This window comes from Paraburkholderia sp. GAS206C, assembly GCF_050435645.1.
In the GTDB taxonomy this organism is placed as follows: Bacteria; Pseudomonadota; Gammaproteobacteria; order Burkholderiales; family Burkholderiaceae; genus Paraburkholderia; species Paraburkholderia phenazinium_B.
In genome coordinates this window covers 113,647-228,989 of the sequence record NZ_JBNDKR010000011.1, presented here as the reverse complement: position 1 = coordinate 228,989, position 115,343 = coordinate 113,647, and the positions used below count along the sequence as shown (strand labels likewise).

General features: G+C 61.4%; 98 protein-coding genes (2 of these 98 only partly in view). 52 read left to right on the top strand and 46 right to left on the bottom strand.

The features are described from left to right. Together P3T20_RS29460 and P3T20_RS29455 are read left to right on the top strand one after the other, a co-directional pair. Nucleotides 1-692 carry the 3' portion of an alanyl-tRNA editing protein gene (locus P3T20_RS29460; protein ID WP_429288598.1) on the top strand. 40 nt of this gene lie to the left of the window's left edge, so 692 of the gene's 732 nt are visible here — the last part of the coding sequence; its start codon lies off the left edge, out of view; the stop codon is at nucleotides 690-692. Between the two features lie 10 nt (nucleotides 693-702). Beyond that, a complete protein-coding gene (locus P3T20_RS29455) occupies nucleotides 703-1,554 on the top strand; it encodes an AraC family transcriptional regulator (protein ID WP_074268106.1) in 852 nt (283 codons plus the stop codon). Between the two features lie 74 nt (nucleotides 1,555-1,628). Here P3T20_RS29455 and P3T20_RS29450 read toward each other — a convergent pair whose 3' ends face one another. From P3T20_RS29450 to P3T20_RS29425, 6 genes are all read right to left on the bottom strand, one after another. Continuing rightward, nucleotides 1,629-2,786, bottom strand: a complete 1,158-nt coding sequence (locus P3T20_RS29450; RefSeq protein WP_074268105.1) for a peptidyl-alpha-hydroxyglycine alpha-amidating lyase family protein — start codon at nucleotides 2,784-2,786, stop codon at nucleotides 1,629-1,631. A gap of 359 nt (nucleotides 2,787-3,145) precedes the next feature. Continuing rightward, nucleotides 3,146-4,321: a glycosyltransferase gene (locus P3T20_RS29445; RefSeq protein ID WP_074268104.1), complete on the bottom strand. Its 1,176-nt coding sequence runs from the start codon at nucleotides 4,319-4,321 to the stop codon at nucleotides 3,146-3,148. Further along, nucleotides 4,318-5,178, bottom strand: a complete 861-nt coding sequence (locus tag P3T20_RS29440; protein WP_074268103.1) for a polysaccharide deacetylase family protein — start codon at nucleotides 5,176-5,178, stop codon at nucleotides 4,318-4,320. The genes P3T20_RS29445 and P3T20_RS29440 overlap by 4 nt, the downstream gene beginning before the upstream one ends. A 267-nt stretch (nucleotides 5,179-5,445) precedes the next feature. Next, nucleotides 5,446-5,664, bottom strand: coding sequence for a hypothetical protein (locus tag P3T20_RS29435; RefSeq protein WP_074268102.1), 219 nt, complete (start codon nucleotides 5,662-5,664; stop codon nucleotides 5,446-5,448). Between the two features lie 42 nt (nucleotides 5,665-5,706). Then, on the bottom strand, nucleotides 5,707-6,216 hold the full coding sequence (locus P3T20_RS29430) for a lysozyme inhibitor LprI family protein (RefSeq protein WP_143787687.1): 510 nt from the start codon (nucleotides 6,214-6,216) through the stop codon (nucleotides 5,707-5,709). Nucleotides 6,217-6,531: 315 nt separating this feature from the next. Then, complete coding sequence (locus tag P3T20_RS29425) at nucleotides 6,532-9,153, bottom strand: TonB-dependent receptor (RefSeq protein ID WP_074268100.1); 2,622 nt, start codon at nucleotides 9,151-9,153, stop codon at nucleotides 6,532-6,534. 209 nt (nucleotides 9,154-9,362) lie between these two features. Here P3T20_RS29425 and P3T20_RS29420 point away from each other — a divergent pair, with 209 nt between their 5' ends. The 6 genes from P3T20_RS29420 (at nucleotide 9,363) to P3T20_RS29395 (ending at nucleotide 14,838) form a co-directional block, all read left to right on the top strand. Further along, nucleotides 9,363-9,713, top strand: a complete 351-nt coding sequence (locus tag P3T20_RS29420) for a hypothetical protein (RefSeq protein WP_143787686.1) — start codon at nucleotides 9,363-9,365, stop codon at nucleotides 9,711-9,713. A gap of 503 nt (nucleotides 9,714-10,216) precedes the next feature. Continuing rightward, a complete protein-coding gene (locus P3T20_RS29415; protein WP_302050893.1) occupies nucleotides 10,217-11,377 on the top strand; it encodes an alpha-D-ribose 1-methylphosphonate 5-triphosphate diphosphatase in 1,161 nt (386 codons plus the stop codon). 208 nt (nucleotides 11,378-11,585) lie between these two features. After that, nucleotides 11,586-12,485: a phosphate/phosphite/phosphonate ABC transporter substrate-binding protein gene (locus P3T20_RS29410; RefSeq protein WP_074268098.1), complete on the top strand. Its 900-nt coding sequence runs from the start codon at nucleotides 11,586-11,588 to the stop codon at nucleotides 12,483-12,485. Continuing rightward, entirely contained in the window at nucleotides 12,482-13,342 is an 861-nt protein-coding gene (gene phnC, locus P3T20_RS29405) for a phosphonate ABC transporter ATP-binding protein (protein ID WP_143787685.1), read from the top strand. Before P3T20_RS29410 ends, phnC begins: the two co-directional genes overlap by 4 nt. Then, nucleotides 13,339-14,139 carry a phosphonate ABC transporter, permease protein PhnE gene (phnE, locus tag P3T20_RS29400; RefSeq protein ID WP_074268097.1) on the top strand — a complete coding sequence of 267 codons (801 nt, stop codon included), beginning with the start codon at nucleotides 13,339-13,341 and terminating at the stop codon, nucleotides 14,137-14,139. Before phnC ends, phnE begins: the two co-directional genes overlap by 4 nt. A 42-nt stretch (nucleotides 14,140-14,181) precedes the next feature. Next, nucleotides 14,182-14,838, top strand: coding sequence for a DapH/DapD/GlmU-related protein (locus P3T20_RS29395; protein WP_074268096.1), 657 nt, complete (start codon nucleotides 14,182-14,184; stop codon nucleotides 14,836-14,838). Nucleotides 14,839-14,856: 18 nt separating this feature from the next. Here the strand turns inward: P3T20_RS29395 and P3T20_RS29390 are convergent, their stop codons facing one another. Then, entirely contained in the window at nucleotides 14,857-15,852 is a 996-nt protein-coding gene (locus tag P3T20_RS29390; RefSeq protein ID WP_429288597.1) for a DUF1571 domain-containing protein, read from the bottom strand. Between the two features lie 273 nt (nucleotides 15,853-16,125). Here P3T20_RS29390 and P3T20_RS29385 point away from each other — a divergent pair, with 273 nt between their 5' ends. Beyond that, the gene (locus tag P3T20_RS29385; protein ID WP_429288596.1) at nucleotides 16,126-18,381 is read left to right on the top strand and encodes a TonB-dependent receptor; all 2,256 of its coding nucleotides are present in this window, start codon (nucleotides 16,126-16,128) and stop codon (nucleotides 18,379-18,381) included. A 146-nt stretch (nucleotides 18,382-18,527) separates the two neighbouring features. Here P3T20_RS29385 and P3T20_RS29380 read toward each other — a convergent pair whose 3' ends face one another. Beyond that, the gene (locus P3T20_RS29380) at nucleotides 18,528-20,039 is read right to left on the bottom strand and encodes a CoA-acylating methylmalonate-semialdehyde dehydrogenase (protein ID WP_074268095.1); all 1,512 of its coding nucleotides are present in this window, start codon (nucleotides 20,037-20,039) and stop codon (nucleotides 18,528-18,530) included. Nucleotides 20,040-20,148: 109 nt separating this feature from the next. Here P3T20_RS29380 and P3T20_RS29375 point away from each other — a divergent pair, with 109 nt between their 5' ends. The 7 genes from P3T20_RS29375 (at nucleotide 20,149) to P3T20_RS29345 (ending at nucleotide 26,573) form a co-directional block, all read left to right on the top strand. Continuing rightward, nucleotides 20,149-21,090: a LysR family transcriptional regulator gene (locus P3T20_RS29375; protein ID WP_074268094.1), complete on the top strand. Its 942-nt coding sequence runs from the start codon at nucleotides 20,149-20,151 to the stop codon at nucleotides 21,088-21,090. 167 nt (nucleotides 21,091-21,257) lie between these two features. After that, nucleotides 21,258-21,968: an SDR family NAD(P)-dependent oxidoreductase gene (locus tag P3T20_RS29370; RefSeq protein ID WP_074268093.1), complete on the top strand. Its 711-nt coding sequence runs from the start codon at nucleotides 21,258-21,260 to the stop codon at nucleotides 21,966-21,968. Between the two features lie 75 nt (nucleotides 21,969-22,043). Beyond that, nucleotides 22,044-22,274: a tautomerase family protein gene (locus P3T20_RS29365; RefSeq protein ID WP_074268092.1), complete on the top strand. Its 231-nt coding sequence runs from the start codon at nucleotides 22,044-22,046 to the stop codon at nucleotides 22,272-22,274. A gap of 65 nt (nucleotides 22,275-22,339) precedes the next feature. Beyond that, nucleotides 22,340-23,266 (top strand): LysR family transcriptional regulator, encoded by a 927-nt coding sequence (locus P3T20_RS29360; protein WP_074268091.1) that lies wholly within the window; start codon nucleotides 22,340-22,342, stop codon nucleotides 23,264-23,266. Between the two features lie 135 nt (nucleotides 23,267-23,401). Further along, on the top strand, nucleotides 23,402-24,658 hold the full coding sequence (locus tag P3T20_RS29355; RefSeq protein WP_074268090.1) for an MFS transporter: 1,257 nt from the start codon (nucleotides 23,402-23,404) through the stop codon (nucleotides 24,656-24,658). Between the two features lie 149 nt (nucleotides 24,659-24,807). Beyond that, nucleotides 24,808-25,245: a helix-turn-helix transcriptional regulator gene (locus P3T20_RS29350; RefSeq protein WP_074268089.1), complete on the top strand. Its 438-nt coding sequence runs from the start codon at nucleotides 24,808-24,810 to the stop codon at nucleotides 25,243-25,245. Nucleotides 25,246-25,247: 2 nt separating this feature from the next. Beyond that, entirely contained in the window at nucleotides 25,248-26,573 is a 1,326-nt protein-coding gene (locus tag P3T20_RS29345) for a type II toxin-antitoxin system HipA family toxin (RefSeq protein ID WP_074268088.1), read from the top strand. A gap of 2 nt (nucleotides 26,574-26,575) precedes the next feature. Here the strand turns inward: P3T20_RS29345 and P3T20_RS29340 are convergent, their stop codons facing one another. Beyond that, nucleotides 26,576-27,769 (bottom strand): MFS transporter, encoded by a 1,194-nt coding sequence (locus P3T20_RS29340; protein ID WP_074268087.1) that lies wholly within the window; start codon nucleotides 27,767-27,769, stop codon nucleotides 26,576-26,578. Nucleotides 27,770-27,929: 160 nt separating this feature from the next. Continuing rightward, the gene (locus tag P3T20_RS29335) at nucleotides 27,930-28,451 is read right to left on the bottom strand and encodes a dihydrofolate reductase family protein (RefSeq protein ID WP_074268086.1); all 522 of its coding nucleotides are present in this window, start codon (nucleotides 28,449-28,451) and stop codon (nucleotides 27,930-27,932) included. 467 nt (nucleotides 28,452-28,918) lie between these two features. On the opposite strand from P3T20_RS29335, the gene P3T20_RS29330 reads away from it, so the two are divergent. The 3 genes from P3T20_RS29330 (at nucleotide 28,919) to P3T20_RS29320 (ending at nucleotide 32,467) form a co-directional block, all read left to right on the top strand. Next, nucleotides 28,919-30,439: a GGDEF domain-containing protein gene (locus tag P3T20_RS29330; protein ID WP_429288595.1), complete on the top strand. Its 1,521-nt coding sequence runs from the start codon at nucleotides 28,919-28,921 to the stop codon at nucleotides 30,437-30,439. Nucleotides 30,440-30,525: 86 nt separating this feature from the next. Continuing rightward, nucleotides 30,526-31,728 (top strand): sensor domain-containing phosphodiesterase, encoded by a 1,203-nt coding sequence (locus P3T20_RS29325; RefSeq protein ID WP_074268084.1) that lies wholly within the window; start codon nucleotides 30,526-30,528, stop codon nucleotides 31,726-31,728. Between the two features lie 112 nt (nucleotides 31,729-31,840). Then, the gene (locus P3T20_RS29320; RefSeq protein WP_074268083.1) at nucleotides 31,841-32,467 is read left to right on the top strand and encodes a LysE family translocator; all 627 of its coding nucleotides are present in this window, start codon (nucleotides 31,841-31,843) and stop codon (nucleotides 32,465-32,467) included. 76 nt (nucleotides 32,468-32,543) lie between these two features. On the opposite strand, the gene P3T20_RS29315 is transcribed toward P3T20_RS29320, so the two are convergent. The 5 genes from P3T20_RS29315 to P3T20_RS29295 form a co-directional block, all read right to left on the bottom strand. Then, nucleotides 32,544-33,701 carry a porin gene (locus P3T20_RS29315; protein WP_074268082.1) on the bottom strand — a complete coding sequence of 386 codons (1,158 nt, stop codon included), beginning with the start codon at nucleotides 33,699-33,701 and terminating at the stop codon, nucleotides 32,544-32,546. Between the two features lie 878 nt (nucleotides 33,702-34,579). Further along, a complete protein-coding gene (locus P3T20_RS29310; protein WP_429288594.1) occupies nucleotides 34,580-36,934 on the bottom strand; it encodes an LPS-assembly protein LptD in 2,355 nt (784 codons plus the stop codon). 259 nt (nucleotides 36,935-37,193) lie between these two features. Beyond that, nucleotides 37,194-38,195 carry a 4-hydroxythreonine-4-phosphate dehydrogenase PdxA gene (gene pdxA / locus P3T20_RS29305; RefSeq protein WP_074269388.1) on the bottom strand — a complete coding sequence of 334 codons (1,002 nt, stop codon included), beginning with the start codon at nucleotides 38,193-38,195 and terminating at the stop codon, nucleotides 37,194-37,196. Between the two features lie 53 nt (nucleotides 38,196-38,248). Next, a complete protein-coding gene (locus P3T20_RS29300) occupies nucleotides 38,249-39,514 on the bottom strand; it encodes a four-carbon acid sugar kinase family protein (RefSeq protein ID WP_074268080.1) in 1,266 nt (421 codons plus the stop codon). Next, nucleotides 39,511-40,527 (bottom strand): 2-keto-3-deoxygluconate permease, encoded by a 1,017-nt coding sequence (locus P3T20_RS29295; protein WP_074268079.1) that lies wholly within the window; start codon nucleotides 40,525-40,527, stop codon nucleotides 39,511-39,513. The genes P3T20_RS29300 and P3T20_RS29295 overlap by 4 nt, the downstream gene beginning before the upstream one ends. A gap of 194 nt (nucleotides 40,528-40,721) precedes the next feature. Between P3T20_RS29295 and P3T20_RS29290 the strand changes: the two genes are divergently transcribed. The 4 genes from P3T20_RS29290 (at nucleotide 40,722) to P3T20_RS29275 (ending at nucleotide 47,683) form a co-directional block, all read left to right on the top strand. Next, nucleotides 40,722-41,498: a DeoR/GlpR family DNA-binding transcription regulator gene (locus P3T20_RS29290; protein ID WP_074268078.1), complete on the top strand. Its 777-nt coding sequence runs from the start codon at nucleotides 40,722-40,724 to the stop codon at nucleotides 41,496-41,498. A 315-nt stretch (nucleotides 41,499-41,813) separates the two neighbouring features. Then, nucleotides 41,814-45,005 (top strand): efflux RND transporter permease subunit, encoded by a 3,192-nt coding sequence (locus P3T20_RS29285; protein ID WP_074268077.1) that lies wholly within the window; start codon nucleotides 41,814-41,816, stop codon nucleotides 45,003-45,005. After that, on the top strand, nucleotides 44,995-46,182 hold the full coding sequence (locus P3T20_RS29280; RefSeq protein WP_074268076.1) for an efflux RND transporter periplasmic adaptor subunit: 1,188 nt from the start codon (nucleotides 44,995-44,997) through the stop codon (nucleotides 46,180-46,182). The genes P3T20_RS29285 and P3T20_RS29280 overlap by 11 nt, the downstream gene beginning before the upstream one ends. Further along, on the top strand, nucleotides 46,175-47,683 hold the full coding sequence (locus P3T20_RS29275; protein ID WP_429288593.1) for an efflux transporter outer membrane subunit: 1,509 nt from the start codon (nucleotides 46,175-46,177) through the stop codon (nucleotides 47,681-47,683). The genes P3T20_RS29280 and P3T20_RS29275 overlap by 8 nt, the downstream gene beginning before the upstream one ends. Before the next feature lie 56 nt (nucleotides 47,684-47,739). Here the strand turns inward: P3T20_RS29275 and P3T20_RS29270 are convergent, their stop codons facing one another. After that, nucleotides 47,740-48,621 carry a LysR family transcriptional regulator gene (locus tag P3T20_RS29270; RefSeq protein WP_429288592.1) on the bottom strand — a complete coding sequence of 294 codons (882 nt, stop codon included), beginning with the start codon at nucleotides 48,619-48,621 and terminating at the stop codon, nucleotides 47,740-47,742. 136 nt (nucleotides 48,622-48,757) lie between these two features. Between P3T20_RS29270 and P3T20_RS29265 the strand changes: the two genes are divergently transcribed. The 3 genes from P3T20_RS29265 to P3T20_RS29255 all read left to right on the top strand — a co-directional run bounded on the left by P3T20_RS29265 (nucleotide 48,758) and on the right by P3T20_RS29255 (nucleotide 51,205). After that, nucleotides 48,758-49,543, top strand: coding sequence for an SDR family oxidoreductase (locus P3T20_RS29265; protein WP_074268073.1), 786 nt, complete (start codon nucleotides 48,758-48,760; stop codon nucleotides 49,541-49,543). Between the two features lie 34 nt (nucleotides 49,544-49,577). Next, the gene (locus P3T20_RS29260) at nucleotides 49,578-50,306 is read left to right on the top strand and encodes a ribonuclease activity regulator RraA (protein ID WP_074268072.1); all 729 of its coding nucleotides are present in this window, start codon (nucleotides 49,578-49,580) and stop codon (nucleotides 50,304-50,306) included. 128 nt (nucleotides 50,307-50,434) lie between these two features. After that, nucleotides 50,435-51,205 carry a c-type cytochrome gene (locus tag P3T20_RS29255; protein ID WP_083611684.1) on the top strand — a complete coding sequence of 257 codons (771 nt, stop codon included), beginning with the start codon at nucleotides 50,435-50,437 and terminating at the stop codon, nucleotides 51,203-51,205. A gap of 19 nt (nucleotides 51,206-51,224) precedes the next feature. On the opposite strand, the gene P3T20_RS29250 is transcribed toward P3T20_RS29255, so the two are convergent. Continuing rightward, nucleotides 51,225-51,533, bottom strand: coding sequence for a putative quinol monooxygenase (locus tag P3T20_RS29250; RefSeq protein ID WP_074268071.1), 309 nt, complete (start codon nucleotides 51,531-51,533; stop codon nucleotides 51,225-51,227). Between the two features lie 195 nt (nucleotides 51,534-51,728). Here P3T20_RS29250 and P3T20_RS29245 point away from each other — a divergent pair, with 195 nt between their 5' ends. The 5 genes from P3T20_RS29245 to P3T20_RS29225 all read left to right on the top strand — a co-directional run bounded on the left by P3T20_RS29245 (nucleotide 51,729) and on the right by P3T20_RS29225 (nucleotide 57,058). After that, nucleotides 51,729-52,679: an oxidoreductase gene (locus P3T20_RS29245; RefSeq protein ID WP_074268070.1), complete on the top strand. Its 951-nt coding sequence runs from the start codon at nucleotides 51,729-51,731 to the stop codon at nucleotides 52,677-52,679. Between the two features lie 193 nt (nucleotides 52,680-52,872). After that, entirely contained in the window at nucleotides 52,873-54,120 is a 1,248-nt protein-coding gene (locus P3T20_RS29240) for an MFS transporter (RefSeq protein WP_074269386.1), read from the top strand. Nucleotides 54,121-54,357: 237 nt separating this feature from the next. Next, nucleotides 54,358-55,623, top strand: coding sequence for an MFS transporter (locus P3T20_RS29235; protein WP_254369006.1), 1,266 nt, complete (start codon nucleotides 54,358-54,360; stop codon nucleotides 55,621-55,623). Between the two features lie 233 nt (nucleotides 55,624-55,856). Beyond that, a complete protein-coding gene (locus tag P3T20_RS29230) occupies nucleotides 55,857-55,979 on the top strand; it encodes an ankyrin repeat domain-containing protein (RefSeq protein ID WP_254369005.1) in 123 nt (40 codons plus the stop codon). Nucleotides 55,980-56,104: 125 nt separating this feature from the next. Further along, nucleotides 56,105-57,058: a LysR family transcriptional regulator gene (locus tag P3T20_RS29225; protein WP_074269385.1), complete on the top strand. Its 954-nt coding sequence runs from the start codon at nucleotides 56,105-56,107 to the stop codon at nucleotides 57,056-57,058. On the opposite strand, the gene P3T20_RS29220 is transcribed toward P3T20_RS29225, so the two are convergent. Next, nucleotides 57,055-57,999, bottom strand: a complete 945-nt coding sequence (locus P3T20_RS29220) for a cupin domain-containing protein (RefSeq protein WP_074268068.1) — start codon at nucleotides 57,997-57,999, stop codon at nucleotides 57,055-57,057. The two genes, P3T20_RS29225 and P3T20_RS29220, sit on opposite strands and share 4 nt — an antisense overlap. Nucleotides 58,000-58,363: 364 nt before the next feature. On the opposite strand from P3T20_RS29220, the gene P3T20_RS29215 reads away from it, so the two are divergent. Beyond that, complete coding sequence (locus tag P3T20_RS29215; RefSeq protein ID WP_074268067.1) at nucleotides 58,364-58,870, top strand: cupin domain-containing protein; 507 nt, start codon at nucleotides 58,364-58,366, stop codon at nucleotides 58,868-58,870. A 29-nt stretch (nucleotides 58,871-58,899) separates the two neighbouring features. Here P3T20_RS29215 and P3T20_RS29210 read toward each other — a convergent pair whose 3' ends face one another. The 9 genes from P3T20_RS29210 to P3T20_RS29170 form a co-directional block, all read right to left on the bottom strand. Beyond that, the gene (locus P3T20_RS29210) at nucleotides 58,900-59,802 is read right to left on the bottom strand and encodes an NAD(P)-dependent oxidoreductase (RefSeq protein WP_074268066.1); all 903 of its coding nucleotides are present in this window, start codon (nucleotides 59,800-59,802) and stop codon (nucleotides 58,900-58,902) included. 42 nt (nucleotides 59,803-59,844) lie between these two features. Then, nucleotides 59,845-60,999 (bottom strand): alcohol dehydrogenase, encoded by a 1,155-nt coding sequence (yqhD, locus tag P3T20_RS29205; RefSeq protein ID WP_074268065.1) that lies wholly within the window; start codon nucleotides 60,997-60,999, stop codon nucleotides 59,845-59,847. Nucleotides 61,000-61,094: 95 nt separating this feature from the next. Further along, nucleotides 61,095-61,499 carry a cupin domain-containing protein gene (locus tag P3T20_RS29200; protein ID WP_074268064.1) on the bottom strand — a complete coding sequence of 135 codons (405 nt, stop codon included), beginning with the start codon at nucleotides 61,497-61,499 and terminating at the stop codon, nucleotides 61,095-61,097. 459 nt (nucleotides 61,500-61,958) lie between these two features. Beyond that, the gene (locus P3T20_RS29195) at nucleotides 61,959-63,251 is read right to left on the bottom strand and encodes an MFS transporter (protein ID WP_429288591.1); all 1,293 of its coding nucleotides are present in this window, start codon (nucleotides 63,249-63,251) and stop codon (nucleotides 61,959-61,961) included. A 113-nt stretch (nucleotides 63,252-63,364) separates the two neighbouring features. After that, nucleotides 63,365-64,900 carry a UxaA family hydrolase gene (locus tag P3T20_RS29190; protein ID WP_254369004.1) on the bottom strand — a complete coding sequence of 512 codons (1,536 nt, stop codon included), beginning with the start codon at nucleotides 64,898-64,900 and terminating at the stop codon, nucleotides 63,365-63,367. 243 nt (nucleotides 64,901-65,143) lie between these two features. Continuing rightward, entirely contained in the window at nucleotides 65,144-66,133 is a 990-nt protein-coding gene (locus tag P3T20_RS29185) for a LacI family DNA-binding transcriptional regulator (RefSeq protein WP_429288590.1), read from the bottom strand. Nucleotides 66,134-66,294: 161 nt separating this feature from the next. After that, on the bottom strand, nucleotides 66,295-67,101 hold the full coding sequence (locus P3T20_RS29180) for an NAD-dependent epimerase/dehydratase family protein (RefSeq protein ID WP_429288589.1): 807 nt from the start codon (nucleotides 67,099-67,101) through the stop codon (nucleotides 66,295-66,297). Then, nucleotides 67,098-67,871 (bottom strand): GntR family transcriptional regulator, encoded by a 774-nt coding sequence (locus tag P3T20_RS29175; protein ID WP_429288588.1) that lies wholly within the window; start codon nucleotides 67,869-67,871, stop codon nucleotides 67,098-67,100. Before P3T20_RS29175 ends, P3T20_RS29180 begins: the two co-directional genes overlap by 4 nt. Then, nucleotides 67,868-69,691 carry an IlvD/Edd family dehydratase gene (locus P3T20_RS29170; RefSeq protein ID WP_429288587.1) on the bottom strand — a complete coding sequence of 608 codons (1,824 nt, stop codon included), beginning with the start codon at nucleotides 69,689-69,691 and terminating at the stop codon, nucleotides 67,868-67,870. Before P3T20_RS29170 ends, P3T20_RS29175 begins: the two co-directional genes overlap by 4 nt. A gap of 140 nt (nucleotides 69,692-69,831) precedes the next feature. Between P3T20_RS29170 and P3T20_RS29165 the strand changes: the two genes are divergently transcribed. Further along, the gene (locus P3T20_RS29165; RefSeq protein WP_429288586.1) at nucleotides 69,832-70,830 is read left to right on the top strand and encodes a 2-hydroxyacid dehydrogenase; all 999 of its coding nucleotides are present in this window, start codon (nucleotides 69,832-69,834) and stop codon (nucleotides 70,828-70,830) included. Nucleotides 70,831-70,937: 107 nt separating this feature from the next. Here the strand turns inward: P3T20_RS29165 and P3T20_RS29160 are convergent, their stop codons facing one another. After that, nucleotides 70,938-72,230, bottom strand: coding sequence for an MFS transporter (locus P3T20_RS29160; RefSeq protein WP_074268057.1), 1,293 nt, complete (start codon nucleotides 72,228-72,230; stop codon nucleotides 70,938-70,940). A gap of 185 nt (nucleotides 72,231-72,415) precedes the next feature. Here P3T20_RS29160 and P3T20_RS29155 point away from each other — a divergent pair, with 185 nt between their 5' ends. Next, nucleotides 72,416-73,354, top strand: a complete 939-nt coding sequence (locus P3T20_RS29155) for an SMP-30/gluconolactonase/LRE family protein (protein WP_429288585.1) — start codon at nucleotides 72,416-72,418, stop codon at nucleotides 73,352-73,354. Between the two features lie 59 nt (nucleotides 73,355-73,413). Here P3T20_RS29155 and phoU read toward each other — a convergent pair whose 3' ends face one another. The 3 genes from phoU to P3T20_RS29140 all read right to left on the bottom strand — a co-directional run bounded on the left by phoU (nucleotide 73,414) and on the right by P3T20_RS29140 (nucleotide 76,088). Further along, entirely contained in the window at nucleotides 73,414-74,121 is a 708-nt protein-coding gene (phoU, locus tag P3T20_RS29150; RefSeq protein ID WP_074268055.1) for a phosphate signaling complex protein PhoU, read from the bottom strand. Between the two features lie 108 nt (nucleotides 74,122-74,229). After that, a complete protein-coding gene (locus P3T20_RS29145; protein WP_429288584.1) occupies nucleotides 74,230-75,369 on the bottom strand; it encodes a threonine synthase in 1,140 nt (379 codons plus the stop codon). An 89-nt stretch (nucleotides 75,370-75,458) separates the two neighbouring features. Continuing rightward, entirely contained in the window at nucleotides 75,459-76,088 is a 630-nt protein-coding gene (locus P3T20_RS29140; protein WP_429288583.1) for a helix-turn-helix transcriptional regulator, read from the bottom strand. A 221-nt stretch (nucleotides 76,089-76,309) separates the two neighbouring features. On the opposite strand from P3T20_RS29140, the gene P3T20_RS29135 reads away from it, so the two are divergent. Genes P3T20_RS29135 through P3T20_RS29120 form a run of 4 tightly spaced genes read left to right on the top strand, consistent with a single transcriptional unit; the run spans nucleotide 76,310 to nucleotide 80,014 of the window. Then, nucleotides 76,310-77,209: a TauD/TfdA dioxygenase family protein gene (locus tag P3T20_RS29135; protein WP_429288582.1), complete on the top strand. Its 900-nt coding sequence runs from the start codon at nucleotides 76,310-76,312 to the stop codon at nucleotides 77,207-77,209. 59 nt (nucleotides 77,210-77,268) lie between these two features. Next, nucleotides 77,269-78,321, top strand: coding sequence for an ABC transporter substrate-binding protein (locus tag P3T20_RS29130; protein ID WP_429288581.1), 1,053 nt, complete (start codon nucleotides 77,269-77,271; stop codon nucleotides 78,319-78,321). Then, nucleotides 78,321-79,139, top strand: coding sequence for an ABC transporter ATP-binding protein (locus P3T20_RS29125; protein ID WP_429288580.1), 819 nt, complete (start codon nucleotides 78,321-78,323; stop codon nucleotides 79,137-79,139). The genes P3T20_RS29130 and P3T20_RS29125 overlap by 1 nt, the downstream gene beginning before the upstream one ends. After that, nucleotides 79,136-80,014: an ABC transporter permease gene (locus tag P3T20_RS29120; RefSeq protein WP_429288579.1), complete on the top strand. Its 879-nt coding sequence runs from the start codon at nucleotides 79,136-79,138 to the stop codon at nucleotides 80,012-80,014. Before P3T20_RS29125 ends, P3T20_RS29120 begins: the two co-directional genes overlap by 4 nt. Nucleotides 80,015-80,094: 80 nt before the next feature. On the opposite strand, the gene P3T20_RS29115 is transcribed toward P3T20_RS29120, so the two are convergent. The 3 genes from P3T20_RS29115 to P3T20_RS29105 are packed head-to-tail and all read right to left on the bottom strand — an operon-like array spanning nucleotide 80,095 to nucleotide 83,081. Continuing rightward, nucleotides 80,095-81,132, bottom strand: a complete 1,038-nt coding sequence (locus tag P3T20_RS29115) for an ABC transporter substrate-binding protein (protein WP_429288578.1) — start codon at nucleotides 81,130-81,132, stop codon at nucleotides 80,095-80,097. A gap of 42 nt (nucleotides 81,133-81,174) precedes the next feature. Further along, entirely contained in the window at nucleotides 81,175-82,005 is an 831-nt protein-coding gene (locus P3T20_RS29110) for an ABC transporter ATP-binding protein (RefSeq protein WP_429288577.1), read from the bottom strand. Further along, entirely contained in the window at nucleotides 81,999-83,081 is a 1,083-nt protein-coding gene (locus P3T20_RS29105) for an ABC transporter permease (RefSeq protein ID WP_429288576.1), read from the bottom strand. Before P3T20_RS29105 ends, P3T20_RS29110 begins: the two co-directional genes overlap by 7 nt. 743 nt (nucleotides 83,082-83,824) lie before the next feature. Here P3T20_RS29105 and P3T20_RS29100 point away from each other — a divergent pair. Further along, entirely contained in the window at nucleotides 83,825-85,021 is a 1,197-nt protein-coding gene (locus P3T20_RS29100) for a porin (protein WP_074269383.1), read from the top strand. Nucleotides 85,022-85,145: 124 nt separating this feature from the next. Here the strand turns inward: P3T20_RS29100 and P3T20_RS29095 are convergent, their stop codons facing one another. From P3T20_RS29095 to soxC, 4 genes are all read right to left on the bottom strand, one after another. Then, entirely contained in the window at nucleotides 85,146-85,901 is a 756-nt protein-coding gene (locus P3T20_RS29095; protein WP_074268044.1) for an SDR family NAD(P)-dependent oxidoreductase, read from the bottom strand. A 31-nt stretch (nucleotides 85,902-85,932) separates the two neighbouring features. Next, entirely contained in the window at nucleotides 85,933-86,181 is a 249-nt protein-coding gene (locus P3T20_RS29090; RefSeq protein WP_074268043.1) for a hypothetical protein, read from the bottom strand. A 148-nt stretch (nucleotides 86,182-86,329) separates the two neighbouring features. Beyond that, on the bottom strand, nucleotides 86,330-86,869 hold the full coding sequence (locus P3T20_RS29085; protein ID WP_074268042.1) for a c-type cytochrome: 540 nt from the start codon (nucleotides 86,867-86,869) through the stop codon (nucleotides 86,330-86,332). Then, nucleotides 86,862-88,163, bottom strand: a complete 1,302-nt coding sequence (soxC, locus tag P3T20_RS29080; RefSeq protein WP_074268041.1) for a sulfite dehydrogenase — start codon at nucleotides 88,161-88,163, stop codon at nucleotides 86,862-86,864. The genes P3T20_RS29085 and soxC overlap by 8 nt, the downstream gene beginning before the upstream one ends. A gap of 282 nt (nucleotides 88,164-88,445) precedes the next feature. Between soxC and P3T20_RS29075 the strand changes: the two genes are divergently transcribed. The 3 genes from P3T20_RS29075 to P3T20_RS29065 all read left to right on the top strand — a co-directional run bounded on the left by P3T20_RS29075 (nucleotide 88,446) and on the right by P3T20_RS29065 (nucleotide 92,049). Further along, nucleotides 88,446-88,736 (top strand): co-chaperone GroES, encoded by a 291-nt coding sequence (locus P3T20_RS29075; protein ID WP_074268040.1) that lies wholly within the window; start codon nucleotides 88,446-88,448, stop codon nucleotides 88,734-88,736. Between the two features lie 14 nt (nucleotides 88,737-88,750). After that, nucleotides 88,751-90,391 carry a chaperonin GroEL gene (gene groL, locus P3T20_RS29070; protein WP_074268039.1) on the top strand — a complete coding sequence of 547 codons (1,641 nt, stop codon included), beginning with the start codon at nucleotides 88,751-88,753 and terminating at the stop codon, nucleotides 90,389-90,391. A 215-nt stretch (nucleotides 90,392-90,606) separates the two neighbouring features. Continuing rightward, on the top strand, nucleotides 90,607-92,049 hold the full coding sequence (locus tag P3T20_RS29065; RefSeq protein ID WP_074268038.1) for an FAD/NAD(P)-binding protein: 1,443 nt from the start codon (nucleotides 90,607-90,609) through the stop codon (nucleotides 92,047-92,049). A 33-nt stretch (nucleotides 92,050-92,082) separates the two neighbouring features. Here P3T20_RS29065 and P3T20_RS29060 read toward each other — a convergent pair whose 3' ends face one another. The 5 genes from P3T20_RS29060 to P3T20_RS29040 form a co-directional block, all read right to left on the bottom strand. Further along, complete coding sequence (locus P3T20_RS29060) at nucleotides 92,083-94,146, bottom strand: family 2A encapsulin nanocompartment cargo protein cysteine desulfurase (RefSeq protein ID WP_074268037.1); 2,064 nt, start codon at nucleotides 94,144-94,146, stop codon at nucleotides 92,083-92,085. Further along, nucleotides 94,121-95,053: a family 2A encapsulin nanocompartment shell protein gene (locus P3T20_RS29055; protein ID WP_074268036.1), complete on the bottom strand. Its 933-nt coding sequence runs from the start codon at nucleotides 95,051-95,053 to the stop codon at nucleotides 94,121-94,123. The genes P3T20_RS29060 and P3T20_RS29055 overlap by 26 nt, the downstream gene beginning before the upstream one ends. Nucleotides 95,054-95,149: 96 nt before the next feature. Further along, nucleotides 95,150-95,446 carry a helix-turn-helix domain-containing protein gene (locus tag P3T20_RS29050; RefSeq protein ID WP_074268035.1) on the bottom strand — a complete coding sequence of 99 codons (297 nt, stop codon included), beginning with the start codon at nucleotides 95,444-95,446 and terminating at the stop codon, nucleotides 95,150-95,152. Further along, nucleotides 95,443-96,411, bottom strand: a complete 969-nt coding sequence (gene epsC, locus P3T20_RS29045; protein WP_074269382.1) for a serine O-acetyltransferase EpsC — start codon at nucleotides 96,409-96,411, stop codon at nucleotides 95,443-95,445. The genes P3T20_RS29050 and epsC overlap by 4 nt, the downstream gene beginning before the upstream one ends. 32 nt (nucleotides 96,412-96,443) lie before the next feature. Beyond that, nucleotides 96,444-96,911 (bottom strand): rhodanese-like domain-containing protein, encoded by a 468-nt coding sequence (locus P3T20_RS29040; protein ID WP_074268034.1) that lies wholly within the window; start codon nucleotides 96,909-96,911, stop codon nucleotides 96,444-96,446. A 534-nt stretch (nucleotides 96,912-97,445) separates the two neighbouring features. On the opposite strand from P3T20_RS29040, the gene P3T20_RS29035 reads away from it, so the two are divergent. Genes P3T20_RS29035 through P3T20_RS29015 form a run of 5 tightly spaced genes read left to right on the top strand, consistent with a single transcriptional unit; the run spans nucleotide 97,446 to nucleotide 102,601 of the window. After that, the gene (locus tag P3T20_RS29035) at nucleotides 97,446-98,513 is read left to right on the top strand and encodes an ABC transporter substrate-binding protein (RefSeq protein WP_074268033.1); all 1,068 of its coding nucleotides are present in this window, start codon (nucleotides 97,446-97,448) and stop codon (nucleotides 98,511-98,513) included. 11 nt (nucleotides 98,514-98,524) lie between these two features. After that, complete coding sequence (locus tag P3T20_RS29030; RefSeq protein ID WP_074268032.1) at nucleotides 98,525-99,376, top strand: ABC transporter permease; 852 nt, start codon at nucleotides 98,525-98,527, stop codon at nucleotides 99,374-99,376. Nucleotides 99,377-99,402: 26 nt separating this feature from the next. After that, nucleotides 99,403-100,311 (top strand): ABC transporter permease, encoded by a 909-nt coding sequence (locus tag P3T20_RS29025; protein WP_083611682.1) that lies wholly within the window; start codon nucleotides 99,403-99,405, stop codon nucleotides 100,309-100,311. A 15-nt stretch (nucleotides 100,312-100,326) separates the two neighbouring features. Next, on the top strand, nucleotides 100,327-101,190 hold the full coding sequence (locus P3T20_RS29020; protein WP_074268031.1) for an ABC transporter ATP-binding protein: 864 nt from the start codon (nucleotides 100,327-100,329) through the stop codon (nucleotides 101,188-101,190). Nucleotides 101,191-101,236: 46 nt separating this feature from the next. Further along, a complete protein-coding gene (locus P3T20_RS29015) occupies nucleotides 101,237-102,601 on the top strand; it encodes an LLM class flavin-dependent oxidoreductase (protein WP_074268030.1) in 1,365 nt (454 codons plus the stop codon). Between the two features lie 53 nt (nucleotides 102,602-102,654). Here P3T20_RS29015 and P3T20_RS29010 read toward each other — a convergent pair whose 3' ends face one another. Next, on the bottom strand, nucleotides 102,655-103,641 hold the full coding sequence (locus P3T20_RS29010) for an aliphatic sulfonate ABC transporter substrate-binding protein (protein WP_083611681.1): 987 nt from the start codon (nucleotides 103,639-103,641) through the stop codon (nucleotides 102,655-102,657). Nucleotides 103,642-103,818: 177 nt separating this feature from the next. Here P3T20_RS29010 and P3T20_RS29005 point away from each other — a divergent pair, with 177 nt between their 5' ends. Next, on the top strand, nucleotides 103,819-104,880 hold the full coding sequence (locus P3T20_RS29005; RefSeq protein ID WP_074268029.1) for an LLM class flavin-dependent oxidoreductase: 1,062 nt from the start codon (nucleotides 103,819-103,821) through the stop codon (nucleotides 104,878-104,880). Between the two features lie 19 nt (nucleotides 104,881-104,899). Here the strand turns inward: P3T20_RS29005 and P3T20_RS29000 are convergent, their stop codons facing one another. Further along, complete coding sequence (locus tag P3T20_RS29000) at nucleotides 104,900-105,847, bottom strand: TauD/TfdA dioxygenase family protein (protein ID WP_074268028.1); 948 nt, start codon at nucleotides 105,845-105,847, stop codon at nucleotides 104,900-104,902. A gap of 359 nt (nucleotides 105,848-106,206) precedes the next feature. On the opposite strand from P3T20_RS29000, the gene P3T20_RS28995 reads away from it, so the two are divergent. The 4 genes from P3T20_RS28995 to P3T20_RS28980 all read left to right on the top strand — a co-directional run bounded on the left by P3T20_RS28995 (nucleotide 106,207) and on the right by P3T20_RS28980 (nucleotide 111,682). After that, nucleotides 106,207-106,971 (top strand): SDR family NAD(P)-dependent oxidoreductase, encoded by a 765-nt coding sequence (locus P3T20_RS28995; RefSeq protein WP_074268027.1) that lies wholly within the window; start codon nucleotides 106,207-106,209, stop codon nucleotides 106,969-106,971. A 22-nt stretch (nucleotides 106,972-106,993) separates the two neighbouring features. Next, nucleotides 106,994-107,743, top strand: a complete 750-nt coding sequence (locus P3T20_RS28990) for an SDR family NAD(P)-dependent oxidoreductase (protein ID WP_074268026.1) — start codon at nucleotides 106,994-106,996, stop codon at nucleotides 107,741-107,743. A 208-nt stretch (nucleotides 107,744-107,951) separates the two neighbouring features. After that, nucleotides 107,952-108,446, top strand: coding sequence for a DUF3237 domain-containing protein (locus P3T20_RS28985; RefSeq protein ID WP_074269379.1), 495 nt, complete (start codon nucleotides 107,952-107,954; stop codon nucleotides 108,444-108,446). Nucleotides 108,447-108,622: 176 nt separating this feature from the next. Beyond that, a complete protein-coding gene (locus P3T20_RS28980; RefSeq protein ID WP_074268025.1) occupies nucleotides 108,623-111,682 on the top strand; it encodes an NAD(P)-binding protein in 3,060 nt (1,019 codons plus the stop codon). Between the two features lie 40 nt (nucleotides 111,683-111,722). Here P3T20_RS28980 and P3T20_RS28975 read toward each other — a convergent pair whose 3' ends face one another. Beyond that, nucleotides 111,723-115,343, bottom strand: partial view of an AAA family ATPase gene (locus tag P3T20_RS28975; protein WP_429288575.1) — the 3' portion only. It continues 381 nt past the right edge of the window; the window shows 3,621 of its 4,002 coding nt (coding positions 382-4,002); the start codon falls outside the window, past its right edge; the stop codon is at nucleotides 111,723-111,725.

Sequence of the window (115,343 nt, the reverse complement as noted above, 5' to 3'; positions counted from 1 at the left end):
AGTTCGACGCCAGCGTGGTCGACGCCCGTCCTGGTGCCGTACTGCTGTCACGCTCGGCACTTCATCCCGGTGGCGGCGGCCAGGTCTGCGACACCGCAACACTCCAACATGCCCATGGCATGGCGCGCATTGTTGGTGTTTCCGTGGAAGACGGCCAGTACTGGCATCAGCTCGATACGTCGATTGAACTGGCGGGCGAGTTGCACGTCTCGATCGACGCGCCGCGGCGCGCCACGCTTGCACAACTTCATACTGCGACCCACATCCTGAACGCGCTCGTGTACCAGCAGTTCGCCGGCGCACTGGTGACCGGTGCGCAGATCAACGCAGACGGCAGCGCGCGCATGGACTTCGATCTGCCTGAAGCGGATAACGACGCCTTGCGATCGCTCGAAGGGCCGCTCAACGACGTGATTCGCCAGGCTCTGGAGGTTCGCGCCAGCTATGTCGGCCTGCGCGACGCCCAGGCAACGCCTGGACTGATCCGCAGCCTCTCGGTCGCGCCTCCGCCCACGCCGGACGGAACGATCCGGATCGTCGAGATTGATGGGCTCGACCGGCAGGCGTGTGGAGGGACGCACCTGACGAACACCGGGCAGTCGCGTCCGATACGGATGACGAAGATCGAGAACAAAGGCCGCCGCAATCGCCGTGTCCGGATCGAACTTACAGAGGATAACCTGGTATTTTAAGGAAGCAGTCATGCCAGACGGTAGCTTGGGCAAGGAAGTCGTTTACTGGCGAGATGGTGCGCTCGAGGGCGCGGCACTCGCTACCGCGCGTTACGGCGCACACGAGTTCGAGCGCCATATGCACGACGAGCTCGTGATCGTGATGACCGAGTTCGGCGCAGGCCAATGCCGCACACGCACCGGCAGCGACGTATCCGGGGCCGGCACCGTGTGGGTGTTCGGCCCCGGCGAATACCATTGTGGTGTGGTCTGGGAGAACAAGGCGTGGCACTACCGCGCGATTTACCTCGATATGCAGGGGCTCGCGGCACTAAGCGCCGTCTTTAGCGACGACTCACGCAGCGACCGGCCCTTGACCATCCCGCCGGGACTTTACTGCGATCCGCAACTGTGCCGGCTGCTGTTGAAAGCGCATGCAAGTCTCGACGAGAACTGCCCTGCGCCGCTAATGGAACGTCAAGCGAACTGGTGGGCGGCAATGGGCATGCTGTTTGGCCGCTATGGTCAGCCCAAACCCGTCGTCACCGAACTGGGCCGCGACACGCAGAAAATGGCACGCGTGCGCGATTACATCAGCGCTGAATATGCGCGCGATATCCCGATCGACGAACTGGCGGAAGTGGCCAACCTTAGCCGCTATCACCTGATACGCGCGTTCTGTAAGGAATACGGGCTGCCACCTCACGCGTACGCGAACCAGGTACGGTTGATGGCCGCCAAGCAATTGCTCGTGGCCGGAAGCAGCGCGGCGGAGGCAGCTGTGAGCGCGGGCTTTTACGATCAAAGTCACCTTAACCGCGTCTTTAAGCGCGCTTACGGCATCACGCCTGGCGCCTATGCGGCGCTAAAGCCTGCGCTTTAGCCTTAGCTGTGGCTTTAGCGTCAGCCGCACGGAGCAATGCATCTGCCCCATGCGAAGGCCGAGCCCACGTTCGCTCAGGCATGCAGCACGAGCTTCTGCACGCGCCAGTTCAACAACTCGGCGACGAACAGCGTGTTTTCCGATGGGCAAGCCATCTGGTGAATCCAGCCGAACTGCTTCAGTTGCTTGCCGGACTCGCCGAGCACGCCCAGCACCTTGCCGTCGAGCGTGAGCTTGTAGATGCGGCCAGGAAAGGCATCGGAACAGTACATCACCTGATCAGGACCCGGTGAAATGGCGATCGTCCAGGGCGAGCCTGGGGCGAAGGTGCCCGCGGCGATGGCCGCTTCATCGGGTGCATAGCCGATAGCGGGCCTTGCATTCGGCGGCACCGGCACGTCGATGGTGAACTGGCGCTGGAAGTTGCCTTCGCCGTCGAACACCTGAACACGCCGGTTGCTGCGATCGGCCACATAGACGCTGCCGTTCGCGTCTAACGCGATGCTATGCGGTGTATGGAACTGGCCTGGACCCGTGCCGCGCTCGCCCCACGACTTGAGCCAGTTGCCGTCCTTGTCGACCTTGGCGACGCGCGAGTTGATATAGCCGTCGCTGATATACGTATTGCCGGCAGCATCCCACGCCACGTCTGTCACCTGCCGGAAGCGGCCTGGCTCGGCCGGTAGCGGCGGGTTCGGATGCTTGAGCGGACCGGTTTCTTCGTCGGCCGCTTCCTGTTTGCGGCCGAACACCATCGCAACGCGTCCTTCCGGGGTGAACTTGATCACCATGTCCGAACCTTTGTCCGTCACCCAGATATTGTCGTGAACATCGACCTTGACGGAGTGCGCGAACGACCACGCATACAGGTTGCGTCCAATCTCACGGATAAAGCGGCCGTTCGGTGCGAACTCAAGCAACTGGGTCGCTGCCGCCGCGTAAGCCGGCCCGCTGGTATTGCCGCGCGACAGTACGAAAATGTGGCCTTTAGAATTGAGCGCTACGCCCGAGCACTCGCCGAAGTACATGTCGATCGGCAACTTCACCGGGTCAGGAACCGAGTCGTAAGCGATGGTCGGAACCGTGGTTTCCGTTTCCGCATAGCCAAAGCGAGGCATCAGGGCAAGCGCTGCTGCACCCTCGCCTGCCAGCGCCAGGAAGCGGCGCCGCGTGACGGCACGTTGCTGCAGATCCCCGCAGCATGGACAGGATTCCGAATGACGGTGGTTCATTAAATCACCTCCTTGTTATCGGTTGATCGTGCCGGACACCGATTGTCTCCAACTTGCCGTGCGGGTGCATGACGCAACCCTTTGGCAGTTTTTCTTTCTACGTCACGTAGTCATACCGCATCGAACCTGTTCAACCGGTTATTCAGCAAGTAATCCAGCAGATAAGCGTGACGGATGTTGCAGACCTTACGGTTGCAAGCCGGCATAACTGACATGGCGACATGACCGCTCATGCGCATGCCGATGACACTATAGTCCATGTCGTGAATGGATGCGTTTGAGGGCAGCGCATGAAAAGACGATCTGTTCCATGTGAGAGCCCTGGGTGATCTGAGGTTTAAGGCTACCTCCACCGCAGGTCAGCCCGAGTGGCGCTGGACCTTCCATTTCGCCACGCCGCCGCTGCCTGCCCAAGGCCGCATTCTAGCAAGGCTCTCCTGGTAGACCACCTCGGTTCGGTCAGCGAAATCCTGCAGCGAGAATTGCGCCACGCTTCTCGCACGCGCCGCCATGCCCGCAAGCGTGACCTCAAGCCGGTTGTCGAGCAGGCGCATCAACAGTTGCGCAATCCGTTCGTGCTCGTGAGGTCCGACGATCCACCCGCTTACGCCCGCTTCGATATTTTCCGGCAGGCCGCCCGAGTCCGACACGATCACAGGCTTGCCCATCGCCATCATCTCCCGGCAAGCGAACGACAAGGTTTCACGCCGTGACAGCACAAAACCCACATCGAATGCTGCCACCAGGGGCCGCACGTCGCGCAGTAAGCCCGTGCAGATCAACAGGCCCGCCATGCCTAATGCACCGACCCTGGCTCGTTGTTGTGCATTGGGCGTCCGCCCCCCCAAGACCACGCGAATCCGTTCGCGTTGTGCCGGAGGCAGCAATGCGACTGCCTCGACCATATGCAGCCAGCCCTTGTTATCGTCCGTGCCCGCGATACTGCCGACCACCAACGCTCCGTCTGGGATCGCCGTACCCCAGCGTCTGCGAAGCCGCTCGCTTACGCCGCTTGCGACCGGCGCAAAGCGGCGCAGATCGATACCGTGATGCACGACCGACACCGCCTTCGTGTCATACACGGTTTTCGCGAGGTGCCGGCGCGTGTAGTCGGATACGCAGATCACCGAATCGGTCGCAAGCTTCCCTTTGAACCAGGTGCTCAAGCCGCTCACAGGCAAATCGTTGTGCTTGGTGAAGACGATGCAAGGCCGGGTGCGTTTCAATCCCAGCGTCGCCAGCATCGCGATCCGGTGATCCGCTGAACCGTTGACGTGAATGATGTCGAAGCCGCTCTTTTCGATCAGTTGCCGCAAGCGCCAGCCCGTTCCGACCATGGCGCCCAGTCTGTTACGAAACTCGAGCGCAATCGCTTCGACGCCGGGGATCACTTTCGCACTTGAATAGAGGCGACTCGAGCCCGGCGCCGCAACCGTCACGTGATGGCGCTCCGCAAGCGCCGCCGCCAAGGTGAGGATGTAGGTGGTGTGTCCGCCACCGTCGCCTGCGTGAAAATTGGTGTAGAGGATTTTCATAACCACGCTTCGCACCGGAATTGTCTGGCGCGTTTGAACCAGTAATACGCCCCGCCCCACAATGGATCCTGGTAACGCCGCAGTTTCTTTGCGAGCCAATCCGCGCCCCTGCCGTTATCGGCCAGGCGGTGAATCCGCAAGGTGTCGCTACCCGCTACGTTGCGTCGCAGATTCCGTGTCGTGTAGAGGTATTCGAATCCCGCTGCTTTAGCGGCGTCGATATAGTCGGCGTCGAAATAGCCTTCGGGCCAGCACAGGTGTTGCGAACCTGCGCCGAGACGCTTTGTCAGGATCGCTTTCGACTGTTCGATGTCCGCCCTGATTTGCTGATACTTTCCGATAGCGTCATCGCACAGCACGTCCCAGCGAAGATGGCTATGCGTATGACTATGAAATTCGAACGTGCCTGCTGCGCGCATTATCTCCACCTCGCTCCAGCGTACGGTCACCTCGTCCGCGCGGCCGTTGCGAACCAGGTGCTCGCACGCCTGATGTGTGTGCGCCGGTTCCGCACGCAGCGCGTCGATGCTGCGAAACGCGCCGTCATGCACGCGGCCCGTCACCAGAAACATGACCGCGTTGAATCCGTAACGCAAAAGGATGGGATGGGCGTAAATGTAGTTGTCCAGATAACCGTCATCGAACGTCAGCAAGACCGATCTCCGAGGCATCGGCGCCCCGCGCAGGAAGCGCGCAAATTCATCTGCGGTCAGCGTGATATAGCCGTTGTTCGCCAGCCACTTTATCTGCGACTCGAAGTTCTCCGGCGATAGGGTGAGCGGTCCGCCAGACGATGAAACATGGTGATACATCACTACCGGTACCGAATTCGCAAACGATTCAGCGGTTTGTATCATTTGCTCTGCATGCCGAAAGGTTTCTACATGGAAATTTGAATTAATATTAGATTGAACAAACTCCGCGATCTATCGGTCGTTTGTGGAGATTTGTGTCGCATTGTCGAAAGCGTCCATCATTCTCGACAAAGGATTGATCCACGCGATGCTGAAGATCGCGTAGCGGCGCTATATGCGCCTGAGAGGCTTACCGACGGGAATGGGTCGACACCAGCGTGTCAGACGCTGGTGTCGTTCGGTGGCAAGAGCGCGAAGCGCCCTGCCTTATCAACGCCGGATGGCGAGCCGGCGCAACTGCGAGACCACCTCGGCCGCGCTTCCAATCACTACCTTGTTGCGGAAGGCCCGCGTCACGACGATGCTTTCCATCGCGTCGTAATACCAGACGCCGACTTTGCGCCCGCCGAGCTCGACAATACCGCCAACGCTATCTAGCGGCCCTTCCTCTATTGAAACGATCAGCCTTACCGATGGCCCTTGGCGCATACGTAGTTATCCTCAGTTCGCCGCGCCGTGTTTCGAAGAAACTCACTTCGTCGCCGGGTTCGCGCCCTGGGCGGTCGCCACGATCGACTCATTCTTCAACTGCCTGACGGCGTCCGCCGCGGAGGGGACCAGCTTCTGGTCGACCAGCGCCGCTTCAAAGGCATCGTGCTGAGCCTGTTTGCCTTGCTCGTAGTCTGCATCCAGTTCGGCGATACGACGTTGATACCAGTTCAGCACGCATGCCTTGTCGGTACAGTTGTGCTGACGCCAGAGCCATTGCTGGATCCGCGCAGTCTCCACCGAACGCGGGTCGGGACTCGTATCCCGTGCGCGTTGATAGCTCACCGCGAGACGATCGTCGAGGCTGGATAGCTCCGGGTCGGCGCAGACGATCTTCTCGGAAGCCGAAGACCTGGTGCTGCAATGAAAGCTCGCAGCCGACGCGTTGCCAGCCAGCGTCGCGCAGACCGCCAGCACGCAGAGCGACAGCGTCGGCGAGGAATCTGCAAGGAGTCGGGTAACAAATGGAAAAGCAGTTTTCGATGTAGACATGACTAACCCTGTACGAGGAAAGTGTCGGATTGGGGCGCGCGGCATGCGTTCCCTGGCGCAAGCTGGCATAAACAGAACGATGCAGGTCGCGTGAGGGCAGAATAGTCGGCTTGGGCGCTATCTAGGCGCGAAGAAAAGGCCGTAGGACGCGAGTGCTTACGAAAGGTTTCCGCAGGAAATAAGCCGTTACCCGACCCCTACGTGCGGTGGGCTGAGGCACGGCGCCGTGTGCTGCGTCACAAACGAAAACGCGCCCGCGCCAGTCCCATTGCAAGGGACCGGCGCGGGCGCTTGAACAACTGTGCTACTCAGGCATCAGAACTTGTACGTCGCGCCAACCTGGCCATATAGGCCAACATACGTGTAAAGCGAGGTGTCATAGTAGCCCCGGGCTTCGTACTGCCACACCGGGTCGTACGGCGGCTTGTGGTTGAAAATGTTGTCGATGCCCGCGTACAGCGTCCAGTGTTTGAAGCCACTGTAGCTCGTGTAGATATTGAACTGGCTATACGATCCCACAGCAGGCGATCCGGCAACAATCGCTTGTGCGTACGGACCGGTGAACTGCCAGCTCAGCGTGGTCGTCCACTTGTGGAAAGCCCAGCTCAACTGCGTGTTGCCCCTCCACCGCGGGAACGATGCACCGAACACCGTGTCGATTGCGCCATTGTTGCCGGCATAATCGTCGGCGACGCCGTCGTTAGGCATAACGAAGTGCCACACGTACGCCCAGTCGCCGGACAGCGTGAACGTACCGATACTTGTCGGCAACGCCTGCTTGAACGTCCCTTCGAAACCATCCGTATGCAGATAGGCAAGGTTTTCGTAGGTTACGTTGTAGACCGTCGCGTTCGGATCAGCAGCAACCAGCGCCGCGATGCTCTCCTGACCGATCACATTGGTCACGTCGATCTTGTACCAGTCGAAGCCAATGTCGGTATTGCGGGCCGGCGACAACTCAAAGCCGATGTTGTAGTTCTTCGTGCGTTCAGGTTGCAGGTTCGGATTGCCGACTGAATTTTCGTAGACATCCTTGCCGTCGACGGTCTGGTAGCCGAGGCTCGCCTTTTCAGACGTTTCGACCAGTGTCGGTGCGCGGAAGCCGCGATTATAAGACGTATACATCGTCAGAGCCGAAACTGGCTGGTAACGCAGTGCAAAGCGTGGCGAGAAGGCGCCGCCGAAATCGTTGTAATGGTCGTAGCGTCCCGACTGGCTGAAGGTCAGGCCACGCAGCAACGGAATGTCGATCTGGTAGTAGACCGCCGCAACATTGCGTTCGCCATCCACCGCCTGCGTGAGCGGGTTCAGATATTCCGTAGAGCCCGCGCCGATATATTCGCTCTGATGCTGGAACTGCGCACCAAAGCCAAGACCCACATCGCCTGCCGGCAGCGAGAACAGATTCGCCGTGGAGATCGTCGCATCGAGCACATCGAGCTTCGAAATAGCCTGATCGTAAGACGTGCCAAACAGGCCCGGCAACGAATTGAGGGTCGACGAACTAAACGTGCTCTGCGTTACGCTGCTGAGATAGCTTGACAGCACGGAGGCATTGATCTGATTGCCGTACGCGTTGGACACTTCGCTTTGCGAGTGGCCGTATGACGTATTCCAATCCCAGTCGCCGAACTTGTCTGTGCTGATGGTGCCCTTCACCCCGGTCGAGAGGCGGTAGAAGTTCGAGACCGTCGTCACCGATTGCTCGGTCGGGAAGACATAGGTTAGTCCCGTTCCGCCCACTGTAGCGGGAAACGGCGAGACAACTCCATTTACCTCGTAGAGTGAAGTACCCAGGTTATCTCCATCACTGAACCCGGCGAGGCCCAGATCCGTTTTGGTGGTGTTGTAGCTCTCCCACACGTCGGCATACGCCTGCGTGGTGTCGTTGATCTTGAAGTCGGCATGGACCTTGACACTGCTGCGCTGGGTTTCGGGCTCGATGGACTCAGCACTTGCACCATTGCGCGAACACACCGTGCCGGACCCTTGGGTCGCGAGGTTGTTTGCCGCCGACGTCACGGTGCCACCCGATGCCGCGCAATCGCTCAGCGCCTGGGTGCCGGTAGCCGTGTTCCAGAAGGAGGCGGGCTGCGAGAAGAAGCCGCCGTTCTTGCTGGAGTAGTCCTGGTCGCTGGTGATGTCCCGCTCGGCCATGGTGATGCCGCTCGAGCGGTAGTAGCTCGCCGCGGCTGTCACGTTGAAGCCGTCCGACGTCAGATTGCCGAAGCCACCGAGCACGCTGAAGTTCGTCGTTCCTGCACCGCCGTGCTGGGCACCGCCAATGCTGCCGTCGAGTTGCAGCCCCTGGAAATCCTTCTTCGTGATGATGTTGACCACGCCGGCGATTGCGTCCGAGCCGTATTGCGAAACTGCGCCGGTCTTAACGATCTCGATGCGGTCGATCATGTTCGTCGGCAACGTGTTCAGATCGAAGAAGGTATCGGTGCCGTTGACTGCAAAGGCAAAGGGCGCGACGCGCTGGCCGTCGACCAACACCAGCGTGTATTTTTCGCTCATGCCGCGCAGCGCGATCCCCGCGCCGCCCGGGGCAAAGCTCGCGGACGTGCCCTCGCTCCAGCTGCTTGCCGAGTTGGCGGTTGTCGTACGCAGGTAGTCGGCGACCGTCGTGGAGCCGCTGTCCTCGATGTCTTTCTGCGAAATCGTCTGGACCTGATTGAAGCCCGTCTTGTCCGAACTGCGGATCAGCGAACCGGTAACCTCGAACTTTTGCAGCTGCTTCACATTGCCGGACGTGGCCGCCGGCGAAGATGCCGAAGTCGCAGTTGCCGGTTTCGCCGCCGTTGCGGATGCCGCATCTGCGGTAGCGGCCGCCGGTTGGCTCTGCGCGTATGCCGGTACACCACATGCAGCTGTTAGCGCCACTTCTGCCCAAACGATTCGTTGGATGGCGAGCGTCAAACCCCGTAGTTTCATTGCCCTTCTCTCTTGTCAGTAGGGACCCAATTCATAGTGAGAAGTCTTTTGGACCCATCACCCCGATCTGCAAACACGAAGGCCTCACTCGACCTTCGTCCGTTCTGAAGCGAACCCGTCAATTCCAGTTCATACGAATCGCAGTACTAATCGTATGAACTTTCAGATCGTCGTACCCTGTGACCGGCTAGCACGGCACGGCATATCAAGTGCAACAGACATCGATGGGCACACGCGTGCAGCGTCCTTCGCCTGAACGAATAGCGAATTACATTGCATTGATGAGTGGTATCGATCCAGATGCCGCCAAAGCGGTCCCGGACCAGCCGAACTCAGGCAAGACAAACCAGGAGCAAGTCACCCAGACCGGTTACAAGCCGCAACCAGCCTGTCTTTTGAAAATGATTCGGTATACGAACCAAACTCAATCACGTTCTGTCCAAGCTGGCTTCGTCACGCGGCAAACGAAAGTTAGCAAGACATTAACGCTGCATCAAACTTTTTTTGACAAACGTGGCATCTCAATCACAGTATTTACCTTTCGTCACCTTACCCGGTAAGCCCAACAGTTCCCGCCCCGGGCGACGAAGCGAACGATGCATCTGGCAGCAGCCAAATTCGCTTACTCAACGTTACTTGCCCACACCACGGCATATTCATCGGCATACGATGCGCTCACACTGCTTCTTACTCGTCGCAGTGGTCGTAAATACCTGTTTAGGTCCGCCTTATTGACCGTGGGGCGGACCCTTTTTCGTCTGGCGCTTTTTACACCTTTTCCACCAGCTCCCTTTCTCGCCCGTATCGTCTACGGATCGGCGCGGGACCCTCTTGCCTCCGTGAACAATCTCCCGCTCGCACCTCGGCGCGTGTCATGGTGCTGTCACGCACATCGGTTTCAATGAAAGCCTTACTGTGCATTTCAGCGCGCGAGCAGCGATGCAGGGTGAAGGCACGCCTTCTCGGGGCGATTGAGCATCATCCAAAACGTCTAGACGATTAGATGTATTGGTCCTCCTCGATTCCCCCGGAGGCGGCCGCGCCCGCAAAACGTCATTGCGCGATATCCGGCACCAAACGGAGCAAGTCCATGCTGATCAGGAACGCTCGCGTCGTCACGCGAGACGAAGAATTTCTCGGAACCGTGCGCATCGAAGACGGTTTCATCCGCGATGTGGAGCGCGGCAGCACGTCCGCGCCGAATGCCGAGGACTGGGACGGCGACTATCTGCTGCCCGGTCTGATCGAACTGCACACCGACAACCTCGAGAAGCATCTCGCGCCCCGCCCAGGCGTGCGCTGGAATATCGACGCCGCATTCGTGATCCACGATGCCCAGGTAGCCGCAGCCGGAATCACGACGGTTTTCGATTCGCTCAGAATCGGCGCGCGTTCGGACGTCGACATGCACAACCGCGACTTGCAGACGCGTTGCACGCAAGCGCTAGCGCGCCTGTCCGAGTGTCAGTTGTTGCGTGCCGACCATTTCCTGCATTTGCGCTGTGAAATCGCCGCCCCCGATGTCGTAGAGGTGTTCGACTCGCTCTACACCCACCCCCTTCTGCGGCTCGCTTCAGTGATGGATCACACCCCCGGCCAGCGGCAATGGCAGGACCGCGACCAGTGGCGCCGCTTTCAGGAGCGCCACGGCAAACTGACTGACGAACACTTTGCCGCTGTGGTGGCCGAGCTTTCAGAAGGCCAGGAGCGTTACGCAGATCAACACCGCCGCCAGATCGTCGCCCGTTGCGCGACGCTCGGCGTGCCGGTGGCGAGCCACGACGACACAGTGGTCGAGCACGTCGAGCAGGCCGCCGCCGAAGGCATCGTCCTGGCGGAATTTCCCACTACCCACGATGCCGCCAAGGCCGCACACCAATACGGTATCTCGACGATCATGGGCGCTCCGAACATCGTGCGCGGCGGTTCGCATTCCGGCAACGTGTCCGCGCTTGAACTCGCGAAATCCGGTCTGCTGGATATCCTTTCGTCAGACTACGTGCCCTCTAGCCTGCTGAGCGCGGCGTTCGAACTGGTCGACAAGGCGGGCTGGACGCTGCCGCGTGCCATGAGGACCGTCTCAAGCGAACCCGCCCGCGTGGTGGGGTTGCACGACCGCGGCTCGATTACAGCAGGCCTGCGTGCGGATTTCGTGCGGGTGCGGATGCACGACCAACTCCCCATTCCCCGCGCCACGTGGCGCGCGGGTGAACGGATCGTCTAGGCGCGCGGGCCGCCACCATGCTGGTGCCGTCAAATTCATCTAGACGTCTCTATCCGTACACCGATGTGTCATATGAGATTTCTAGAATGGTGCAGATTGAATTTTCGGACCGCGTTTGCAGCGCTCCTGCCCTAAAAGGCGCGAGACTGATGCGGGGTTCACAAGTCGTCGAATGTTCGCTGCGGTTCAAAACTAACTTGAGGAATTTATGAAGTTGTCCAAAGTTTTTGCCGCTTCGGCACTGGCAGTCAGTTTCATTTCCGGCGCTGCCCATGCGGCCGGCACCTGTCCGAACGACGGCGTGGTCCGTTTCGGCGTCGAACCGTACGAATCGGCGCAGCGCATGCTGCCCGTGTACAACGATCTCGCCAAGCTGATCGGCGACAAGCTCGGCTGCAAGGTTGATATCTACGTTGCGACCAGCTACAACGCCGAGATCGAGGCAATGCGCAACAACAAGCTCGAGTTTGGTCAGTTCGGCCCGCTGGGCTATGTGCTCGCCCATCAGGTTGCGCACGCCGAAGCGGTCGCGACGTTTGCCGGCGAAGGCGACAAGCCGGCCACCTACTACGCTTCTATCGTCACGTGGCCGGGCTCGGGCGTGAAAACGCTTGCCGATACCAACGGTCATTCATTCGCTTACGCCGATCCGGCCTCCACCTCCGGGCATCTGTTCCCTGCGTATGGTCTCAGCAAGAACGGCGTCGATCCGGACAAGGGCGTCAAGGCAATCTACGCGGGTAGTCACACCGCATCGTTCGAAGCGCTGCGCAACCACAAGGTGGATGCGGGTGAGCTGAACAGCGAAGAGATCGCGAGCGCCAAACTGCATAACGAGTACGATCCCGCCGGCTACATCACGCTCTGGAAATCCGAGCCCATTCCGCTCGATCCTCTGGCAGTGCGTGCCGACCTGCCCGCCGATTTCAAGGCGCGTCTGGCAGCCGTGCTGAGTTCACTCGATTTCCGCGAGTTACCGGAAGCCGACCAGAAATTCCTCGCAGCAAACGAGAATCCCCAGTTGAAGACGGTCCCGCAAACGGATGCCGCCTATAACCAGATTCGCGACCTGGTTTCCACGCTTCATATCGACCTGGCAAAACTGTGAATACCCTCTCCAGCACCTCCGGCGCATTGCCGCTGGACCCGGCCGGCGACCGTGCGGCCGCTGCCTCCAGCGTGCCGGCAACGGCACCGCGTGCCAAGCTCGCTCCCGGCGTGAAGCTCGCCGTGCGCGATCTGTCGATGCGCTATGCAAATGGTCACGCCGCGTTGCGCAATTTCAATCTCGCGGTGAAGGCCGGTGAAATGGTCGTGGTGCTGGGCAGCAACGGCAGCGGCAAGTCGACGTTCATGAAGTGCGTGGTCGGCTTGAACCGGCCGACGGGCGGCGCGGTCGAACTGGCCGGCCGCGATCTGGCCGCGCTTTCGGGCAAGGCGCTCCGGCAGGCCCGTCTGCCGCTCGCACTGATCTCGCAGAACGCCAATCTCGTGAAGCGCCGCAGTGTGCTGGCGAACGTCTGCTGCGGCACGCTGGGTCGCCACAAGACGCTCAGCACCGCGCTGGGACGCGTGCCGCGCGAGGAAATCGAACCGGCCCGCGCTTACCTCGACGAAGTCGGCCTGCTGCATCTGGCCGGGCAACGCGCCGGTACGCTTTCCGGTGGACAGGCGCAGCGTGTGGCTGTGGCCCGTGCGCTTGCGCAGCATCCACACGTCCTGCTAGCTGACGAACCGGTCGCCAGTCTCGACCCCGAAGCGGCAGACGAAGTCATGCGCCTGCTGCGCCGCCTCGCTACGGAAGACGGTCTCGCGGTGGTCTGCGTGCTGCATCAGCCCGAACTGGCCACCCGCTATGCCGACCGGCTGGTCGGCCTGCGCAGCGGACAACTGGAGTTCGACCGCCCCGCTTCGGCAGTTTCCAGCCAGCAGATTGCAAGTCTCTATCTGGCCGAGGCGGCATGAACAAGGTGCTCGACATGCGCACGCCGGTTGCGTCATCCGGAGTGCGAACTTTCTGGTCTGCCACTGTCATCGTCGTCATCCTCGCGCTGTTCGTCCAGGCGTGGATCGTGGTACAGGCTCGTCCGCAGGATCTGGTGACCGGCGCTCACGGTATGGCCGATATCATTTCGCGCGCCATGCCGCCGGCCTTCGATCAGTTCGTGCCGAATCTGTGGCCAGTGCTCGAAACGATTGACCTCGCCATTTTCGGCACTGTGTTCGGCGTGCTGCTCGCGTTCCCGCTGGCAATCCTCGCCGCCGCCAATGTCACGCCCGCGAAGCCTCTCTACTATGCTGCGCGTGCGGTGATCGGCGTCACACGTGCCGTGCCCGATCTGGTGTGGGCGCTGCTGTTCGTGACTGCGGTCGGATTGGGGCCGTTTCCGGGTGCGCTGGCGCTGGCGGTGCATTCGATCGGCATGCTGGGGCGGCTCTTCGCCGAGGTGATCGAAGACATGGACATGGGTCCGGTCGAAGCGCTCACGCTGACCGGCGCCGGCCGCTTGCAGATCCTGAGCCATGCTGTGGTGCCGGGCGTGTTGCCCTCGCTACTCGGCATCGGCCTGTTCCGCTTCGACGAAAACCTGCGCTCGTCGCTGGTGCTCGGCTTCGTGGGCGCAGGTGGCATCGGCTTCCAGTTGTTGACCGCCATGAACCTGTTCCAGTACCAGACGGTGTCGTTCCTGTTGATCGCTACGTTTGTGCTGGTAGCATGCGCCGAACGCGCATCGGCCTATCTGCGCGGTCTGGTCGCCTAACCTGCGACGGCTTCCCCTCCTTATCGAGTCACGAGAATTCGCATGCTGATCAATCATGGCGTCGGAGCCGACCCGTGGACGCTAGGCCGTCCCTTGACGGAAGAGCCGGACATCCACCCTACGGCGCTGGTGGGCGCCAGCGACTTCGGCCGCTACACCTATCTCGGACCGCGTAGCCATGTGGCGCAATCGGTGCTGGGCGACTACGGTTATGCGATGGGAGACAACCAGATCGCCCATGCCCATATCGGCAAGTTCGCAAATATCGCTACGGGCGTGCGTATCAACCCGCCGAACCACCCGGCATGGCGCGCGACGCTCCATCACTTCACGTATCGCTCACGCTCCTACGGCTTGTCGCTTGACGACGACGCCAGCATTTTTGAATGGCGCGCACAGGACTGCGTGGAAATCGGTCATGACGTGTGGATCGGCCACGATGCCATCGTCATGCCGGGCGTGAAGATCGGCACCGGTGCGGCAATCGGCTCGGGCGCCGTCGTCACCAAAGACGTGCCGCCGTTCGCGATCGTCGTAGGCGTACCGGCGCGCGTACTGCGCTTTCGCGTGGACGAGCAGACTGCGGAGCGCTTGCAGCAGATCGCCTGGTGGGACTGGAGTGCGGCGCAGATCGACGGCGCACTGGCCGATTTCCGCGAACTCAGCGCGGTCGAATTCGCGGAAAAATACTATAAGTAGGGGATGCCGGGCACGGCGTCAGCGGAAAGCGTACTCGGGATTGTGCCGGTCGAAAGTGGCATCGCTCCAGTGGCGAGGCACGACGTTTTCGAAACGGATCATCTCCAGCAGGTTGCCGTGCGCGTCCCACGCTGCTTCGCCGCTGGGCCACGGGTGCTGAAGATCGAACAGCAGCCGCACACGTGGCGCATAGTGGGCCGGCGGCCCTGAGCGGGCAACCCATGTCCACGCAAGCAGGCGCGTCCCCTGCGCGTTCATGAGCTCGATGCGGGTCGGCTTTTCGCTAAGGCCCTCGTCACGAAAGCTGCGCGCGTCATGTTCGACAGTACGGGCAATGAACTGCAGACCCAGATCGCGCACGCTATGGCGCGACTGGGCATGTGCGAACGACCCATCCACCGCCACCTTGCCTGACACGAGACGCAGCAGGCCGCCAGCGTGACCGTAGAGGCTGTCCGGATCCGTCGTTTCGTCGTACAGGATCTCCTGTCCCGCATGGGCGCCGTCAGGCAGCCACTTTGCGTAGACCTTTCGCGGTGTGTCCTGGTAACGGATGATCATGTGATCGGGCCGCTCGGACCATCGGCCGGAAATACGCTCCTGCCGGAACATGCTGTACTCGTAGCCGTTGTCGAGCGCCATGTCGAACTTCGCGTACTCGACGAAGGCCTCCGGCTTCATTGCGTTCATCAGGGAAAGGATCTGATCGTCGGAGAGCGACAGCAGCGAATGATTTTCGATTCGTGCGCGCAAGGACTTCGCCTGCTCTTCGGCTGTGAGACAGCGGAACCGTTCGATGTCCGCGCTCACGGCATCCTGTGTCGCGGCATGGGTGCATGCCATCGACGCGCCGGACATGGCCGCCGATACCGCACCGGTCGATTGGGCGAAAGCGCCCGCTGAAACCATCAGGCAAGTCAATGCGAACGCGAGCACGCGCCGCCAGGTCCGCGCGCTTGCCTGCGGGCCCACAGCAGACAGCCTTCTCCAGCGTCGTGAACCATTGGAACTCATGAACAGCATCCCGGCACCGGGTGGGCTCGACACATCAAGCGTCAACGCACGGTAAACGCCGGCTGATGCCCATGTATTCCAGACGGCCGGCATAAAAATTTGCAAGACCATGGAATAAACCCCTCGGCCCTCTCGTTTGCACATGGTTAATGCGAATCACTTTGATTTGCGTTAGCAAATTCAGCCCACGGAATTGTGACACCGAGCGCGTACCCGCGTCGTCTCCGTGGAAAACGAAAGCAACATGTAATAAAAACGAGAAGGGGATTTACGATGAGTGCAAAGGGGAGCCGAGAGACGATCTGCACGGCCCAGGTATGCAGGCATATCGGCAACACCGTGTTTTCTCTGGCGGCATTGGCCTTGTCGGAAGCGGCGCTGGCGCAGCAGAGCGCGCAACCGGTGCCGCCCTCGCCAACCGAGGCGGCGGTTACTACGCTGCCAGCGGTCAAGGTCGAAGGCAAAGCGCCCGCTGACTATAGTCCATACGGCGGCAACGACAATATCGACGACCCGACACAGGCCGCCAGCGCCAGCAAGACAGGCACGAAGCTTCAGGACCTCCCTTCGAACGTCCAGGTCATCCCGCGCGCCCTGCTGTCCGAACAGGGTGCGACGATGTTGCGGGAGAGCGTCAGCAACGCGAGCGGGATCAACGTAGGCGGTCAGGACAGCAAAGGCTACTACGACCACTTTCTGATTCGCGGCCTGAATGCGCAGATCTACGAAGACGGCTTCTCCGATGGCGATCTGCTCGGCGGCATCTCGCATTCGCTCAACGGCGTCGAGAGGATCGAGATTCTCGAGGGGCCAGGCTCGGCGTTATTCGGCAGCGGCCCTCCGGGCGGCACCATCAACATCGTCCACTACACGCCGTCGCCGGAACTTCACTACGGGGGAAGCCTGGAAGCCGGCTCGTTCGGCACGGTCTCGAACAGCGACTATATCACCGGCCCAACCGGCATTGCCGGCCTGAACTACCGGGTGGACGCCACCTTCTCGCGCGCCGACGGCTTTCGCGATCTGTATAGCCGCGACGACGAAATCAGGCCGCAGCTGCAATGGCAACTGGGCAGCCATACGATCAACTTCACGCTCGATCTCCGGCAGACCCACGAAACACCGGATTCGTACGGGCTGATCTATTTCCACGGGACGCCCATCAGCGGTGTTTCAATCAATTCGAAGTACTCGACACCGTTTGCCTTCGCGAATGAGAACTTCGTCCGCCCGACCATCACGGACGCCTGGCGAGTCAATGACTTTCTGACGATCAACAACCGCTTCTCCTATTTGCACCGTACGCTTGACGTGCTGGGCAACGGCGATAGCACGAACACGAAGGTCGTGGGCGATGAAGTCGTGGGGCGGCAGCTTCGTCAGCAGGACGACAACGACAGCAGCTTCGACTATCAACTCGAGCCGGTCTGGCGATTCGGCACCGGAAGCGTCGCGCACACGTTGGTCACAGGCTTCGAATTCCAGCACCAGACTATCGACACGAACCGTAGCACGGCCGATCTCCCGAACATCCCCGATGCTTTCGCGCCGGTGCCGCCGGAGACGTCTCTCGCGGGCCTGACGTTCCTGTGCGATGCCAAGCATTCCTGCGACAACGATGATCTGGCCGCGAACTACTACAGCCTGTACGCCACCGATCAGATCGATGTAACGGACAAGCTGAAGATTCGCGCGGGCGTCCGCCAGGACTGGTGGGATACCTCGCTCACACCGCTGATTTCGGTGCCCGGCGCTTTCAATTCCAACGGCCAGCCGATACTCGCAGGCGTCAAGGAGACGCAAGACAATGCACCTGTCAGCTGGAACATCGGCGCGCTGTACAAGGTGCTGCCGTGGATGTCGCCATATGTCGGCGTGTCGAAGAGCTACCTTGCCAACTTCAATTCGGAAAACGCTCAAGCCGGCATCGGTGCGCCAGAGTCGGCGCTGCAATACGAAGCGGGTATCAAGTTTTCGTTTCTCGATGACCGGATTGTGCTGAACACGGCTTTGTTCGATGTATCGCGGAACAACGTCGCAGCGGCTGTCACGCTCAACGAGGTGGAGTCGGTCGTGTTCGACAGTCAGAGGACCAAAGGCGCGGAAGCATCGTTCGATGCCGCCGTGACGGATCATCTGCATGTCCTCGCGAACGTGACCGCGCAGCACGCGGTGATCACCGACAATCCGCAAGGCATCACGTCAGTGGGCAACCATCCGCAAGGCGCACCGGCCTACATGGCCAACTTCTGGACAACTTACGATTTTTCGATTGGGGGAATTCCGGGCTTTCACGTTGGAGCAGGCGTGAATTACGTGGGCAAGAGCTATAGCGACATTACCAACGTCAATTCGATTCCGTCTTATGTGATTGCAAACGCGGCGTTTGGCTATGAAGCGCGTACGTGGGGTGTCGACGTCAACGTCCACAACATCACGGACCGGCGCTATTTCGTGGCGGCTAACGCGGCGGGTGCCTATGTTGGCCAACCGCTGAGCGCGTTTGTGAACCTGCACGGAAACTTCTGATTGGGGAGACGGCGCGCGTCTGGCGCCGTATTGTTCAAGGGTAGACGCTCTCCATTCCGGCCAGCGCCTCCCCCTCCGATACTTCGATGCGTCGGCCGTGGCGGCAAGACCGCCGCGACCACGCAACGCATCGCCTTCTTTCAGACTTACTTCGCCGTCGGCATGGCGAACTCGGCACCCTTCTCGGTGCTCTCGGGCCAACGCTGCATGATCGACTTCTGCTTCGTGTAGAAGCGCACGCCCTCCTCGCCGTATGCATGCATATCGCCGAACAGGCTGCGCTTCCAGCCGCCGAAGCCGTGCCATGCCATCGGCACGGGAATCGGCACGTTGATGCCGACCATGCCGACTTCGATCCGGCGTCCGAATTCGCGTGCCACGTGGCCATCACGCGTATAACACGCGACGCCGTTACCGAATTCGTGGGCATTGATCAGGTCCACCGCCTCGGTGAAGTCCTTGACGCGAACGCACGCAAGCACCGGCCCGAAAATCTCTTCCTTGTAGATGCGCATTTCCGGCGTCACGTTATCGAACAGCGTGCCTCCGGTGAAGAAACCATCTTCATGGCCGGCAACCTTCAAACCGCGGCCGTCGACAACGAGTTTTGCGCCCTCTTCGACCCCAAGCTTGATATAGCCTTCGATGCGCTCCAGCGCCTGGCGCGTCACGATCGGGCCCATTTCCGCATCGGGCTCCATGCCGTTCTTCACCACCAGATTGCGGGCACGTTCGGCGAGGCGCGGAATGATCTTGTCGGCCACATCGCCCACCAGCACCGCCACGGAAATCGCCATGCAACGCTCGCCAGCAGAGCCGTAACCGGCACCGACGAGCGCGTCGATAGCCTGGTCGAGATCGGCATCGGGCATCACCACCATGTGGTTCTTCGCGCCGCCCAGCGCCTGCACGCGCTTGCCGTTTTTCGCGCCAGTCTCGTAGATGTAGTTGGCGATCGGCGTCGAACCGACAAAGCTCACCGCCTTTACGTCCGGATGTGCCAGCAGCGCGTCGACCACGACCTTGTCGCCCTGCACGACATTGAACACGCCATCCGGCAGCCCAGCCTGCTGCAAAAGCTCGGCCATGAACAGCGACGCCGACGGATCGCGTTCGCTCGGCTTGAGAATGAACGTATTGCCGGCCGCGATGGCAACCGGGAACATCCAGCACGGCACCATGCACGGGAAGTTGAACGGCGTGATGCCTGCCACCACACCCAGTGCCTGACGCGTGGTCCAGTTGTCGATGCCCGTCGAAACCTGTTCGGTGTAGTCGCCCTTGAGCAGTTGCGGAATACCGCAGGCAAATTCGATCACGTCGATGCCGCGCGAGACTTCGCCCTGCGCATCGGAGAACACCTTGCCATGCTCGGCCGTGATGATGGCCGCGAGCTCGTCTTTATGCTTGTTCATCAATTCGAGGAAACGCAGCATGACCCGCGCGCGGCGGATCGGCGGCGTGTCGCTCCACGCCGGAAATGCGGCTTTCGCGCTCGCAACCGCTGCTTCGACGTCCGCGGCCTCGCCCAGCAACAGCGTGCGCGGCCGCGCGCCGGTGGCCGGATTGAACACAGGCTGGCTACGGGTGCCCGCACTTTTGACACGCTTGCCCTGAATGAAATGTCCTACGTCTGCACTATCGTTGAAGGCTTGCATGTCGACTCCTGGTCGTGGATTGGCGATCTATATAGTCTAGGGGTGCACGCCCCCCACTGCAAAGGCGCTATCATTGAACTCATTGTTTTCTATAGTGAACAATGAATGTATGGAAAGCGGAAAAATTGAAGGCCTCTGGACCCATCTGCACTGGCTGACGGTACTCGCGGAACAGGGAAGCTATACGGCCGCCGCCTCGCGCCTGGGGGTCAGCAAGGCCGCGATGAGTCAACGTATCTCGGAACTGGAGCGCTCGGCAGGTATTTCTCTGGTGCAGCGCACCACGCGCAGCGTGCGCCTGACCGAAGCCGGCCAGCGGCTCGTCGAGAATACGCGCAGCCAGTATGAACAGATCGCCACCAGCTTCGCCAGCGTGCGGGAGCTGGCCGGCGTGGCGCGCGGAGTCATCAGGATCACCGCGCCAGTGGCGCTCGCCCGGCAGCAGCTGGTGCCCAGATTACCCGCGTTTTTGCAGGCCCACGCCGAAGTCAGGGTGCAGCTCGAAGTTTCCGACCGGCTTGCCTCGCTCGCCACGGAAGGCTTCGATCTGGCAATTCGCCACAGTGCGGAAGCCCCGGATACACACGTGGCCTGGAAGCTCTGCGGCACGCAGTCCGTGATCGTGGCGTCGCGTGGTTATCTGCGACGGCGCGGCACACCCGGCACACCCGAAGAGTTGTCCGCCCACGATTGCCTGTTCTATCCGCGCGCCACCGGTCCTGCGATGTGGTCCTTCGAGCGCAAGACAGCGCGCAAAACCGCTACCGCGCCCGTCACGCTGCCGGTGAGCGGACCGTTTTCCGCCAACAACAGCGAGGACCTGCGCGATGCAGCGCTCGAAGATCTGGGCATCGCGCTGCTACCCGATTTCACGGCGCAGGCCGCCGTACGCGCCGGCAAGCTCGTTGTGCTGTTGCCCGAGTGGCGCGTCACCGGCGCATTTGCAGACCAGCTTTACGTGCTGCGGCCCTACGCGTCCCACGTGCCGCGCGCCGTGAGCCTGTTCGTCAGCTATCTGCGCGAGAGCTTTGCCGGCGGATTCCCGCTTTAGGAGGGTTTGGCGCGGAACCCACCGCGCCGCATTTATTCCTCGGAGTCACAAGTGTTTGACCATGGCGGGTATTCGAACTTTGCGCCAATGCGCCTAGATTTAGCACCTATCGGAGCCACCGGCCCGACCGGCGCAAGAGCCGGGTCAAACACACACTGAGGATTATCATGAGCACATCACAAAAGGTCGTTGTCGTTACAGGTGCGTCGCAAGGCATTGGCGCAGAAGTGGTTAAAGCATTCCGTCAACTCGGCTATCGCGTGGCCGCCACGGCGCGCAGCATCAAGCCGTCGGACGATCCGGATCTTCTGACCGTCGCAGGCGACATCGCCGATCCCGAAACCGGCCGCCGCCTGATCAGCGAAGCCGTGGCGCGCTTTGGCCGCATCGATACGCTGGTCAACAACGCCGGTATCTTTATCGCCAAACCCTTTACCAGCTACACCCCGGAAGACTATGCAGCGATCACCGGCGTGAATCTGGGCGGCTTCTTCTACATCACGCAACTGGCCATCGCCGAGATGGAGAAAAACTCGAGCGGCCATATCGTCAACCTCAGCACTACGCTGGCCGACCAGGCGATTGAAGGTGTGCCTTCGGTGCTCGCTTCGCTAACCAAGGGCGGTCTGAACGCGGCGACCCGCTCGCTTGCGATCGAATATGCAAAACGCGGCATTCGCGCCAATGCGGTCGCGCCCGGCATCATCAAGTCGCCGATGCACGCGCCCGAAACGCATGCTGCGCTCGGCGCCCTCCATCCGGTCGGGCATATGGGCGAAATGAGCGATATCGTGAACGCCATCCTGTATCTGGATTCCGCTCCGTTCGTCACGGGCGAAATCCTGCACGTCGACGGTGGCCAGAGCGCCGGCCACTAAGCGCAAACGGTCGCCTGCGGCCGGGTATATCCCGGCCGCAGGCGACCAGCCGTCCGATACTTCAAGGAGAACAGCATGCCAATCGTCACGATCCAGGTCACCCGCGAAGGCAGTAAGCCGGGCAACGACTCCGTCACCGCAGAAGAAAAGGCGCAACTGATCAAGGGCGCGAGCCAGCTCCTGCTCGACGTGCTGAACAAGCCGCTCGAAGCGACCTTCGTGGTCATCGAAGAGGTGCAAACCGAGAACTGGGGCTGGGGGGGACTGCCGGTCGAGGCGTATCGAAAGCAGCTCAGCCAGAAGTAGCAGGAGCACCCGCGTCGCACGGTACACTTGGGGAGGCAATTTCGCCGCCGCCCCTCTGATGCAACATGGACCGTATCGACGCGATGAAAGTGTTTATCGCCACGCTCGACGAAGGCAGTCTGGCGGGCGCGGCGCGCCGCCTTGGCCGCTCTCCGGCCGCCGTGAGCCGGGCGATTGCCTTTCTCGAGGAACACACCGGCGCGGCCCTGCTGCACCGGACCACCCGAACGATCAAGTTGAGCGAAGCGGGCGAACGCTATGCGTCCGCCTGCCGGCGCGTCCTCACCGAACTCGAGGAAGCCGATCTGCTGGTTGCAGATGAGCGCTCGGCGCCGCGCGGCCTGCTGACGATAACCGCGCCGGTTGCGGCGGGTCAGGACGTGCTGCGCGGCATCGTCGACGATTTCACCGACCGCTACCCAGACGTCTCGGTTCGCCTGCAACTGCTCGACCGTCCGGTGAGTCTGATCGACGAGGGTGTCGACGTGGCGCTGCGCATCGCGCATCTGGCGGACTCGACGCTGATCGCGATCCCGATTGGCGAAGTCCGGCGAGTGGTGGCGGCCTCTCCGCGGTATCTCGCCAAACATCCGTGCATTAATGAGCCGGCCGACCTCGCGCACCATCAGATCATTTCGATGACCCATTTCGGACTGGATTCGTGGAGTTTCCCGCCGGCGGGCCGCTCCACCGTTCCGCTCGTGGTGGACTTCACGCCGCGTTTTATCGTCAACACCATCCAGGCGGCGGTCGACTCGGCGGTAGCCGGTCGCGGCGTCACGCGCATGTTCTCCTACCACGTAGCGCAGGAAGTCAAGGAAGGCACGCTCAAGCTCGTCCTGCGCGATGCCGAACACGCCCCCCTCCCCATTCATCTTCTGACGCCACAGGGTCGCCTCTCGGTCCCCAAAGTGCGAGCGTTCGTCGACTTCGCGACGCCGCGGCTACGCCGTCATTTCAAGCAGATGCAGCTGGTTACAGACGCTGATTGAACCGTGCGGCGGAAGAATGTCTTCCGTGTCGAATGGATTCTCTCCTTATTCGGTTCAATCTAGACTGCTTCCATGAGTGACAGAAGGGTGCCGCATCACTGGCGCTCACATCCTGGTTGCCGCCTTGAGGACGAGATGAATCAACCTGCCCAATCACTGTTGCATCCGGTTCAGCAACCGGCGTCGCGCGGTTATGCCGAGCGCAACGAGAATCACTGGAAACGCAATCTTGCGGTCTGCGTATTCGGTTCATTCACCACGCTCGTCAGCCTGAGCATGCTGCTGCCGTTTCTGCCGCTCTATGTGCGGCAGCTCGGCGTCGAATCGACGTCGGCCGTGATCCAATGGTCGGGCATTGCTTTCGGCGCAACGTTTCTCGGCACCGCCGTGACCGCGCCGCTGTGGGGACGCCTTGCCGATCGCTACGGCCGCAAGCTGATGCTGGTGCGCGCGGCGATCGGCATGGCCATCGTGATGTCGCTGATAGGGGTGGTCCATTCGGTCCACCAGTTAGTGGCGCTGCGTCTGATCGCCGGTCTGGTGGGCGGTTACTCTTCGGCTTCCACCGTGATGGTGGGCTCGCAGGCGCCCAAGGCACGCGCCGGCTGGGCGTTGGGAATACTGTCGACAGGAGCGCTGGCGGGCAATCTGGTTGGGCCGCTGGTCGGCGGCCTGTTGCCCGAATGGATCGGGATTCGCGGCACCTTCTTCGCCGGCGGAGCGATGATCGCAGTGGCGGCGCTGCTGACGATCTTTCTGGTGAAAGAGGACTTCAATGCGGCCGACCACCTGGGCAACCGTGCTGCCAGCAAGACCGCGACGCCGGGCCGCCGGACCAACCATGTCGTGGTGGCCGCGCTCCTCGTCACCGCGATGATGGTGCTGCTTGCGAACATGTCGATCGAGCCGATCATCACCGTGTATATCGGCGGTCTGGGTGTGCAGGCGGATCATCTGGCCCGTATCGCGGGCCTGGTCATGGCGTGTTCCGCGTTGGGCAGCATGTTGACGGCGGCCCGCCTTGGCGCACTGGCCGACCGCATCGGCGGCTGGAATGTGATCGTGGGGTGTCTCGTGCTCACCGGTCTCGTGATGATCCCGCAGGCCTTCGTCACCGAATGGTGGCAGCTGGCCGGATTGCGCATGCTGATGGGCATGACGCTCGCGGGTCTGCTGCCGTCTATCGCCAAGCTGGCCAGACACTCGGTCGACGAGAGCAAGACGGGGCAAATGCTCGGTTATCTGCAATCCGCGCAGTTTAGCGGGCAAGTGATCGGCCCGGTGATTGGCGGCCAGATCGGTGTGGCGCTTGGCCTGCACTCGGTGTTTTTCGTTACCGGCTCCTTGCTGGTGGCATGTGCCGGGCTCGCGCTTTGGGCGCGTAAATCATAGGAAGTAGCGGTCGGCCAGAATACAGGCTTACGGCTGTATTTTGCATTAACAGTCTTTAGCTTGTATTTGCAAAATACAGAGGATAGACTGTTAGTTCGATTTACAGTCTTTAGCCTGTATGAACGTTCAGATATGGAACGGAGCCACCCGTGAATTATCCCGTCAAAACCGTTGCCCAGTTGCGGCCCCTCCTGCAGGGATTCCGCAAGGCCGCCGGGCTCACCCAGGCCATGCTTGCCAGCCGCCTCGGCGTGACGCAGCAAACCTACGCGCAACTCGAGGCTGATCCGTCGGCCGTCAGCGTTGAACGGTTGTTCAAGGTGCTGCGCGTGCTCGAAGTCGAAGTGGTGCTGGCCCAAACGGCCGCCAGCGCAGCGGAGCCCGCCGTCAGCGAAAAAAGTACGGTTCCATCCCGGCCCCCGAAGGCTAAAACACCGGGAACGCCCGCGCGTGGAATGAGTCTCGCCCGGCAGCGCGGTACAGCCGGGCCCGCTAAAGCGGTCCCGAAGGCCTCGCCACGCCCCCAGCAAGACACCGGGCCGAAGCGCCAGGCCAGTAAAACCAGCAAGGCAAAGGAAAACTGGTAACCATGCCGCGCGGCACGCAACCGAACCGGTTGAACCTGTGGATGAACGGGTTGCCAGTTGGCTATTGGGAGACAACCCGCAGCGGCGAGCGTCTCGCGTATCGGGACGACTGGATCGACCATCCGCAGGGTCGCCCGCTTTCGCTGTCGCTTCCGTTTACGCCGGGAAATCAGGCCTATCGGGGCGAAGTCGTCGCCGACTATTTCGACAATCTGCTCCCCGATAGCGAACCCATTCGCCGCCGTATCGCCCGGCGTTATCAGACCGGCGGCACCGCACCATTCCAGCTTCTCGCCACGCTCGGCCGTGACTGCGTTGGAGCCATCCAGATGCTGCCGCCAGACGAAGAGCCCGTCGGGCTCCAGAGCATCAGGGGGCGCCCACTCAACGACGCCGAGATCGCCCGCTTTCTACGCGACACAACCTCGGCACCTCAACTGGGTCAGCACGAACCCGTGGACGATCTGCGCCTGTCGATTGCCGGCGCGCAGGAAAAAACCGCACTTCTCTGGCACAACGGTCAATGGCTGCTACCCGAGGACAGCACGCCGACAACGCATATTTTCAAGCTGCCGCTGGGGCTCGTCGGCAACATGCGCGCCGACATGCGGACCTCCGTGGAAAACGAGTGGCTCTGCGCGAAAATCGTCGCGGCCTATGGGTTGCCGGTCGCTCAATGTGAAATCGCCACGTTCGAGGAACAGAAGGTCCTCATCGTCGAACGCTTCGACCGCAGACCATCAACGGACGCACGCTGGATCTTGCGCTTACCCCAGGAGGATATGTGTCAGGCAACCGGCACGCCCGCGCTTCGCAAGTACCAGGCGGACGGCGGGCCGGGTATAGAGGAAATCATGGAAGTGCTCGCCGGTTCCGAGCGCTCGATGCAAGACCGGCGCAACTTCTTCACGACGCAGGTCCTGTTCTGGCTGCTCGCCGCCACCGACGGCCACGCCAAGAACTTCAGCATCGCGCACCTGCCGGGCAACCGTTACGAGTCCACACCTCTCTACGACGTCCTCTCGGCCCACCCGATCATCGGCCGCGGCGCGAATCACATTGCCGCACAGCGGGTGAGACTGGCGATGGCCGTGCGCAGCAAGAACGTCCACTATCTGATCAACCAGATCCAGCGCCGCCAGTGGATCGCTCAGGGGCAACGCGTCGGATTTTCGCCGGCAGAGGTCGAGGAGATGCTCGGCGAGCTCGCAGCGCGAACGCCTGGCGTGATCGACGAGGTAGCCGCCCTGCTACCCCGGGATTTCCCGCTGGACCTTGCCGAGGCGGTTTTCAATGGCATGCGGCGGCTGGGCAAAAAGCTGGGCTAGCGCTAACCTGGCGACAGCTTGCGCAACCGGCTACGATCCAACGTCACCGAAGCGAACCAGAGAGCGAGGCCGCATAGGGCGAGCAGACTGCCCACCCATCCCGGCGAAGTCCATCCGTACCCTGCCGCGATAGCGAGGCCGCCAAGAAACGGTCCGAGCGCGTTAGCCGTGTTGAATGCCGAGTGATTCAACGCGGCTGCGAGACCTTGAGCGTCTTCCGCGACGTCCATCAGGCGGGTCTGCAGCACCGTGCCGAGCGCGCCGCCCAGCCCGATCAGAAACACATCCAGCGTGAGCAGCCAGACATTGCCGGCAACCAGCGGGAATATCGCGAGCGCAAGCGCGCTCCACACCAGAATCCCACCGGCCGTGCGCATCAGGGCGCGATCGGCAAGAATCGGCACCAGCAGATTGCCTATCGTCAGCCCCACGCCGAAGATACTCAGCACGATCGGCACAACATGCGCCGAGACGCCAGTGACCTCACCCAGCACATCGGCCAGGTACGTGTACACCGCGAACATACCGCCAAAGCCGATCGCGCTGATGCCCAGCGTCAACCACACCTGCGTGTGCCTGAGCGCGCCGAGTTCACGCAGCGGACTCGATTCCGGATGCGCCGGCTCGTACGGCGCCAGCCGCCATACAAAGGTCATCGTCACGACGCCCATCAAGGCAACGAGGCCAAAACTCCAGCGCCAGCCAATCGCCTGGCCCAGCCAGTTCGCCATCGGCACACCAACGATGGTCGCGAGCGTCAGGCCGAGGAACATGCGCCCGAGCGCGGTTGTGCGGCGGTTTTCCGGCACCAGCGAGGTTGCGACAAGCGCCGCGACGCCGAAATAGGCGCCATGGGGCAGCCCGCTCAGGAAGCGGAACACGAGCATCCAGTGGTAGTTCGGGGCCACCGCGCTCAGGCCGTTGCCGAGCGCAAAGATACCCATCAGCGAAATCAGCAGCGTGCGGCGCGGCAGCCGCGCTCCCAGCACCGCAAACACCGGCGCGCCAATGACCACGCCCAGTGCGTAGGCGCTGATCACGTGCCCTGCCGTGGGCGCATCGATCCCCAGACCGCGAGAGAAGAACGGCAACAGGCTCATCGTCGCGAACTCGGTCGTGCCGATCGCAAATCCCCCCATGGCAAGCGCGAAGATAACCCACCCTGGATGGAGTTTTTTGTTGCCGGTATTGCTCATTACCTGTCCTTAAATCGACCGCGTCGCTTCGAGGCTCACATATAGGGAAAGAGCATCGAAAGCGGACCGCGCCGCATGCTGCCGCGCACAATTCGGCCTGCACTTTAGCGCATTCCGGGAAATAGCGCTGAACGCTCAAAAAGCGTTGCGAGGCGCGGCATCAAACGCCCAGCCGATACTCGCTTTTGACGAGCCCGCTCGCGTACTGATGTGTCGCGATATGCGTGAGAGCAATGTCACGCAGCAGCTCGCCAAACAGGGGGATTCCTGTTCCGATAAGAACGGGCACGCGCGTGACAGTCAGATGCTGTATGAGACCCGCGCGCAGAAACGCCTGAATCGTGATCCCGCCATCCACGTAAATATGCTGGACACCACGACGCTCGAGCAGAGACACCACGTCCGCCGGCGATCCTTCGATATGCTCGACGAGCGCGCCGGCGGGCGCTTTCGCCAACGGGCGAGTACTTAGGACGAATACCGGCTTGCGGGCATAGGGCCACGTATCGAAACCCAGTACCGTTTCGTATGTATTGCGGCCAATGACGAGCGCATCCACCGTCGCCATGAATTCATCGTAGCCGTGGGGCTCGCCGCCGCCCTCGGGAAGAAAATCAAGCGAGCCATCGACCCTGGCGATGAAGCCATCAAGACTGGTTCCGACAAAGACGGAAGCTTTCATGGCAGAGCCCTCGATGTGCAGTGCGTCATCGCGAAGTCTGCGCTGCCAGTTTTACGCGAAGCTTACGCAAACAGTGGGCCACGATGTCATCGACAGTTATGCAAATTATTATTGGTCAGACAATTCTCGCGATAAAATCGCGAGCGAAATACAGGCGGGGGACGCTGTATGCCTGCAACTCATTCAAACAATATCGACCCACATCCGCAGATGAGTGGAAGCCCGACACGTGCTCCAATCCCATCGAACCGCGTGACCAGCAAGAGGCGCAAACGTTTGGCGAGCCCCTGCTGGACACCCCCACGCGATCGCATAGATCAACTGAATAATCGCGCTCAAGTTTTCTTCACGTGTGCCGTAAGTTTGCCTATGCGGAATGCGGCGATTGTGCAGGGTAGAACCGCATCGAGCCGCGTCCGCCTGCCTGGGGACTTTCGCCTGCTTTCCTCAGCCCTTGAGGTTCAACCTTGCGCCGCCCGTCGCCGTTACTGAAAGTTCTCTTGCCGCTCGCGTGTGCATTCGTCTGTCTGCACGCGCTGGTGCTGCTCGTCTTTCGCTCCCAGGGGGCGGTTCTGACCTACCCCTTTCTGCTGCTCTGCCCAACGCTCGTGATCGCGGCCTGCGGCTGGCGCGTGGCCACGGTCGAGCGCCAATCCCGTTCGGCGTGGATTCTGCTCGCCGCCGGCATGTTCCTCTGGTTGTGCGGCATGCTGCTCAGCGCCTGGGAAGACATCTTCCAGCACATTCCGGTCAGCGTCGCCTACTTTTCGGATGTCTGCTTCTTCCTCTTCGACGTGCCGATCCTGCTGGCGATTTCATCCGTCTCGACAGAACAGTCGATTCCCTTCTTCGTCTGGCTGGACGGATTCCAGGCACTGCTGACCGGTTACCTGACCTACGTCACCATCTTTTCCGTGACGCCGCTGTCCGGCGCCCAGTTGCAGCCTGTTTCGATCTCGGTGCTGCTTTTGACCTACAAGGCCGAGAATGTCATTCTCATCGTGGCATCCACGTTGCGTCTGGTCGCTCAGCCGCGCGGACACGAACGGCGCTTTTACGAAGTCCTCTGCGCCTTTCTCTGGATCTATGGCGTCATGGCGTGGATCTATAACGACCTGGCCGTGTCGACCGACACGCACAATCTGATCGACCTGATGGCCGATCTGCCGTTTCTGTTTCTGGCTGTGGTGGCCGTGATACCCACCTCGCCGCGATTTCAGCGGGTACAGCCCGCGCAGAGAAAGCGGCTTGCGCTGTTCATCGAAAACGTCAGCCCCATTTTCTATACCGTCGCGCTGCTGGCGCTCAGCATGTCCGTGATACGCCGGCATTTCTACGAAGGCATGGTCGGGGTGTTCACTGCGCTGGTTGTCTACGGCATCCGCATGACGACCTTGCAAGGCCGTCATTTACGGGTGCAACACGAGTTGCACGAGGCCCGCGACCGGCTCGAAGCGATGGCGTTAACCGATGGCCTCACCAATGCGGCCAATCGCCGCCATTTCGATCAGACGCTCATCGTCGAATGGAACCGCGCGGTCCGCAATCAGGAGCCGCTTGCGTTGCTCCTCGTGGATATCGACTACTTCAAGAGACTCAACGACCGCTACGGTCATCCGGCCGGCGACCGATGCCTCATTTCGATCGCGGCCGCCCTGCAATCGATGTTGCCGCGCGGCGGCGACCTGCTCGCACGCTATGGCGGCGAAGAGTTCGCTGCTATCCTTCCGTCGACCGATGAAGACGGCGCACGCCTCGTGGCGAAAAGGATGCAGGAAGCGGTCCGCTCGCTTAATATTCACAACGAGACGCCGACGGGTGAGCTCGTCACGGTCAGCATAGGCATTACCGTATTCGAATCGTCGTACGCCGAAGCCGCCGAGATCGTCGAGGCGGCCGACCAGGCGCTGTATCGCGCGAAAGAAAGTGGCCGCAACCGGGTCGAGGCAATGCCACAACGCGAGTACTTACGAGAAAGGATTGGTTAGATTGGACATAGTGTGCTTGTCATGCTGGCGCGGTACAGGCGGCTGATGCCACCGCAAATCGAATTCACCATGGGTACCGCTATACGATGAGCGAAGCGTATTCTTATCTTCTACCCAGCGTAAACAGCGCGTTTCAGCCCATTGTGTCTCTTGCCCATCTGACGCCCCTGGGATATGAGGCGTTGCTGCGTTCATCGATTAACGGCAGGCCCTGTTCACCGATCGAAGCGTTTCGCCGCGCAGCGCTCGTCGATCGCACCGGCGAATTCGAACGCGAATGCGTGCGTTGTCACACGGGTCAGTTCGCACGCCGTGCCGACCACGAAAGCGTTCTGTTCATCAATGTACAGCCTGAAGTACTGATTCATCCGGTTCACGGACCGGGCCTCATTGCGGACATCCTCGGCTGCGGCATCCCTTCCTCACGCCTCGCGATCGAAGTGCTCGAAACCCCGCTGCCAAGAAGTCAAACGCTCGTCGATGTGGCCAACCAGTTACGGCAACATGGCCTGCTCATCGCGCTCGACGATTTTGGCGCCGGCGAAACCAACCTGAGCCGGGTCTGGGATCTGCGTCCTGATGTGGTCAAGCTCGATCGCGAACTGATCAGACAGGCGGCGATGAGCCATCGCAATGCACGCAGTCTGCGGCGGCTGGTTGGCCTCTTGCATGAAATTGGCACCCTCGTTGCCATCGAAGGCGTGGAAACGGAAACGGAAGCGCTGTTGTGCCTCGATTGCGATGCCGACTTCGCACAAGGCTACTACTTCGGCAGGCCTGCGCCGTTGCCCGAGAACGGCGAATTGGTCGTGACCGGCACCGAACACCTGCTAGAAGACTTTCACAGTACCGAGCGGATCAAGCCGATTGCCGACCTGGTGGCGTTGCAGCCCTACCGGGAGGCGTTCCGGGATGTCACGCACGCCTTCTGCATGGGCGAAAGTTTCGCCGATATCGCGCCGCGCTTCCTCGCCCTTCCGCTGTCGATTCGCATGTTCCTGCTGGATCAACACGGCGCACAGATCGACAGACAGGTGGAATCGACCGATCACCCGATGCGCAAGCAATCTCGCTTCCCCATGCTCGGAAGAAGCAAGGGTGCCAACTGGTCGAAACGGCCATACTTCAGAGACGCGGTGAGTCATCCAGGCGAGGCCGTCGTCAGCGAGCCTTATGTCACCTCGGGATCGATGAATCTTTGCGTGACGCTCGCTGCATGTGTCGAAAGCGGCGGGGTCAGGTACGTCGTTTGCGGCGACGTCCTCTTCGAGGAACTGGGAAGCTATTGAGGCGCTGCCGGACCTCGCATTCCGCGCTTCGTCAACGCAACGGTTCGACATTGCGCTCCAGATCGCCGACAATCGCACATAATCTGGGTCCACCTCTGCTCGCGTCAATCCAATGCTTTCAACTTCAAGTGCCGCATTGCTGGCTTTAGGCAGCGCTATCGTGCTGGTCGTGCCTGGCCCAACCAACACCTTGCTCGCCACTGCGGGGCTGCGACGGGGTATGAGGCGCTCGGCACATCTGACGGGCGGCGAATTCGCCGGCTACCTTGTGTCGATTTCGGCGTGGGGACTTTTTCTTTCACATGCGGCAACGTCGCTCACCTGGCTGCCTACGCTGTTGCGGCTCGCGAGCAGCCTGTATCTTGCGTACCTCTCGGTTCGCATGTGGCAGACGGCGAACTCCTTTTCTTCGTCGACACACGCGACAATCGGCCTGCGTACCCTGTTCGTCGCCACGTTGCTCAATCCGAAAGCCATCCTGTTTGCCGGCACCATCTTTCCGGCGGCGGTGTTCCAGAGCCTCGGCGCCTATCTTGAAGCCATGGCGATCTTCACTGCCCTGCTCGTCCCCATCGGCCTGCTATGGATCACTTTCGGCGCGGGACTCGGCAGCGGCCGCCTGAAGCGGGTTAATCCTGTGCACGTACAACGTTGCGCGTCGATCATTCTGGCTGCGTTCTCTCTGTCACTCGCGTGGGCAGCGTTGCATCAGGTGGTGCGGTTTTCAGGTTCAGCGTAAGCATGAAGCCGGTCACCTGAACTCGCGCAGGCGACCGGCTTTTCGCATCCCCCAGTATGGATGCCCGACTGACCCGTTAGAACTTGTGACGGATGCCGATACTGATCAAGTCCTGCGAACTGGTTCCTGCCACACCATACGAACCGATCGAAGCCTCGGCGCTGCTCACAGTGCCGTCGCTGTTCAACTGCTCGCCGCTGGCGTGTTGCCATGCGCCGACCAGATACACGTCGGTGCGCTTCGAGATGTTGTAGTCCGCGCCCAGCGAAATCTGGTTATACGTCGCGCCCGTATCGCCGCTCGCCCTCGTGTAGCTGTAACCGAGGCCTAGCAGCAGCGCCGGCGTTGCCTGGTAGTTCAGGAAGGCTTGCCCCGTGTTGAACTTTTCCGTCACGAGGAACGCCGACTGTGCATCCGCCTTATACATCGAGTTGCTGTAGCTCAGACCGAACGTGTAGGGGCCTGCAACATACTGCGCGGCGACGCGTGCGATGTTGATCGACTTCGCCGTGTCATAACCGGTGTTGACGGGACCATCGAACGTGCCATCCGATGTCGAGGACCAGCCCGTTCGCGTCGCGGCGGTCGTGTCTGCATTGTCCGCTACGAAGTAACCGGCCGAGAGCGCAAGCGGGCCGTTGTTGTACGCCGCAGCCACCGACCACGTCTGCCCCGACCCGGTCGCGCCTGCCGTGCCGCCCAGTGCGTAAAGCCCTTCCACCTGCAGACCGCCGAACACCGGCGACACATACTTCAGCGAATTGTTGGTGCGCGAACTGTTGTCGTAATTGTCTACGTCGCCTGCGGTCGCAAACGCGCTGCCGAAGTAGTTATCGGCCGTTATACCCTGCACCAGGTCCACGAGAGGATCGTACTGACGCCCAGCGGTAAACGTGCCGTAACTGTCGCTCTGCAGACCGACATAGGCCTGGCGGCCGAATTCCGACGTGGTCCCGTTATAGGTGCCCATCTTGCCGTTGTTCAGGTTAAAGCCGTCTTCCAGCTGGAAGATCGCCTTCAGTCCGCCGCCCAGATCTTCCGAGCCCTTAAGACCCCAGCGATCGCCCGACAGGTTGCCGGAATAGAGCCCGACCGCATTGCCGCCGGTCGACGTAGCGTTATGTGTGTACTGGACCGATTCGTCGAGGATCCCGTACAGCGTGATGCTGCTTTGAGCGTAAGCGACCTTGGCGGCGCCCATCAGCAACGCCATTGTCACAACGGACTTTTTCATCTGTGGTTCTCCGAGGATAAACTTGAATAACGCTGTGCACGCTGCGATCGGATCGGTGGGAACCTCCCGATTTTTTCGGCACACGCGAGCCTGTGCGTTTCGATATCCGGCCTGCTGGCTATGCAGCGTCTGCCGGACGTCGCTATTAGCTCACAGCGCTTTGCGCGAATCGTTGGCAACGAACCACAGCGGGCTTTCGCTTTCTTTCGTGATCCGAAGTTTGTAATCCGGGACGTATCAGAAGGCATAAAGTCGACCGGTTTCAGGTTCGCTTCGCATCATCGGACAACGAACCTGTAAGCGAGTAATGACGTGGAACATACCCGTAACCAGAGCGGAATCTGCGATTGCTAGCATGAAGACCTTGGCTTCCGGGAAGCGACGTTGCATCGCTTTCCGCAAGCCAGCTAATGCTTTGCCGGCACCAGCAACATGCTTTACGTATCTGGAGGTGTTCTATGTACCAACGTATGTCTTTCGAACCCGTGTAAGTATCCGGAACCGCTGCACTCCGCTTTGTCATCGGAGACAACGCAGCACTGCTGAATGCTCACGAAATTGACGACCTCATTGCGCAACTCGGCGAGATCCGCAGGCAGATGCCCCCGGCCCCTCCACCTCAACCTCTGCGTACCGTGATGTATTCGCTTGAAGTCGACCCGTGCTGGTACGTCGACAAAGGCCCTCTTGTTGACGGCGCAGTCCTTCTGCTAAGGCATACGGGCTTCGGTTGGCTTTGCTTTTCCCTGCCACCGCCGAGCCTCTCCAGACTGGAGAAGGCATTGAGCGTCCAGCTTCCCATGACGGTTGCAATGAGCGCGACCGCCAATTGAGCTTCCGTTCGAGGTGAAGCGCCCGGGCACCCCTCCACGCCACCCCTACTGGTAATCGCTGAAGCGCGAATCCGCAGGCACCGTGGATGGCAGCGCCGTATAGCCCGGGACGCTCGACTGAAACTGCTGGAGCAGGCCGTTGTCGATCCTCGAAAATCCCTTGAGCTGCAGTTGCAGCAACACCCGTGTGCCGCTGGTGGGCTCCCCCGTCGTGTCATCCTCTTCGCTGTACTTCTGTACCGCCAGACTTAACGACCAGCACTGCGCGTCATACTGAACGCCAAGCAAACCGGCAATCAGATGATGTGACAGCATGTCGTAATTGAAGCGGCCCACGGTAGAGAGATTGCGAGTCAACGGCCATTGAGCCGACAGGATCACCTGATTTTCCGGTTCATCGTCGATGGTCGTGTTATCGCGAATGTAGCGATACCCGAAATTCACGACTTCACGGTCCGCAGGCTTCCATGTAAAACCTACGGTCGCGGCGTCGATGCGGTTATACCGTTCGTCGTATTCCATCGACTGCTCTGCCGAGACATCACGCCCCACCTTGAACGAAGTCCCCATCGCCAAGGAAGCGCCACGCAGATCGGTTTCCGGTTCATCCTCCACCAATGTCACCTCGGGATTGGTGAAATAGTATTCCTGCGCGATGGTGAAGCGCGCCCGCTCGTCACCCGTCGAAGGGTCGATAAAGCGTGTCGTCAAACCGCTCGTCAGGCGATTCAGATCGGCCACACGATCGCCGCCCACAAAAGTGTTGCTGGTGAAAATCTCCGTAAGACCAAAGTCCGCCTGGGCGGTATCGAAGATCGGCGCGAATGTCTGATTACGATACGGTGTGTAGACGTAATAGAGCCGCGGCTCCAGGGTCTGGATGTAGCTCGTGCCGAACAGATTGACGCTGCGCTCGAAGACCATTCCGGAATCGAGCGTGAGGGTGGGTACGTTGTAACTAAAGGTCTTGGGTTGACCGGTCGGCGCGGAACTGCTGATCGACGTCAGATCGTACGCCGCAAAATGCCATTGCAGCTTCGGTGTAAAAAACCAGCCCGGATGCACGATCGGGTAGCTGACGTACGGGTTGAACACAAGGCGGCTGCCTTCCGTGGCGCCCGCAGTGTCGATGGTGAAGCGCGTCGCGTCGGCCTCCGCGCCGAAATCGAAGCCGGCAACATTGTATTTCGCGTACTTGACGTCGACTTCCGGTTCGCGGTTGTACGACGGACTGGTCGTAAACGATTGCCAGTGCTGATCGCGGAACAGCATCGACCACGGTCCGTCGTTATAGGTCAAACCCGCTTCCTGCTGGAACTCCGTGGTGGCCGCAAGCGGAACTGCACTGCCTTCAGCGAGGTCGGTGGTCACGTTCGAATCCGACACACGGTTGTAATTCACGTACGCTCCAAAACCGTTTCCAAGATTCTGGTTGTGGATGAAGGTGATCGCGTAACGGTTGGTTTTGGTGATCGCATCGTCCGGCAGAAACGAAGCGCTCAGGCTTCCCGAGTAGTCAGGCGAAAGATAGCGAAAGTCCTCGGACAGCATGCCGCCACGCTTCGAGAGAAAGCGCGGCGTCAGGGTCAAATCGTAGTTCGGTGCCAGGTTGAAATAATATGGAAGCTCGATATCCTCACCGTTCGTCGAACTCACGGAGAAGGTAGGCGGAAGCACGCCGCTGCGGCGATCGCCGTTGAGCGGAAACGACAACCACGGACTGGCGAAGATGGGCACGCCCTCGAAAAAAATCACGCCGTTTCGTGCTACGCCTACGTTCGTCCCGTTGTCGATATCGAAGCGCGAGGCTTTGACGTACCAGGCGGGATCGTCCACGCACTGGCAGCCGGTATAAGTACCCTGGTGAATCACGGAGCGGTCGTTGTCGACAATGTCGATACGCGCGGCGCTGCCGGAACCGTTCGTCAGGTTGAAGTGATATTTCGGTGCAGTCATGTAACCCTCCGACGCATCGATCCTCAGATGCGCCTCGGGGCCGACGAACACGTCGCCATTCCTTACGACATGTACGTTGCCGTATGCATCGGCCACGTCCGTGTCCTCGTCGTAATAGATGGCATCGCCCTTCACGACGGTGGCGTTCACGCGTATTTCGCCATGGCCCTTTAGCGCGATGCCGGTGGCCGACACGCCGTAGACCATATCGCCAAGACCGAATTCGACCGCTGCCTGGCCGAGCCGCAGCAGATGCTCTTCGAGTTGCGGCGCAAAGCGCAGGCCCCATGGGCCGTCGAGCGATTGAGGTTGCGCGGCCGCACCGCTCAACTGGGCGTGCGCTTGAGACCAGGTAAGACTGGCTACCGCCGCGGCGATGGCCGCAAGGCGCGGCGCACGCACCACCCAGACGATCGACGCGCGTCGCAGACACTTTCGCAGCAACCGCGCCGCCCTGCCGGGCCGGATACGCGGCCGGTAGATCAACTTCCTGCTATCAGACAATGATTCTGGCTTCGCTCAAGGGTTTATCCGTCGCATACGCGCGGGCCCCCTCGCGGGCCTAAAAATCCGTGGGGGCGCGACGCTCTGCGTAGACAATCACGGTAGCGCGCACCGCCCTTTCGCAGGTTACCGGTTCGATACAGATCCTTATCTGCGCTACAGCACGCGATTGAGCCGACCGTTCATCCTGCCTGTCATCTCAGGCGCGCCGGGTAGCCAGTTCAGCGCCCTGACGCAATGCTTCGAGCATGCTGCGTTCGTCTGCGATGCCTTTACCGGCAATATCGAACGCGGTGCCGTGATCGACCGAAGTACGGATCACATCGAGGCCAACCGTCACGTTGACGCCCGCCTCGAGGCCCAGCACCTTCACCGGGCCGTGACCCTGGTCGTGGTACATCGCGACCACCAGATCGAAGTCGCCGCGGCCGGCGCGGTAAAACAGCGTGTCCGCGGGCAGCGGTCCTTCGATGTCCCAGCCGCGCTCGCGCAGAAGCTGCACCGCGGGCACAATCTTTTCTTCTTCCTCGCCGTAGCCGAACAGGCCGTTCTCACCCGCGTGCGGATTGATGCCGCACACGGCAATGCGCGGATTGGCGATACCCGCCTTGACGAGCGTGGCATGACCCCGCTCGATCGTGCGCTGTACGAGGCCCGGTTCGATCTTGCGAATTGCGTCGATGATGCCGATATGCGTCGTCACGTGAATCACACGCAATTGCGGCGCGACGAGCATCATCGACACTTCGTCGATGCCGGTGAGGTGCGCGAGCATCTCCGTGTGCCCGGGATACTTGTGGCCACCCGCATGCAAGGCTTCCTTGTTCAGCGGCGCCGTGCAGATCGCGTCGATCTCACCGCTTTTGGCCAGCTCGACGGCGCGCGCAATGTAGCGATAGGCGGCGTCGCCGGCAACGGCAGACAACGTGCCAAATGGCAGGCCCGCGGGAATCAGGCCGAGGTCAATGCAGTTGATGATGCCGGGCTCATAGCGCGCCTCCGAGGCCTTCTCGATGCGTCGTACGCTTGCCGTGCCGCCGACAATCCGGTTGGCCTCTTCGAGACGCCCAGCGTCGCCGATCACGAGCGGGCGGCACTGCCGGTAGAGCGATTCGTGCGTCAAGCTCTTGACCACGACTTCGGGGCCCACGCCGGCTGCATCGCCCATCGTGATGCCGATGACTGGAAGGTAGTTGCTAATCATGTTCTGCCTGAGTTTCAGTGAGTTCGTTGGTGGACCATGAGGTCCATGATTCATGAGTCCGTGCGCGTGACTTCCGCGAGGCCTCGAAGATGAAGGTAAGCGCCATACAGCGCATGCTCGGTGCCAAACGCGCCGGCTTTAGTGACGACCGTAAGATGCTCATGTCCATGCGGACGCGCTACCGCCACACCCGGCTCGATTTCCGAGAGCAAGCGAAGGCTTTCGATCCCAACCGCACCGAGCATGGCGCGCGCGGTCTCGCCGCCGGTGACGATCAGGCCGCCGAGATGCTCAAAGCACGGAGCGACGAGTGCCGCGAGCGCCGCGGACAATTGGGCGCCTTCGGCCGGATCAAACGCGTCGTCGCGGCCAATTCGCGCCAGCAGATCGGTGCGGCCAGCGAGGTATCCGGCAATGCGGCTCTGCCACGCTGCCCACTGCGGGTGGAGCGCGCCATCGCGCAACACCGCGGGCGGCACGATCACCTCGTCGACACCCGCGCGTTCGCGCAGCATCGCACACTGTTGCGCGGACACCGCCGACAGGCTGCCGACCAGAATCAGCACGGCCCCATCACGAGTGTGCGTGGTGGGGTGCGCTTCGGTATCGTCAACGGGTACAGCGGAGAAGAGCTCGTCCAATGCAGCAAGCTCACGCGCAAGACCACCTGAGCCAACCCAGAAGCACGGCGCTTCCAGCGCGAGCGTCGCTTGTGCAAGCGCTCTCAGGTCCGCTTCGGTGTGCGCGTCGACGATCAGCGCCTTCGTGCCGCTCTGCGCCACACTGGCGATCGCAGCACGCAAGGACTCCTGCTCACCGCGTAGCGCATCGACGCCCAGCAATGCGGTAGTGAGGCCAGCCGACTCCAGCATCGCCCATAGATCGGCCGACTGGCCGGCGTGCTCGAGTTTCCAGGTCTCAGTGTCGCCGAGCGGCACGCCGCGCACGAACACTCTGCCGCCGTCTACCGTACGGCCGGTGGCCGGAAAAGCGGGCGCCACGATCGCGAGACCGGCGAGCGGCTGCAAGGCCGCGACTTCGGCAGCCCAGTTGCCGCGCAAGGTGGAGTCGATCTTCTTGTACAAACGGCGCCCCGGCGCGCGCTGCGCCTGCCAGGCCGCACCGGCGCAACGCGCGGCCTCGGCTGGCGGCATCCTGCGCGTGTCGGTATCCACGGCGACCACGTCCGCGCCGCTCATCGCGCGCGTGGCCGTCAGCGTGACAGCAGTGTGCCTTCCTGCGCCCGCAAAGGCGATCGCGCAGTCCGCGGCGCCGGACAGGTCATCAGCAAGAATCAGAAGACTCGTATGACTCACCGCCTGGCTCCTGCTGTCGAATGGTTCGTGTCCTTGCTCTCAATCGTGCCCTTGGCTACCCGCTTTGCTACGCGCTTTGCGACGGCCGCGGTCAGGATCGGCGAGAGGATCGCCGTCACCACCACGCAGGCGGCCACCAGCAGCGTCGCGCTTTTCGCAGCCTCCGCATAGACCGGATTGGCCGCGGCGATCAAGGCCGGCACCGCCGCCCCATTGCCGGCCGTATTCGCAGCGGCGACGCCTGCCACCCCGGTGCCGCCTGTCAGGCGATCAGTCAGGTACAGCGGAATACCCGTTACGACCACTACGGCGACACCCAGACCAATGCCCAGCAAACCGGCCTGCCAGACCTTGTGCAGATCGAGACTGGCGCCGAGTGCGAGCGCAAAGAACGGAATCATGACCGGCACCGCACGCCCGAGAAATTCGCGCATTTCGCGGTCGAGATTGCCGAGCAGCATGCCCGCCACGAGCGGCAGGATGCTGCCCACCAGCGTTTGCCATGGAAACGCCGAGAGTCCCGCCACGCCCAGGGTGACCATGGTGAGGAACGGCCCCGATTCGAGCGACATGATGGTGTACGCGCCCACGTCTTCAGATTTGCCATATTGACCCATTAGCGCCATATAGAGGCCGCCGTTCGTGTCGTTCATTGCCGCCACCACGGCAAGCGTCGACATGCCGGCGAACAGTCCGGACGGCACCGGCTGCTCGCCGAGGAAATGCCCCAGTACCATACCTACCACGATCGCCGACCCCACCTTCGCCACAAATAGCGCACCGCCCTTCTTGAGCAGGTATGGTGTGGCCTTGATGTCGATCGCCGCGCCCATGCAGACGTAGAACACTGCAAGGATAGGCAACGCGCCGGTAAACAAGGCACTGGTGAACGAGCCGAAGAACTTCGGCATGCCTGGAAGAAAGGTCGCGACGACTGCGCCGAGCAGCAGTGGGACGATCATCATTCCGCCGGGGACGCGTTCAATTGCGCGCTTGATAGGTATCTGGGCCATGGGTGTCTCCTGTCCGTGTTTGACCGATTCAATCATTTATTTTGACTACATCGATCAGTCAGAGTGTACGGCACAGCTCCATCGTCTGCAATCCGGATGCAAATAACCCTTCAATCCAGTAAGATTTTGCTGATGCACCCGCATGGCCAGGCAAAGACTAGAATGACCGAATCGATCATTTTTGTGGCGAAGACATGAAAGTTACCAACCGCCGCGAGGCGATGCTGCAGGCTGTCCTGTCCGGCATGACCGATGTCGGCGCGCTGTGCGAACACTTCGGGATGTCCGAAGCAACGGTACGGCGCGACCTGCGCGCACTTGCAGAAGAGCGGCGCATCGTGCGCACGTACGGTGGCGCTGCCGCTTCGATCGGCATGCACGAGCCGGAGGAATCGCTCGACAGCCGGCGCGAAAGTTTTCGCGAGCAAAAGGCTGCGATCGCCCAGCTCGCAGCGAACCACGTTCACGACGGCGACACGATTTTTCTCGACGGCGGCACCACCACCGCTGAAGTGGCGCGACTGCTGGCCGGCCGCCGCAGCATCCGCGTCGTCACCAATAACCTGCTGGCAGTCAACCTGCTGGCGGCAAGCGAGGTGCCTGTCACGCTGATAGGCGGCGATCTGCGTCCCACCAGCATGAGCACGCTGGGGCCGCTTGCGCAGCTCGCCTTGAGCCGCGTCTCGGTAGACAAGGCGTTTCTCGGGGCCGACGGCGTCGTCGCCGGTCGCGGACTGTGTGAGGCGAGCGCCGAGCAGGCTTATCTGAAGGAGTGCATCATCAGGCAGGCTGCCCATGTCTTCGTGCTGGTGACGTCGAACAAACTGGACCGCGCGAACCAGCAGCACTGGACTCCCCTCGAGCGCGACTGGACGCTCGTCACCGATGCCCGGCCCGACGCGCCGGTGTTGGAACAGTTCGCGTTGCGCGGCGAAGTGACTATCGAAACAGCGGCACCGCAAAAAGGCTAAGCGTTTTCTTGCCGTTTCGTGCATGACTGTTTTGCGAAAACCGTCTCTTATATAACGCCTTCTCGCCCGGTACTCTGCGTCGGCTCTCCGGCGCGCAGGGGGAAAGGTGCTGGTCTGCGCCGGTCATCGCGGCATTTTTGCGCGACAGGCCGGCGAGAGCAATGGCCCGGTTAGCGGCGTTCAGAAACCTGCAATGCGTTTTTGACGTTCAGCAGAATTCCCGGGCCTTGTGTACATTCGCGCTTTAGGTTTCATTGCGCAAGCGCTTAATAAATTGCAAACCACCTCTACGTTTTTCCAAGTCCTGGAATTGTCATGCTCGGCCTAGTCCGCATTGCCCTTAGGCGACCCTACACTTTCGTCGTACTCGCGATCTTTATCCTGATCATCGGTCCGTTGTCGGCCGTCAAGACGCCGACCGACATCTTCCCCGACATCAGGATTCCGGTCATCAGCGTGGTGTGGCAATACACGGGCCTGCCGCCGGACCAGATGGTCGGCCGCATCACCTCGCCATTCGAGCGCACGTTGACGACCACCGTGAACGACGTCCAGCACATCGAGGCGGAATCGGTCGCAGGCTTCGGGATCATCAAGATATTCTTCCAGCCGGGCGTCAATATCAGTACGGCCAATGCGCAGGTGACCGCGGTTGCGCAAACGCAGTTGCGGCAGTTGCCGCCAGGCACCACGCCGCCGCTGATCCTGAACTACAACGCCTCGACGGTGCCGATCATCCAGCTCGCGCTGTCGGGTAAAGGACTGACCGAACAGAATCTCGGCGACCTCGGTTTGAACGCAGTGCGCCCGGTGCTCACTACCGTCGCAGGGGCCGCCATCCCCTACCCGTTCGGCGGCAAGACACGTGAAGTGCAGATCGACGTCGACCCGGCCGCGATGCAGGCGCGCGGCCTGTCTGCCCAGGACGTGGCCAATGCACTGGCTGGCCAGAATCTGATCACGCCGGTCGGTACGGAGAAAATCGGCGACTACGAATACACGCTGCAACTGAACGACGCGCCGTCGCAGATCAAGGCCCTGGGCGATCTGCCGATCAAGGCCGTCAACGGTACGACCGTCTATATACGCGATGTGGCGAACGTGCGCGACGGCAGCCCACCGCAGACCAATATCGTGCACGTAAACGGCAAACGTTCGGTGCTGATGTCGGTGCTCAAGAACGGCTCGGTGTCGACGCTGGGGATCATCTCCGGCATCAAGGCACAGGTCGCCGCAGGCAAGGCCTCGTGGCCCGACAACCTGCAGATCGATGCGATCGGCGACCAGTCGATCTTCGTGCGCGCCGCTATCAGCGGCGTGGCGCGCGAAGGCGTGATTGCCGCCGTGCTGACGAGCCTGATGATTCTGCTGTTTCTCGGCAGCTGGCGCTCGACGATCATCATCGCCACCTCGATTCCGCTCGCCATTCTCGGTTCCATCGCCACCCTGTCCGCGCTCGGCGAGACGCTGAACATCATGACGCTAGGCGGCCTCGCACTCGCGGTGGGGATTCTCGTCGACGATGCGACCGTTACCATTGAAAACATCAACTGGCACCTCGAGCATGGCAAAGAGGTGGAGACCGCGATTCTCGACGGCGCCGCGCAGATCGTGACGCCCGCGTTCGTCTCGCTGCTCTGTATCTGCATTGTGTTCGTGCCGATGTTCTTCCTCGATGGTGTCGCACGCTTCCTGTTCGTGCCGATGGCCGAAGCGGTGATCTTCGCGATGATCTCGTCGTTCATCCTGTCGAGAACGCTGGTGCCGACCATGGCCAAGTACCTGCTCAAGCAGCACGTGCAAGGCGAACATGGCCATGAGGCGAAGAGTCCGGGTCCGCTCGGACGTTTCCAGCGCGGCTTCGAAGCGCGCTTCGAAAAGGTGCGTTCCGGTTATCACGGCCTGCTCGAACTCGCGCTGAACCATCGGCGTCCGTTCGTCATCGGCTTCCTCGGCTTTGTGCTGGTGTCGTTCGCGCTGGTGCCGTTTCTCGGCCGCAATTTTTTCCCGTCGGTGGATGCCGGACAGATCCTCATGCACGTGCGCGCGCCGGTCGGGGTTCGGGTCGAAAAGACTGCGCAGATCTTTGCCAATGTCGAAGGGGCCGTCCGCCAGATCATTCCGCCGGCTGACCTCGGCGCGGTCGTCGACAACATGGGCCTGCCGGTGAGCGGTATCAATACTGCGTACAACAACACCGGCACGGTCGGCTCGCAGGACGGCGATATCCAGATCGCGCTCAACGAAGGCCACGCGCCGACCGCCGAGTACGTCCGCCTCATGCGCGAGCGCTTGCCGCGCGAATTTCCCGGCGTGACGTTCTCGTTCCCGCCGGCCGACATCATCAGCCAGATTCTGAACTTCGGCTCGCCCGCACCTATCGATCTGCAGGTCCGAGGCAATAACCTGGACGCCAACTTCGCGTACGCGGACCATCTGCTGCGCCTCGTGCGTGACGTGCCGGGCGTGGTCGATGCACGTATTGCGCAGTCGCATGCCAATCCGACCTTCAATGTCGACGTCGACCGTACGCGCGCGCAACTGGTCGGTATCAGCGAGAGCGACGTGACCAACAGCATGGTGGTGAACCTTGCCGGTTCGAGCCAGGTCGCGCCGACGTTCTGGTTGAACAACGCGAACGGGATTTCGTATCCGATCGTGATGCAGACGCCGCAATACAGCCTCGATTCGCTTGCCGCGCTGCAAAACCTGCCGATCACCGCGCGCGGCGGCAGCACCTCGCAGATCCTCGGCGGCCTGGCGACGGTGCAACGCACCAGCACCAACGAAGTGGTCAGCCAGTACAACATCCAGCCGATGGTCGAGATCTTCGCGACCACCCAGGACCGCGATCTCGGCGCCGTGGCGGCCGACATCCAGAAGATCGTGCACGACAACGCCAGCACCTTGCCCAAAGGCTCGTCGGTCGCGTTGCTCGGTCAGGTGCAGACCATGAACAGCGCCTTCACCGGCATGCTGTTCGGGCTGCTGGGTGCGGTGGTGCTGATTTATCTGCTGATCGTCATCAACTTCCAGTCGTGGGCCGACCCGTTCGTGATCGTCACGGCATTGCCGGCCGCACTGGCCGGCATTGTCTGGATGCTGTTTGCGACCCACACCACGCTCTCGGTGCCCGCGCTAACCGGCGCCATCATGTGTATGGGGGTGGCGACAGCCAACTCGATCCTCGTGGTCAGTTTCTGCCGCGAACGTCTCGCCGAGCACGGCGATCCGTTCAAGGCCGCGCTCGAAGCGGGCTTCACGCGTTTCCGTCCGGTGCTGATGACCGCACTGTCGATGATCATCGGCATGGCGCCGATGGCACTCGCACTCGGCGAAGGCGGCGAACAGAACGCACCGCTTGGCCGCGCCGTGATCGGTGGGCTGCTGTTCGCTACCACCGCATCGCTGTTCCTCGTCCCCGTCATTTTTTGTATCGTGCACGCGCGCCCAGGGCGTGCGTCCAACCCGGCACCCGCCTCGGGAGATCCTGCTCATGTCGTCTGATTCCGCTTTCCCCGTTAATCCGCCCTCGCGCCGTCCGCTGCGCATAGCCGGCGTGGTCGCGCTGCTGGTTGCGCTCGGCATTGTCGCCGCCGGTCTCGTGCTGAGAGCCGACGACGCTCACAAGCTGAAGACTTGGACCGATGCCCAGGCCGTACCGAGCGTGAGCGTCATCCAGCCGATCCGCGATGCCAACGGTCCGTCGCTGCAACTGCCCTCGCGCCTCGAAGCGTTTACCCGGGCGCCGATTTTCGCGCAGGTAAGCGGGTATCTGAAATCGTGGAATGTGGATATCGGCACACGCGTCAAAGCTGGCCAGCAACTGGCCGAAATCGAAACGCCCGAACTCGATCAGCAGTTGCTGCAGGCGCGCGCGGATCTGCAGAGCGCGCAGGCGAATGCCGTAGTCGCCGGCACTACTGCAAAGCGCTGGGAAGCACTGCGCGGAACGGATTCGGTTGCGCAGCAGGACGTCGATCAACGCACGGCCGACTACACGGCGAAGGCCGCGATTGTCGCCGCGGCGAAGGCCAACGTCGATCGCCTCGTCGCCACCAAGGCCTTCGCGCGCATCGTGGCGCCGTTCGACGGCGTGGTGACCGCGCGCGATACCGACGTCGGCGCACTGATCAATGCAGGCAGCGGCGGCGTGGGCCAGGAGCTGTTCGAGGTTTCCGAAGTCAAGCAGTTGCGCGTGTACGTGCAGGTGCCGCAGAACTATGCACCGGCCATCCACAACGGCACCACCGCAACGCTGACCGTTCCCGAGTATCCGGACCAGCAGTTCACCGCGCACGTGATCGCCGCGGCGGACTCGGTCAACTCGAATTCCGGCACGACGCTGGTTCAGCTGCTGGTGGACAATGCCGACGGCAAGCTGCTGCCGGGCGGCTTCGCCAGCCTCAAGTTCACCTTGCCGGTTGCCTCGGATGCGGTACGCGTGCCGGCCAGCGCAGTGGTCTTCGACAGCCGCGGCGTGGTGATCGCCACGCTCGACCAGGACAATCACGTGCACTTCAAGCCGGTGAAGATCGCCCGCGATCTGGGCGACTCCGTGGAAATCGGTTCGGGTCTCGCTGCGACCGATCGCATCATCGATACCCCGCCCGACGGCCTCAGCGACGGCGACAGCGTGCAGGTCGTAACGGTTGCGGACAAGAAGGCGGCAGCACATGGTTAAGGTTCGCCGCAGCGTCCGGCTTCCCGCGCTTCCTCCAATGCGTCTTCCGGCGGTACTGGCGAGCGTCGCCGCGCTCGCCGCCTGCTCGCTCGCGCCGAAGTACGATGTTCCGGCCACCCCGGTCGCCGCGCAGTACAAAACGTATGGCCCCTGGACGAGTGCGCAGCCCGCCGACCAGATCGACCGCAACGGCTGGTGGAAGATGTACGGCGACACGCAGCTCGACGATCTGGAAACGCGCCTGCTCGCCAACAACACGGATTTGCGCGCGGCCTACGCACACTACGCGCAGGCGCAGGCATTCGTGGCGCAAGTCGAGTCCGGGCTGTACCCGACCGTTAGCGCGAACGCCGTACCGCTGCGCGAACGCCAGTCCGACACCGCGCCGTTGCGAGGCAACGGGCCCGCCGACTACAACTCCGTGACGCTTGGTGCGCAGGTCAACTACAACCTCGACCTCTGGGGCCGCGTGCGCGACTCCGTGCTGGCCGGCAAGGACGAGGCGCAGGCAACCAAGGCCGATCTGGCGTCGGTGAAGCTGAGCCTCGAGGTCGAACTGGCGGACAGCTATATCCGCCTGCGTGGTCTCGACCAGCAAACCGATCTGCTGAACGCGACCGAGACGGCCTTCGCGAAGGCCCTGCAACTCACGCAGACCTTGCACAGCCACGGCATTGTCTCGGGTCTCGACGTTTCGCGTGCGCAGACGCAGTTGTCCTCGGCACAGTCGCAGTTGTCGCAGAACCTTGCGCAGCGTGCGCTGATGGAGCATGCGATCGCGGTGCTGGTGGGCACCTCCGCGGCCGAATTCAGCCTGCCGCAACAGACCGCCGCCATCGCATTGCCGGCGATTCCGACCGACCTGCCCTCCACGCTGCTGCAACGGCGCCCTGACGTGGCCGCTGCGGAACGCCGGGTCGCCGAAGCCAACGCAAAAATTGGCGTCGCGCGTGCCGCTTACTTCCCGAACATCGGGCTGACCTTGCAAGGCGGTGTGCAAAGCGCCGCGTACTCGGGACTGGTTAGTGCACCGAATCTGTTCTGGGCCATCGGACCGCAGCTCGTGCAATACGTCTTCGACGGCGGCTTGCGCCGTGCGCAACTGGATGCCGCCAAGGCTGCCACCGAAGAGGCCGGCGACCGTTATCGCGGCGTGGTGCTGACCGCCTTCCAGCAGGTCGAGGACAACCTGGCGCTGCTGTCGTATCTGGGAACGGCGCTTGGCCAGCAACGGGATGCCGCGGCTGCCGCGCAGACCTCAGTGAACCTCGCGCTGCAACAGTACAAGCAGGGCACCGTGGGCTACCTCGACGTGGTGCAGGCGCAGACGGTTCAACTCGACGCACAGCGCAGCGTGCTCGACATCCAGACGCGCCAGCTAAGCGCCAACGTGCAACTGCTCGATGCGCTCGGCGGCGGGTGGTCGAGCGATGAACTCGCTCAGGTGGCGGCTACGCCGGAACTCGTCGCAACGACAGGGCAACCCGGCAAAACGCAGTAAAAACAGCGGACCAATGGCAGCCCCTTGCTGCTCCGATGCCGCGTCGCCCGCTGTGATCAGCCCCGATCCCGCTCGATAGCCTGCGCTTCAGCAGCCAGGCTGTCGATCAGCGTCGCGATCGGCTGCCGGCTCATCGCCGCCAGCCTGACGAGAATGCCGATCTCGCGCGCGAGCGGCCTGCCCGGCAGGGGGATCACCATGATCCCCGCGGTGTGCGCCACGGGCACCAGTTCGCCCGGAATGATCGAACATCCCAATCCTTCGCTCACCATCTTCAGGATTGCGGCCGGTTCATCCACTTCCATGCTGTCCATAGTCCACAAACCTTGACGCTTCAGAAACTGGTCCACCAGATGGCCGCCGTGCGAACGGCGGTCATAGCGGATGAAGGGCCGTTCGCGAAAGAGCTTGGCCAGGTCGCCCGGCGAACCTTCTGGCGCCACGCCCACGTAGCGTTCCTGTATCAACGGAAGCCACTTAAGGTCAGCGGGCAAGCCAAGCCGGGGCTTGACCATCACCGCGACATCCAGTTCATGCGAGTCGATCCGCGTCAGCAACTGGATAGACGTGCCGGGGATGATATTGATCTGCGTCACCGGTTGCTCCTGCCGGAAGCGCAGCAGCGCCTTCGGCAGGAAGCTGTGTTGAACCGTGGCGATCGCCCCCAGGCTGACAGGCCCTCTTCCCGCACTACGCGGGGTCTGCTTCAGGCCCTCGAACGATTCAAGAATGTGCGCCGCCTGTTCGAGCACTTCGCGGCCCTCATCGCTAAGCGTGACCGACTTGCCCGTGCGATCGAACAGCGCATAGCCCAACTCCTCCTCGAGGCGCCGGATCTGCGTGCTGACAGCCGATTGCGTCAGGCCAAGCCGGTTGCCGGCCGCCGAAAACGATTCGGTTTCCGCCGCAACGACGAAGGTTCGGAGATAGCGAATCATGTATCGAACTTTTCCATGCTCAGGTCAAAAATTCTCCGTTTCATATCGAACTTCTAGTTGCCTATACTAACCCGGCATCGGGCCGTCCGCTATCAAGCCGACCGCTCCATCATTGCCCCTCTTTTGGAGTCGAATTTTGGATCTGGGAATTGCTGGAAAGACCGCGCTCGTGTTCGGCGCGGCAGGAGGATTGGGCAGCGACATTGCGCGAGCGCTTGCCGCTGAAGGCGCCCGTATCGCCGTCGCCGATATCAATGCAGACGCGTTGTCGCAAACCGTGGCGGACATCGAGGCGGCAGGCGCCACGGCACTGCCCCTGCAATGGGACCTGTCCGACCTGAGTGTCATCGAGAGCCGGATGCAGGCCATTGACGACACCTTTGGCGGTGTCGACATTCTCGTCAACAACACAGGCGGACCGCCGCCCACGCCAGCGGCCGGACAACCGGTGGAGTTGTGGAGCAAAAGTTTCGAATCGATGGTGCTGTCGGTGATCGCGATCACCGACAAGGTGTTGCCAGGCATGCGTCATCGCAAATGGGGGCGCGTGATCACCAGTACCTCGTCCGGCGTAGTTGCGCCGATTGCGGGGCTTGGTATTTCGAATGCGCTGCGCATGTCGCTGGTGGGCTGGTCCAAGACGCTGGCACGCGAAGTGGGCCGCGATGGCATCACCACGAACATCGTGCTGCCGGGCCGTATCGCCACACCGCGCATCACCTTCCTCGACGAGCAGAAAGCGAAGCGCGAAGGCCGCAGCGTCGACGAAGTGAGCGCCGAGAGCGTCGCAACGATCCCCGTTGGACGTTACGGCGATCCCCGCGAATATGCCGCGGTAGTGACGTTTCTCGCGAGCGTGCAAGCCGCTTACGTCACCGGTTCGGTGATTCGCGTCGATGGCGGCCTGATCGCCAGTATCTAACCCGCCTCACGAGCCTGATTACGGATTAATTTTCATGACTACCGAAACACTCCCTCTGCATCCCGACATTGCCAGCGCCCTAGCCGGCATCACCACCGCGACCCTGTCGACGGTTCTGCTGGAAAAAGGCATACGCAAGATCTGGATGCGCGGTCCCGCACCGCTGACCGGCAACCAGAAGCGCCAAGTGGGACGCGCGTTCACGCTGCGTTTCGTGCCGGCGCGCGAAGACCTCGCGACACCCGCGTCGTGGGCCTCGCCGATTTCGACACGTGCTGCCATTGAAGCGATGCCGGCGGGGTGCATTAGCGTGGTCGACGCAATGGGCGTCACGGATGCGGGAATCTTTGGCGACATCCTGTGCGCCCGGATGCACAAGCGCGGGGTCGCAGCGCTGATCACGGATGGCGTGGTGCGCGACGTGGTCGGCGTGGTCGACACTGGCCTGCCGGTCTGGTGTCGCGGCACGGCGGCCCCCGCGTCGGTGGCCGCGCTGACCTTTGTCGGCTGGCAAGACCCGGTCGCTTGCGGCGGCGTAGCGGTATTTCCCAATGACGTCGTGGTGGCCGATACCGACGGCGCCGTTCTGATTCCCGCGGCATTGCTCGAAGAAGTGGTCGAACTCGCAGCGCGTAAAGAACGCTTTGAGGAATGGGTGCTGCAAGAGGTCAACGGCGGCGCCGCACTACCCGGCCTCTATCCGCCCAACGCCGAAACGAAGGCCCGTTACGAAGCGGAAATTGCCAGATCGAGCGGACGGTGACACGCTGAGATTCGATTAATGGCGCTCTATAGGAATCCTCAATAGAGGCAATCGAAACTTCCAACTATACCTGCGCTGGGGACCTCGGAAATAATGAATCTCCCCCCGTCTCCAGCGCAAGATATCCCATGCCATGCATTACCCCCTCGAAGCGGTCCGCCCGCCCGCATGACCGGCAAGGTCACCCGCTCCGTCGCATCGCCAATGTGCTTTCGTACGCTGTCTGGCCGCATGCGGAGTCAACGCGCAAGACATCTGCAGTATCCGTTCGCGCGTTTGCTGCGATCACGCTAGTCGCAGGCCTGAATCTGCTCGGCGCCCCGCGCGCCTTCGCAGCATCTACGCCCCCTTCCGATCCCCACAGCGGCCTCGTAGCGACATGTGCCGCGTGCCACGGCGCCGCGGGAGAAGGCTCGCCGGCATCTGCAATCCCCAGACTCGCAGGACAGAACGCCGACTACATGGCGCACGCGTTAGCGATGTTCAAGGATGGCACCCGTGCAAGCCCGGTCATGCAAGCCGTCGCGCACAATCTGTCCGACAGCGACATGCACGACCTGGCCCAATACTTTGCTACACAGAAGCCACCGCTCGCGCATGCCGCGGAGCCTCCACAAGCCGCGCAGGCGGAAGCTGGACGGCAACTCGCGCAAATGGGTGGCGGCACTGGCCTCGCCGCCTGTTTCTCTTGCCACGCAGCCGGCGGAACCGGCAATGGCGCGCGCTTTCCCAGCATTGCGGGTCAGCCTGCGAGTTTCACAGTCGCGCGGTTGCATGAGTTTCAGGCGCGCGCGAAGAGCGGCGCCGTCAAGCCTGGGTCAATGACTGCGGTCGCGGCGCAATTGACTGATGCGCAGATCGAAGCCGCAGCCGCGTATCTGTCGACGCTGCCTCGTTAAGCGCAGGTCAATCGCGCAATCAATACGCGTGCAGCACATTGATGACGCGGCTCGCGAGCAGCGAGCGAGTCTTGCCCGCATATTCGGCCATGTGCGGCGCAGCTGCGTGCGCCTTCAACGCTTCGGCGCTTTCCCATCGTTCGACGACAGCAAACGTGTCGTTGCCGAGCGGTGTCTGAAATCCGCCGAAGTCGGGGACGTCGACCACCGCCTCGTAACTGATGCATCCCGCTTCCGCCAGCACCGCCGGACGGTTCGCGTTAAAGAGTGCCAGCACGGCTTCACGCTGGCCGGGGTGGGCGGTGATCGTAGCAAAGACATGGATCATGTGGGTAGTCTCCTGGAGGGTTTCGGCGCCGATCGCCGCATCAAATCATAGCCGCGATTGGCGAGATTTGCCGGCACACGTGCATCGTGCAGAGTGCCTTGGTATCGATTTGCCCCGCCCGTCTTACGCGGGACTTTTTTATGTCCGACTAGTGGTAGTCTCAATGTTGAGTCCCACTACCCTGCGCGGATCGATATGAATACACCGTGGACCACCGCCGACATTGCATCGCAGGCCGGCAAACGCATTCTCATCACTGGAGCGAACAGCGGGATCGGCTACCACGCGGCATTGATGCTGGCTCGCAAAGGTGCGCAGGTAATGCTGGCATGCCGCGACAAACAACGCGGTGAGGATGCGTTAGCCCGTCTGAACGCCGACGTACCCGGAGCGCACGCCGAACTGGCGCTTGTCGATCTCGCCAGCCTCGCGTCCGTGCATCAGTTCGCGCAGCAGGAACTCGCCGCGCAACGCCCGCTTCATATTCTCGTCAACAACGCGGGCGTCATGGCGCCGCCGAAGCGCCTCGAAACCGCCGACGGTTTCGAGCTGCAGTTTGGCACCAACGTGCTTGGCCACTTCGCGTTGACCGCGCTCCTGATGCCGGCGCTGGAACAGGCCGCGACCGGATCGTCCGAGCGGCCGCGTGTGGTCACGATCGCTTCGATCGCACACAAACAAGGCCAGATCGACTTCAATGACCTGCAATCCACGAGGCAGTATTCGCCGATGCAAGCCTACCGGCAGTCCAAGCTCGCGGATCTGATGTTTGCTTTTGAACTCGACCGTCGTTTGCGCGCAGCAAACTCGCGCGTGATGTCAGTCGCCGCTCATCCCGGCGTCGCGAAGACGAACCTGTTTCGCGGTGGCGATCGCTCCGCCATCTCGAGAGCGGCGCGAGACCTCCTGGGGGTTGCCATCGGCGCCATGTTCAACACCGATGATGCAGGCGCCCTGCCAACTCTCTATGCGGCCACCGCAGCCGATGTCCGCGACGGCGGCTACTATGGTCCGCAAGGATGGCTGGAGGCACGCGGCAGCAGCGTCGGCGAAGCGAACGTTGCCGCCCAGGCAGGCAATACCGCCAACGCCGCGCGCTTGTGGCAGGTGTGCGAGGATCTCACCCACACTCGCTTCACCCTCTAGTACCCCTACCCCAAGTCATGCCTTTGGCAGCGCATCGGCAAGGGAAATAATGCAATGGTATGGTGGTGCGTCATTCAAGACAGCACCCCGGACGCCTGACGCCAGGCGTTTTCATCAGAACCCGATGATGCGTTGGATTTGCACCGCAAATCCGCATCACTTCAATCAGTGTCCGCAAGGGACAAACAATACTATGTTGGTAGAGAGCAATCTGCCGGCGGGCATGCCCGCGCCGGAGAACGGTGATTCGTCGTCTTTACGCCAATGGCTTTCCGTCGGGGCCGTAGCGCTGGGTGCATTTGCATTCGTCACCACGGAGTTTCTGCCGGTCGGTTTATTGCCACACGTCGCCAAAGAACTGGACGTCCTGCCGGGCACCGCTGGACTGATGGTCACCGTACCTGGTGTCATTGCTGCTGTCTCCGCGCCAGGGCTCATGCTGGGAGCGGGACGTATGGACCGCCGTCATGTCTTTCTGTTGTTAACGGGACTGTTGTTGGCGTCCAATCTGTTATCGGCCTTCGCACCCAATTTCGCCGTCATGCTGATAGGTCGCGCGCTGCTGGGGGCCGCATTGGGAGGCTTCTGGACGCTGGCGATTGCCGCTGCTGGGCGGCTCGTACAGCCCAAAGATGCGGCCAGGGCAACCGCGATGATATTGACCGGCGTGACGTGCGCTACGGTGATTGGCGTGCCTCTTGGTACGTTGATCGCCGGCTTCTCATCCTGGCGCTTTTCCTTCATGGCCACCGGTGTGCTGGTTGCTGTCGCGTTCGTCGCGCAACTGTTGCTGGTACCGTCCTTGCCATCGAGTGCCGCGCTGCGGTTTGCCGACCTGGTCTCGCTGATACGGCGCCCTTATCCGCGTAGAAGCATGCTGATGGTGGCGCTCGTGTTCGGCGCTCACTTCTGTTCTTATACCTACATCACGCCGTTTCTGCTGCATAACGCCAGTTTCAGCATGTCGACCATTACCTGGTTGCTGCTGGGGTTCGGCATCATTGGCTTCTTCTCCAACTTCATCGTTTCGAGCACGGTCAACCGAAGTCTGAAGGCATCTCTCGCGACCATGGTGTCGCTGTTGATGTTCGCACTTTTGTCGATGCCTTTGCTAAGGCACTCGCAACTGGCGATCACGGTTGACGTACTCGCGTGGGGAATTTCATTCGGCGCGCTGCCGCTTTGTTTCAGCGTGTGGATTCAGCGCGCGACCCCCGATCTGCCGGAGGCGGGCTCGGCGCTATTTGTCAGCATCATTCAGGTCGCCATCGCGGTGGGTTCTCTGGTGGGTGGGACCATCGTCGACTCGGTCGGTGTCCCCGACGATTTCCTGCTTGGCAGTGCGCTCGCCCTGCTCGGTCTGGCCGCGCTTGCAAGCTTTGGGCGAAGCACCGCCGATGCCGGCAACGATTGCATCGCAAGTCAGGCGACGCCTGAATGATCCCGCATCGCTGTTCAAGGTTGATCTGAATGGCGCGAACCCCGTTACGCACAACTGTTTTGCGTAACGGGTAACTTTCGCAATGCTTCGCCAGCCCCTACTCTGCTTTGCTTTAGCGCGGTGCATGCCTGGCAATTCGGTCGGAGCATCTATACCTGTCAATGGCATTACTCGGTTCAAGGAAACAGCATGGTACGGGCTAACGGGATACTCGCGTCAGACGCAGCATCTTCGGCCATGGATGACGATTCGATATACGAAAAGGTGACGCGGCGTATCGTACCGTTGCTGTTCATGTGCTACGTGGTTGCCTATCTCGACCGCGTCAACGTCGGCTTTGCGAAGATCCAGATGCTCGCGGATCTGAAGTTTAGCGAAACGGTTTATGGGCTGGGCGCCGGAATCTTCTTCCTCGGATATTTTCTTTTCGAAGTGCCGAGCAACATACTGTTGCATCGCGTCGGGGCGCGACTCTGGATTGCGCGTGTGATGATCACCTGGTCCATCGTCTCGGCAGTGACCCTGTTCGTCAAAACGCCGACGATGTTCTACGCGCTGCGCTTCGTGTTGGGTCTCGCTGAAGCGGGGCTGTTCCCTGGCGTGATCCTGTATTTGACGTACTGGTACCCGGCGCGCCGGCGTGCAAACATTCTCGCGCTATTCATCACCGGAATTCCCATTGCTGGAGTGGTGGGTGCGCCCCTGTCCGGCTGGATCATGAATTCAGTTTCCGGCGCACACAATCTGGCCGGCTGGCAGTGGCTGTTCCTGATAGAAGCAATTCCCTCACTGGTGATGGGGATTGTCGTGCTTCTCTTTCTGGATAACAACGTCGAGAGCGCACGCTGGCTCAGCGCTAATGAAAAAGCGCTGCTTGCGCGCAACCTGGCAGACGACCGCCAGGGCGTACGGTCGCACAGGACGCGCGACGGTTTCACCAACCCGCGTGTCTGGTTGATGTGCATGCTGTATTTTTTCAACATGATGGGCCTATACGGTGTGGGTTTCTATTTGCCGACGCTGATCAGGAACACCGGCGTCAGCAATCCACTCAGTGTGGGGCTGCTTACGGCGCTGCCCTATGCCGTTGCGGTGGTTGCCATGCTGCTCGTGAGCCGCCACTCCGATGCACACCAGGAACGGCGTTGGCATATCACGATCCCGGCATTGGCAGGCACGCTAGGCTGGATCGCAAGCGCCGTATTCATGCACGAGGCAATGCTCGCCACAATCGCACTTACGGTAGCGACGGCAGCTGTGTTAGTCACCATGACACAGTTCTGGGTGCTGCCGACCGCAATGCTGACCGGTGCCGCGGCCGCTTCAGGAATCGCCGTGATCAATTCGGTGGGCAATCTTGCCGGGTTTGTCAGTCCGTACCTGATCGGCGGGATCATCGACGCGACTCATTCGACGCTACTGGCCGTGATCGCACTCGCGATCAGCATGTTTTTAGTGGGCGCCCTTGCCCTGACGCTGCCCAAGCGGATGGTCAACCGTTAAGCGCCAGAACAGATGGTTCGACGAAAACGCGTACCCCCGGGCAGCACAGTCAGCCGTGAAGCCGCTAGCAGGCACGCAGCCCACTTGACCGGCATCACACGCTTCTCGCCACGATCGTTTCATTGTGTTAATCGCAAAGGATTACTTAGCGTTGTTGGTCGACGCCCATTTTCCCCTCGAAACGAAGACGGCTGAGGGCTACACGGCGCTCATTCTCAGCGTCTACGACAATCGTGGCGCACGGTGCGAACGTCAACCACGTCGATGCGCGCGGAGGGACCGCGCTGCAAATGGCCCTCGCGCAACACAACACGTCTGCAGCGGACGCACTACGCCAGGCGGGCGCGATACAATGAGCGCACTTGCCGTCCCGGAGCGCGTCGCGTGGCGCAGTGCCAGCGGCACCATGCCCGTTTCATTGAGCCACGCAATGGCGTGCGAACCGGGCCCGTTCCAGCAAGTTCGATTTGCACCCCAAAAAATGGACTATTTTTCAGCGGTACACGCTTTCGTCCGTGCGGCGGAACTGCAGAGCTTCAGCAAAGCTGCGCGTGAAATGACGGTCAAGACCTCGACCATCTCGCGGTATGTGAGCGACCTCGAAAAGGATCTCGGCATCGCCCTCTTCAATCGCTCGACACGGGGTCTGGTGCTGACAGAGGGCGGCAGGGTATTTCGTGAGCGCGCGATCCTGGCACTCGAAGCACTCGACGACGCCCGGCAGGCCACGTCGTCCTTGAATAGCACGCCGCAGGGCCTGCTGCGCGTGACGATGCCATCCGCATTCGGGCGGCGGCATGTCGTGCCGCACCTGCCAGCATTCATGACCCGGTACCCGGACATTGACCTCGACCTCGTGCTGACCGGCGAGACCCTGAACATGATCGATGCCGGGATTGACTTAGCCATTCGCATCGGCGTCTTGTCCGATTCTTCATTAATGGCCAGACGTCTCGCACCCCATCGGCGGATCGTCTGCGGCAGTCCGAAATATTTCGATCGAAACGGTATGCCGTCCGTCCCTGCTGATCTTGAGGCTCACGAATCACTCCGCCTGTCGCTGCCACCCGCTGACAAGTGGTTTCTCACCCGCACGGGAAGTCCCAAAGCTGCCCTGGAGCAGACACTGGTCGGATTGAAAGGCCGGTTGCGCGGAAACGACTCCGAGGCTGTGCTCGACCTCGCGCTTTCGGGATGCGGTATCGCCCTCCTGCCGACCTGGCTCGCGGGCACAGCCGTACGCGAAGGGAGGCTGATCCACGCCCTCCCCGAATGGGAAGCACGCACAGGCAAGGCCGAACCGGCTATCTGGGCGGTCTATCCGCCGAAGAAGATCGTGTCGTCGAAGGTGCGCTCGTTTGTCGACTTCTATGCAGAGGCGATCGGCGAGCCGCCGTACTGGGACGACGGACTCGCACTGGAGCTTCAGCCTTAACGCGCAAAGCGGATGTCGAGCGTGCGCAGCCAGGTCTGCAAGCCGGCATCCTGAATCGGAATCACATAAGCGTTTTCGTTCGTTTCATTGAAATGCGCATGCCAGTATCCCGGCGGCGTGACGAAGGCCATCCCGGCTTCCCAATCGACGCGGGTCGGATCCACGATATTGCCGTTCTCGTCCAGTTCGGTACCCACCAGCGTATAGACGCCCGGGGCGCCCCCAGCGATGAAGTCGAGTGCGATCGACTGGTGGCGGTGCGGCTTCTGAATCGAGTTGGGTGGGACTATGCCGAACATGGCCCATAGCACGTGCGTGACCGTTCGCGTTTGCGGGAAGTTGACATTGCCCATCAGCACGCTGATGCGGTTGCGGCGCCCCGCATTGGCTTCTTCCGCGACCTTGCGCAATTCTGCCTGCGCCTGGGCGGCCGGATAGAGCGTCGGCGCAAAGCGCGCCTGGACGCCGGTCGTACCCAGATAGGTGAGCAGCGGCGCGTCGTTGACGTAATAGAGCGTGGCCGTCGCGTTGGCGGACAGCACAGCATCATCGCCGCCCGGCAGGGTAAAGAAATCGCCTTGCGCGAACGGGAAGCGGGTCTCGCCCTGCGTCACGCTGCCGGCCCCGCTGATGACATAGCAAAGCTGCGACGTGGCGTTCGGGGCGAGCGTCAATGCGTCTCTTGCGTTGATGCGCAGGAAATTGGCGCTCAAGCCTGGACCGGTCGCGGGGCTGGGGCAACCCAGTTCCGCGGAGAGGTCGAGCGGCACAATCCGAGTGGCGCCCTCTGCGTACAGCGAAGGCGAAAAATTGCGGAATGGCACGCGCGAGATGAGCTTCGCGCCGATCGGATTGGCTGATGACGTGTACTCGAAGTACTCGGCGTCCTGGTTCGCGGTCGCGGTTTCGACAGAGTCCGGTGAGAGCGTTCTGGTCAACATGGTCTGCTCCTGAAAGTGAGGGAAGCTTCGCGCAGGTCCGATCGAAGCGATGTGACGTGCGTTCGAGAGCTGATCTGACTATAGGTGCGGAGCATTGGCGGCAGAAGTGCCCGGCATCGATATCACCTTTGCACAAATGGGTGTGTCCTGCGTTCGCGGTACACGGCAGAAACGGGGAGCCCAATCGCGGGCCGGCACTTCCCCTTTTTTAGAAACGATCTTTTGTGCATCGGGATCTTCATCCCCTGCTTGGGATCCTTTAGTGTGATTGGTCATCTATCGGAGTTGACGAATCGGCTTGCCCTGTTCGTCCCGCGACACTCATGACCTCCGCGACAAATCGCTACTCAAGGAAAAGCTCTTCATGGAACCCATCGACCTGAACCGCCGCCTGATTCTGCTAACGTCCATGATCAGTGCATTCGCACCTGAGATGGCGCATGCCAGTCCGATCGACGCCCATGAGACATTCGTACTGCCGCGAGAACAGATCACTTTCAAGCCTTCGACAGCCGGCCCGCCACACAGCGGCGAGATGGCACCGCTCTACGGCGATGTCAACAAACCTGGCTTGTATCTCGTGATGATGAAATGGAATCCCGGTTGGTTCAGCGCACCGCATTCGTACGCGACCGATCGGATCCAGGTCGTAGTGTCAGGCACCTGGTGGGTCAACAGCGGTCCTGATTTCGCACCTCAAGACGCGGTGCCGGTCCCGGCTGGTGGCTTTGTCAAACGTGCCGCGCGCACGCCGCACTACGATGGCGTGCCACGGCATGTGAAAGAGCCGGTCGTCGTCGCGGTGTTCGGGATGGGTCCGGTTGACCTGCAACTTTCAGATCCGGACAAGCGTGCATGGCGCCGGGTCTGATCGGCGCTTCGCAGGCTTGTCCGGCGGCCTCACGCGCCGGGCTGCTGCTTGTTCAAGCCCGCGTCGGACAACGCGCACAGTGCGACCGCGGACCAGTCGCTCTCCGCACCGAGACCTTGCGACCGTAACGTGAGGAATCGGTCGTGGACGAGGCTGGCAAGCGGCAGGGGGACCCCAAGCGACTCGGCGGCCGCCAGCATCAGCCGGTTGTCTTTCTGACCAAGAGGCAAAGCAAAGCCGGGCGGCTGGAAGCGCTGCGATGCAATCAGCGGGCCGTAGATCTTGTACGGCGCTGCGTTGAAATTTGCACTGGTCAGCAATTCAACGAGATGCATCGGGTCAAGGCCTGCCTTGCCCGCTACCGCGCACGCTTCGCCCAGCGTTTCGATGATCACGGACAGCATGAAATTGCCGATCAGCTTGACGAGGTTCGCTTGAGAAGGATCCGAGCCGACGATGCCGACCGACTGCCCAAGGCCTTCAAGAAGCGGAACGGCGACCTTGAGATGCTCGTCGGCGCCCGCGGCCATGATAAAGAGTTTGCGTGCCGCGGCGGCGTCGGGTCGGCCAAAAACGGGCGCCGACACGAAGCCCAGACCTGCTTCGCGATACTTCGTTGCGTGGTCCTGTGCCGTTGCGACGCTGATCGTGCTCATCGAGATGTGTACCCCGCCCGGCTTCAGCGTCGTGGCGATACCCGCTTCGCCGAACGTCACGGCTGTGTGCGCAGCATCGTCGGCCACCATCGTAAACACAACGTCGGCCGACCGTGCTGCACCCGCGGGACTGGCCGCAACCCTTGCGCCCGCTTCGCGCAACCGTTCAGCGCGTGCCGGGGTACGGTTGAAAACATGTACTTCATGTCCTGACTCGATGAGGTTCGCTGCGATTGCGGCGCCCATGGAGCCAAGGCCAATAAATCCGATCTTCATAGTGACATTCCAAAGTAATGCGCCAGACGGACACGGGCCTGCTCAGACCGCAAGTTGATACACTCGGCGGCTGACCTCGGGCGTCACATCGCCGCGTTCGCCCAACGCCGTCATCCCGTGTTCTTCCAGTTTCGCGATCAGCTTGGCGACGGTCTGGCCGCCAATCTTGTAATCACGCAGGCGGGTACCGACGGTCATTCTCTCGAAGAACACGCGGGTCGCTGTGATCGCCGCGCTGATGCGTTCTTCCTCGCTGCCTTCGGTGATGTTCCATACACGCTCGGCATACTGCAGCAACTTCGCGCGTTTCTGCTCCTTGCGCACGGTCAGCATTGCCGGAAGCACGATTGCCAGCGTTTGCGCATGATCGAGGCCATGCAGCGCGGTAATCTCGTGACCGAGCATGTGCGTCGCCCAATCCTGCGGCACACCGGCCCCGATCAAGCCGTTCAACGCCAGCGTCGCGGTCCACATCAGGTTGGCGCGCACGGCATAGTTATTCGGCTCGGCCAATGCTTGTGGACCCACTTCAGTCAACGTGAGCAACAAGCCCTCGGCAAAACGATCCTGCACCTTTGCATCGACCGGATAGGTCAGGTATTGCTCGACGATATGCACGAACGCGTCGACCACACCGTTGGCGATTTGCCGGACTGGCAGCGAATAGGTCGTCGTCGGATCCAGCACCGAAAAGACCGGATACGTCGCTTCACTGCGAAACGGCAACTTGTCGCCTTTCGCGCGGTGGCTGATGACACCGCCATTGTTCATTTCAGAGCCGGTCGCGGGCAGCGTCAGAACACTACCGAACGGCATCGCCTCATGCACTTCGACCTGCCTCGCCAGGATGTCCCACGGCTCGCCATTGAACTTCAGCGCGGCTGCGATGAATTTGGTGCCATCAATCACGGAGCCGCCCCCGACAGCCAGCAGAAAGTCGATGTTCCGTTCGCGTGCGACAGCAACCGCTTGCATCAAGGTTTCGTAAGTTGGATTGGGTTCGATACCTTCGAATACGAACGAGGCACGCTCCCCGAGCGCCGCCTGCACTTGCGCGAGCACACCATTGCTCTTGATGCTGCCGCCGCCACAAGTGATCAGCACGCGCGCTTCGCGCGGTACATGGGCATCAAGTGCAGCAATCTGGCCTTCGCCGAAAATAATGCGGGTGGGGTTATGAAACGTAAAATTTTGCATTGAATCTCTGTTCCTTACATTGATACGGCTTTCGCCGGTTCGACCGAGTTCTCTCTCAAGTTTCATGCGCAACAGGCTTCGTCACGCGCTGACTTTCAGATATCTTCCAGGTGAGTCACAAAAGGCCGAATATGTGCGTCATCGGGATTCACATACACAACATCGGTCGGTACACGACGCGGAGCGTCCACTGTAAAAAAGACCGCTGGCGACTCCAGTATTTCCGTTATTGCGTGTACGGTGTTCCGCTCGAAGGTGACCAGCTGGCCCGCAGTAAGGACGCGAGGCGCCTCGTCCTCGATCGCAAAGGTGACCTTCCCGGTCAGGAGGTACAGATGCTCTTCGCACGTTTCGTGGTAATGGCGAGGGATTGGATAATAAACACGAAAAAGTCTTGAGCTCGCGGATGGTTCGTCGGTGAGATAGGTGTCGACGATTGTGCTATCTGCCTCGTCAGGGAATTGGCCGATAATTTTTTGAAGGTCAAAGAATTTAAACAATTTGCACTCCAGAACAGGATAGAAACAGGCGGCACACCACAGCCCCTGCGCTAAATGACCATGCTTCCTGCGGCGTCAACTGTCCGTTGGGCTTGTGGTAGCCAGTTTCGCCGACGCTTTCCGACAATCATCCTGCGCCGCGATGGAGCATGTCGGGCCGGCTGACCGCCCAACGCTCTTTCCTGCTCGTCCATTACGATGTTCCCGCCTCTTAGATTCGTTGTACCAATTATCGATACTCAAATCTTGCCATGAGGTGAGCAGCGGCAAAATGACCGCCTTCGCAAATGACATTTGCGGAAATGAGGCAGGGCCTCGGATATGCGTTAGTTCATGCCGCGAGTGCGCGCTGAGGCGGCGTCATGAATTCCGGACCAACGGGACCGCGAGCAACACGCCACCGGTCCGTGTTGCTTCACATACGGTAAGGCCTCGCCGTTGATCTGCGGCAACGACCGCTCAGGCAGCCTTCGTCTGCGTATCTTCCGCAGTGGCTGCCCCTCGCCGGCCGATGACCAGCAGCATTGCCAGCACGCCGACCAGATCGACCGCCGCGCCGAGCACGAAGCCGCTGCTGTAACCGCCGAAGTACTGGACCGCTAGACCCATCATAGTCGGACCGACGATGCCCGAAATATTGCTCATCAGGTGAACAAAGCCGCTTACGCCGCCCAGATGCCTGCCTGGCACAAGCTCGTGCATGGTGGCCCAGCACGCTTGCGACGAAGCCGTCAGGAACAGAACGGCGGACGCTACGAGCAGTACTGCGGGGATCACGGAATCGACCACGCTAACACCGAGCAGAGCGAGACCCGACAGCGCGAGCGGCACAGTCGCCGAGAGCTTGCGCGCCAGCAGCTTGTTGCTCATACGCTTGAAACACGCATCGGCAAGCAGGCCGCCGCCAAAGTAGCCGATCCCGCCGCATGCCCACGGCACCGCGCTCAGGATACTCATGTGCTTCATGTCCAGATGCAGCGCGTTGGTGAAATAGCTCGGCATCCACGAGATGAACACGAACAGCGTGTAGTTCACCGCGAACAGGCCGACGCCAAGTGCGAGCGTGCTCGGACGAAACAGGTAGCTGCGCAACGGCGTGCTTTCGTCTCCGCCCTCTGCCGGATGCGCCGCGCCGCGGCTCGCTTCGACCATCTCGCGTTCGGCCACGCCAACCCGCGCGCTTTGCGCCGGCTTGTCGGTCGCGAATATGCGCCATGCGACGATCCACGTCAGCCCGAGCGCCGCGATGATCACAAACGACGTGCGCCAACCGTAAGCGATGGCAATCAGCCCGACCACCGGCCCGGCGATCGCACTGCCTACCGTCTGGCCCGAAAACGTAAAGCCGACCATGGTTGCGGTCTCATGCCGGGGAAACCAGTTGGTGATGGTCCGGTTGGTCGTCGAATTCATTGGACCTTCGCCGAAGCCGAACAGCGCCCGGGAAATGAGCAGCGTGCCGAAGCCGGTCGCGGCTGCGGTCAATCCGCAGAGAATCGACCACGTCCCCATCGCCCAGGAGAAAACGCGGCGCGGTCCGTACTTGTCGGCGAGTTGACCGCCGACAAATGCAAAGATGGAATAGCCGAAGAAGAAACTGCTGAACACCACGCCGAGTTGCGACGGAGAAAGGCCCAGCTGCTTGTTGATGATAGGTGCGACCACACCAAGCGCGGCGCGGTCCATGTAATTGATCGCACCCGCAATAAACAGCAGCAAGGCGACAACGTAGCGATACTTCCCAGTCTTCATGTTGTCTCTATTCCGTATAAGTCGGGGTGACGGATTTTGTTATCTGGCACTTCTAACGAATGCCATGGAGGTACGACTTGTTGGCAGGCCTGGCAGGAAGCCGATTGAAAAACTCAACTCATGATGCCGATCTGCCACGGCACGAATTCGTGGTCGCCTAGCCCGAGCATTTCGCTCTTTGTTCGCTCGCCCGACGCGGCGGCAAGAATCGCGTCGAAGATTTTCTGGCCCGTGCTGCGAATCGACGCAACACCATCCAGAATCCCGCCGCAGTTCAGATCCATGTCTTCGGTGAGACGGTCGTACATCGGCGTGTTGGTGGCGAGCTTCAGCGAGGGCACGGGTTTGGCGCCGAACATCGAACCGCGGCCTGTAGTGAAGGCAATCAGATTCGCGCCGCCAGCAATCTGACCCGTCGCCGAGACGGGGTCGAAACCAGGTGTGTCCATGAAAACGAGTCCAGCCTGCTTCACCCGCTCGGCGTATCGATACACTTCCATCAGCGGGCCAGTGCCGCCTTTCATCGCGGATCCAATCGACTTTTCGAAGATGTTCGCGAGTCCGCCCACCTGATTGCCAGGGCTGACCTGGCCGTTGATCTGAACGTCTCGACCGACCGAATACTCGTCTTTCCACCAACGGATTCGCGCAACCAGCTTTTCGCCCACTTCGCGGCTGACCGCGCGCCGCGTGAGCGTATGTTCCACGCCGTAGATTTCAGGTGTTTCTGAGAGGATGGCCGTGCCGCCATGACGGACCAGCAGGTCCATCGCTGCGCCCAGCGAAGGATTGGCCGTGATCGACGAAAAGCCGTCCGAGCCGCCGCATTGCAGGCCGATCTTCAGGTGGCTCGCGGGAACCGTCGTGCGCTTCACGCGATTCGCGTCGGGCAGCAGGGCCTGGACCGCAGCCACGCCGGCCTCGATGGTCCGGCGGGTGCCGCCGTTCTCCTGCATGATGAAGGTGTGCAGCCGCGAATCAACCTTCAGCTCTTCCTGATCCATCAGCCCGGCCAGCTGATTGCGCTCGCAGCCCAGCCCGACGATCAACGCCGCGGCGAGATTGGGATGCCGCGCGTAACCCGCCATCGTTCGACGCAGCAACGCCATCGGCTCGCCGCTCATCTCCATGCCGCAGCCGATCGAGTGAGTGAACGCGACCACGCCGTCGACATTGGGGTAGTCCGCCAGCCGTTCCGGCGTGAACCATTCGGCGATCCGGTGTGCGACCGTCGCCGAACAATTGACTGTCGACAACACGCCGATGTAGTTGCGCGTAGCAACCTCGCCGTTGTCACGCACGATGCCCTGGAACGTGGCGCGTTGCGCTTCGGGCACCATCTCCACGGGCTGATAGTCCGCGCCGAATGCGTAGTCCCGGTCGAACTCGCGGAACTCGACGTTATGGCTATGCACCATCGTGCCGGGCGCAATATCCATCGCGGCAAAACCGATCACCACGTTGTATTTGCGAACCGGCTCGCCTTTTTTGATGGGCTTCGCTGCGATCTTGTAGCCCGCGCTCACCTGGCTGCGGCAAACAAAGTCTTCGGCTGGAACCGGCGTACCGATTGCCACGTCGATGCGCGCAATTACCACGTTGTCGGCGGGATGCAAGCGGATCACTGGCCCGCTCACGTTTTTGCTCATCGCCTCAGTCATCGGACACTGCCTTCTAAAAAATTTGCGCTCAGCGGCCGAACACGGGCGATACAAGTAATCGCTTTCTTTAAAGGGCCGCTACGAACGATGCTTCGCTGCTTGATATCCTTGGGTATCAGGCATCTTAGGGCACTTCACTTGCGAGTTCAATAGAAAGCGCTTACTCTGACGGGCAAATTTGGGGCCGTGCATTGAGAAAGTGTTTTGCGCAAAACGTCGTACTACAGCCTGTTAACTGTTGCGAGGACGTGCGGTCGTACCGCGCACGATCAGGTCGGTCGGCACGATGTACTGCGAACTTACGGGCCGCCCTTCGATCCGCGCGAGCAGATACTCGGCGCTGCGCGCGCCGATTTCATCGGCGGCGAGCCGCATGGTGGTGAGTGGCGGAGACGTAAAGCTCGAGAATTCAATATCGTTGATGCCCGCGATCGACAGGTCGCCCGGCACGTCGATACCCGCCTCGCGCGCTTCCGCCAGCGCGCCGATTGCCAACAGATCGGTGCCGCAAATCACGGCCGTCGGACGCTCGGGGCCGTTCATCAGCGCCTTCATCGCCATCTGGCCTTCAATGATCTTGTGGGGCATCTCGATCAGATGCTCGTGGCGCAACTGCAGCCCGCGCGACTGTAGCGCCGCGCGCACGCCGATGATGCGATCAGCCGCACGATCGCTGTGCTGCGTCATTTGCGTAATCATGCCGAAGCGGGTATGCCCGAGCTCGAGCAGATATTCGGCGAGGCGCCGCCCGACCGCAACGTTATCGAAACCGACATACGGATGGTCGTGATCGACGGTCCAGCCGTTGACGAGCGGAATCTGTTCCTTTTCGATCAGTTCATAGAGCGCGGGCGAGTGGCTACGGCCAACGAGCATCAAGCCGGCGATGCCGTCCGCGATCAGGGCGCGCACCTGCTTGAGTTCGTCTTCCTGATCGTAATACGAGCATCCAAGCAGCAACGTATAGCCGGCTTCGCCGATGCGCTTTTGCAGCGCGAACACGCCGATCGCGAAGTTCTGGTTTTCCAGCGATGGGATCACCGCGCCGATCGTCTTGGACTTCTGCGATGCCAACGCACGCGCAGCCGCATGTGGCGTATAGCCGAGATCGCGCGCGATGTCGCGCACGCGGGTCTGCAGCTCGGCGGCAACCGTTGCGTTGCCATTCAATACGCGCGAAACCGTCGCTGTTGAAACGCCCGCTGCGCGAGCCACATCCATGACGGAAATCGCATTCGATTTGCGACGCGGCGCTCTTTTCTTAGTGTCTGTGGTCAACTTGCACCCTGCCCGGAGTCGAGGCGCACCATCGCGCCATCCCTGTGCCGCATTCTATAACGTGCGGCAGCCAGCAATGACGATAGCCGGGTCAGAGTACCTGGCTAGTCGATCCGCTGCGGATCGCCGTCGAACTCGACGAGACAGCCAAAGCCACCATGAAACAGCGCCTCACGCGCGTCTTCGGTTTGCCCTGTTGCCGCGATCTGGGCGGCATACTGTTCGGCGTCGTCTTCCGGCGCATAACCGAGCCGCCGCACATTCGCGTTGTCCCAGCGGTTACGCGCATTGCCCGAGACGCCATACACGATCAGGAAATGATAGTCAGGGTAGTCGATGCAACGCCTCGTCAGTTGCACCATGTCACGATGACTGATCCACGTGAACAGGTGCCGTGGCGCCGTCGGCGTGTTGTCTGGACGAAACGAGCCGATCCGCATGCATGCGACCGACATGCCGTGCTTGTCCGCGTACATCCGTCCAAGCGCTTCGCCAAACACCTTCGATACGCCATAGCGGCTGTCCGGCCGCGGCGCGACGGCATTGTCGATCATCCGGTCGCGCCGGTGAAAGCCCACTGCATGGTTGGAGCTCGCGAACACCACGCGTTTGACGCCAGCCTGACGCGCGGCTTCGAAGACGTTGTAGCAACCTTCGATGTTCATGTCGCGGATCTTTTCCCAACGGTCCTCGTCCGGAATGCCGGCCAGATGCACGACCACGTCGACACCCTGCATCACCGGCAACAGATCCTCTAGCCGGGTAATGTCGGCCGTGACGATTTCTTCGCCCTCGCCTGCTTCAGCTTGCGGCGCGATGTCCGCGAGACGCAACTGATATTGGCCACGCAAGCCGGCGCGCAATACCCGGCCGATATGGCCAGCTGCGCCGGTAATCAAAACCCGTTTCATTCGATGTCTCCATTCGGTGTCGATAAGTCAAACGCCGCGGCCGCGGCCGCGGCCGAGCGCTGGTGATACGCGTTGAGATAGGCGTCGCGGGACGGCACGAGATGCGCGCGGCACAGCGCGATCAGATCGTCGCGATCGCCGCGCCGCAACGCATCGATCATCTGATGATGTTCGGCGCGCGCTTTCTCCAGATAGACCGGAAATACGATCGATACGGAGCGGATCGCGTGCGTGCGCCGCTCATATTCATGAATCGCGTCGACGAGCACCTGGTTGCCCGATAACGCGAAAAACGCCCGATGGAACGCCATGTTGACGCGAAACACGCGGCGCAGATCGCCTGCCTGCGCGGCGGCGTCATGTTGCGCCTGCAACGTGTCCAGTTCCGCGAGCTTCGCGGCGCCAACAGGGAAAACAATCCGGCTCGCCGCGTCGGTCTCCAGCAGCTCACGCAACGCGTACAACTGCGTCACTTCGCTTGCGGTGAACGACTTGACCAGCGCGCCGACATGCCTGCGACGTTCGATCAGGCCACGTCGCTCCACTTCTCCCAGCACCTGGCGCGCCACATGACGCTTCAGATTGAAGCGCTCGCACAGGTCGTCTTCAACCAGACGTTCGCGCGGATGCAGCAGGCCGAGCACGATCTCCTCTTCAAGCTGGTCCGCGACACGGCGTATCGTTTCGTCGGTATTGCGGTCGCGCAGCACCGGCGCGACTGCAATGGGCCGCTGTTGCCCCGCACCGTTGCCGATCGGGTCTGACGTCACGGCTTGTTTCCAGGCACCGTGGCCACGGTCTGCGGCGCCTTCAGAAAGTCGAAGTCGCACCCTTCGTCGGCCTGCGTGATCGTGGTCAGAAACAGTTTTCGATAACCGCGCAGGTTCGGTTCGGCTTCGCGCGGCGGCAGCGCCGCCAGACGTGTGGCGATTTCCTCGTCGCTCACCAGCAGCTCAACCGAGCGCTGTGCCACACTCAGGCGAATCCGGTCGCCCGTTCGCACGATCGCGAGCGGACCGCCAATCGCCGACTCCGGCGTCACGTGCAGCACGATGGTGCCCGCCGCGGTGCCACTCATGCGGCCATCGGAGATGCGCACCATGTCTTTCACGCCAAGCCTTCCGAGCTTGCGCGGAATCGGGATATAGCCCGCTTCCGGCATGCCGGGTGCCCCGACCGGCCCGATCTGCTTGAGCACGAGCACGTCATGCGCTTCGACGTCGAGCTCGGGATCGTCGATGCGCAACGCGAGGTCCTCGGCATTCTCGAACACCACGGCGCGGCCTTCGTGTTCCATCAAGTCCGGATTCGCTGCGGACTGCTTGATAATCGCACCGCCCGGCGCCAGATTGCCGTGCAATACGGCGATGCCGCCTTGCGGAAAGATCGGCTTGCTAAACGGCCGCACGACGTCCTGCGCGAAGCTGGCGGGCGCCGCATCGAGTTCTTCGCCCAGCGTGCGACCGGTGACCGTCAAGGCATCGAGATGCAGCAGGCCCTTCATTTCGCGCATGACGGTAGTGAGTCCGCCCGCGCGATGCAGGTCCTCCATATAGTGCTGCCCCGACGGTTTCAGATCCACCAGCACTGGCGTCTCGCGTGCCATCCGGTCGAGCGCGTCGAGATCGATCTTGATGCCCAGACGCCCGGCAATTGCAGTCAGATGGATGATGCCGTTGGTCGAACCGCCGATAGCCAGCAACACGCGCAGCGCGTTTTCGATTGCTTTCGGCGTGAGGATTTTCGCAGGCGTGAGATTCGCGCCGATCATCGCGACGGCCTGGGCGCCGGTGCGCTCCGCAATGCGGATGCGGTCGGCGCTGACCGCCGGCGGCGAGGCGCCGCCCGGCAACATGATGCCCATCGCCTCAGCAATGCAGGCCATCGTGCTGGCGGTGCCCATTACCGAGCAGGTGCCGACCGTCGCCACCAGCTGGTTGTTGACCGCATCGATTTCGTCCGCGTCGATCTGGTCGCCGCGGAAGCTCGCCCAAAAGCGGCGACAGTCTGTACAGGCACCCACTCGCTCGCCACGATGCGAGCCGGTCAGCATCGCGCCTGTCACGAGCTGGATGGCGGGGACGCCCGCGACGGCGGCACCCATCAGTTGCGCGGGCACAGTCTTGTCGCAGCCGCCGATCAGCACGACCGCATCCATCGGCTGCGCGCGGATCATCTCCTCGGTGTCCATAGACATGAGGTTGCGCAGATACATGCTGGTCGGATGCGAGAAGCTTTCCGCGATCGAAATGGTGGGGAATTCGACCGGCAGGCCCCCCGCCAGCATGACGCCGCGTTTGATGGCCTCGACCAGTTGCGGCGCGTTGCCGTGACACGGGTTGTAGGCGCTGCCGGTGTTGGCAATGGCGACGATGGGCCGCGCCAACGCGTCGTCGGTGTAACCCGCGCCCTTGATAAACGCCTTGCGCAGGAACAGCGAAAAGCCCGCGTCCCCGTAATTGGTCAACCCCTTGCGCAAACCGCGCGGCGCGTCGACGCCCGGCGTATCGACGCCCGGCGTATCGACGCCCGGCGTATCGTCGCCCGGCGTATCGTCGCCCGGCTGGGCTTTATCGAGCTTGTCTGCCATCACTATGTCCCTTGATCAAATTATCGATAATCTTGACGATGATTCTAACGAGACTTATAGTGATCCGCAAGTAAGCGCTTTCTCAAAGTTAACATTTTTTGGGCCACGTGCTCCTTTCTCTTTTCAAACCGGACGTCCCGATGAAAAAAAGTGTTGTCGCCTACCGCAAGCTGCCTGCCGCAGCCCTGCGCATCCTCGAAGCTCAATACGACGTGACCTGCGCCGACGCCGACACCCAGCGCGACGCCTTCCTCGCGGCACTCGCGAACGCGCACGGCACGATTGGCAACAAGCTCAAGCTGAACGCTGAATTTCTCGATGCTGCGCCCAAACTCGAAGTGGTGTCGACCGTCTCCGCCGGCTACGACGACTTCGACGTTGCGGATCTCACGCGCCGCGGCATCGTGCTGTGCAACACCCCGGACGAAGTCACCGAGACGACGGCCGATCTGATGTTCGCGTTGATCCTCGCCACGGCACGCCGCATCGCCGAGCTCGACGCCTCCACCCGCCGCGGTGAATGGCAGAGCTCGTCGGGGCCTGCGCAATTCGGCGTCGACGTGCACCACAAGACGCTCGGTATCATCGGCCTCGGCCGCATTGGCGCCGCGGTGGCCCGGCGCGCGGCGCACGGCTTCGGGATGACCGTGCTCTATGCGAACCGCTCGCGCAATGTGGCCGCGGAGGAAGCGTTCGGTGCGAAATGGTGTCCGTTGCCCACGCTGCTGGCCGAAGCGGACTTCGTGTGCGTGCTGGTGCCGCTTTCCGCCGCGACCGAGAAGCTGATCGGCGCGGCCGAATTGCGTTTGATGAAGTCGAGCGCGATTCTCGTCAACTGTGCGCGTGGCCAGGTGGTCGACGAAGCGGCGCTGACGGACGCGCTACGTGAGGGCCGCATTCTCGGCGCGGGGCTCGACGTGTTCGAACGCGAGCCGCTGCCCGCCGATTCGCCGCTATGCGCCCTGCCGAATGTGGTGCTCGTGCCGCATATCGGCTCGGCCACAGCCCAGACACGCGAAGCCATGGCGCGCCGCGCTGCGCAGAATCTGGCCGACGCGCTCGAAGGACGCCTCACGGCGACGTGCGTCAATCCGTCTGCAGTCGATGCCCGTTCCCTGCTGCATACGCCGGGCAACTGACGAGCCGCCGCTGTGCGGTCTCGTTGCGAGGTTCATCTTCGTCAGCAAGCGGCACGCTTCGCTTACAGCCGAAGCGCGCAGCGGAACCACGCACTCGCCTCGCCTGCTCAATTCGGCGAATGAGCCGCCACCGCCGCACTGATCTGCGGCCGGCTGCGGATAAAGACCAGCATCGCGAGCACACCCGCGAAATCGATCAGTGCACCAAACATAAACGCGCTGTGATAACCGCCAAAATACTGGATCAGCATTCCCGTCAACGCCGGCCCGATGATCCCCGACAGGTTGCTCAGAAAGTGAATGAAGCCGCCCACGCCGCCCTGGCGGTGCAGCGGCAGGATCTCGTGCTGGATCGCCCAGATCGACTGGCACGATCCGGTCAGGAACAGCAACGCGGCGGCAATCAATGCAACCGCCGCCGTCAACGACCCGGCCGAGGTAATGCTCAGCACCGCGACGCCCGACAACGCCAGCGGAATCGTGGCGACCAGTTTGCGCGCCTTGATCGGATCGTCCATGCGCTTATAGACGATGTCGCCGATCACCCCGCCGCCGAAATAGCCAATCGCTCCGCAGATCCACGGAATCGACGTGATGATGCTCATCGACTTCAGATCGAGATGCATCACGTTGGTCAGATAGCTCGGCAGCCACGAGATGAAAACGTACTGCGTGTAGTTCACCGCGAACAGACCGGCACCGAGTGCCAGTGTGCTCGGACGGCGCAGATACGCGCCGAGCGTCATGCCGTCGTCTTCGACGTTACGTGCTTCCGCAATAGCACGGCTATCGTTGATCAGTTTTGCTTCGCCCTCGCCGACGCGGCGGCTCTGGCTGGGCTTGTCGGTGACGAACAGACGCCACAACAGCAGCCACAGGAAACCCAGCACGGCGATCACGATAAACGACGCGCGCCAGCCGAAGCCGATGGCGATCAAACCCACCACCGGCCCTGCAATCGCGTTGCCGAGCGTCTGTCCGGAGAAGGTGAAGCCGATCATCGTCGCGGTTTCATGACGGGGAAACCAGTTCGAGATCGTGCGGTTGGTGTTGGAGCTCATGGGCCCTTCGCCGATACCGAAGAACACCCGATACACCAGCAGCGAAACAAAGCCGGTTGCGCTCGCGGTCAGTCCGCAAAACAGCGACCAGAATCCCATGGCCCACGTGAAGACGCGCAGCGTGCCGAACTTGTCTGCGAAATAGCCGCCCAGGAACGAGAAGATCGAATAGCCGATGAAGAAGCTGCTGAAGATGACGCCGAGTTGCGACGGCGACAGTTCGAGCGTCTTGCTGACGATTGGCGCGACGATGCCGAGTGCCGCCCGATCCATGTAGTTGATCGCACCGGCCATGAAGAGCAACCCGGCGACCACATACCGATACTTTCCCGTGTCCATATGTCTCCAATAATGTAATCGCTTTCTTTTGACGTATGAGTCGCACCGCCACCCAATCGAAAGCATCTAATATTCAGGCACTTTAGTAGAACCTGGAGGGGAAGACAAGAGAAAGCGCTTACTCGTTTTGCCGTATACTGAACCATGATCCGCCATCCACTTACCCCCAACACGGAGACAAACCTATGTGGCAGCAGGCTGAGCGCTATCCCGACCCCCGCGTCATCTCGCTCGATCCATCCTTCGATCAATATCGCGTCGCGTTCTCCGCGGTCGAGCGCCTCGCTACCGGCTACCGCTGGACGGAAGGGCCGGTGTGGTTCGGCGATGGGCGCTATCTGTTATGGAGCGACATCCCGAACAATCAGATGCTGAAATGGGAGGAAGAAACCGGTGTGGTCAGCGTGTTTCGCAAACCGTCGAACTTCGCCAACGGCAATACGCGCGACCGGCAGGGCCGTCTCGTCACCTGCGAACATGGGCGCCGTGTGACACGCACCGAATATGACGGCAGCATTACCGTGCTGATGGATTCGTTCGAAGGCAAGCGGCTGAACTCGCCGAATGACGTGGTGGTCAAGTCGGATGGCTCGATCTGGTTCACGGACCCGCCAATGGGTATCGCGGGTCACTATGAAGGCATCAAGGCCGAGCAGGAACTTCCGCATTCGGTGTACCGGATCGACGGTGTCACGGGAGAAGCTTCCGTTGTCACGCGTGATCTGAAGGGGCCTAACGGTTTGTGTTTTTCACCTGACGAACGCTTGCTGTACATCATCGAATCGCGCGCCGTGCCTGAGCGCCTGATCCACGTCTACGAGATGGAGCCTGATGGGAAAAGAATTGGTAAGGGACGCGTTTTCTACAATGCGGGGCCAGGTACGATCGACGGCATGCGCGCCGATATTGACGGCAACCTGTGGTGCGGCTGGGGTATGGGCAGCGACGAACTGGACGGCGTGGTGATCATCTCGCCGGCTGGAAAGCCGATCGGCCGCATCGCACTGCCTGAGCGTTGTGCGAACCTGTGTTTTGGCGGCCGCGCCCGCAACCGCCTGTTCATGGCTTCGTCACAGTCCATTTACGCGGTCCACGTGAACACCCAGGGCGCCGTGGGCGGTTAAGGTGTTTACGCAGAATGACGGCGGCGCCGGCCGCGAGGGCCCGGCCCGCCGCCGTATTTTTAAGTGCGCACCGCTTCGGGTTCTTGCCGCTTTCTATGTTCGTGACGGATATCGGTGCCACGAACCACATACACGACGGATTCGGCAATGTTGGTGGCATGGTCGCCAATCCGCTCGATCGCCTTGGCGATAGACAGATAGTCCAACGCCGTCGAGATCGTGCGGGGGTTTTCCGTCATCGACGTCACGAGCTTGCGCACAAAGGCCCTGAACTCGTTATCGATCGCCTCGTCGTCCAGAATGATCTGCTCGGCGGCAGCCGTGTCCATGCGCGCAAATGCGTCCAGCGCGCGGCGCAGCACGCTCGCAGCCATGGCGCCCGAGATCTTGATCTCGGCGATGTTGACGTCCTGCGCACTGACCTGCGGCGCAATGCGGCGGATTCGCTTGGCGATCTTGCGCGCCTCGTCGCCCGCACGCTCGAGATTGGTGACGCATTTCGAAGCCGCCATTAGCAGACGCAGGTCGCGAGCGGCCGGCTGTCGACGCGCGATGACATTGCAGATTTCTTCGTCGAGCTCGATTTCCATCGTATTCAGACGGCGCTCGCCTTCGAGGACGAGTTCGACAAAATCGAGCTCGAAGGTATCCAGGGCCTGCATCGCATACGCGATCTGCGACTCCACCAACCCACCCATGGCGAGCAAACGCGTGGAGAGCAGCGTGAGATCGGCGTCAAACTGGCTGGAGAGATGTTTATCCGGCATATATGCTCCTTAGCCGATAAGGGCCGTTGACGTGTTTCGAAAACAGTATATACCGTATTATCTCTGCGCCAAATCTTACCTGGACAAGTATTCGAACGAGTGTGGTAACTACGCAGCAGGTTGCGCAAACAGCTCCGCGATGTAGCCTGCAGCCTTGATCCCTGTCCCCGTCAACAGCACGACCGTGCGCTCGCTTGCCTTGATGGTGCCGCGACGGCTCAGCTCGTCGAGTGCTGCGGCGGCGTGCGCGCAGGTCGGTTCAACAAAGACGCCCTGACGCGCAAGCTTTTTAAGCGCGGCAACAATGTCGTCTTCGGAAACGGCCACCGTCGCACCACCGCTGTCCCGCAGTGCGGTAATCATTTCCCGCAGACGAAGCGGATGCGCAATCGCCGTGCCTTCTGCGACCGTCTTCAGGACCGGCCGGGCCACGGGCGTGTCGACCCCGGCCTGGAACGATGCATCGAGCGGCGAGCAGTTCAGCGGCTGCGAAGCAAACAGACGTGGCAGCTTTTTGATCTGCCCTGCCGCAAGAAGCTCCTTGAAGCCAATGTCACAACCGAGCAGGTTGCTTCCCGCTCCCACCGGAATGATGATGTTGTCCGGCGCCTCGAAATTGAAGTCTTCCCATAGTTCGTAAGCAACGGACTTGGTGCCCTGCAGAAAGAACGGCTGCCAGTTATGGCTGGAGTAGAAGATCTCGGCGGATTGTCGAATCGCCTCCGCCTGCGACTCTTCGCGCGGCCCCTCAACCAGCTGGATCTCGGCACCGTATGCGCGGACCTGAGCCACCTTGGCTGGAGACGTGTAAGCCGGGGCAAGAATCTTCACGCGCATGCCTGCGGCTGCACCGAACGCGGCAACCGACGCGCCACCGTTGCCCGAACTGTCTTCGAGCACAGCGTTCACGCCGATCTGGCGCAGGAACGACAGCATGACAGCCGTGCCGCGGTCCTTGAAGCTGCATGTCGGATTGAACCACTCCAGTTTAAAAAACGGACGGTGCTCATTCCATTCCTTCTGCACCAATGGGGTACATCCCTCCCCCATCGAAACCGGTTGAGCGATATCGACCGGCAGCGCAGCACGATAGCGCCATAGCGAACGATTGCTGCGGTCGATATCGTCACGTCCGATGCCTTGCAGTGGCGTGATGAGAAGCGGTGTCTGGTTATCCGAGCACCAGCGCGGTTGCTCGAACGGATAGAGCGCTCCAGTGAGCGGGTCGATGTACTGAGCTTTAGACATGTTCGTTCCTGACGTTAATGGTGTGGCGATCCGGCGTGTCGCCGACCCAGGCGCCGGCCCCGGCTCCGAAAGCACCCCAGCGGCGTGCATCACTTCGCATCGCTATACACCGTCGCTCGTGAGACACCCAGATACTGCGCCGTCACTTCCATCGCCCTGCGGATCTCCATTACACCGGAGTCCTTAAGTTCACGCAGGAGCGTACGGCGGTCTTCCGTTTTGAGAGCGCGCGGCGTGGTGGCGAGTCTGGCCGCAAACTGGTCGATGCGCGCGCGGATCAGGTTCGCCCCCGCCGGGTCCAGCGATTCTTTCATGGCCGAGTCCGCATCGACCCGGACAAATTGACCGACGGCGCTCTGCAAGCCGCGGAACAGCGTCAGGTCGATATTCATGCACAACGCGGCGACGTATTGGCCGGATGAATCCTTGATGCCGATCGAGGTGCTTTTTGCCGCACGGCCATCCGCAAACTGATTGGCGTAGTTCGCAATGACCTGCGGATATTCCGGGTCGGCGATGCGCGCCAGTCCGAGTTCGGTTGCCGGGTGGCCGACTTCCCGGCCGGACAGATTGTTGTGGATCGCCAGAACGGCATGTTTGGGGTCGAGCAGATCGTGCACGACCACCTCGCAAAACGGCGCGAAAGTCTCAGCCAATCCTGCTGCGATCTGGCCGACCTGCGCGAGCAGTGCGCGCTGCTCAGGGGTCTGTTTCGTCATAGGGACGGCTCACGGGACATCGATAAAAGACAGATTATCCATTATTGGACATTTCGTCAATTTGAGCTCGATGCCCGCCGCGTCCGGTACAGCGTCGGGTTTATCACTCCAGCAGATAAACGTATCGCATTTGCTTCGTTGCTCTTGACTGTACAGGCCGGTAAATTGGGGGCATCGCGCCACCACCGGCGCCTCCGCTGCGACCGACCAAAGAGTTTAGTGTGACGATTGCTACCGACCGCGCTGTGTCCGCGCACCACGCCGTTCCCCAGGCCATTGAAATTCGGGCCTTCGACGGCCCTGTGGGCGCCGAAGTCCTCGGGCTCGATCTGAGCCAGCCGCTGGCTGCCGAAGATTTTGCGCGCATTCATCGCGCGCACCTCGACCACCACGTACTGGTGTTTCGCGACCAGCGCATCACGCCTGAGGAGCAGATTGCCTTCAGCCGCCGCTTCGGTCCGCTGCAGATCCACGTGCTGCACCAGTTTCAGCTCTCAGGACATCCGGAAGTGCTGATCGTCTCGAACATCGTCGAAGACGGCAAACCGATCGGCCTGGGCGACGCCGGCCATTTCTGGCACTCCGACCTGTCGTACAAGGAAACACCGAGCCTCGGCTCGATGTTGCATGCCCAGGAACTGCCGTCCGAAGGCGGCGATACGCTGTTCGCCAACATGCACCTTGCGTGGGACACGTTACCCGCTCATCTGCGCACTGCCGTAGAAGGACGCTCGGCGGAGCACACGTATCTCGCGAAGTACGCGGAATTGCAAAAGCGTAGTCCGTGGCGGCCGAATCTGTCCGCCGAGCAGATTGCCCAGGTCAAACCGGTCGTGCATCCGGTGGTCCGCACGCATCCGGAGACGGGCCGCAAGGCGCTTTTCGTCAGCGAGCATTTCACCACCCGCATCATTGGGCTGCCTGAAGACGAAAGCCAGCAACTGCTCGAAGAACTGTTCGCGCACAGCGTGCGCCCCGAGCATCTGTACACGCACAAGTGGGCGGAACACGACATGGTGTTCTGGGACAACCGCTCGCTGATGCATCTCGCCGCTGGCACACCCGACCATCTGCGCCGCAAGATGTACCGCACAACCATCGAAGGCGACGTGCCGTTCTGACGGCCCTGTTCGTCCGTCTGCGCCCGCTTGCGCACGCCCACACGCTGACCGGAGTTTCAATGCAGTCCACTTTTCGCCCGACGGCCGTTGGGCCGTCTTTCGCTCGCCGTTTTGCAGCGAGCATGCTCACGATCTCGATCGGCGCCGCCAGCCTCGCCGCTCCGACGCTAGCGCATGCCGAAGGGCAGATTCGCGTCGCCGAGCAATTTGGCGTGGTCTATCTGCTGCTCAACGTGGCGCGCGACCAGCAGTTCATCGAAAAGGAAGGGCGCAAGCAAGGCATCGACATCAAGGTGGACTGGCTCAGGCTCTCAGGTGGCGCAGCGGTCAACGACGCGCTGCTCTCCGGCGCGGTGGATATCGCCGGAGCCGGCGTCGGCCCCCTGCTGACGATCTGGGACCGCACGCATGGCAAGCAAAACGTCAAGGGTGTCGCCTCGCTCGGCAATCTGCCCTATTACCTCGTGTCCAACAACCCGAACGTGAAAACGATTGCCGATTTCACCGACAAGGACCGCATCGCCGTACCGGCGGTCAACGTGTCGGTTCAATCGCGGGTACTGCAGTTCGCCGCCGCAAAACAGTGGGGCGACAAGGATTACAACCGGCTTGACAAGTACACCCAGGCAATTCCGCATCCCGATGCGGCTGCTGCGATTATCGCTGGCGGCACGGAAATTACCGGGCATTTTGGCAATCCGCCGTTTCAGGATCAAGAACTCGCCGGCAATCCCAAGGCGCACATCGTGCTGAATTCTTACGACGTGCTCGGTGGACCGAGCTCGGCCACGGTTCTGTATGCGACTGAAAAATTCCGCGACTCGAACCCGAAAACGTATCGGGCCTTCGTCGATGCGCTTGCCGACGCGGCACGCTTCGTTTCCGCCAATCCGGATGCCGCAGCCGACATCTATATCCGCGTGAACCAGTCGAAAATCGACCGCAACCTGTTGTTGAAGATCATCAAGAATCCGCAGGTGCAGTTCAAGGTCGCCCCGCAGAATACCTTCGGACTGGCGCAGTTCATGTACCGGGTTGGCGCGATCAAAAACGAACCGAAGTCGTGGAAAGACTACTTCTTCGACGACCCGGCGACGGCGGCGGGGAGCTGATGGATACGATTGCCGATACCGCGCCGGTCATCACACGTCCGCAAACCAGTGAAAAACTTCTGACGGTGGACCGCGTAAGCCTCGAATACCGCACGCGCGAACGGATCGTTCGCGCGACCCATCAGGTCAGTTTCGACGTCTACGGCGGCGATCGTTTCGTGCTGCTCGGCCCCTCGGGCTGCGGTAAGTCGACGCTGCTCAAGGCCGTCGCGGGGTTCATCCAACCCACCTCCGGCAGTATCTCGCTTGACGGCCAACCCGTGCACGGGCCAGGCCCCGACCGTATCGTGGTGTTTCAGGAATTCGACCAGTTGCCGCCGTGGAAGACCGTGCTGCAAAACGTCGTGTTTCCGTTGCGCGTGGCCAGGAAACTCTCGCGTGCCGAAGCCAATGAAAGGGCACTGCACTACCTCGACAAGGTCGGGCTTGCGTCGTTTGCGAAAGCGTATCCCCATACCTTGTCGGGCGGCATGAAACAACGCGTCGCGATCGCACGGGCGCTGGCGATGCAGCCGCGCGTTCTGCTGATGGATGAGCCGTTCGCCGCGCTCGACGCCTTGACGCGCCGCAAGATGCAGGAGGAGCTGCTGCGTCTATGGGAAGAGGTCAATTTCACGCTGCTGTTCGTGACGCATTCGATCGAGGAAGCGTTGATTGTCGGCAACCGGATTCTGTTGCTGTCCCCGCATCCGGGCCGTGTGCGCGCCGAGCTCAATAGTCATCAATACACGCAGGACAGTACCGGTCGCAGCGATTTTCAGCGTACGGCCGAGCGCATCCATCATCTGCTGTTCGAACAGACGGACTCCGCGCAATGAGCACGCCCCCTACTTTGCTGCCCCCCGTTCGCGAGGAATACGAACGTCCATTGGAGCCGCTCGGCGATATCGCGATCGAAGCGTCCTTGCCGATCGGCAAACGCATTTTCGCGCAGACATGGCTGCGCAAGACGCTGATCGCGCTGGTCCTCGTGATCATCTGGGAATTCGCGGCTCGCGCGGTCAACAACGATCTGTTGCTGCCGACGTTCAGCGCGACGCTTAGCGCATTCGCGCAGGGCATCTGGTCCGGCGAGTTGCTGCAGAAGACTGCCGTGTCGATGTCGGTGCTGCTGCGCGGCTATCTGCTTGGCGTCGCATGCGCGTTCGTGCTGACTTCACTGGCCGTTTCGACCCGCATCGGCCGTGACCTGCTCACCATGCTGACCGCGATGTTCAATCCGCTGCCGTCGATTGCGCTGTTGCCGCTTGCGTTGCTGTGGTTTGGCCTTGGCACAGGAAGCCTGCTGTTCGTGCTGGTTCACGCCGTGTTGTGGCCGCTTGCACTGAACACGTATTCAGGCTTTCAGGCAGTGCCCGCGACACTGCGCATGACGGGCCGCAACTACGGTCTCACGGGCTTGCGCCACGTCGTGTCGATTCTGGTGCCGGCGGCGTTGCCGTCGATACTCGCCGGGTTGCGGGTAGGCTGGGCCTTCGCGTGGCGCACACTGATCGCCGCTGAACTGGTGTTCGGCACCAGTTCCGGTAGTGGCGGCCTCGGCTGGTACATCTTCGAGAACCGCAATGAGCTGTATACGGACCGGGTCTTCGCGGGCCTCGCGGCCGTCATTGTGATCGGCCTCCTGATCGAGCATCTGGTGTTCGATACGCTCGAGCGCATTACCGTGCGCCGCTGGGGCATACAGCACTGAGGGCCGGCCCGGCGCCTGCTCCTCTTGCCTGCCCCGAGCCATAGCAGCAGGCAGGCAAGACGTCGCAACAAGCGCCCGTTCTACGTCGTCAACACGTCCGAAAACACCCGCGAAGCGAGGCGATTCGAATCGGTGCCGCTGTTGAGCACATTGACGGCTTTCAGATCGTCGGCGTAAAGCGCAATTTCTTTCCTGAACACATCGCCCGTGGGGTGATGATGATCGGTGTGACTCTTCAGCATCGCGGTCAACTGGTTGACGTCCGCGGATGGCGCGTGCACCGAGAATATCTCCGCCGCCTTCTGCGGATTATTAGCAGTCCATTCGGTTGCTTCCAGCAACGCCTGTGTCAACGCCTGGGCGGTCGCCCGGTCTTTGCGGATCAGCGAACCGCGTACGCCGAGCACGCAGCACGAGCGCGTCTGATACTCGCCGCACAGGTTGTTCGACACTTCATACAGGTGATCCGACTCGCGAATGTTCCAGATGGTCGGATCGCCGTCCGCGATTGCGTGGACCTCGCCTTTCTTCAGCGCTTCGCCCAGCAGGTTGGCCGGATACTGCCGCCACGTGACCTCCGTGTCGGGATCGATGCCCTGCTTCTTCAGCACGATCGCAAAGAAGTTCTTGGTCGGGCTTGCCATGTCGCTCACGCCGACAATGCGCCCTTTCAGGCCGGCCACATCGACGATGCCCGAACTGCGCGTCGCCAGAAGCCGCATGCAGCCGCCGTGTATGCCTGCAGTCAGCTTCACGTCGAAGCCCTGCTCCAGGGGCTTCAGCCAGCGCAGCGCCATGCCGACGCCCGCGTCGGACTTGCCCGTCGCAATCGCCTCGAGGAGTTGATCGGTCGAACCGGCGAAGTTAACCAGTTCCACCTGCAGGCCATGACGGGTGAAAAAACCCTGCTTGTCCGCAACCGCGACTGGCGCCGTGCAGATCGCCCCTGCATTCCACGAAAGATTCAGTGGCTTGAGCGGCGTTTGCGCAGAGGCGAGCGGCACGGCCAGACCCAGCGAAGTGCCGCCAAACGCGGCCGCCCCGGCTGCCCAGGCGGTCTTGCGAAGCCACGCGCGGCGCGCGAGGCTCACGGGAGAAGTGTCGTTGCTGAATGTCATTTTGCGTTTTCGTCGTGTGGTCAATATGGTACGGATGCGTGCTCAGGTTTCCAGACCCAGTTGCGCAAGCACTTCGCGGCGCAGCGCAACCAGCTTCGGATCGTCGCGATGCCGCGGATACGGCGCGTCGTTGCGAACTTCCGCGAGGATGCGTGCCGGCCGCTCGCTCAGCACGATGACCCGGTCGGCAAGCAGCAATGCCTCTTCGACGTCGTGGGTCACGAGCAGGACCGAGAAACCCGCGCCCTGCCACAGGCGCGCCAGTTCACCCTGCATGCGGATGCGCGTCAGCGAATCGAGCTTGCCGAACGGTTCGTCGAGCACCAGCAACGCAGGATCGTTGACGAGCGCGCGCGCCAGCGCCACACGCTGCGCCATGCCGCCTGAGAGCTGATGCGGAAACGCGTCGGCGAATTCGCCAAGCCCGACGAGTTGCAGTACGGCATCGATGCGGTCCTGCGTCTGGTCGTGAAGCGCGTTGCGTCGCCAGCCGCGCCGGCGGCGCTGCGCCTCGGGGCCCACACCGACATTGCCGCGCACCGTGCGCCACGGGTACAGCGTGGGATCCTGGAAGACCACGACCCGCGACGGATCGGGCCCGGTGATCTCGGTGCCATCCGCGTGCAGCGTGCCTTGCGCCGGCTTGTCGAGGCCGGCGACAAGCCGCAGCAGCGTCGACTTGCCACAACCGCTCGGTCCCAGCAAGGCAACGAACTCGCCGGGTTCAACAGAGAAGTTGATGTCCTGCAGCACCGGCAAAGTCGCGCCACGCAGCGCGAACTGATGGCTCACACGACGCACATCGATACGCGCGCCGCCACGCAACGCAAGGCCACTGTCGGACCGCGCAAGCACTTCGGGTACGGCTACCATTTGAGCAATCCTTTCTGCCATCCGAGCAGCCGGTCGCGAACGCGGAACAGCAGCGTGATGAGGCCCGAGCACATCAGTGCCATCACGAAGAGCGCCGCATACATGTTTGCGTAAGCTGCCCAGCCTTGCGCCCACTGCAGATACCAGCCGAGCCCGGCCTTCACACCCATCATCTCGGCGACGATCAGTACTGAAAACGATGCGCCAAGTCCCATGAAAAGACCCACGAAAACCGACGGCAACGCTGCGGGAATCGCCACCCTGAGAATCAGAAACCCGGGCCTCGCACCCAGCGTGCGCGCGATGTCGTAATAGGCCGTGTTGACGCTGGCGACGCCCGACCACGTCAGTACAGCTACCGGAAATGCGGTGGCGAGCGCAATCAGGAACACGCTGGCGCTGAAACTCGATGGAAAGAAGAAGAAAGCCAGTGGCAGCCAGGCGGTCGCCGGCAGCGGGCCGATGAGACGCAGCACCGGATGCACCCAGTAGCCCACCGCCTTCGACCAGCCAATACTGACGCCCACGACAAAACCGGTCGCGGCACCGAGCACGTAGCCATAGGCAAGCAGACCAAACGAATGCGCGATGCTCGAACCGAGCCGCGGATAGTCCTCCGCGTAAACACCGATCAGCGCCTGCGGCGGTGCGAAGAAAGGCCGCGGCAGCCATTCGAGTTGTGCGGTCAGCACTTCCCACGCCGTGATGCCCACGGCCAAGGCGAGCAGCCACGGCATCGCGTGTACCCATGCATCGACGCGCGCCTGCGGTTTGACATTATGTTGCGCTGCACGCGCATCGCCCGCTTTGCCGTCTTCGCCCGCCCGGCTGCGCCACCCGGCCACGCCGACGGCAACAGCCAATACCGCGAGCACCAGCTTGATGACGAGGTATTGCCGCGTGTAAGGCCAATCATCGGCGGCGGCCCAACATTGGGTCAGCCCCGCGCTGCCGAACCACGCCAGCGCGGCGAGCCACGTAATGGCCGCGCCACGCGAAAACCTGGTACGCGCCGATACAGCCGCCTTCACGCTGACCGCATCGCGCGTCGTAACCGATTCGAGCTGGGTGGACATGATGGTTTCAATCTCCCGCATGGTTTCGCAAGCAAGCCGCAAACGCTGCGCTGTTAAAACGCCTGGATGGCGAAGAGTTCTTGTCCGAAGAAATGGAGCGCTAATGCGAAGCAGGGGCCAACGTCAACCCGCGATAACCTGCGCTCTCCAGGCCCTGAGAAACCAAGTATCGCGGCGGTCCGCGCGAGCCCCAACCAACAAATTTCGCTTTGCTTATGTGTTGGCGCCGCGGCTCTCTGTTTTAACGTTTGCGCGGCCAGCATGAGAAATGGACGCACGGGCTGGTGACATCAATCCAGGGCAATCCCGTGACAATCGACCGGTTTAAAGCTTGCCGTCACTTACATTGAAAGCATTTTGAAAACATATCGGGTGTCGACGCCTGTCGTTTCGTCCAGCCGCGATATATGCACATAACAAAGTAATAGGTGCCTCGCTTATGCACGTTGTGAGAACGAGACAGAGCAAAATTTTCCAGCCCTAAACAATTCTGTTTTGGATATATTCACGGCATTCTTACTGGCCACTGATAGCGGTACCCCGAATTGGAGACGGGGAGGTCCTGGCCGAGCAGAAAACGCGGGAACAGCATTGCTGTCGTCCGTTCTCGCTATCAGCCGGTTGTTCGAGCGCGGGGTTTATATCGTAGTCCATACGATTCGTGCACCGAACAGCTGACATAAATGGGGCTCGCCCGCCTTGCGAGTGATAGCCCTACTCACACAAAGTGAAATCAGATGAAAATGAAAAAGACCTCGGTGGCACTACTCGCTCTTGGCGCGTTTGCCGGCGCCGCACATGCACAAAGCAGCGTGACCCTGTACGGTATCGTCGACGCGGGTATTCTTTTCAATAACAACGTCAAAGGCTTGCACGAATACGCACTCTCGCAGGCAAACTCGTCGCGCTGGGGCTTGAAGGGCACGGAAGACCTGGGTGGCGGTCTGTCGGCAATCTTCACCCTTGAAAGCGGCTACACCACGGGCACGGGCGCACTCGCCCAAGGTGGCCTGGAATTCGGCCGTAAAGCCTTCGTCGGCTTGAGCAGCACCACGTTCGGTACGTTGACGGCTGGCCGTCAATACTCGGCCAGCAACGACCTGACCTCTGTGTTCGCATCCGGCGCCGATTGGGCCGCTTCGGGCCTCGCCTACGGCACTCGCGCCGCCGACGTCGACAACGTCGATACGTCGAACCGCGTCCAGAACTCGCTCAAGTACATAAGCCCGAACTACAACGGTCTGCAAGCAGGCGCGCTGTACAGCCTGGGCGGTCAGGCTGGCGACTTCACGAAGAACTCGGTGATCGACGCGGCAGTCTCGTATGCGAACGGTCCGCTCCACCTCGGCGCAGGCTACACGTTCGTGAAGGATCCGTACTACGCGACCTACGGCAACCAGGGCAATTCGTCGACGCCGACGACTACGGCTTCGGCGAGCGCAACCGACAACATGAACAACAAGATCTACGGCGGCTACGCTTCGGCGGGTTCGCAGCAGATCATCGTGGCAGGCGGTTCGTATGCAATCGGACCGGCAACCGTCGGCCTGCTGTACTCGAACACGCAATTCGGCAACCTGGGTTCGGTCACCGCCATCGGCCAGATCTCGGCTCCGAAGTACACGGGCAATGCAACGTTCAACTCGGGCGAAGTCAACCTGAAGTACCAGGTGAACCCGGCTCTGCTGCTGGCAGCCGCGTATATCTACACGCATAACAGCGGCGCAGACGACGTGGGCAGCGCGAAGTACAACCAGTTCAACCTGGGCGCGATCTACTCGGTATCGAAGCGCACTTCGTTCTACGCGATCGGCTTCTTCGAAACCGCTTCGGGTATCGACTCGACGGGCAAGAAGGCAGTGGCCGATCTGAGCAGCAGCACCTACTCGGCTGACAACCATCAGCTCGCCGCAATCGTCGGCATCACCCACCGCTTCTAAGTGGGTGAACACCGGCCGCTCCCTCGCGGCCGGTTAGTCAGAAGAACCGCAGCGCTCACAGTTCGATACTGCGAGCGCTGCGCGCATCGACGACCAAAGCGCTCATTCCAGAGCCCGCTTCCCCTTAAAACGATTCGCTGAACGGCCGCAGATCGATTTCCTGCGACCATGCGCTGCGCCGCTGCTGATGGAGATGCCAATAGGCCTCGGCGATATCGTCGGGATTGAGCAGACCATCCGCACCGCTTTCGGCAACCCGCTGCGGTGCCGACGTACGCAACCGCTCGCCGTCGATGCCTCCATCGATCACCACGTGCGCAACATGAATATTCTTTGGCCCGAACTCGCGCGCGAGACTCTGCGCGAGTGAGCGCAAAGCGGCCTTGGCAGAGGCAAATGCGGCAAATGGCGGACGGCCGCGCAACGAAGCGGTCGCACCCGTGAACAGCAGCGAACCTCGGCCCGCGGCCAGCAGCGCAGGCAGCGCCGCCCGGGCGAACAGGAAGCCGCCGAGCGTCGTGACGCGCCACGCCGCTTCAAACTGCTCGCCAGTCAATTCGAGCGTCGGCACACGTATCCCGCCAGCGGCATTGAAAATTGCCGCTTCGAGCGTGCCTGTCTCAGCAAGTTGCCTTGCAATTGCGATCAGGTCACTCTCGCTTGTGACGTCGCCGGGGAATGCCAGAGCATGACCACCCGTACCGCGAATTTCATCGACGAGGGCATCGAGCCGCTCACGCGAACGGCCCGTCACGGCAACGCTAAAGCCCTCGCGAGCAAAACGGCGCGCAAGCGCCGCACCGAGTCCAGCGCTCGCTCCCACACCGGCAATCCACGCGACACGCTTGTGCGCATCGCCTTGCCCGACAGCGTCGGTCATTGCGCCCTCCTTTGCGTTCTGTTCGTGAGCATCATCCCGGCGGGATGTCGAGCGGCACGACAAACATGCCGGCAGTGTATTCCATATGAAAATAGCCGCTGCGCGCGTAGGCGGCAATGCGTTCCAACCGCTCGGACGATTGGCCGCTGCGGGCTGCCGCCGATCTCTCGTCAGGGGATTGATCCAGATTCACGGGTACGCGTTTTGACAATTGCTTTTGCAGGCTTCGCACGGGATGGCGAAGTCCGCCCCAGAAAAGCGTCGCTGAATGCGTGGCCATACGACCTCCGTCGATTGAATACCATCCAGTCAAATCTAGTGACCCGCTCAAGCAAGTGCAAACAAGTTTTTGTGGATTGGTTTTCGGAGAACGTAGCAAAAACCGCATTGGCAATAAGGGGAAACGGCCTGCTTCGCCTCGGCACCGCTCAGAGTCGTCCCGGTCGGGGATCGGCTACGAAGCCGTCGCGGTTCGGCATTTTCACAGCGGGCAAAGACCGTGCGTCCAGACGGGTATCCGGTGGCACGATGCCGTTCTGGTTGAGCAGGAATGCGCAAACGGCATAGACGTCATCGGCTGAAAGCGACTCGGGCGCGGTAAAGGGCATTGCACGACGAATATAGTCGAACAGCGTGGTCGCATAGGGCCAGTAGCTACCGACCGTGCGCTTCGGCTTCGCACTCGCCAGCGTACCGCGACCACCCACCAACGCATCTCCGAGCAGCCCTTGGCCCTGCGCGCCATGGCATGCGGCACATTGGGCCGCAAACACGCGCGCACCCGTGGCGACGTCGCCGCTGCCTGCGGGCAAGCCACGGCCGTCGGGCGCGATGTCAATATTCCACGCCGCGAGGTCCTGGTCCGATAACGGTGTGCCGACGCCGTAGCCCGCGTGTGCGCTCGACGCGAGCAAACTCGCAACGACAAAAGCTGTAGGCGCAAGCGTACGTCTCAAGACATTAAGCATTTCGCACCTCGCCACTCGCGTCGACACGCCACTGCTGAATCGCGTTGTAGTGATACTGCGAGTTCAACCCGCGTGCCGCCACTAGCGCTTCCCGCGTAGGCTGCACATAGCCGGTCGAATCCGTGGCGCGCGACAGGATCACTGCAGGCGCACCTTGCCACAACCAGTCCAGTTGGAAGCGCGTCAGCGCGCGATCGCCCGGGGTTCCGTCGAGGCGCGCGAGTTGCCACGTAGCGCCCGCATCCGTCGATACCTCGACCTTGCGAATCGCGCCGCGCCCCGACCAGGCGAGGCCACTGATCGGGTAGTAGCCTTGCGTGCTCAGACGATGCCCCGGCGAAGGCCGCGTGATCACGGACTTCGCATCCATTTCGAATGCGAACTGCCGCGCGGTTCCATTCGCCATCAGGCTCGTGTATCGCGAGGTTTCCTCGCGCGTCTGCAGCGGCGCATCGACGAACTTCAGGCGGCGCAGCCATTTGACGTTCGTATTGCCTTCGAAGCCCGGCACGATCAGGCGCAGCGGATAACCGTTTTCCGGGCGCAAACGCTCGCCGTTCTGCGCATAGACCACCATGGCGCGCTCGAGGATGCGATCGAGCGGCAAGCTGCGCGTCATTGCCGCGGCATCCGCGCCCTCCGCCAGCACCCAGCCGCCGCGTCCACCTTGCCCATCTTTCGACGTCGACAGGCCCCCCACCTCTTCCAGCAGGGTCGAAAGCCGCACACCCGTCCATTCGCAGCACGACAGCAAACCGTGTGTCAGTTGTACCGGTTGACCGCTCGGTCCATTCCATTCGCCACCGGTATTGCCGGAACATTCGATGAAATGGATCCGCGATTCGGACGGCAGGCGAACCAGGTCGTCCATCGTGAACAGTTTCGGCTCGCGTACAAGACCATGAATCACGAGGCTGTGCTGATCGGGATCGATATCCGGCACACCGTTGTGATGCCGTTCGTAGACGAGGCCGTTCGGCGTGATCGTGCCGAACAGGTCCGCTAGCGGCGTCATCGACGAAGCGGCCCCGGGCAACGGCCACGCCTTCGCGCTACGACGCACCACATCGGCTTCGTGCGCTGAGGGCACGCCATAGGGATGCTCGAGTATCGGCGCGCCCGGCGTGCGGCTCCATGGTGCGATATCAAGTGGCTTTAGCAGCGGGTTCGCGGCCGCGCCGGCACGTTGTGCGGCCACCAGACCGCTCGCGGCGAGTCCGCCCAGCAAACGGCGACGGCCGCGCGAAGTGGGCCTATCGGCTGCATGGGGTGAAGTGTCGCGAACCTTTTTCATCGGTGTCAGTGCGTCATGGGCCAACTGGCCACTGTAGCAACTGAAGCGGCGCCGACAAAACGAGCAATCGTGATATCGATCGAACCCAATGTGTGGAACGCCCCTTGCCCTCGGCTTGCCAGGCTTACCAGGCTTACCAGGCTCGCAAATAAACTAAACAGAAATGCGCCGATAAGGATTTGAGGATTCGTTATTGGAGCGCCCCGTTGGCGATTCTTATACTCGATCACGGTCAGCACTCGCCAGCGAAGAGTGCCAAATCTCCACAGCAGGAATGTCTAAATGAGCCTACGTCCTTTGCATGACCGCGTGATCGTCAAACGCCTCGATCAGGAAACGAAAACCGCTTCGGGCATCGTCATTCCCGAGAGCGCCGCGGAAAAACCCGATCAAGGCGAAGTGCTCGCCGTCGGCCCCGGCAAGCGCGATAACGACGGCAAGCGTATCGAGCCGGACCTGAAAGTCGGCGAGCGCGTGCTGTTCGGTAAATACGCGGGCCAACAGGTCAAGGTCGACGGCACGGATCTGCTCGTGCTGCGCGAAGAAGACATCGTCGCCGTAGTCCACCAATAAGGGAGCATCACAAGATGGCAGCCAAAGAAATCGTCTTTAGCGATAGCGCGCGTTCGAAACTGGTCGAAGGCGTCAACATTCTCGCCAATGCAGTGAAAGTCACGCTCGGCCCGAAAGGCCGCAACGTCGTGCTCGAACGTAGTTTCGGTTCGCCGGTTGTGACCAAGGACGGTGTGTCCGTGGCCAAGGAAATCGAGCTGGCCGACAAGTTGCAGAATATCGGCGCGCAACTGGTGAAGGAGGTCGCCTCGCGTACCAGCGACGCCGCCGGCGACGGCACCACCACCGCCACGGTGCTGGCGCAAGCGATTGTCCGCGAAGGCCAGAAATACGTCGCGGCAGGCCTCAATCCGCTGGATCTGAAGCGTGGTATCGACAAGGCCGTGACCGCGGCAATCGAAGAGCTGAAGAAGATCAGCAAGCCAACTACCACGAGCAAGGAAATCGCTCAGGTTGCAACGATCTCGGCGAATGGTGAAGAATCGATCGGTCAGCGTATTGCCGAAGCCATCGACCGTGTCGGCAAGGAAGGCGTGATCACCGTCGAAGACGGCAAATCGCTCGCCGACGAACTGGACGTGGTCGAAGGACTGCAGTTCGATCGTGGCTACCTGTCACCGTATTTCATCAACAATCCGGACAAGCAGGTCGCCGTTCTCGACAGCCCGTTCATTCTGCTGCACGACAAGAAGATCTCGAACATCCGCGATCTGCTGCCGGTGCTCGAGCAGGTTGCCAAGGCAGGCCGTCCGCTGCTGATCATCGCTGAGGACGTCGAAGGCGAAGCACTTGCAACACTGGTAGTTAACAACATCCGCGGCATTCTGAAGACAGTGGCGGTCAAGGCGCCGGGCTTCGGCGATCGCCGTAAGGCCTTGCTCGAAGATATCGCTATCCTGACCGGTGGTCAGGTGATTGCCGAGGAGACCGGTCTCACGCTCGAAAAGGCGACGCTGGCGGAACTGGGCCAGGCCAAGCGCATCGAGGTGGGCAAGGAGAACACCACGGTCATCGACGGCGGCGGCGACGCGAAGAACATCGAAGCGCGTGTCAAGCAGATCCGCGTGCAGATCGAAGAAGCCACCTCCGACTACGACCGCGAAAAGCTGCAAGAGCGCGTCGCCAAGCTCGCAGGCGGCGTGGCGGTGATCAAGGTAGGCGGCGCAACCGAGATCGAAGTCAAAGAGAAGAAGGACCGCGTGGACGATGCGTTGCACGCGACTCGTGCGGCCGTGGAAGAAGGCATTGTGCCGGGCGGCGGTGTCGCGCTGATCCGCGTCAGGAACGCAATCAAGGATCTGAAAGGCAGCAATCCCGATCAGGACGCCGGCGTGAAGATCGTGCTGCGCGCGCTTGAAGAACCGCTACGCCAGATCGTGGCCAACGCGGGCGAGGAAGCGAGCGTGGTAGTGGCGAAGGTCGCGCAAGGCAGCGGCAACTTCGGCTACAACGCGCAAACCGGCGAGTACGGCGATCTGGTGGAATCGGGTGTGCTCGATCCGACCAAGGTCACGCGCACGGCATTGCAGAACGCGGCATCGGTTGCGGGCCTGTTGCTCACCACCGATGCGACCGTGTCTGAAGCACCGAAGGACGCGCCGCCGCAGTCGCCGGCGGGTGGGCCGGGCGCAGGCGGTCCGGGTTTCGACTTCTGACGATCGATGAGCCCCGCGCGGTTCGCGCGCGTTGATTCTTTGGTCTTAACAACACGCATGCCTGCCTCGCGCAGGCATGCGTGTTTCTGCAATAACGTCCTTAAGCATTTTTTCGCAAATGCTTATCAGCATTTGTCGTTTCGGCCATATTCAGCAGACCATTAACATCCTGTCGTCCCGGCCCGAGCGCGCCGGAGGATTCACAGGAGAGCATCATGGTCGCTCATCACGGCGGAGCGCCAGAGGTCGTCATCGTCGGTGGCGGTCTTTCCGGCACGGCGCTCGCCATCAAGCTGCTGCGCGAAGCACAGCAAGCCCTCGCGATCCGCCTCGTCGACCCGTGTGCGCAGCCGGGTCGCGGCCTCGCTTACTCGACCCGGGAGCCGGGACATCTGGTCAACGGCCCTGCCCTCCTTTTCACGCTATATCCAGAGCAACCGGAGCATTTCGTCGACTGGCTTACCGCGCAGCCCGAGTTTGCCGCCCAGCCTCGTGATGCAGTCGCCCAGGCGTATGTGCCGCGCTGGCGCTTTGGCGATTACGTAAACGAGCAATTGCGGCAGGCACAGCAGCAAGCTGCGCCCGGCGTCACGTTTGAACATGTCCAGGCACGCGTCGAAGATCTCGATGTTTCATCAAACGGCGTCACGCTCGCGCTCGACGCAGGCCGGGTGCTGCTCGCCGATCACGCGGTGCTCGCGCTCGGCGTGTTCCAGTCGCGGCCGCGTTTTGACGCGAACGGCCGGCTCACGCAAGCGGGCCAGTATGTCGCTAACGTGTGGGACTGCTCGCGTCTTGCAGCACTCGTCGACGCAGACGAGCTCGTGCTGGTGGGTGGAAGTCTGACGATGATCGACGCCGTCGTATCGCTCGAAAAGCTGGGGTATCGCGGCACCTATAAGGTGCTGGCGCGGCACGGCCTGACGCCGGTCGAACGGCGTAACCCCGCGCCTGATGAAGCGCCTTTCGGAAGAGTGGGACCGCCGCGCACATTGCGGCAGGTCGTGCGCGAACTACGCGAAAAAGCTCGAACCATCATCACGCATGGCGGTGACTGGCAATCGCTACCGGGCGCGCTCAGGCCATACCTTGCAGACTGGTGGCATAACGCAGCGTTGATCGACAGGCAGCGGTTCTTCCGGCACGTGAGGCCGCATTGGGACGTGTTTCTGCATCGCGCGCCGCCCGTCAGCGCAGCGCTGGTCGACGCGCTGCGTGCAAGCGGCCGTCTGAGCGTCGAGGCGGCCATCGTCAACGATCTCGCGGAAGCTCTGGGGGGAGGCGTGAACGTGCGTTACCGGCTACGCGGTAGCGAAGAAGAACGCACGATCGTCACCCAGGGTGTCATCAACTGCACCGGGCCCGACTATCGCTGGCACGCCGGTTGTGAGCAGCCCCTGGTGCGCAATCTGTTTTCGCGCGGCCTTGTGCAAACGGGACCGGTAGGGCTTGGCATTACGGTCGATCCATCGCTAGCCGCGATCGCAGCGAACGGTGCTGCTTCGCCGTACATTTCGGTGCTCGGCGCAGCATTGCGCGGCACGATCGTCGAACCTGGGACAGTCATCGAAATCGCCAATCAGACCACGAAGCTCAGTGCGCGTCTGCTCGCAGCGTTAAGTGTTGCGCAGGCGCCTGCGGTGCTTCAGGTATCCTGATCAGACACCTGAAGCACCTGGAAGCGCTAAACGCTAACGCCGCGTCGACAAACGCCGCACCACCGCGACCAGCGCATCGACCTCATCGCAGGTGTTGTAGAACGCGAGCGATGGCCGCACGGTAGCTTCGAGGCCGAAACGCCGCAAGATGGGCTGGGCGCAATGATGCCCCGAACGTACTGCAATGCCCTCTTCGTTCAGCGCCTGCCCAACCTCTTCCGTCTCATAGCCCTTCAATACGAACGACAACACGCTCGCCTTGTCCTTCGCAGTGCCGACCAGCCGAACACCTGGAACGGGTTGCAAGACGCTCGTCGCATACGCAAGCAGATCGTGCTCATAGCGGGCGATATTCTCGATGCCCACGCGCGTCACGTAGTCAATCGCCGCACCCAGACCCACCGCATCCGCGATGTTGCCAGTGCCCGCTTCGAAGCGGTTGGGCGGCGGCTGGAACACAGTGCGCTCGAAGGTTACGTCGGCGATCATGTTGCCACCACCTTGCCACGGCGGCATGTCGTCGAGAATCGCGCGCTTGCCGTAGACCACGCCAATGCCGGTCGGACCGAACACCTTGTGGCCCGAGAACACGAAGAAGTCCGCATCGATTGCCTGCACATCCACGCGCATATGCGAAACCGACTGCGCGCCGTCGACCAGCGCCTTCGCACCGGCACGATGGGCCATCTCGACGATTTCCTTCACAGGTACCACCGTGCCGAGCGCGTTCGAAACCTGGGTTACCGAAACGATCTTCGTGCGATCGTTGAGCAGTTTGCGGTATTCGTCGAGCAGCACCTGGCCGGAGTCATCGACCGGAATCACGCGCAGCTTCGCCCCGGTTTGCGCGGCAAGCTGCTGCCACGGCACGATGTTAGCGTGATGTTCCAGGTGCGACACGATGATCTCGTCGCCCTCGCCCACGTTCTGCACGCCCCACGACTTCGCGATGAGATTGATCGCCTCGGTGGTGCCGCGCACGAAGACGATTTCATCGGGCGAGGCCGCGCCGATAAAGCGCTGCACCTTGCTGCGCGCCGCTTCGTAGGCATCCGTCGCACGGCCCGCCAATGCGTGGGCGGCACGATGGATATTCGAGTTCTCGTGGGCGTAGAAATACGCGAGCCGGTCGATCACGGACTGCGGCTTGTGCGTCGTCGCCGCGTTGTCGAACCACACCAGCTGACGACCGTTCACCCGTTCCGAAAGAATCGGAAAGTCGCGCCGGATTGCATTGACGTCGAACGGCGGGTGCGCCGAAGCCGCTGCGTTCGGCACGCCGTGAGCGGTTCTCGCCGGACCGGTAGACGGATGCGCTTCCTCGACGAAATAGCGTGACCCACCGCTATTGACAGCGACCGGTTCATACGAGCCGGCATCATGCGGAAAACGCTGCACCGAGAGCAACGAGCGAAGCTCGTTCTCGCCTGGCAGGCCGAACGATTGAGCGGTGACCGAATCGCTCAACTGTACGACGATGTCCCGGCCGCCCGCACCGCTGCTGTACCGCGTATCCGCGTGCGGATCGAGAAAGTAGTACGGCGAAGCATTAGCAGACGTACTTGAAGCCCCACCCGCAGACGGACGTTGCGCACCATGTCCCTCGGGCACGGCCAGCGCTGCACCACCGAAGCGCGGCTCGAGCGCCGGAGCGATCGTCACCGCGCTATCCGGCAAGCCATTCTGCGCAGTGGCATGCGGTACGAGCGCCGGTACACGATTGCCGAGCGACAGCACATGAGTCGGCGCCGAGGGCAACAGGTTCGCTCCAGGCACCTTACCTTGCGGCAAGGCGGCACCCGGCACGCCCGTGCCGAAACCACCAGGACCCGCGAGCGGCGAACCCGCCGGCGCCGGATTGCTTGCGGTGGACAGCACCGGCGCAGCGACCGGCAATGCCGAAGCGAACGACGCCGACGACGAGGCGTCGCTCAGCCTATTGCCACCCGGCACCGCGGACGACACCCCGCCACCGGGCAGGGCCGAGAAAAACTCCGTCGCGAGACGTGCGAGCGTTGCCGGATCGGGCAAGCCGGCCGGCAGCGTCTGCGGTACACCTGCGCCTGGCGGATTACTTGTAGGTGTCTGGATAGTCATGGTACTTACCGATCTCCACGTCATCGAGAACCGCCAGCGCGTCCGGCGAATGCACCGCCAGCGAGCAGTACAGGGAAATCAGATACGACGCGATCGCATGACTGTTGATGCCCATGAAGCGCACCGACAACCCCGGACCCTGCTCGCCCGCGACACCCGGCTGGAACAGGCCCACCACGCCCTGGCGCTTGTCGCCCACACGTAGCAGCAGGATCTTGGTCTTGCCGTCGGCCACCGGCACCTTGTCGGACGGAACCAGCGGAATCCCGCGCCATGTCAGGAACTGCGAGCCGAACAGGCTGACGGTGGGCGGTGGCACACCACGGCGCGTGCACTCGCGGCCAAACGCAGCAATCGCGAGGGGATGGGTCAGGAAAAACGCCGGCTCTTTCCATACCTTGCTCAGCAGTTCGTCCAGATCGTCGGGCGTCGGCGCGCCGGTCAGCGGGAACACGCGCTGCTCGTCCGCCACGTTTGCAAGCAGACCGTAATCCGGATTGTTGATGAGCTGGCTTTCCTGCAGTTCCTTGATCGTTTCGATCGTCAGGCGCAACTGTTCCTTGATCTGATCGTGCGGACTGCTATACAGATCGGAGATACGCGTATGCACGTCGAGCACCGTGCTCACGGCATTCAGGAAGTATTCGCGCGGCTCTTCTTCATACGGCACAAACGTGCGCGGCAGCACCGTTTCGTCTTCGCGCTGTGTGCAGGCAACCTTCACGGCGTCCGGATTCTTGACCTGATTCAGGCGGTAGATACCCGCTTCGACCGGCACCCATTGCAGCAGATGCGTCAACCAGCGCGGCGTGATCGTCGCAAGTTGGGGGACGGTCTTGGTGGCGTTGGCTAGTTGCCGCGCGGCATTATCGCTAAGCGCCGTATGGCCGCTCGCTATGGTCGACATGTGTGGCTCCGGGTTCTATAGATGAAAAACAGGAAAGCTTATGACGAGCAGTGATTATGAGGACCGGATCCACTCTGGCTCAACATGCTATAGACGTCACGAGGACGTCTTCAGCACATTAGTGAGCGTGGGAAGCGGCGCGGCGGACGGTGTTGGAGCGACTGCCGCACTGGCACCCGCGAACGACGAACGCAGCAAACTCGAGATAGGTACGCCGAGCGCGCGTGCGAGCTTGTCGACTGTAACGATCGACGCAATCGCGCCGCCGCGCTCGATCTCGCCGACGTAGGACCGGTTTAAACCGGCATGCTCGGCGAGCTGCTCCTGCGACCACGTGCGAGCCTCGCGCAACTCACGTACTGCAGCGCCGAAGTTTCTGACGATCGTGCTCATGACGTGGCGCTCGCAACAGGGTTCAACTGCGGCGCCTGTGGCACCAGCGTGACCTGCGCCGGCTGCGAAGCCTCATTGCGCGACACGGCCTGGGTGACGTGACTACCCGGCGCGACATCCTGCGTCAGCCATACATTACCGCCAATCACCGCCCCTCTTCCAATCGTCACGCGGCCAAGAATCGTGGCACCGGCATAGATCACGACATCGTCCTCGACGATCGGATGACGCGGCAAACCCTTCTCCAGATGACCCGCCGCGTCACGCGGAAAACGCTTGGCGCCGAGCGTCACCGCCTGATAGACGCGCACGCGCTGCCCGATTACAGCAGTTTCGCCGATCACGACACCCGTGCCGTGATCGATGAAGAACCCCGCGCCGATCTGCGCGCCCGGATGAATATCGATGCCGGTCTCGCCATGAGCCTGCTCGGCCACGATGCGCGCCAGCAGCGGCAACTCAAGCCGGTAGAGTTCATGCGCGAGCCGATGATGGATCATCGCCAGGATGCCCGGGTAGCACAGCAGCACTTCGTCCACGCTGCCCGCCGCCGGATCACCATGAAACGCCGCCAGCACATCACCGTCGAGCAGACCGCGAATCTCCGGCAGCCGCGCGGCGAACTTGCGTACCGCTGCGCTCGCCTGTGCCTCGATCTGCTCGTCGGCGCGCGCGTGATGGCGGGCCTTGTAGTTCAATTCGAGCCGCGCCTGTCCAAGCAGTGCGTGCAGCGCCGAATCGAGCGCATTGGCCACGTAGAAATTTTCGCTTTCCTGACGCAGATCGGGCGGCCCCAGCCGCATGGGAAACAGCACGCCCTTGAGCGTGTCGACGATGTGGGCCAGCGCCTCGCGGGCCGGCAAGTCGCGCCCGCCCGGCTCGAGCGAACGCTTTTGCACTTCGCGCCAGCGCTGACGCACGGTCTGGAGCGATTGAACGATATCGTCGATGTCAAATACGGCCACAGTCAATGCTCCCCGTCCTTATGTTGATCTCGCTAGTCCTGCACCCACGGCAAGCCGTGAAAGCGCCAGCCGTTATGGCGGCCGCGCTGCTGCTGCGCGTCCAGTTCGCCTTCGAATCCTTCCAGCACATTGAAGACCTGGGTCATGCCCGCCTTCGCCGCCGCCTCGGCAGCAAGTGCCGAGCGATTGCCGCTGCGGCACAGCAGCAGCACGACTGCCTCCTTGCCCGTCTTCGCTTCCAGTTCGCGCGCGAAGCGCGGGTTACGGTTCAGGCTCGTGCCGGTCGCCCAGGCGACATGCAGGCTATCCGGCACGTAACCGACAAACTTGCGCTCCTCGGGGGAGCGCACATCGACCAACACCGCCTCACCCGCCGAAAACAACGCCCACGCATCTTGCGGAGAAATCCCGCCCGCATAGGGCAAACCCGCAGCTACGGCGGCCTCGCGGGCCGCTACCAGCGCTGCATGTGTAGTGTGTTCTGCCAGTTCAACTGTCATGACATCTCCTTGCTCATTCGTCGTACCTGTCCGGATCTCCCCCGAACGGCGATGCTGGCCGGCCGTTGCCCAACACCTGGGCTTCACCGCCTATAGCCATCAAAACGTACTATGCGAGCGCGTCATCGAAAGCAGAACCAATAAAAAGTGATTTCTAAAGAAGCACGACGATGGACGCTTGAGCAGCGAAGCTTCACGGTGGCCTTTCAACTCCTTTGTGCAGCGTCTGATCGCTCACCAGCATAAATTTTCGGATCTGTGTCGCACAACAAAGAAAACCATCTATCGATATGCGCGCCACCCGATGCTTCCGCATGCAAATCTTCATCGAGGCAGAAGCAGGCACGCACCTCGTCTACGCCATGCGCCAAACACATAAACACACCCGGCAATATGCATAGCTCAAATCCTTTCTTGTCCTTAACAGTGTCGTCGGCAAAGAATGGCTGTGCTCTGGCGCGGCAGCAGCCTGCAATTCGCGGCTACAACGAATGCGGCCCCGGCGCACCCACTTCCCTATCCCCACTCGAATCGATGCGATATCTACGTTTGCTCAAGTCAGTACTCGCGACCGCTACATTGGCGCTAGCGGCCATGCATGCCTATGCCGACAAACCGACGGTGATCCGCATCGGCGTGGCGGAACAAGGCTCCGGGGACCCGCCGACCTTCGGAGGCTCACCAGCGGCCACGGTGCAGATTCAGCAGTTGCTCGAAAAGGAGTTCGCGCCCGACGGCATTAAGGTTGAATGGCTCTTCTTCAAGGGAGCCGGGCCAGCTGTCAATGAGGCGATTGCCGACAAGTCGCTCGACTTTGCCTTCCAGGGCGATCTGCCATCCGTATTGGGGCGCGCCAATGGTTTGAAGACACGTATCCTGCTCGAATCGGGCGTGCGGGTAGGCGTGAAGATTGCCGTTCCAGTCGACTCCAGCATCCACGGCATCAAGGATCTGAAGGACCAGCGCGTGTCGATCTTTCGCGGTACGAATCTGCAACTTGTCGCAGATAACGCCCTCGCCGCCAATCAGCTCAACGAGCGCGATCTGCATGTGATCAACCTCGACACCGCTAGCGCGCTTGCCGCGCTGGCATCCAAAGGCATCGACGCATCGTTCAGCGACTATCACCTGTACAAGCTGCGCGACCAGGGTCTCATCAGGATCATCTACGAGTCGCAAAACGAGGGGCCGCAATTGACGCGTCAATCGCATCTGCTCGTGCTTGACGATTTCGATCACGCGCATCCGGACATCGTGCAGCGTGTCGTGACCACGTTCGTGAAAGGCTCGCAATGGTCGTCCGACGAAGCAAACCGCGACGCCCAGTTCAAGTTGTGGGCAAGAACCGGCGTCCCGTATGCCTCCTGGCAAGCCGAGTTCGCCAACCGGACCTTGAAAGAACGCAATTCGCCACTGATCGATCCGTTCATCGTGGCGCGCTATAGGGCGGTCTCCCAGGATGCCCTCAAGCTCAAGCTGATCCGTCAGCCCGTCGACGTGGATAGCTGGTTTGAGCCCAGCTATCTCGACAATGCGCTGCGCACGCTCAAGCTCGACCACTACTGGACGCGCTACGACGCAGCGGGCAAACCGCTCACCTGACGGACACGACGATGAGCGAAACCGCGATCAAGCTGCCGGCGAAATCGGCCATCCATTCCGACGCCGAAAACACCGCGCCGCGCAGACACGAGCGTTTGCGTGCCGTTGCGTGGCATCTGGCGCCGTGGTTATTGCCAGCGTTGCTGTTCGCCCTATGGAACACCGGGTGCGAGCACGGCTGGATTGCACCGCAGATTCTGCCGCCGCCTGAACGCGTGTATGAGACCTTCATCGATCTGGCAAAGAGCGGCGACCTTGCGCACAACACGCTGATCAGTCTGCAACGTGTGTTGATCGGCTTCGGCGTGGGGACCTTTCTAGGCTTCGTGATCGGCGCAGCGCTTGGCCTGTCGCGCACGCTGGAAGCCTATGTACTGCCAGGTTTTAACGCGCTGGTCCAGATTCCAGTACTCGGCTGGCTGCCCTTCCTGCTTCTGCTGGTGGGCGTTGGCGAGCCGCTCAAGTACATCCTGATCGCACACGCCGCGCTGGTTCCCGTCACGCTCAGCACCTTGCAGGGCTTTCGGCAAACACCCGTGGCGCTTGAAGAGGTGGCGCGCGTGTTCGCTTACAACCGCTGGCAACGCATTGCCTATGTCGTGCTGCCCGCCGCGGTGCCGACGCTTGCCACCGGCGTACGGCTCGCGTTCACCAAGGCATGGCTCGCGCTCGTTGTGGTGGAACTGGTGGCGTCGTCGGAAGGGCTCGGCTATCTGATCGTCTACGGACGGCAGCTGTTCCAGCTCGATCTGGTGATGGCGTCGGTGGTGATAGTCGGCGCCATTGGCCTGACGATGAACCGTCTGCTCGATGCGCTCGAAGCGCGTCTGCGGCGCGGCCAGCCATCCGCGTTTCGCGAGTGAGCCACCGACACGTCCCGGAGTCAGTTATGAGCCGAATTATCGATTCACTTGCGCGTCGTGCGGGTCTGCTCGAACAGGAAGGGCCGCCGCCGTGCGGTTGCGAATTGCCGGTTGCCGGCAAGGCAGCGGCCAGCAAGCCTCCGTTGGCGTCGCGAAAGCGCCGCCTCGACTTGCGCGGCGTGGTGCTGCCCATCGTTGCGCTTGCGCTGTGGTGGGCTATTTCAGAGGCTCATCTGGTGAAGAGCGGCTTACTTGTCAGCCCTGCCGACGTGGCGCGAACCGCATGGCAACAGATCGTCAGCGGGGCGCTGGTACGTGCGCTGTCCGCGTCGCTCGCGCGTGAAGCGAGCGGTTTCGTGATCGGCACCGTGGGCGGCCTGCTGCTCGGCAGCGTGCTCGGCCTCTCGCGCATTGCGACCCGGGTGATCGGACCGAGTTTCGACACCTTCAAACAGATCTCGCTGTTCGCGTGGATTCCACTGATCTCCGTCTGGTTCGGCCTCGGGGATGCCGCGAAAATCGTCTTTTTGTCGCTTGCCGCGCTGCTGCCGGTCACCGCGCATACCTGCGATGGCATCCACACCGTGCCGCGTGCCTACATCGAAGTCGCGCGCGCCTTCCGCTATACGCGGTTGCAAATGATCCGCCACGTGATCTTGCCCGCAGCGTTGCCGTCGATTTTCACCGGCATCTATCTCGCGTTGATCTATTCATGGCTCGCCACGCTCGGCGCCGAATATCTGCTGGTTGCGGGCAGCGGTATCGGCAATACGCTGGTCGACGGCAGCGAGCAGTTCCGCATGGATCTGGTGCTGTTCGGGATCATTGTCGTCGGCATCACCGGGTGGGTGCTCAATGCACTGGCGCGTGCCGTCGAGCGAGCGGTGCTGGCGCGCCGCCACACCGCTTCGAATCCGGCGCGAGCCACGTTATAAAGAGGATTGCCGATCATGAGCACCGCCCTTTCCGAATCACTCGACATTCTTCACGTCAGCAAGCACTACACGCAGCGTGGCGTGCCGCTGGCGGTTCTCGACGACATTACCCTGCGGGTGCGGCCCGGGGAATTCGTCAGCGTGCTCGGCTCGAGCGGCTGCGGCAAGTCGACCTTGCTGCGCCTGATCGCCGGACTCGACAGCGACTACAGCGGTGAGATCCGGGTCGCCGGAGAACGGGTGAAGGATACGTCGCTCGAGCGCGGCATCGTGTTTCAGGACCACCGTCTGTTTCCTTGGCTGACAGCCTCGCAGAATATCCTCGCTGCCTTACGCAATGCGCCATTGTCCGCTAAAGAAAAACGCGAGGCCGTCGCCGAACACATTGCGCTGGTGGGTCTGAACGGCTTCGAGAATGCCTATCCGCATCAACTGTCAGGCGGCATGGCGCAGCGCGTGGCGATTGCACGCGGTCTCGTCAACCGGCCGCGTGTGCTGCTGCTCGACGAACCGTTCGGCGCACTCGATGCGCTGACCCGCGCCCGTCTGCAGAACGAACTGCAACGGATCTGGGAACGCGAGCGCATCACCATGATCCTCGTGACGCACGATGTCGACGAAGCCCTGTACCTGGGCGATCGAGTCGTCACGATGGCGCCGCGCCCTGGGCGAGTCAAACGGATTGTCGACGTCGCGCTGCCGCGGCCACGCCAGCGCAGCGATCCCCGCTTTATCCGCCTGCGCGACGAAGTGCTCGCCGATTTCGCCGAGGATGGCGCCGCAGCTCACAGCGATGGAGGCGGCGCGCCCTCTGGTGGTCAGCACGTATCAGGTGCTCCCGTCGATTCGCCAATCACCGACTGGCGGCTTGCCTGGTAAAACCGCGCGCGCAAAGCAATCACGCCACAATCTCATGGAGCAAAGAATGAGCGAAAACAAGCGGCAAATCCGGTTAGGCGCATTCCTCATGGAGACCGGCCATCACATCGCCGCATGGCGTCATCCGGATGCGCATGCGAGCGGCGGACTCGATTTCGCCCACTATGCCCAAGTCGCGCAAATCGCCGAGCGCGCGAAATTCGACACCATCTTCTTTGCCGACAGCGTCAGCGTGCGCGACACGAATCTGGCTTCGCTCTCGCGCACCGCACGGGCCGATCACTTCGAACCGTTAACGTTACTCTCGGCGCTTTCCGTGGTGACGCAAAATATCGGGCTGATCGCGACCGTTTCGACCACGTTCAACGAGCCATATAACCTGGCCCGCAAGTTCGCTTCACTTGATCACTTGAGCGGTGGCCGTTCGGGATGGAACCTCGTCACATCGAGTACCGAATCCGAAGCGCACAACTTCAGTTTCGAACAACATCCCGATCACGCGGTGCGTTATGAACGCGCCCGCGAGTTCTACGACGTTGTGGCAGGCCTCTGGGATAGCTGGGAAGACGACGCGTTTCTGCGCGACAAGGAGAGCGGTGTCTACTTCGATCCGGACAAGCTTCACGTACTCAATCACAAAGGCAAGCACTTCAAGGTGCGTGGGCCGCTTAACGTCGCACGCTCACCCCAGGGTTGGCCGGTGGTTGTACAGGCAGGCGCCTCGGAAGCCGGCAAGGAACTCGCCGCGCAAACTGCCGAGGTGATCTTCGTCGCACATCAGACGCTGGAAGAAGCCCAGGTGTTCTATCGCGACGTCAAAGGGCGACTGGCGAAATACGGACGGCAGCCCGATCATCTGAAAATCATGCCAGGTATCTTTCCTGTGATCGGCCGCACGCAGGAAGAGGCGCGCGAGAAATTCGACGAGTTGCAGAACCTGATCCATCCTACGGTCGGTCTATCGCTGCTATCGAATATGTCCGGCGGCGTCGATCTCTCGCAGTACCCCGTGGATGGCCCGCTGCCCGAGCTTCCAGAAACCAATGGCGGCAAGAGCCGTCAACGGTTGCTGTTCGATCTCGCACGCCGCGAGAATCTGACCATACGTGACCTGTATTTGCGCATCGCCGGTGCGCGTGGTCATCAGCAGGTAGTGGGCACGCCGCAAAGCATCGCAGATCAGCTACAGCAATGGTTCGAGGAAGAAGGTGCCGACGGCTTCAATATCATGTCGCCGTGGCTACCAGGCGGGCTTAGCGAATTTGCGGAACAGGTGGTGCCGGAGTTGCAACGCCGTGGGCTTTTCCGCACCGAGTACGAAGGCCACACGTTGCGTGAGAATCTGGGGCTGCCGCGGCCCCAGAACCGTTATACCCAAGGCACGGCGCAGGCACGGGCTGCAGTCCGCTAAACCGGTTTGGCTCGATGTCACGCCGGCCGTTGCGCCGCCGTGACATCAAATGATTATTTCGCCGCGGGCGGCGTCCAGATCCGGACGTCGGTCGCCTTCAACGTGTTCGGGATCAACCCTGCCGCAAAATACGTGTCCGCGATCCGCTGTTGTTCGCCAAGCTGGTCGCGCTTCACCGGCACGATGTCATAGCTGCGCCGGCTGTTCGCCAGCTCGACGGTCGGCGTCGGAATATCGCCCCACAACGGTCCAAGGATCTGTGCAGCCTCTTGCGGGTGCGCCTTAACCCACTTGCCTGTTTCGTTCAGCTCATCGAATACGACACGAATCACATCCGGGTGTTTGTCCGCAAACGCCGTAGTCGCCGTGTAAAAGCGGTTGTATTGCGCGACACCGCCAGTGCCGTCGGCGATCACGCGGACATGCGCGTCGCGCTGCTGTGCGGCAAGGAACGGATCCCAGATGGCCCAGGCGTCGATGTTGCCACCTCGAAACGCAGCGAGCGCATCCGGCGCTTCGAGGTAACGTACCTGAATATCCTTGATCGTCAGTCCAGCCTTGGCAAGCGCTGCAATCAGAAGAAAATTGCAGCCGGAGCCTTTCGATACCGCCACGCGCTTGCCCTTCAGATCCGCGATCGAATGGATCGGCGAATCCGGTGGGACGATGATGGCTTGTGCACTCGGCGCAGAGGTCTCTTCGGCGTAATACGTCAGCGGCGCGTTCGCGGCCTGCGTGAAGAGCGCGAATGCATCGGCGACATCCGCATGCAGATCGACGCTCCCAGCGTTTAGCGATTGCAGCAGCCCCGTTGAAAACTCATGCCAGCTGACGTCATAGCCCATTGCGTTGAGCTTCTTTTCCAGCGCGCCGGTGCGCTTTAACAGGATGAATAGCGTCGACGAGCGCTGATAGCTGATCGAAACCGTTTCGTTGGCTTGCGCGGCGTTCGTGCACAGCACGCCGAACAGCACCAGGGCGCAAACGGAAAACCGGCGCAGTCCAGACAGACCGGCCAAAGCGGAAAGAGCGAAGCGCATCGGGGAGATTCAGAAGTAGGCCAAGCTTTCGACTATATAAAGAATCGCGGGGACGCCAAATACGTATTTCAGCAATCGATATCGTCACAAATTGGAACGCGTGGTCACGTCGCGGCGCAGTGCGTCAGGCATCATTGACGTTTCCCCGGCACATATACTTGTGGAGGTTCTAGCGCCATGCCGACATCACCTGCCCGTTTCGGTGTCTGGGCACTCGTTCATGGCAGCCGCGCCGCGCTGCAGGATCCTGACGAACCGTACGACGCATCATGGGTGCGCAACAAGGCGCTGGTACTGGAGGCCGAGCGTCTCGGCTACGACTCCGTGCTGGTCGCGCAGCACACGATCAATCCGCACCGCGAGGAGCTGGATCAGCTCGAGGCGTGGACGGCTTCCGCTGCGCTTGCAGCGCTCACCGAGCGTATCGAGATTATCGCTGCCATCAAGCCCTATCTCTATCATCCGGTCGTGCTCGCGAAGATGGCGCAGCAGATCGAACACATCAGCGGCGGCCGCTTCGCCATCAATCTCGTCAATGCGTGGAATCGCCCCGAACTCGAGCGCGCCGGCATTGGTTTCGCCGAGCACGACGCGCGTTATGCATATGGCCGCGAGTGGATTACCGTTGTCGATTCGCTGTTGCGCGGCGAACGAACGAGTTTTAACGGCGAACACTTTCATGTCGACGACTATTTTCTGCGGCCGACCGACCCATTCCGCAATCGCCCGCGCATTTATGTGGGAGGCGAGTCGGATCCGGCGCGCGAGCTGGTGGCCGATAAGGGCGACGTCTGGTTCATCAACGGCCAGCCGCTGGAGGATGTGCAAAAGCTGATCGCCGATGTCGCCGCGCGGCCGCGTCCGGCATCGTTGCCCGCACCGTTGCGTTTTGGTCTGTCGGCATTCGTGATTGCGCGCGAAACCGAAGCAGAAGCACAAGAGCATCTTGCGCATCTGTTCGAACTGGCGGCCAAGGATGCGCCGTTACGCGAGCAGCAGAAAGCGAACATCGATCCAAACGTCGTCATGATCAAGACCTTCGCCAAAACGCCACGGGTGGGTTCGAACGGCGGCACGGCAGCAGGTCTTGTCGGCAGCTACGAGACAGTCGCGCAACGCATTGCCGCGTTTCATCGAGCCGGCATCGAACTGTTCATGCTGCAATTTCAGCCGTTTGAGGCGGATATGCGTGGCTTCGCCGAGCGGGTCATTCCGCGTGTGAAGGCGTTAACCGCGTGAGGTAAGCGCCTTCTGTTCTTCAGTTCAACGCCACAGCAGCCGCAGCCCCGACCGGCGATCCTTCCAGCGCGATCGATTGCCGGCCATCCGGGCCAACCGGAATATCGCCAACCAGCGTGGTGCGATATAGCTGACGGTCGAAGTCAAGATCGTAGATATCCGTAGGCGCCAGATGCGCGGTGGCGCGATTGTCCCAGAAGGCAATGCTGCCTAGCTCCCATTTGAAACGAACCGTGAATTCGGGGCGCGTCACGTGTTCCCAGAGCAGTTCCAGCAACACCTGATTTTCTCGCGGCGTGACGCCAACGATGTACTTCAGGAAGCCAGGGCTCACATAGAGCGCACGTTCCCCCGTTTCCGGATGCACACGTACCAGTGGATGCTCGGTCACGAGCGTGTGCTGCGATACGGCCTGCACGAATGAATCAGTGCCCTTCGCGCCTGCCGGCGGCGCAAACCGGTGCACGCCGCGCAAGCCATCGACCAACGCGCGCAAAGGTTCGGACAGCTTCAGATAAGCGGTGACGAGATTGGTCCACTGGGTGTCGCCGCCGAATGGCGGGATGGTGACGCCACGCAAAATCGACGCATACGGCGGATTGATCGCGGCGGTGACATCGGTGTGCCATCCCGTCCACGGTCTCAGCAGCGGCTCCCCCTCGAAGCGGGTGGCCTTGCGAAACTTGGAGATCGAGTAGATCTGCGGATGACCGTCCACGTGTCCGAAGACCGGATGCCCCACCGTAAGCTCACCGAACTGCGCGGAAAAGGCGACGTGCTGCTCGTGCGTCAAAAACTGCTCGCGGAAAAACACCACTCGCCATCGCAGCAAGGCCGCGCGAATCTCCGCGACCTGTTGAGCGGATAGCGGCCGGGTGAGATCGACGCCGTGAATTTCTGCGCCGATATGCGCCGAGAGCGGCGCGACCTGGATCGAGCCGATGTCGGCCGAGACGGCTGCACTCATTGAAGACTCCTGTTCCTGAAGAAGGGGGACTCGCGCGATACCTCGCTAACAGTAAAGCCGGCCAGACGCCAGGCCAACCAATCTTTGCGCATATGCAAAACCTCTGCGGTGTGAACGCGCTGCAGAGCTGTACCCGGCCGCGTCCTCGTCAATGGGAAAGCACCATCGGCCGCAGTTGGCGCGGTATGCCTCTCAGGCATGCCCGCCAACCTACAAAGTCTTTTATCTTTCCACGTGCTGCCACTAGATTACGCATCAGGCGGGACGCAACGACAGCCGCTCCGGCGAAGCGGACCGGCAATCGCACTCCATACCTGCCAGCTATATCGCCGAGGAACTGAAGTAACTGGAATCTGATCATGAGCCCTCTCAGTGGAAAAACCGCGCTCGTCACGGGCGCCTCTCGCGGGATAGGCCGTGCTAGCGCGCTGGCCCTCGCGAAAGCAGGCGCCCAGGTTCTGGTTCACTATTGCCCTGAAGACACAGCGGCCAACGAAGTGGTTACGCAGATTCGCGCAGCCGGTGGCCACGCCGACAGAATTGCTGCGGATCTGAGCGCCCCGGATGGGCCGCACCGGCTGGCAAATCGAGCGCGCGCCGTAATCGGCGCACGTCTGGATGTACTGGTGTGCAGCGCCGACATGACGAAGGGCGCGAGCATTGAAGACACCACCGTCGCCGATTTCGACGAGCTGTTCGCCTTGAACGTGCGCGCGCCCTACTTTCTGGTGCAGCAACTGATGCCGGCGATGTGCAAAGGCAGTAGCGTCTTGCTGGTCTCCTCGCTGGCGACCCATGATCAGGTGGGCACCGTATCGTCACCGGCATCGGCCTATGCGGCAAGCCAAGGCGCCGTCGACACGCTGGTGAAGTACTTTGCGACCACGCTCGGTGCCCGCGGCGTGCGCGTCAATGCGATTGCTGCGGACGTGGTGGCAAGCGGAATATCAGACCCAAAAACAAAAAATAGTGGCCGGCTAACGCCAACGGCCCCCGAAATGCAGAGGTTCAAGCGTAGCGCGCAACCCGAGGACATCGGCGGGGCAGTCGTTTTTCTCGCTTCGGACGCGGCACGCTGGATTACCGGCGAGACGCTGTGCGTCGACGGCGGTTCGAAACTTTAATCAGCATACCCAAGGAATAGCCATGGACAACCAACCTGTCGTACTCATCACCGGCGCACTGACTGGCATCGGTCGCGCTACCGCAATCGCTTTTGCTCGTGACCACGCCCGTATCGTCGTTTCGGGGCGCCGCGCGGAAGAAGGCCGGCAACTCGCCGAGGAGCTACGCTCGCTCGGTGCCGAGGCAGAGTTCGTGCAGTCAGACGTGCGCTTCGAAGACGAAGTGCGCAAGCTCGTCGACGCCACCGTCGCGCGATTCGGACGGCTAGACATCGCGGTCAACTCGGCGGGCACCGAAGGCGAATCGGCCCCGGTGATCGAGCAAACCCCCGAACGCTACGCCGCCGTGTTCGAAACCAATGTGCTCGGCACGTTGCTCGCAATGAAACACGAACTTCGTGTCATGGCGCCGCAAGGTAGCGGTAGTATCGTCAACATCTCGTCGACGATGGGCGCGCGCGGTGCAGCAGGCGCATCGCTATATGTGGCCAGCAAGCACGCCGTGGAAGGCCTCACGAAGTCGGCGGCGCTCGAGGCCGCGGCGTTCGGTGTACGCGTCAATGCGGTCGCGCCTGGTCCTGTCGAAACAGCGATGCTCGACCGGCTCACGGCGAATGCGGAACGCAAGGCTGCCTTTCTCGCCGGTGTCCCCCTCAAGCGTGCCGGGACGCCGGAAGAAATGGCCGACGCGATCCTGTTCGTTGCGTCGCCGCGCGCGAGCTTCATGACCGGTGAGGTGCTCAGAGTCAATGGTGGAAGAACTGCTGCCTAGAAGTGCCCGATCAACCGAGGCCAACACGCGAATCAGACGCCATCCGGCCCATACGGAGAGCTGCCATGCTTTACGAAATCCGCACTTATACTTTCAAGCCGCTGCGTGCAACCGACTTCTCGCCGCTCAAGTAGCCCTTAAGTACCCTCAAACGTTCCCATGACTCTGGTATGACACCCCCATGCCATCAACCGACAAGGTGAAGACGATGTCTACTCCCGCTTTCGAAGACCTGCCCGCCGCGCTCCAGAGCATCCAGACGCGGCCGTTGTTCGTGATGCGGCTCGATGTCAAGCCGATCGTCATCGTCGGCGACACGCCGGGAACGTTTCGCCGCATCGGCATCGTGCCGTCCGGCACCTTTGCGGGCGAGCGCCTGAGCGGCAAGGTGCTCGACGGCGGCAGCGACTGGCAAAGCGCGCGCAGCGACGGCAGTACCACGCTCGATGTGCGCCTGATCCTGCAGACCGACGATGGTGTCAACATCACGATAGCCTACCGCGGCATTCGCCACGGCGCGGCCGACGTGATCCAGCGGCTCGAAAAAGGCGAACCGGTCGATCCGGCCAGCTACTACTTTCGCATCAATCCGGTCTTCGAAGCCCCCGCTGGCAAGTATGAATTTCTGAACCGGGTGATCGCGGTGGGCACGGGTCACCGCTTCAAGGACGGGCCGGTCTATAGCGTGTTTGAGGTGCTCTAGGCAAAGGACCGGCAGCCACGCCTTCCGCGTTGCCATCACCGACAAAAAACCGGAGTATGTCTAAACATGTGCAGCCACCCTTCAACAAAGAACTCAAAGAGTATGTATGAGCTAAATTCCAGGCCTACAATGCGCTGACAATGGACTCGTCGTCGATAGCCCCAGAGGAGGGAGAAATGACGGAACGGCCCGCATACATCTACACCAGTGGCTCACCGGTGCAGCACACGCCCATGCACCTCAACGCATCCGACATGTACGGCTTTTTTATCAAAGGGGATCTGAAAAAGCTGCAGGCTACCGTCGACGGGACGCTCAATCGGGTGGCTGCCGGCCGGATGACTTTTCAGGTGCTGTCGCCCTACATCATGCTGACATTCACACGCGTGGAGCATGCCCAATCGGGCTTCCCCGCGGATGAAAACAAGGGCTGGGGTAAGGAAACCGACATCATCACGTGGATATCGGTTGGGCAAATCGAAGAAAAAGACGGCGCCACGAAGTTGCAGCGCGTCTTTCTTTACCCGGCGTATACATGGGTCGACGTGCCTATGGCCATTTCCATCGGCCGTGAAGTCTTTGGCTATCCAAAGAGCCTGTGTCAATTCAGCATGCCGGAACCAGGCGGGGACCCGCGCGAATTCAAGTTTTCCTCCGAAGGCTGGCAACCCTACAGTCCTCAGACGCAACTAGGCATGCACCCTCTGATCGAGGTCACTGCAATCGATACGCAGAACGCGCATCGGCCCTTGCTTGGATTTATCGATGTGATACGTGAGGGTTTAGACATTCTGCGCTCGGAGAAGGATCTGTTTGCACTCGACGAGGCGGGGATAGAGGATCTCGCAACACTCTTTTTGCGAACACGCGTCGATCAGCTATTTCTCAAGCAGTTCCCGGACGCCAATGGCCTTAAGGCCGTGTACCAGGCCATTGTCGTTGCGCCCGCCACAGTCGACAAAGTGCACAGCGCCAGATTGCTTGGCTATACCTATGCGTGCACATTGCACAAGTTCGATACTTTCCGGCTAGACGAGACCTTGGGCCTCCAGCTCGGAGAACAGCCTGTACTCCTACCTTTCCACATCAATATGGACTTCACCATCTCAGCGGGTGAAGAATTGCTCCAGACCGCGGAGGCAAGCTCGCAGAAAATCGCCGTTCTCGGCGGCGGCCCAGGCGCGATGGCTGCCGCGTTTTATCTTACCGAGCAGCCCGGCTGGCAAGACCGTTACGACATAACTGTCTATCAGATGGGGTGGCGCCTGGGCGGAAAATGTGCCAGTGGACGCAATGCCGAGTTGGGCCAGCGCATCGAAGAGCACGGACTGCATATGTGGTTCGGCTTTTATGACAATGGCTTTACCGTGATGCAAAAGGTCTACGACGCCCTCAATCGGCCTGCTACTGCTCCGCTTGCGAAGTGGGAAGACGCTTTTAAGCCACAGAACTACATTGTGCTCACCGAGTATATCGACCAAAGCTATAAGTTCTGGCCGATCGAGATACCGATCAAACCGGGTGTCCCGGGGGCGCACAACGAGGAAATCACATTTTCGGCAATATTGGAAACCGTAACGGCATGGATTGGGCAATGGCTGGACGATCTCGGCCATCATTTGTTACATGCCGCCAGGGAATCTGGAGGGGTTATCGAGGAAGCAGAAGCCATTCTGGCAAGCGTCATCGGATTCGTGAAGCGCCTGCCCGAAGTGTTCCACTTCCGGGAGAAGCAGCATCACCAGTTTGTACTAACCGAGTTGCAGACGGTTCAGGCTTCTCTGCCCCAGTACGTCTCCCATCATCTGGGCATTGACGACAAGGTGCGGCATCTCTTCATTTCCATCGATCTGGCCGTCACGAGCCTGATCGGCATGCATGCCGACGGCGTCTTGCACCATGGCTTCGACGTCCTCAACAACATCGAATTCCGCGACTGGTTGCGCAAGCACGGCGCCAACGAAGCCTATACGATTGATTCCGCGCCGGTCCGCGGACTCTATGACCTCGTGTTCGCCTTTATGGATGGCGACACCGCTCGCCCGAACATCGAGGCTGGCACGATGCTGCGCGGCATCTTGCGGTTGGCCATTGGTTATCACGGCGGCTTCATCTGGAAAATGCAGGCCGGCATGGGCGACACCGTCTTTACGCCGCTGTATCAAGTGCTAAAACAGCGTGGCGTGAGCTTCCAGTTCTTCCACAACGTGGACGAACTGATTCCGGACGCCGACGGTGTAGGTGAAATCGTCATGACTCAACAGGTGGCTCTTGCAGAAGGCGTCACCGAATACAACCCGCTGGTCGATATCGCCGATCTGGAGTGTTGGCCAAGCTGTCCGAACTACGAGCAGATCGACCCGGCACAGGCACGCACACTGCAGGCCAAAGATGTGGACCTCGAATCCCACTGGAGCGACTGGGCGCAAATTTATAGCGCTGAGTTTGGCAAGCCATTACCGGTCAAGCGGCTAAAACGCGGAGTGGACTTCGACAAGATTGTCTACGGACTGTCGATCGGCTCCCTGCCGCATGTCTGCCCAAAGCTGCTAGAGAAGAGCGTTCCCCTCAAGGCAGCCAGCGACAACGTGAAGACGGTGGCGACTCAGGCCTATCAGATATGGCTGAGCAAGAGCATCCGGGACCTCGGCTGGAATGTATTCGGCTCCAACGGAGAGGAGCCCGAGTTGAGCGCGTTCAGCAAGCCCTTCAATACCACGACGCCGATGAATCAATTGCTGGCGCGTGAAGTGTGGCCGACTGGTCACGTGCCACAGAGCGTCTCTTACTTTTGCAGTCCGCTGCCTACGCCTGATTCGCCGCCCCGCACCGATGCCAACTACGCCTCGCGTTGCACGGAAGAAGTAAAACTGAGTGCGCTTGGTCAACTGCAGCACGAGGTCTTTAACCTCTGGCCCGCCGTGGCGTCTCCAGGTTTATTCGACTGGCGGATATTGATCGATCCGACTAACGGCAGCGGGCTGGCGCGTTTCGACGCGCAGTATTGGCGCGCGAATGTAAACCCTTCCGACCGCTACGTGCTCTCGACCGTAGGTAGTACCCAGTACCGCATAACGAGCGATGCATCCGGCTTTAGCAACCTGTATCTTGCAGGCGATTGGCTCAAGACAGGCATCAACGCTGGTTGCGTGGAGGGCGCCATCATGGGCGGCATGCAGGCTTCACGTGCAATCAGCGGATATCCGCCCATCATCAAGGGCGAGAGTGACCATTGAGGGGGAGCGATCTTTCAGTGTCAGGTTTGCGGCAGTTTTCTCACGTCTGCAATGGCGGTGCGCCGATGCGTTCGTGCTGAACACGCGCCTGCTCCAGAAACTCGGTTCTTTCAGAGCTATCGTGCGGACTGTGGTTGCCGAGTTCGTACAGCAACACCGCCTCGTCATAGCCGGCGCCGAGCGTGCGTGCGGCAGCAAGCCCTCTGCGCCAGCATGCGAGAGCGAAACGTCTGTCATGCCGGGTTGCCGCTAACCTGCCCGCAAGCAAGGCGGCACGCGGCGCGGCGACCTTCGTTGCGCGCGCATATTGCGCAAGGATATGACATGCGCGTTGCGCATCGCGCCGACTCGCCAATCCGCACTCCGAAGCATCGATCAGGGTTTGCGCAATGCCCGCAATTCCGTCTGTCACATACCACGCGACAGGCACGCCTGCCGACAGGTTGTCGAGGCCCGCTTGAGCCGACTCGACCGCGCGCACGCGATCGCCTAGCCGCCAATACGACGCCGCGATCAAGCCCTGGCAGAATATCCGGTCGAACTGCGCCAGCTCGCGCGCGACAATCACCTTGTCGAGGCGGATCACCAGCTCCTGCAACGGACCTCCTTGCGCCAGCGCGAGCGAGGTATCGAAGCCATGCAGGTAAGCCGCTATTTGCGCCGGCATGTCATGGCGTGCAGGACGCAATTTGTCCAGCCACTCCTTGGCATGGGTCAATTGCCCTCGCGCCAGAGCAACAGCGCACAAACCGGCAATCGATTGTTGCCAGCGCTCGATTGAGCCGAGACGCGCATAGAGCGACGCCGAGTAATTCAAACATTCCACGGCCTGTTCCCAGCTGCCAGCGGCCGCCCAGTACACGCCACTCACCACGTTAGCGTAGGCGATATCATCAATACCGCCCTGCTCCTCCGCCAACGCCAGCGAACGCCGGTTGTAGACCTGCGATAGCCAGCGCAGGTCCGCGCCGGCGAAGCCGATCGCCATGGCGGCGAAGCCTTTCACAGCCTCACGCACGCTGCCGGAGCGTTCGGCAAGATTGAGCGACGTCAGCGTCGCATGCAGAAGCGACAGCTTTCCGCTGTTGAAGTACGCGATTTCGCTGAGTTTCTCGTGAATGTGCGAGATCCGCGGCAGCAGCGGATCTGCGCTCCGTCCTCGCATCAGGCCCGCACGCGCGCTCAATTGCTGGACTAGTTGCCAGGCAAGGTCCGCGACCATCGTCCCGGCGAAACGCGGTACCGCCCGGCCGGCGCACACGAGTGCACGATTGAAGTGATCCCTGGCCGCACCGTATTGAAACAGCTCGATATGGGCTTCTCCGAGCATCGCCTCGCAACGCATCTCGCCCTCCCGATCTGGCGGCAGCTTGTATTCGTTAGCAAGCCTGATCGCCCGCTCCGCCTGCCTGATAGCGTCGCGGTTCGCATAGTGTTTCAACGAAAGCTCTGCAGACCTCTCGAGATACGTCACGGCGGCAGGAATGTTCCGCGCGCGTTCCCAATGGGACGCCAGTGCCGCGAAGTGCGGCTCGAGATCGTGCGATTCGTTGCGTTCGACCCAGTCCGCTATGTCGCGATGCAGTTCCCGGCGCAGCGAGTACGGCAGCAGTTCGTACACTGCATCCTGCACCAGGACGTGCTTGAAACGGTAGCAGTCGTTCTCGTCGCCTACGGGGTACACGACGTCTTCGCGCTCGAGCACCCGTGCCAGGGCGATGAGATCGGCCGTACCTTGCTCGCCAGGAAACAGATCGCGCAGCATCTTGAGCGAAAACTCCTGCCCGATCACGGCCGCGATCTTCAACATGAGCTGTTCGGCAGCGCCGAGCGTATCGAGCCGGCTGACGATCACGCCGCGCAATCCCTCCGGCAGCATGGCGTTGGCTTCACTCTCAGCCTCGGCAGAAAACGCTGCCACACGGTCGGTCATCTCGAGATAACCGGAGACGTGAAGCGCCGCAACAACCTCTTCGGCATACAGCGGATTTCCCTCCGTGCGCCCCACTACGAAATCGACAAGCTCGTGCGTTGCCTCCGCCGCACCCAGACGGTCGGCGATCAATACGCTCAAGGCCGCTCGCGTGAGAGCGGGTAAGTGAATACAGCGCGACTCGCGGACAACCTGATGCGCCTCGACAGCGGCGGAGTCGTCGAGCGGCCGCGTGGCGGCCAGCAGAAGAAGACCCGGCGGTCGCGCGATCGCGAGTTCCAGAAGCATGGCTGCGGATGCGCTGTCGAACCAGTGCAGATCGTCGGCAATCAGCAATATGGGCGTATCGCGCGATGAGCGCGAAACAAGCGCCGTAACGAGCATCCGCAAGCCCTCGGCTCTCGCGTGGCCGACCATCTCCCGCGTGAGTTCCGTGTCGGCGAGCTGGAACGGCATGACGTCGTTAAGGAGTGGCAACCATGACGTGAGGTTTTCGTCGTCCACAACAAGATTTGCGGCAGTACGGCTCGCCAGTACCGGGTCGAACTTGCCTGTGCCGCAAAGCAGTTGCGCGAGGATGTGTCGCCAGACGTAGAAAACCGACATCGATTCCAGCGCAAAGCCTGCGCTCCAGATGACTGAAGCGCCCCGCTCACGCGCATTGGCCGCCATATCTGCAATGAGCCGGGTCTTACCGAGGCCCGCCTCACCGCACAATGCGATAGCGTCGCCGTGCCCTGCAATGACCTCATCGAGCGCAAGCGATAATTGTTGTGCTTCCTTCTCGCGGCCGACCGATACGCCTGCGAACGAATGTCCCTCACTCGCCGCGCCTGCCCTTGGCTGCCAGACGGCGACAACTTCAGCGAAGCCCTTTGCCGAGACAGGGTCGCACGCTTCGAACTGAAATTCGCGCGCGGCGCCGTCGCGTGTTGCCCTGTCGCACAGTACGCGGCCATGCGCAGCGGTCATGAGCCGTGCGGCGCGGTTCACCACCCCACCCGTCAGTCCCGCATGGCGGCGCTCGTTGCCGCCGCGGTCGGCGTAAAGAGCCAGTCCCGAAGTGATGCCCATGCTGAGCGGAATTCCGCGCTCGCGCATTGCGGCGGCAAGCGCTCGCCCGGCGGCCACCGCGCGAACTGCGTCATCTTCGTGCGCCATGCCCGGCAAGCCGAATACCGAAAGTAGCGTGAGCCCCTTGTCATCCGCAGAAAGTTCGGTGAGGGCACCGCCAAAACGTTCGTGTACTTTTTGCGTGCTGGCCACCGCAGCTTGCAGAAGGCTCAATGCATTCTCGCCGGAGTAATCGACGATGGACGGCCCGATGAATAGCGTGGTGATATTCCTGAACTCTCCGAACCAACGCCCGCCGCCCATGCGTACGCGTTCAAGAAAGTGATGCCCGAAAAACTTTTCCAGCGTGCCGGATGGTGGACCGGGCTCCTCCAGCGGAGGCGGTAAGGGCGCCAATACGGGACCGTATTGTTCCGTGATGGAAGCAGCGCCGCACGGCAGCGCTCGGGCAACAAAATGCGCCTTCACCATGTCCCACAACGATTCACATACTACGACCTCGTCCGCACTGCCCTTATGATTGGCTGCCGCCGCCTCGGCCACTGGGCCGCCTGCGGTGAGGCTGTACCACTTCCCGCCGACCCCGCCGACAGTCAGATGCGTGAGCGTGCCCTCTGCGAGCGATACCCGTTGACGCATTTGCACACCGGTTTC

What these genes read in the sequence shown, in the direction of transcription:
- P3T20_RS29270 (WP_429288592.1), bottom strand. Translation starts at nt 48,621, where the DNA reads ATGATTCGCTATCTCCGAACCTTCGTCGTTGCGGCGGAAACCGAATCG.
- soxC (WP_074268041.1), bottom strand. Translation starts at nt 88,163, where the DNA reads ATGAAAAAGGTTCGCGACACTTCACCCCATGCAGCCGATAGGCCCACT.
- P3T20_RS29445 (WP_074268104.1), bottom strand. Translation starts at nt 4,321, where the DNA reads ATGAAAATCCTCTACACCAATTTTCACGCAGGCGACGGTGGCGGACAC.
- P3T20_RS29050 (WP_074268035.1), bottom strand. Translation starts at nt 95,446, where the DNA reads ATGAGCACGATCGTCAGAAACTTCGGCGCTGCAGTACGTGAGTTGCGC.
- P3T20_RS28990 (WP_074268026.1), top strand. Translation starts at nt 106,994, where the DNA reads ATGGACAACCAACCTGTCGTACTCATCACCGGCGCACTGACTGGCATC.
- P3T20_RS29235 (WP_254369006.1), top strand. Translation starts at nt 54,358, where the DNA reads ATGGATGACGATTCGATATACGAAAAGGTGACGCGGCGTATCGTACCG.
- P3T20_RS29170 (WP_429288587.1), bottom strand. Translation starts at nt 69,691, where the DNA reads ATGGCAGACAAGCTCGATAAAGCCCAGCCGGGCGACGATACGCCGGGC.
- P3T20_RS29375 (WP_074268094.1), top strand. Translation starts at nt 20,149, where the DNA reads ATGGAAAGCGGAAAAATTGAAGGCCTCTGGACCCATCTGCACTGGCTG.
- P3T20_RS29185 (WP_429288590.1), bottom strand. Translation starts at nt 66,133, where the DNA reads ATGGATGTGGCTCGCGCAGCGGGCGTTTCAACAGCGACGGTTTCGCGC.
- P3T20_RS29335 (WP_074268086.1), bottom strand. Translation starts at nt 28,451, where the DNA reads ATGAAAGCTTCCGTCTTTGTCGGAACCAGTCTTGATGGCTTCATCGCC.
- P3T20_RS29360 (WP_074268091.1), top strand. Translation starts at nt 22,340, where the DNA reads ATGGACCGTATCGACGCGATGAAAGTGTTTATCGCCACGCTCGACGAA.
- P3T20_RS29040 (WP_074268034.1), bottom strand. Translation starts at nt 96,911, where the DNA reads ATGACAGTTGAACTGGCAGAACACACTACACATGCAGCGCTGGTAGCG.
- P3T20_RS29030 (WP_074268032.1), top strand. Translation starts at nt 98,525, where the DNA reads ATGAGCGAAACCGCGATCAAGCTGCCGGCGAAATCGGCCATCCATTCC.
- P3T20_RS29095 (WP_074268044.1), bottom strand. Translation starts at nt 85,901, where the DNA reads ATGACCGACGCTGTCGGGCAAGGCGATGCGCACAAGCGTGTCGCGTGG.
- P3T20_RS29290 (WP_074268078.1), top strand. Translation starts at nt 40,722, where the DNA reads ATGAAAGTTACCAACCGCCGCGAGGCGATGCTGCAGGCTGTCCTGTCC.
- P3T20_RS29160 (WP_074268057.1), bottom strand. Translation starts at nt 72,230, where the DNA reads ATGGACACGGGAAAGTATCGGTATGTGGTCGCCGGGTTGCTCTTCATG.
- P3T20_RS29210 (WP_074268066.1), bottom strand. Translation starts at nt 59,802, where the DNA reads ATGAAGATCGGATTTATTGGCCTTGGCTCCATGGGCGCCGCAATCGCA.
- groL (WP_074268039.1), top strand. Translation starts at nt 88,751, where the DNA reads ATGGCAGCCAAAGAAATCGTCTTTAGCGATAGCGCGCGTTCGAAACTG.
- P3T20_RS29275 (WP_429288593.1), top strand. Translation starts at nt 46,175, where the DNA reads ATGGTTAAGGTTCGCCGCAGCGTCCGGCTTCCCGCGCTTCCTCCAATG.
- phnE (WP_074268097.1), top strand. Translation starts at nt 13,339, where the DNA reads ATGAACAAGGTGCTCGACATGCGCACGCCGGTTGCGTCATCCGGAGTG.
- P3T20_RS29125 (WP_429288580.1), top strand. Translation starts at nt 78,321, where the DNA reads ATGGATACGATTGCCGATACCGCGCCGGTCATCACACGTCCGCAAACC.
- P3T20_RS29430 (WP_143787687.1), bottom strand. Translation starts at nt 6,216, where the DNA reads ATGTCTACATCGAAAACTGCTTTTCCATTTGTTACCCGACTCCTTGCA.
- P3T20_RS28995 (WP_074268027.1), top strand. Translation starts at nt 106,207, where the DNA reads ATGAGCCCTCTCAGTGGAAAAACCGCGCTCGTCACGGGCGCCTCTCGC.
- P3T20_RS29075 (WP_074268040.1), top strand. Translation starts at nt 88,446, where the DNA reads ATGAGCCTACGTCCTTTGCATGACCGCGTGATCGTCAAACGCCTCGAT.
- P3T20_RS29005 (WP_074268029.1), top strand. Translation starts at nt 103,819, where the DNA reads ATGCCGACATCACCTGCCCGTTTCGGTGTCTGGGCACTCGTTCATGGC.
- P3T20_RS29385 (WP_429288596.1), top strand. Translation starts at nt 16,126, where the DNA reads ATGAGTGCAAAGGGGAGCCGAGAGACGATCTGCACGGCCCAGGTATGC.
- P3T20_RS29060 (WP_074268037.1), bottom strand. Translation starts at nt 94,146, where the DNA reads ATGACTATCCAGACACCTACAAGTAATCCGCCAGGCGCAGGTGTACCG.
- P3T20_RS29115 (WP_429288578.1), bottom strand. Translation starts at nt 81,132, where the DNA reads ATGACATTCAGCAACGACACTTCTCCCGTGAGCCTCGCGCGCCGCGCG.
- P3T20_RS29155 (WP_429288585.1), top strand. Translation starts at nt 72,416, where the DNA reads ATGTGGCAGCAGGCTGAGCGCTATCCCGACCCCCGCGTCATCTCGCTC.
- P3T20_RS29340 (WP_074268087.1), bottom strand. Translation starts at nt 27,769, where the DNA reads ATGAGCAATACCGGCAACAAAAAACTCCATCCAGGGTGGGTTATCTTC.
- P3T20_RS29110 (WP_429288577.1), bottom strand. Translation starts at nt 82,005, where the DNA reads ATGGTAGCCGTACCCGAAGTGCTTGCGCGGTCCGACAGTGGCCTTGCG.
- P3T20_RS29450 (WP_074268105.1), bottom strand. Translation starts at nt 2,786, where the DNA reads ATGAACCACCGTCATTCGGAATCCTGTCCATGCTGCGGGGATCTGCAG.
- P3T20_RS29010 (WP_083611681.1), bottom strand. Translation starts at nt 103,641, where the DNA reads ATGCGCTTCGCTCTTTCCGCTTTGGCCGGTCTGTCTGGACTGCGCCGG.
- P3T20_RS29345 (WP_074268088.1), top strand. Translation starts at nt 25,248, where the DNA reads ATGCCGCGCGGCACGCAACCGAACCGGTTGAACCTGTGGATGAACGGG.
- P3T20_RS29165 (WP_429288586.1), top strand. Translation starts at nt 69,832, where the DNA reads ATGAAAAAAAGTGTTGTCGCCTACCGCAAGCTGCCTGCCGCAGCCCTG.
- P3T20_RS28985 (WP_074269379.1), top strand. Translation starts at nt 107,952, where the DNA reads ATGTCTACTCCCGCTTTCGAAGACCTGCCCGCCGCGCTCCAGAGCATC.
- P3T20_RS29035 (WP_074268033.1), top strand. Translation starts at nt 97,446, where the DNA reads ATGCGATATCTACGTTTGCTCAAGTCAGTACTCGCGACCGCTACATTG.
- P3T20_RS29380 (WP_074268095.1), bottom strand. Translation starts at nt 20,039, where the DNA reads ATGCAAGCCTTCAACGATAGTGCAGACGTAGGACATTTCATTCAGGGC.
- P3T20_RS29130 (WP_429288581.1), top strand. Translation starts at nt 77,269, where the DNA reads ATGCAGTCCACTTTTCGCCCGACGGCCGTTGGGCCGTCTTTCGCTCGC.
- P3T20_RS29190 (WP_254369004.1), bottom strand. Translation starts at nt 64,900, where the DNA reads ATGAGCAAAAACGTGAGCGGGCCAGTGATCCGCTTGCATCCCGCCGAC.
- P3T20_RS29240 (WP_074269386.1), top strand. Translation starts at nt 52,873, where the DNA reads ATGTTGGTAGAGAGCAATCTGCCGGCGGGCATGCCCGCGCCGGAGAAC.
- yqhD (WP_074268065.1), bottom strand. Translation starts at nt 60,999, where the DNA reads ATGCAAAATTTTACGTTTCATAACCCCACCCGCATTATTTTCGGCGAA.
- P3T20_RS29435 (WP_074268102.1), bottom strand. Translation starts at nt 5,664, where the DNA reads ATGCGCCAAGGGCCATCGGTAAGGCTGATCGTTTCAATAGAGGAAGGG.
- P3T20_RS29180 (WP_429288589.1), bottom strand. Translation starts at nt 67,101, where the DNA reads ATGAAACGGGTTTTGATTACCGGCGCAGCTGGCCATATCGGCCGGGTA.
- P3T20_RS29260 (WP_074268072.1), top strand. Translation starts at nt 49,578, where the DNA reads ATGACTACCGAAACACTCCCTCTGCATCCCGACATTGCCAGCGCCCTA.
- P3T20_RS29370 (WP_074268093.1), top strand. Translation starts at nt 21,258, where the DNA reads ATGAGCACATCACAAAAGGTCGTTGTCGTTACAGGTGCGTCGCAAGGC.
- P3T20_RS29000 (WP_074268028.1), bottom strand. Translation starts at nt 105,847, where the DNA reads ATGAGTGCAGCCGTCTCGGCCGACATCGGCTCGATCCAGGTCGCGCCG.
- P3T20_RS29215 (WP_074268067.1), top strand. Translation starts at nt 58,364, where the DNA reads ATGGAACCCATCGACCTGAACCGCCGCCTGATTCTGCTAACGTCCATG.
- P3T20_RS28980 (WP_074268025.1), top strand. Translation starts at nt 108,623, where the DNA reads ATGACGGAACGGCCCGCATACATCTACACCAGTGGCTCACCGGTGCAG.
- P3T20_RS29120 (WP_429288579.1), top strand. Translation starts at nt 79,136, where the DNA reads ATGAGCACGCCCCCTACTTTGCTGCCCCCCGTTCGCGAGGAATACGAA.
- P3T20_RS29250 (WP_074268071.1), bottom strand. Translation starts at nt 51,533, where the DNA reads ATGATCCATGTCTTTGCTACGATCACCGCCCACCCCGGCCAGCGTGAA.
- P3T20_RS29320 (WP_074268083.1), top strand. Translation starts at nt 31,841, where the DNA reads ATGCTTTCAACTTCAAGTGCCGCATTGCTGGCTTTAGGCAGCGCTATC.
- P3T20_RS29325 (WP_074268084.1), top strand. Translation starts at nt 30,526, where the DNA reads ATGAGCGAAGCGTATTCTTATCTTCTACCCAGCGTAAACAGCGCGTTT.
- P3T20_RS29455 (WP_074268106.1), top strand. Translation starts at nt 703, where the DNA reads ATGCCAGACGGTAGCTTGGGCAAGGAAGTCGTTTACTGGCGAGATGGT.
- P3T20_RS29315 (WP_074268082.1), bottom strand. Translation starts at nt 33,701, where the DNA reads ATGAAAAAGTCCGTTGTGACAATGGCGTTGCTGATGGGCGCCGCCAAG.
- P3T20_RS29105 (WP_429288576.1), bottom strand. Translation starts at nt 83,081, where the DNA reads ATGTCCACCCAGCTCGAATCGGTTACGACGCGCGATGCGGTCAGCGTG.
- P3T20_RS29355 (WP_074268090.1), top strand. Translation starts at nt 23,402, where the DNA reads ATGAATCAACCTGCCCAATCACTGTTGCATCCGGTTCAGCAACCGGCG.
- P3T20_RS29065 (WP_074268038.1), top strand. Translation starts at nt 90,607, where the DNA reads ATGGTCGCTCATCACGGCGGAGCGCCAGAGGTCGTCATCGTCGGTGGC.
- P3T20_RS29395 (WP_074268096.1), top strand. Translation starts at nt 14,182, where the DNA reads ATGCTGATCAATCATGGCGTCGGAGCCGACCCGTGGACGCTAGGCCGT.
- P3T20_RS29090 (WP_074268043.1), bottom strand. Translation starts at nt 86,181, where the DNA reads ATGGCCACGCATTCAGCGACGCTTTTCTGGGGCGGACTTCGCCATCCC.
- P3T20_RS29195 (WP_429288591.1), bottom strand. Translation starts at nt 63,251, where the DNA reads ATGAAGACTGGGAAGTATCGCTACGTTGTCGCCTTGCTGCTGTTTATT.
- P3T20_RS29245 (WP_074268070.1), top strand. Translation starts at nt 51,729, where the DNA reads ATGAATACACCGTGGACCACCGCCGACATTGCATCGCAGGCCGGCAAA.
- P3T20_RS29425 (WP_074268100.1), bottom strand. Translation starts at nt 9,153, where the DNA reads ATGAAACTACGGGGTTTGACGCTCGCCATCCAACGAATCGTTTGGGCA.
- P3T20_RS29295 (WP_074268079.1), bottom strand. Translation starts at nt 40,527, where the DNA reads ATGGCCCAGATACCTATCAAGCGCGCAATTGAACGCGTCCCCGGCGGA.
- P3T20_RS29025 (WP_083611682.1), top strand. Translation starts at nt 99,403, where the DNA reads ATGAGCCGAATTATCGATTCACTTGCGCGTCGTGCGGGTCTGCTCGAA.
- P3T20_RS29085 (WP_074268042.1), bottom strand. Translation starts at nt 86,869, where the DNA reads ATGCTTAATGTCTTGAGACGTACGCTTGCGCCTACAGCTTTTGTCGTT.
- P3T20_RS29145 (WP_429288584.1), bottom strand. Translation starts at nt 75,369, where the DNA reads ATGTCTAAAGCTCAGTACATCGACCCGCTCACTGGAGCGCTCTATCCG.
- P3T20_RS29225 (WP_074269385.1), top strand. Translation starts at nt 56,105, where the DNA reads ATGGACTATTTTTCAGCGGTACACGCTTTCGTCCGTGCGGCGGAACTG.
- P3T20_RS29410 (WP_074268098.1), top strand. Translation starts at nt 11,586, where the DNA reads ATGAAGTTGTCCAAAGTTTTTGCCGCTTCGGCACTGGCAGTCAGTTTC.
- P3T20_RS29055 (WP_074268036.1), bottom strand. Translation starts at nt 95,053, where the DNA reads ATGTCGACCATAGCGAGCGGCCATACGGCGCTTAGCGATAATGCCGCG.
- P3T20_RS29220 (WP_074268068.1), bottom strand. Translation starts at nt 57,999, where the DNA reads ATGTTGACCAGAACGCTCTCACCGGACTCTGTCGAAACCGCGACCGCG.
- P3T20_RS29140 (WP_429288583.1), bottom strand. Translation starts at nt 76,088, where the DNA reads ATGACGAAACAGACCCCTGAGCAGCGCGCACTGCTCGCGCAGGTCGGC.
- P3T20_RS29100 (WP_074269383.1), top strand. Translation starts at nt 83,825, where the DNA reads ATGAAAAAGACCTCGGTGGCACTACTCGCTCTTGGCGCGTTTGCCGGC.
- phoU (WP_074268055.1), bottom strand. Translation starts at nt 74,121, where the DNA reads ATGCCGGATAAACATCTCTCCAGCCAGTTTGACGCCGATCTCACGCTG.
- P3T20_RS29020 (WP_074268031.1), top strand. Translation starts at nt 100,327, where the DNA reads ATGAGCACCGCCCTTTCCGAATCACTCGACATTCTTCACGTCAGCAAG.
- P3T20_RS29255 (WP_083611684.1), top strand. Translation starts at nt 50,435, where the DNA reads ATGCCATGCATTACCCCCTCGAAGCGGTCCGCCCGCCCGCATGACCGG.
- P3T20_RS29390 (WP_429288597.1), bottom strand. Translation starts at nt 15,852, where the DNA reads ATGAGTTCCAATGGTTCACGACGCTGGAGAAGGCTGTCTGCTGTGGGC.
- P3T20_RS29015 (WP_074268030.1), top strand. Translation starts at nt 101,237, where the DNA reads ATGAGCGAAAACAAGCGGCAAATCCGGTTAGGCGCATTCCTCATGGAG.
- P3T20_RS29440 (WP_074268103.1), bottom strand. Translation starts at nt 5,178, where the DNA reads ATGATACAAACCGCTGAATCGTTTGCGAATTCGGTACCGGTAGTGATG.
- P3T20_RS29285 (WP_074268077.1), top strand. Translation starts at nt 41,814, where the DNA reads ATGCTCGGCCTAGTCCGCATTGCCCTTAGGCGACCCTACACTTTCGTC.
- P3T20_RS29280 (WP_074268076.1), top strand. Translation starts at nt 44,995, where the DNA reads ATGTCGTCTGATTCCGCTTTCCCCGTTAATCCGCCCTCGCGCCGTCCG.
- P3T20_RS29365 (WP_074268092.1), top strand. Translation starts at nt 22,044, where the DNA reads ATGCCAATCGTCACGATCCAGGTCACCCGCGAAGGCAGTAAGCCGGGC.